The organism is Pseudomonas sp. PS01300, from assembly GCF_029960155.1.
Taxonomy (GTDB): Bacteria; Pseudomonadota; Gammaproteobacteria; order Pseudomonadales; family Pseudomonadaceae; genus Aquipseudomonas; species Aquipseudomonas palmensis.
The window spans coordinates 113,400-219,401 of sequence record NZ_JASCPN010000002.1 but is presented as its reverse complement, the minus strand read 5'-3'; the positions used below and the strand labels follow the sequence as shown (position 1 = coordinate 219,401).

The following is a 106,002-nucleotide window of genomic DNA, read 5'->3' as shown; positions in this document are numbered from 1 at the left end:
AGCACCAGGCACGCAGCCTCGCGCTTGAACTCAGGGGTAAAGGTACGACGTTGCTTGGTCATCAGACACCTCTCTATGGCGAGCATTCTCGCCTAAATGGGTGTCCGGTTTCATTAGACCACTACACCGACCTGGCGGACTCAGATCGAGCTTCATGTATGCACTGGTTGAGTCGGTCTTTGAGAGTAAGGACACACTCTACTTTCTCGCGGGGCCAGGTTTTCGCAAGTACACGAGCCTAGCGGCGGTGCTTACACTGGATGAGGTTGCTTGGCAGGTTTCCCGGGACGCGACTTGAAGAAGCGATCCACCCTAGATCACACGGAGCACGGGTACCTGATGAAAGTTCTCATCTATTCAGATCTGCACTTGGAATTTGTTGGTTTCGAGCCACCTCAGCTAGAGGCCGATTTGGTCGTATTAGCTGGCGACATCTCGGTGCTTGGTCGCGGTGTGACGTGGGCAAATGAGACGTTTGGATGCCAGGTGATCTACGTTTGCGGCAACCACGAATTCTACAAATCGCACATTGATCGAACGTTGATCAAAATGCGAGATGCAGCTGCGGAGCATGTTCATGTCCTGGACAACCAAAGCCTTGTCATCGGTGAAACCCGATTTCTCGTGGCGACTGCGTGGACAGATTTCACCTCGACCGGGGACTACAAGGCTGCGATGAGGGACTGTGCTGAGCGGATGAATGACTTCAAGCGAATTCGAATCGGGGAGGGGTACCGCAAGCTCCGACCCGCCGATCTCATTGCTCGCAACATCGCCAGTCGTGAGTTTCTGGCAGCAGAACTGGCTAAGGATTTCCAAGGCAAGACCATAGTGGTGACCCACCACTCTCCGATCCCGGAGGTTTCTGGAAATGGTCATGAAGGCCACCTTGCGGCGGCTTATTACAACCTATGGCACGACTTGGTCGGCCAGGCGGACGCGTGGATTTTCGGTCACACGCATTTTGCCGTAGATACAGAAATCCTGGGCTGCCGGCTCGTTTCTAACCCCAGAGGCTACCCAGGCGAGCGGACAGGGTTTGCCTCCGATTTAGTGATCGAGATCTAACATACACCGCGATAGGGGACGCACGTCCGATAAGATTCTTTCGCTTGCTCAGCAAATGGGACTTCAACTTTTTGTGTTACCTGACTGAATGCTGTCAGACGTCATACTTACCAGTCAGCATTAAGATGGAGTCAGGGGGCAGGGGTGGCAACCTACTGTGGTGTTCGCGAGAACCATGAGCTATGACAGCAGATCAGGTTACCCACGCTGGGGCGCAATCCAGTCAAGCTTCATGCTGGTTTCTTGTGGATCGATATTTGGCAGTGCCGAGGTTGATTACATGCTGGCAGGCTGGTCGCGGAGCCATGCAAGCCTTCCTGCATCGATTGAATTGGAAAATACTCACGCGCATGACCGAGCCGATGAGGGGTTGAGCGCCATGGCAGTGACTAGACTCTAGGAATTGCTGTGTAGGTTTCGCAAATAACCATGACTTCGCCAAAGAACGTTGGTTCAATCTCATCGCTGTGATCAACCATCTGGAAGTTCTTCTCTTCAAGCCACTTCACAACATGGTTTTTCGTGTGTTCGGCCAGTTCATGATGGTGCTCAAAGAAATCTTTGACTGATGAGCTGTAAATGATTGTAGCAGGTGCGTCAGGAATGATTCGATACGTAGCCTTACCATACATGTTTGCTTGGCTGAAATCAGTGGTGCAAATCAACGCACTGCTCCGGGCCCGCACTCCAAAGCGGTCAAGAAACCATTGATCGGCGATGTCGTGGATCATAGGATCGGTGTCTTGCGGAGTGCGAGGCGTGTGGTAAAAGATATTGACCTGCTCTGGGGCGGTAAGCACCTGGGAAAAGCCACGAAAAAGCGTTGGCATGAATTGTCCTGATAAAAAAGTGAAGCATGATAGCGAAGCCTGGTGTTGATGTCAAAGTGAGTGAGTTTTTTGTACAGACTGGTCTAAATCTCTTAGAAGGGAGGTATCGGCTGGAGGAGGAAATTACTGGCGGAAAAAGCTCAACAGCCTTTTTTGGGGTTGATGAGGAAACAGGTAGGCAGGTATTTATAAAGCTCGCAATTTTTCCGCGCTCTGAGCTTGAAAAAGCCAGGTTTCGTAATGAGGCAAGGTTTCTACAGAGTCAAGAGGGGTTGAATGAGATCATCAAAAAAACGCCCGAATACTTGTCTCATGGGGAGCTTTTTGATGGGCGGATTCTCTATCTGATAACCGAGCGAATTGAGGGGCAGTTGCTATCCGCATGGTTTACGGAGAATTTTGAGAAATGCGATCTTAAAGAGCGGCTACTGATTGCGTATCGCGTATTTGGGGCTTCGGAATATTTTGGCGCTTTTACCAATCATCGGGATCTTCATCCGGGAAACATAATTCTCTTGGATGAGCCGGTCGATTTGCGCACCGATGTTCCGGATTTTAAGACAATTATCTTGGATTGGGGTCAATCTTATAGTCGGCTTGAGGCCAGCTATGGCGGTAATGCCGATATGATTACTATTCATAATGGCATAGGGCGGGAAATCACAAATTCGTTCTATAATCTACCACCAGAAACATTCGTCGACTGGTCTAGCCCTGAATTTGAGTACAGCAAGTATGATTCGTGGGCGATGGGGCTGTTGCTCTATAAGCTAGTAACTGGCGCTGATCTTTTTTCATTCGACAACATTGGGCGATTTGCTGAGGCGATGAAACATATCGAATCAGAAGTGGATCGCGGGATGTACAGAATCCACTCTCAGGCTGACTCAAAAACCAATATTCTGGACTCGCTAATTCGAAGGCTGCTTACAAAAGATCATCGGCAAAGAATGTCGATACAAACAGCACGACAAGTTTTATGGTTTATTTTGGTGGAGGATTTTGAACCCACGGACTACAGACAGACTCAGATTTTCTTGAATAACCCATACGGCTTCAAAGGAGTGAGGTGGAAGTATTTTGAAACAGATCCCCTTGCAAGAATATACTGAGTATCATTGCCTTAAAAAGGTTAGCGCACATAGGTGATAATCGACATTTTTCGAGAAGGACGCCTCTTTATCGCTGGGCTACCACGAGGCCACGATCGCGTCGCTTCCCGCAGAAAAATTACGCCTATTTGAAGTGTAAGAGACACAATTAGTGTGGATTGGTGTCGAGGAATAAGATACTACAACCAGGCTAATTCGCGCTTGATGCAGGAGGGAAATAGGGATGAAAATCGAACTGGATCTGAACAGAAATGATCTTGAAGCGCTGCTCAGGCACGCGCAGCAGTTCCAGCCTGCTGGCGATGACGCCAGGGAGAACAGGCGTTTGCGGGATGCCCTGGATCAACTGGTAAAGGCGTTGAAGGAGGCTGCCTACTGATCCTCGGTAAGGTACAGGTGCCGCCTAGTCACGCGATGTGGCATCATACGGCCACTATGCGAGCTCGTTGTTTACTGGCTTCGCCGTCCCAATCTTGATACCAAGGGCTTTAAATGGATTTTTACGTCATAGACAGAGATGAACGATTTCCATCAAGCGCAAAAAGCTGTGCCTACCTCATGTATGACCGATGGAATGATTTCAACTTCGTGACCATGTTCCACGTCATCATCTATGACGATAAGGGTGCGAAACATGATATGGGTAACGTCAAGATTGGATTTAAAGGTCAAGACAAAGATACGTCGACCATGTCTAGGCTTGAAAAAAGTTTTACCCATTTAGGCAACGATTTTTTCTCACTGGGAACGAATGTCGAGTATTACAGCATAATCGCCAATGAAGTTCCAGACGTCCTGAAGTCAGCGTACCTCAAAAGTCTTCGGGATCTTGCTGCGGATCCTGACCTCCTTGAAAGCATTCGCGATGAAGAAGTTTTCTCTGTGTCGTTGCTCAGAGGTGTGAGCCTTTCCAGTGTTAAGCAACAGTTTGCACGAATTCTGCAAGGCGGAGCTGTCCGCACAAATTATTCGTTCCTTTATGAAAAAAAGAGTCAAAAGGATGTGGCCGGAATAGAGTTGGAGTTCTATGTCGAGGCCGATTCTACCCCATCAAGTAATATACACGCATTAATCGGTCGAAACGGCATCGGTAAGACCACCATTCTGAATGGGATGATTAGAGCAGCAACAGGCCAGGGTGATGATGCCGATGCGGTATATCATACAGGTGAATGGGGCGATGAACGTGTCCCAGTGACTAAGGAGTATTTTAGTAGCGTACTGTCCGTCTCATTCAGCGCATTTGACCCTTTCAACCCACCACCAGATCAACCCGACCCTGCAAAAGGTACCTGCTTCTACTATGTGGGTCTGAAAAAGCCCTCTGCAGGAGGGTATGAGTTGAAGGGGTCGAACGAATTGCAAACTGAGTTCGGCAGGGCGCTAAAACTGTGTGTTCACGACAGTTATAAACGCGTCCGATGGCTGAAGGCGCTGAAAAGTTTAGCTTCTGATGATAGTTTTGCGCGAATGGGCCTTATCATTGCGGCTGAAAAAATTGAAAGTAATTACATCGATAAAACAGTATCAGTATTTTCGCGACTGAGCTCTGGCCACGCCATCGTGCTCCTTACGATTGTGAAACTGATCGAACGGGTGGAGGAAAAAACGCTAGTTTTGCTTGATGAGCCTGAGAGCCACCTGCACCCACCGTTACTCTCTGCTTTCATCAGAGCGCTGAACGACCTACTGCTTGAGCGTAACGGAGTAGCAGTTATTGCGACTCACTCTCCAGTGGTGTTGCAGGAGATACCAGCGTCCTGTGTTTGGAAAGTCAGTCGCGCTGGCTTGGTGGCGGCGGCATCTCGTCCATCGATTGAGACTTTCGGCGAAAACGTTGGCGTGCTGACGCGTGAAGTATTCGGCCTTGAAGTCGAACTTTCGGGATTTCACACAATCCTGAAAGCTGAAGTAGAGCAGGGCGCTAGCTTTGACAAAATCTTTCGCAAGTTTGGTGGTCAGCTTGGTTACGAGGCTCAAGCTATCCTGCGCGCCCTTATTGTTGATCGGGACGCTAAGGCCAAATCATGAAGAAGATGACAATTTCTGATTTTGAGCCGGACTATTCGTATCGGCAGTGCGTATCGGCCATCAAGAGCGAGGAAGAACGCAGGAAGATGCTGGCTCAAGTCGATAATATCAAAATTGCTGCAATCGACTTCTTGGAGCATTCCAAGGCAGGCACCACGAGCAGCATACCGCCGGTACGTATCGCAAAGGGTGATAACCCATCCGTCGTCGGAGATATTACCAAAGCTGAAATGGTCAGGCTCTATGAGTACTATATGGTCAAGCGGGAGCCTGGCCGCTCGATCTACAACGCTATTTTAATTTCTGCTGAGGAATCCTGCCCACTTTGTGGGGGGATTGGTCACGCCAAGACACTCGATCACTATTTGCCTAAGGCAAATTACCCACTGCTCACAGTTTTACCCTACAACCTTGTTCCGGCATGCAGGGATTGTAATACAGAAAAAGGCAATCCCATCATCACCGATGCTGCCGAGCAATTAATACATCCATACTATGATCAAGCGTGTTTTTATGATGATACCTGGGTGGTCGCAGAGGTTACTCATGAGTCGCCGTGCGCCATCAAATTTAGCGCATGCCCGCCGGAGCAGTGGCTGCCGTTAAATAAAAGTCGCGCGAATAGACATTTTGAGTTCTTTAGTATTGCGAGACGGTATGGCATCAGAGCAGGAGAGGAGCTGGGTACTCTGGTTGATCAGCGGCGTGGTTTTCTAAAGACATTTTCGCCGGAGCAATTCTCCCTCTATCTCAAGTCGGTAGCGGAGAGTCCCACACTTTTTCCTAATCACTGGCGTAAAGTGATGTATCTGGCTCTGGCCGAGGACGAATGGTTCTGCAGCGCTGATCTCTGATGGTGCGTTAATTTGCTTAGACCATCTCAGATGGTGGCGATACACTTTCGAGCTCATAGTTACTTTTGTGTAACTATAGGCTCGAAAGTGCCGTATTTTCATTTTTTGCTGTACCCCATAAGCTTCTGGTCACTTCCTTAACGTGCTGTTCACCAGGAGCGTTTCATGTCTGCAAAACTGTTTGAGCCGATCACTATTCGTGGAGTTGAACTTCGCAATCGGATTGCCATGTCGCCAATGTGCATGCATTCCGCTGAAGAAGACGGCTGTGTGACCGACTTCCACATCGTACATTACGGCGCCCGCGCGCTGGGTGGAGCTGGTCTCGTGTTCCTTGAGACTACTGCGGTGATGGACAATGGCCTGATAGGCCCAGGCGACATCGGTATCTGGAGTGATGATCAGGTAGACGGCTTGGCCAAGCTTACCAAGACCATCTGCGCATTAAAAATGGGGGAGACAGCCCCCGTCGTCGTGGGGCTGCAAACCAGCCGCGACGCTGCAGGTGTGGATGACCGAGCGCTTCATATCAGTACGGCTGTACATCAGTAGTAGTTTGTGAACTCCGGGCAGTTGGCGGCTAGCGTTGAGCCATCATCTGCCCGGTACTGACTGCACTGGTATGGGAAACCGTAAAGCGATTTCACTCTGATTCACATTCTGTAAAACCGGGTGCGAGGAGGGCGTTGTGCACACCTTTGAGCACCTCATGATTCCGAAGCCAGAGTCTGTACTCGTGTCCTCTCAGGCGGTGATCAGGTGAGCAATCCACGCTCCACTGTCGCAGGGTATAACCTGCGGTCAAAGCCTTAACAGTCATCTTCAAGACGCCATCCTGCATGCCATAGTCCAAATGGGTAACCTCAGGCCTGGGCTGGTCAGGGTGATGCACCATTTCCAATGTCACTTGATGGTTCCATTGGCTATCGGCTTCACGACCTTCCCGATCTTCCCGGACGTGCGCATCAAGAATCTCCGGGGCGATGATGCGGGTGACTACAAAGTCTCTGAATCCTTGCGTTTTCCTGTCGAAGCCACGCACGTGCCAACGCAAGCCGTTGTCGACAAGGACATGCGGAACAATTACGCGTTCACTCTCACCATTCAATGATTGATAACGGATGCGCAGCGGCTGCCGCTGAAAAATGGCCCGGGTGACAACTCCAAGGGTATCAAGATGTGGGTTGCCCAAGCGTGCGGGTTGCAGCGCCGGTACGCCAGCAGACCAAACGCCAGGAAAACCGTCTGCAAAGCCTTGAGCCAGCCATGTCATCACCCGCTGGGTGCTGAAGCTGTACATGGGCTTGAAGCTGGGGCTGATGAAAAATGTCTTGGCGCTGAGGTCGTAGCTCAGGTTGTCAGGGTTCAAGCTTGAATAAAGAGCCAAGTCCCGAGTCGCCGAAGCTGCCTTGATTTGGAAGCGCTTCACGAGGGTTTGGCGTCGTATTTGCCCGAGAAACCACAGGTTCAGCTCAATGTAGGCTAGGCGTTCCTGCTGCGCCTGCGAGTGATCTGTAATGTCTTTGGTCATCGAATCGTCTGCTTAATTTTTTCGGTTGCGGATCTTACAAGCAGAAGGCTAGTATCGGTCACACCACCTCATAATGATTCGGTTGTGCCCCCCCCGGCCAGCACCGACGGCTCGACAAGGAAATCGTGGGCTGAATATGAACGACCTTTCTAACATGGCGGAGCCTCCTGATACGAGGAATGGTGACCTGGTCGATCTGACAGCCCACCAGCGCAACCTGCTGCTTCTGCGTCCGATTCTGCGGCTGGATATCAACAAGTCAATGCACCGTGGCGATGATGATTCCAAAATCCTAGAGGGGCTGGATACCAATTACCTGTGCCTCGCATCCCTGTTTTACATGATGGAAGGCGCTGCGATTAACCAGGGTTACACCCTGACCGAGGTTCGAGACCACTTGATCGCTACCGCTGGCAAGATGCGAGTGGAGCTGAGCGAGCCTGCAAAATTGCGCGTCGCCGAAATAGTTCTAGACACGTTGGCCAACGCTTCCAACAAGTATGCTGCACACCGAGAGTCTTATTTTCACGCGCCCTCCGGAGAGACTCGGGAATTTACCTTCAAGCTCATTCGCTTGGAGCAAGATCATGAGGCTACTGTCCGATACACCCCGACCGAGCATGGTTATGTCGTGCTCATGGGGATGCTGGATCTCGAAATTGAGGACTACCAGGTACTCATCGAAAAGATGCTTGTTCACCTCATCGAAAACGGACGGTTCGAGCAAGCGTTGGAACTGGCAAACCGGGCGCGCCTGCTTTCCATCGAACACCGACAGATGATCCGCGAGATGATTCGGCAAGCCAATCGTTCACCCGGGACAGTGAATTGGCGCAAGGACATCAGTCCGCGGTTGAGCGATGCACGCAATCATGTGTCAGAGCGCCAGTCAGTCGACCATCACATGATGGAATCTCTTGCCACAAAGATTCGTGGTATGGACAACCCGAACGCTATCGCACCGCTGGCAAAGCTCAACCTCCAGCTCCAAAGCGCAAACCTGCAACGTTTGAACCTGCTGAACGAGATCGGGGGAGCAGGCGAGCGCTTTCTGCAAGGGCAGGCGTTCGGCTTTCGAGCACGGCGTCGATCCGGTTTACCCGACATCGACCTGCAGTTACTCCCGGCGCTCATGGAAAAGCCTTTGGACGAGATCACAGGCGTCACTGAGGATCTTCTGCTGAGTTTTTACCCGGCAGTTCCGCCGAAGGTCTTCGATCTCTCCAGCTTCTTGGATGCGCTGCTGGAGCGTCGCGATACCTATGTCTTCGAAGGAGAAGAAGAGGTGGATGGCGAGATTTCAGAGTTCCCAGTGATACCGAACCCATTCTCGGCTGAGACCATTGCCAGGTCTTTGGAGTGGCTGGACGCGAAGATGCATTCGGGGGAAGCGTGGCAGCTTGGGGAACTGATCGAACTCGCAGAGCGCGAGGGCCTGACATTCATCGAAAGAAAGGCTGTCGCTTATGAGCTCTACCGGGCGTACGCCGACAGCGAGTCTCGCTACCCCCATCTTCACGCTGAAGTGAGTGGTGAGTTTGAAACGTCGGTCGTGTCAGGCGACAACCTAAGGTACTTGATAAAGCAGGAGAACACGGATGAGCAGCAGTGAAAGCCAGCAGGCAGCAGCGCTGCTCTACAAGGCGATGGGATTTACGGCCAACCCTTCGAGCGATGCCGAGTATCGCCACCTGTTGGCCAGGTTTCGCGGTGATCGTGGGTTTGCAGAGGTGGTCAACGGCGTCGCCGCTGGCATGGAGCTGGTCATTCTGGATGTGAGTGAGCGCGGCCTTGTGATTGCCCCTACGGGCAAAAGCAGCCGTTTCTCGCTGCGGTTATCTGACCTGCGGCGGTCGATGTCGGAGAGTGAAAAGGTAGCCATGGTGCTTATTCACCTTGCTATCGCTGCGGTGTTCTACCCCACCACAGACCACATAGAAGACGAAGGGCGCTCCCCGTTTCCTAGCAGCCTGGTGGAGGTACGAGACAAAGTACTCGGGATAGCAAACTCCCTTCGCTTGTCTGCCGAAGGGGACAACTACGCAGCGGAGCAGCTCCGTCCGGGTTGGAGCTTCATCCTGGATCTGCCGGTGTTCATTCCTGGAGCAGAGAGGGCCTCAATGAAGTCGGTGGATGGGATTGTGAGGGTCTGCCTCATTCGCCTGTCTGATTACGGATTGGTGAGAAAAGAGGGTAAGGAGGACATTGGTGACAAGACCATTTTCACTCCCACGCACCAACTGCGAGTCCAGTTGCGCGAGCTGACGCTCCCCAACCTGTTCCGAGCCGTTGCCACCGCTGCCACTCCTGCTAATCAAGGATGAACCATGCGCATTTCGAGAATTTACGTAGACCGGTTTGGATCGCCCACTAGCTGGTATGAAGAAATGCTGCTCGACCTCTGTGACCCTGTCACTGGTGAGCCGATCGACAGCTGCATGAATCTTGAGAATGCCGGCGGTAAGACCTCCTTGCTGGCTTACATCTTCAGTTGCTTTGAGCCGAAGCAAGAGCGCTGGTTGCAGCATCTGCAGTCCAAGTCCCATAGTTTCAGAGACTATTTCTCGCGTGATGTCAGGCCCTCATTCATTGCCATCGAATGGGTCATGCCTGCGCGCAGCGCAAACGGGCAGGCCTATCGACTGGTCATTGGCCAAGCAGTTCAGGTGAAAGAATCCGCAGACCGAGCATCTGAGGTTGATCGCAGGTTTTTTGCTTTTGACGCAAGCTCGGGCCTCGGCTTGGAAGATTTACCAGTTCCTGGCCTCTCGCTCGCGCCAGTGCAGTCGATGCAAGCCTTCCTTAACTGGGCACACCAAAACGCCAGGCTAGAAAGCCAAGGTGATTTTTACATGACCCATAACCAGGGTGAGTGGGTCACTCACCTGGAGCAGCGCCGACTGATCGACGTTGAGCTGTTGGGCATGCAGCTATCGTTCAACAGCCGAGAAGGAGGAAGCGAGGAGGGCTTTCTGTCCTTCAGCTCAGAGAGTGACCTTATTACAAAGCTCTTGAGCCTTTCGATGAACCAGGAGCACACCACGGCTCTGCGGGACATGGTCGTTCAAACCATGGATCGACTTAAGTCCAAGCCCAAGTACGAAGCCAGGCTCCACGAGCTGCAGCGGCTGCAACAAGCCATGAAACCCTTCGCCGAGAGCGCCGCAAAATTCTTGGGCGCCAAGGCTGCCCTATTGGCAGTTGAGCAGGAAGCGAATGACACAGTCTTCACAATGCGTGATCAGATTAATGGTCTGGATGTGCGTCTTGCGAAGGCGAGCACTGCAATCGACCAGCTAGAGCAGCTTGCGAGCAAAGCCGATGACGAAGCGGGTACGGCTCGGCGAAATCATCTGGCACTGCAGCGGCTGAAGCTATCTCGTGCGGATACAGCGGCCAAACAGCGTACTGATGATTTGCACAGGCAACTCAAGAACGGAATTCTGCGCCTTGAATGCCTCGGCGGAGCCTTGGTTAAACGGGATATTGGGAACGTTGAGAAACTGATAGCGGAGCTGGAGAAACAATCCGCTGCGCTCAGGGAAGAGCTAAAACCATTCGAGATTGAAGCAGCCCAGAATGGGGCCATGCTTCGTTTTTTGATTCAACAACACATTGAAAAGCATCAAGAAAACCGATCCACATTGCTGACCCATGAACAAGACCTCAAGGCCCATCTGTCCGGGATTGCTCAGCAGAGAAATCAGAGCAGTAGCCGGGTCGCTGAACTCAGTGGATTGAGGGGGGAAATTGAAGAGCGCATCAGGACGGCCACCCAGATATTGGATGGCCTCATCGAGGGCAAATGGCTGTTACCTACAGATATCGATGTGAGCTCTGCTGTCACACGGTTGCAGGCAGTCATAGCAGAAATGCAATCTACGCTGGACGAGCTCCGGGAGCAGCGTGAAGCGAAAAGGCTGTCTTTAGAAGAAACCCAAGCCAGGGTTTCGGTGACTCAGCAGGACATCATCAATGCGCAACATGCGCATAAAATGCTGAAGCAGCGATTGAATGAGTATGACCGGAGTGTTGAACAGCTGCAGAACGACCCTATTTGGGCGTTGTTGGTGGAGGGGTATTGTGACCCGCACTCCTCATCTCTGGTCACTCACGTCCAACAGTTTATCGAACGTACGCGTAACGAGCTTTCAACCTGCGCAATACGCCTTAAGCAGCTCCGCGAACAGCAGCTGTCGATCGAGCAGACCGGCTTGGCCGGGCGCAGTGATGACGTGGAACTGGTAGTGCGATCACTAAACTCTGCAGGTGTACGTTCTGCGAGGGCGGCAAATACGTATGTTGCCGATTTGAGAAGCGACGCAGAAGAGGCTAGGGCGCTTGTCCTTTCAGACCCAGCCCGCTTTCTGGGCGTGAACGTTGCGAACGATGAGTGGAGCAAAGCACTTCAGGTGGCGCAGTCGCTGCAGCTACCGCTCTCTCTCCCGGTGACGCTTGCTGTGGCAAGTCTGGAGATGCCGCTAGCTCCTCAGGATCGCTACGTCTTTGGGCCGGATCAGGATTCGCTGTTCAACAAGGCTGCTGCAGCGCAATTGCTAGCGGATTGCGAAGCACTTATTGAGCAGACTGATGCTGAGCATGACGCTTTTGCGGCTCGTGAAAAACAAGCTCAATCCGCACTGGCCACTCTCCAGCGTTTTCAGATCGACTACACCCGCGAAGCCATTCAGCAAGTTGCGCTCGAAGTCGCGCAACGGGAAGATGAGATAGAGGCCGCTACGGCCAAACGGGCTGAACTGGTCGAGCTTGCGAGCCGTTTGAAGCAAGAACTCGATGCGTTGGGTGCTCGCATTGAGGCGCTCCCAGTCGAAATCAAGAGTCAGGAAAATGGTCTCAAGCAGTTGTCTGATTACGCTGTCAACTGGGAGCCAAAAATTGATGCGGGCCGAACCGAGCTTGCAGTGATCAACAGTGAGTTGGGCGAAGTTGCGCAGTTCTTGGAGCAGCTAAAGGCGGATGAAAGCGTTCAGGAGGCCAAGCTGGAAGAAGTGCGCCTGGATTTGGTAGACGTAGTTGCGACCGTTGCAGATCTGCAGCGAGAGCTTGGTCTGATCGCACGATATGACGCCGCCTTCGATGCAGCTGCTCGTATTGAAGAGAGCGGGTATGAACTCAGCGTACTGCGTACGCTGTACTCGAATGCGCTCAGGATGCTCACTGCAGAAGAAGGCCAAAAACTCGGGTTGATTGGGTATCAATTGAACGACCTGCGTGAGCGAGTAACGCAGCTGGTCAGTCAGTATCGTAAGACGTATGGACATCAAGATGACGCTGCAATCACAGAGATCGCGCAGAGTGGGTTGGATATCGGCGCAGAAATCGACAGCCAGAAAAAGCTGAATGCCCGGCTTGATAACGAGAAGGAGCGGGCTGTTCATGAAGCCGGTGAGGCGGGTGCGCGTCTGGATAGTTTTATCCGCGAGCACGCGCCAGAACAGGCTTCGGATGAGATGGACAAGCTTGATCAGGTCGAGCTTCCTATCGCCATCGAGCGAGAGTTGGCTGCTGCACAGGCGAGATCCGAAGAAGCAAATAGTCTTCGTCGACAGATCAGCCAGCACCGCATCGATAATGCTGCTGAGGAAAAGCGCAAGGATGCTCTGGTCATCCAGGTCAACCTGTTGGCTTCCGCATTTCCTGCCAGCAGTGACGAGCCCAAGCTGATTCAGTTGGAGGGTAGTATTGAGGAGCGGGTGCGGGCACTGCTCGAAACGCGGACTGCGCGAGATGCCTCAGTGAAGAACTGCAACATCGAGACTAGCAACGCCCATCGAAATCTCGTCAGGGTAGCCACTCACAGTGAATTCATTGCTGTGGAGCCTGAGGTTTCGTTGCACATCAGCCAGGACGATTTTGAGAAGGCGTGTATAGACCATGATCGTCTGGAGGACATGATCCACGATCGAGTGGCCTCGGTCACGGATCAGTTGAACGAAATGACTCCTGATTTTGAAAACTGTGTGACGGAAGTCTACAACCAGACGACGTCAGCGAGCTCGCTGGTGAAGTACGCGTCAGGAATTACCATGCCGGTGGGTACCCCCTACGTGAGCGGCAAAGAGATCCTGAGAATGTCTGCGAACCTCTCCGGTAAGAGTTCGGAGCAGCGTAAGCTTGAAATACGTCACTACCTGAATAGCCAGATCGAAAGTGGTGTAGTCCCTGGCAGTGGGGCCGACATCATTACGCAATGCCTGTTGCGTTTCACCAATGACAAAACGTTTGGTTTGTTCATGTTGAAAATGGAGCAAAACATCGATTTCCAGTACCAGCCTGTGAATGCCATGAAAAAGTCGGGCGGCCAAGGGACTGTAATCGCAACGTTCCTCTACATGCTCGTGAGCCATATGCGCGTGAGCACGCAGGTACAAGCCAAGCGTGGCGGGGGCGGGCCATTGCTCTTGGACAATCCGTTCGCAAACGTGCAGACACGAGCACTCATCGATGCGCAACGAAAACTGGCCGCAAGCCTGGGGATCCAGCTGATTTGTTTCACGGCAAACGCGGACGCTAACATTCTCGAAGGATTTAGACGCATCATCCGGCTCCGCAAAGCAGGCGTTAACAGTAAGACCAAGCGCACGCATATCGAAATGGCCAAGGCCACTTTTTCTGACGTGGCGTTGTGATCATGGGTGCTGGTTTCCTAGAAATGTTGATGCAGGAACCCGGCAAGCGCGTGACGCTACCGGCTCTGCGAACCGTTTGGCTTGCTGCCTATCCGGAGCAGGTAGAAACGCCGGATCGGGATAGCCAATTGCTCGTAGCGCTGCGCTTGGGTGAGGCTCAAGGGTTACTGCGCCTTCCAGGGGGTGGTGGATTTGAAAGGTTCGGCAACCCACCTATGCCCCTGTTCATAACCCTGGTGCGTGAAGGCAAGCTAAAAGAGACAGCCAAATACAACAGTGTTTCATGGCTTCCGGAGATCGGATTCTGGCCAAGTTTATCGCTCAGCGAGCAGGCTACTGCGTTCATGATCAACGAGTGGCTCATCAAGCGTCGAGGTCGTTTCCTGCAGGTACCTCTGCGGGAGCGATCGCTGGATATTTTCGGCGACGAGAAGTATTTAGATGCCCGCGTACGCAATGGAGCTCTTTTTGGTGGCCGAATGCCCCTGAGCGTCATCGGAGCGATGCGTGTTGAGCATCCGCTCGCTTATCGGCCCGCTGATGCTATCGGGTCGCCAGTGCTCGTGGTCGAGAACCATCACACTTTCTGGAGCCTAGGGGAATGGAATGAGCAATCCAAACGCTACAGCGCGGTCATCTACGGCGGTGGAAATACCATTTGCGCTTCAGGGTTGGCTCTGCTGGAGGTCATGCGTGAACGCGAAGCGCAGGGCGCTGAATATTTTGGGGATGTAGATCCCGAAGGATTTAACATACCCCTCAAATTCAATCGTCTGCATCAGCTTCAACTGATCCCCAGCATCGGCTTTTACCAGATGCTGCTAAGGATCGGTCGGCGTAGGGCCTCCGAGGTGCTACCACGCGATTATCAGGATTTATCCACGTCCTGGCTTCCCGAACTCGCCGAGCAAATCAACGATCTGTGGAGCGAGGGGTTCTGGCTGCCCCAGGAAGGGGTCGGGCTAGAACAGCTCATGGCAATTTCAAGCTGATTACGCAGAAGGGCAGCGAAGTGCTGCCCTTTTGATCAATGCGTCGTAGACACTTCTTCGTATGTCAGGGGGAAAACCACGACTCTACTGTTTGAGCACCGTACTGCGATTTCCATTCCTTCAAGGTTTTGTGATTCCCGCCCTTCGTTTCCACACGCTCACCGGTGTGTGGATTTTTATAGATCTTGAGCTGCCGAGGCTTGCGGGAAGATTTTTCGGTGGCAGGAGCAGCGCGACGTGGTGCTGCAGGATCCAGCAGATCAATGACGTTGCGCAAGCTGAAACCGTATTCGCCCAGCAGGTCTCGGAGCTTGGTCTCGAACTCAATTTCTTTCTTGAGGCCGTCATCGTTCTTGAGGCTCTCAAGTTCCGCAAGCTGCTGAGCGAGCTGCTGTTCGAGTTTTCTGAATTCGGCGAGACGGGACATATGACACCTCTTATGAGAAAGCTTTCAGTTTACAAGAACATCCACTGTTACGCGTAAATTTTTCGTCGTCCCAGCTAAGGTTCAAATGAGAGCCAAAAATCAAATGAACGGTGCGTGGCTTTGTGTAGAACCCACATGCATATCGAATGTCATGTGGCGAAAAATATCAGTAAGACTGACCAGTCTCTCGGCCTGCGCCACATTTCGCCGGTAAATACTTAGTCATATCGAACATTCGGGTTCTCTCTCGAAAGATATGGTTCAAGGGATGAGAGAACTTAGTGAGCTTGGTAAGGCCCCAGATGTGGTGGTGAATAATCATTGCATATTCGAGAGCTTATTGCTTGGTGAATAATTCAAATTTTCGCATTGCATCATGTCATCATTAGTAAGATTTTGAGGAGGTCTAGCTCCGTGCGCGCCGCCTTTGACGATCGCACTGTGCATTTACGCACACTGACTCTGCATAAGCGACCAGGCTACGCTCCCGAATGGTGTGCTAGTGTATTTTTCAAGAGGAGGTCGGACATTGGGCCTTGAGGGCACAGAGCGTGCGCGGAACGTGGTCATCGAATTCGACAGCCTTGACCAGGCGCTTGAGTGCTACAACTCTCCTGAATATCAATCCGCCAAGAGCCACCGCGATCATCATGCCCATGCGGACTTGATGATCATTGAAGGTGTCAGCCAACCGATAGTCGAAGGGGATAGTACCGCTTCTGCGATATGCGAAAGCTAAAATTCGCTCTGGCAGCGCGTGGTGGTGAACAATGATGTCGGAAGTCCGAACGACATCGGCTTTTCGGTCGATAGCGATCGCAATGCTTAGCACGCACTGCATCGTGTCAAGGAATTAATGTCTGCGCGCCAGTGAGAAACGATTTATCTTCGTGAGCTGCATCACGCAGATAGTTCCATGTTGATCGAATGCGGGCCGTATTCAACAGATCAGTATGGCTCATCATCCAATACGTTCTCGCAAAGCTAACGTCCTGTGTCAGGACCGACCTCAATGAAGACTCTTGAGATACTAAATAGCTTGGAAGTATCACAAGCCCAGCGCCCGACTCTGCGGCAGTTTTTTGAGCCAAGATACTTGTGCTGCGAACCGAAATTTTGCGGGGTTCAATGAGCGCCGAGGGCGACGGAATATTTTTGGCTAAAGCCAGCTCGTCAATGTAATTCAGAAACGTGTGGCCTTTCAGGTCTTCGCGGCTCCGTATGGCACTGTGTGCATCCAGATACCCGGGCCTGGTCATGCACGGGCCACTGACTGTCACGCTTGTCCTACGCACCTTCACCAAGGCCAAGCCAGACGCGGTTGTACGTAGCTTTGCGTTCAAAGGCGTGCAACCGATCATCTCAGATCAGACGGTTGAGGTCGGCGGTCTCATCGAGTCCCCTGGTGTTGCTCAAGTGTGGGCGGCCACGGGCAATGGCATCAGCCAGACCGGCCAAGTGACGTTCGAGTAACCAGCCATACATTCTGGAGTTAGCTTCATGGATCAGATTGACCGTGGTACTCAAATCGTCAGGTCGGCACTGTTCGTTCCTGGTGATCGACCGGAGCGATTCGCCAAAGCCCTGGCCGCCGGCGCCGGCCAAGTAATCATCGATTTCGAAGACGCCGTCGAAGAAGGCGCGAAAGCGGGTGCCCGCGATTCGCTACGGACATTCTTGCTGCAGAATCCTGAGGCCAGAGTGTGGGTCAGGATCAACAGCACTGGGCATGTCCAGTACCAAGCGGACGTTGAATTCTGCAGCCGCGAACCAGGTGTGGCGGGGATCATGCTACCGAAGGCGGAAGACCCTTCTCTCGTGATGCAGCTGTCTGAGTGCGGTAAGCCGCTCTGGCTGATCATTGAAACCGCCATGGGGGCTGCAACACTGTCACTGCTGAGCGCAACGCCAGGCGTGGAGCGCCTTTGCTTTGGTTCGATCGACATGGCCGTGGATCTGGCGTTGGAGGAGGGCACTCAAGGCGGACAGAGTATGCTCAATACGCTGCGCGCCGGCGTTATCTTGCACTCGAAGCTCAATGGCTTGGCGCCGCCCCTGGATGGTGTCTACCCAGCTATCGCGGATGTCTCCGGTTTGGCAGCATCAGTGAAGAACTCCCACGGGATGGGGTTCGGCGGCGTGCTTTGCATCCATCCGTCCCAGATCCGCGTGATACACGAAAGCCTTGCACCTGCTATCGAAGAAGTGGACTGGGCACGTCGTGTCCGTGAGGCCGCGGTGAATCAACCGGGGGCGTTCAAGATGGATGGCCGGATGATCGATGCGCCGGTGCTGGCGCGAGCAGATCGCATTATCTCGCTCGCCAGCCTTAGTCATACCTCACAGAGATGAAGCAAACACCGCGTCGAAAACCTGCGTCACGATCAAGGCGTAGGTTTTCACGCGTGTGTCGAAGCGCGGCATCACGATTTTGTGATCAGTGAAGCCGCGGTTCATCAGCGTCGCAGCCTCGGTAGTCACGTGCTGCGCTTGCTTTAGTAGCCAGGCACATCCTTGAGCATCATCCAGCAACCAAATAAGCGAAATTCATGTCGCTGCGTTTGGCAGTGGAGCAACGCCGCTGGCCACCGTCGTCGATCCCTTGCGCTGACATGAGATGCCCTGCCTCGCCAGGACGGAACACTGGGCTATCCCTCAAGAAAATTCATGAGTTCGTCCAACGAGGACGCCCACCGCAACTCGTCCACTGTCATGGACAGAGCCTTCGCATCGCTTGTATAGACCGCAAATGGAGTACAGAGCACGCCAATGATGCGCTTGTAGCCCGAGAAATCGAAATTGTCGCCCTTAGGATTTGCCGTGAGTGTGTTGACGATTCCACTCCATAACTCGACGCCTTGATCCACCGTTGACGCAGCATTCCGGATGGCTCTATGAGTTCCTTGGTCGTAATCGCGGGTGTAGGGGATGCTTTTGCAAGAAACAATAAGAAGGGCGTCTTTATACGATCCAATTGCGTCGATATCGGTCAGGTTTTTGCCCTGGACTCGGAGCGTGCGCTGTCTCATTGCGCTGTGCTGACTACGCCCCCATCGCGTTCGATCAATTGCATCCTGAACAACGTCCTCGAACCTGGTTGCGCGCGTGTTCGCAACGTTACCCTGCACCTTGGGGAACTGCAGCCATGCCAGGAAACCCATGGAGGCAGCCCACATGTCGATGCACATGTAGTCGTTGGTTGCTTTTGCCGGGGCTCCGTGTGCTGTAGGCCATACCTCTCCCTTGAATGTTGCGCAACCATTGCGGAATGCGCTGAAGTCGGCAGGGGCCACAAACTGTGGGAGAGCCGCTCTGATTTCGTTGCACACTGCCGCATACTCTTCCTTGCCAAAAGTGCTCCAGTGCTCAAGCTTAGTAATGAAGTAACCAAGCTCCATGGTGCGAACCACTGAGTAACGGCTGCGCTGCAGCCAGCGCCCACCGAGCATTAGCACAATCAAACACAGTGAGGTGTGGGTGTCCACGCCTACTTCCGCCATCGCGGGTAATCGGTAGAGCTCGAAAATGCGACTTAGATCTAGAGTGCTCGGGCCAAACCTGGCCATCATTTTCCCATCGTCACCGAAGTGGACAGCATGGGCGTGGCCCTCAAGAAAGGGCTGAGGGGAAATAGAGACCTCTTCGCTGAGCAACCCCCAGTAAGCACAGGAAACGTCGAGCTCTGGGGCATGATCAGCTGTTGCAGATTCATCATGGGCCAGGCCTGTCTGGCTCATCACTGCACCAAGGAACGTGCGCCGATGGCGGTCGTGGCGCTGATCATAGATTCGGACTGCGGACTCCAACAGCGCGTTTTCCACGCGCTGAGGCAGGACAGTAGGGGCAGGGCTGGCCATTGGTGTATGGGTTAGGGGGCCCCTTACCGACCCAGTCCTTGGCGTTCGTGAGGAAGTGGGAGGGAATGCATAGTCGTACCCTTTACTCGCCAACCGGAATCCAACTTGCAAGTCATAGATGATTGTGATGAAGGCTATAAAGCGCGCGATGTGTCGTAGGGTGCTTTCGTTGACCGGAAATACGAAGCCTCGGCTTCCATGAGTCGCTGGTTCGGCTTTGCCGCTACGATTGGCATAGACCTCGATCAATGCCCGCGCATTAGGAGCAGTGGAAGCCAGTTCACCTTCGAATACCCTGTGTGGTAACCGGCGTAGGTAGTACATCCACCTCATTGTCGAATAGGAATTTAGGTCGGCTGCGAACGCGCTTTCCAACGCCGCCATGCATTCAGTGAAAAAGGCGCAACTATCACGAGCTGACAGCAGACCCTCAGCCCGGGCTGCGGTGAAAAAGGAATGTCGCTTGATGCAACCTTCAAGCTCTGCGATGTACTTGCCAACGTCTGCCAGGAAAGCTTGATTTTGAGGTGCGTGAAGGAGGAGCGCGCTCATTTTGGTCTTCAGCTAAGTCAGGAAAGGGTGAGTGTGAGTCGAGTTCTGCAAATGGTAGCTATCTAAACCCGTAATCTGCCTGAGGTAGGGTGTTAGGTCGACAGTTACCGCCATACGATGGCAGATGATCTGGCAAAGGCAGGCTTGGCCGCGTGTTGGCAAATGATGTGGGGGAAGGGGGCTGGTTTCAAATTCTCTCCCAGCTGCGCTACCATGCTGGCGATTTGAAATCGTCCAGCGCCTTGCTTTGCTTGGACGTCTCGCTTCAAATCCAGGAGCGGTGTAGTCATCGCAAGGGCCGTAAGTCTTACGTGAAGGCAGGGATGAGAAACGCGCAATGGGTTCGCCAACCACCCCAACGGAAATGCAAAGTCCGCTACTGAAATCCAGCAGGCCAGGTTCGTACCTCGGCTACTCGCTGCAGGCCACGCGAATGTGCCTCCACCTCTGCGAAGCGCCCCGTGGCTCCTTCGTGGCACTTGAAGTGTTGGATAATGTGGACGTCCTCCGGCCCGACGGTACGCGCTTACTCGAACAATCCAAAAGCGGTTTGGTCACGAACCCCATTGCAAATTTCTCTGTCGATCTATGGAAGACCTTTTCGAATTGGATTGACGCGATCGAGTGCGGGGCAGTCGACCCCGCCAAGACGCTTTTTCGGATCTACGTCCTCCAGGAGAAGAAAGGCGAGTACGCCAGCGCGCTCCACTATGCCCACACTCGATCGCAAGTCGACACGCTGGTGCAGCGCATCAAGGACGACTACGAGACTGAAATGAATCGCCCCTGGTTTCGTAGACACCTCCAAGCCTCATAATGAGGCCCAAATAGGAGGTGCCATGAGTCGTCAGCGTTACCCCGAAGAGTTCAAGATCGAAGCGGTCAAGCAAGTGACCGAAAAAGGCAAACCTGTTGCCGATGTCGCCCAGCGTCTGGGCATGTCCGTGCACAGCCTTTACGCCTGGATCAAGGTCTACAGCAAGCCCCAAGAGCAGCGTCAGCAAGATGATGATCAGCAGGCCGAGTTGCGCAAGCTACGCGCTGAACTCAAGCGTGTGACGGAAGAGAGAGACATCTTAAAGAAGGCCGCCGCGTACTTTGCCAAGGAGTGCGGCTGAAGTACGCCTTTATCAAGCAGCACGCGGACGAGTATTCGATTCGACGGCTTTGCCTGACGCTAAAAGTCCATCCCAGCGGTTATTACGCCTGGCTGGCTGAGCCGCAATCTCTACGAGCCAAAGACGACCAGCGACTGCTGGGTTTGATTAAGCATTCATGGTTGGAGAGCGGCGGCGTTTATGGCTATCGCAAAATCCATGACGATCTGCGCGAGGCCGGCGAGGATTGTGGTCGTCATCGTGTGGCAAGGCTGATGCGTCTTGAAGGTCTGCGTTCTCAGTCAGGTTATCGACGTCGCCCTGGAAAGTACGGCGCTAAGCCAGCAATCGCCTCACCCAACTTGCTGAAGCGCCAGTTTGATGTCGTAGAACCCAACAAGGTTTGGGTCACCGACATCACCTACATTAGTACGTACGAAGGCTGGCTGTATTTAGCAGTGGTGCTGGATCTGTTTTCTCGTCAGGTCGTTGGCTGGTCAATGAAGTCGCAGATGACCAGTGATTTGGCCATTGATGCGTTATTGATGGCGGTTTGGAGGCGAAAACCGAAACAGGAGGTGATGGTTCACTCCGATCAGGGCAGCCAATACAGCAGTTCCGATTGGCGCAGCTTTTTGAAGGCGAACAATTTGGTTGCCAGCATGAGTCGCCGAGGCAACTGTCATGACAATGCCGTGGCCGAGAGCTTTTTCCAACTTCTGAAACGGGAACGGATCAGGCGGAAAATCTACACCACGCGGGAAGATGCTCGTAGTGATGTGTTCGATTACATCGAGATGTTCTACAACGTAAAACGTCGGCATGGCTTCAACAATCAGCTGTCGCCGGTAGAGTATGAGAAACGCTATTTTCTGAGCTTGGAGAGTGTCTAGGAAACCAGGGGCGATTCATTCCTCTCCGATGGAATTGACGAATTCATGGCTCATTTGACTACGATTGAGGCCGCCTTGGGACTTCAAGCAGATCATCATCAGCGAGCCCGGGAACCTCAGCTTAAGAAATGGGGGGCCACCAAGCGGGTAGGGGCAAGGCTGGCAGCCATTGTGGACGATGCTAAAGCAGCGAGCCTTTATGCTGACCTGTTTGACCTGCGAAGTGCTTTCATCCACGGGCGTGACGGCGTCGAGAAAATCCCCACTCACAAGCGTGTCCAAGCTCGACGGTTGGCCGCTGCCTCTGCCGCCGGGATCGTTCAACACGCGACTCAGTCGACGCTGTCCCGGGAGGGTCTTTTGAAAGAGCTGCTCGATAGGGGAGTAGCGCTGATCGCGGAGAACGAAGCAAATCAATCGACAAGGTCGTGATGTGTGGCCCTGCCTGACGCGCCTTTGGAAGCCCAATTGTGGTCGGATATGGGCGCCTGCCGGCGCCCTGCCTCAGGAACGTGGAATAACGCGATATTGGCCCTCATTACTGACCACCTCAACGTACTGCACGGCAGCAGTACCTGATAGCGCTTGGGCGACATCGCACCCTAAAAGCAAAGATTTGAGCGGGTCAATGATGTTGATTTTCACATCATCCGGACAATTGAGATCAGTTAAACGTACGCTGTAGCACCACTCGGTCTCATACCCCGAGTGCACCCACTTGAACAGCCGACCCTCCTCAAGGCTGAGCTCATATCCGCTGTCGAGATCACAGGGAAATCCCATCTGAATCTCTTCAAGATCGATTGGATGGCCCCATTGGCCGATATGCACCAAAGGTTCATGGTTACCGAGAGCCTCAATCCCTACACCAGTGAGGCTGATCTGAATGACCACATAGCTACTCGTTAACCGTTTTGGCTTTGCGGCTATTGGTAGGGAAATTCCAACGTCGGTGCACACCCAACCATGCTCATCCGTATCACTGACATCGATCCAAGCGCCGTTGGCCTTGTAGCGTTTGGCGAGATCAGGTGTCAGAAGAGCGCGACTGACTTCCTGCTTGATCAGATCAGTCAGCCTCTCGCACTCGCCGCCGAGTCGCGCCACAAAATTAACCGCGTCGGTTATCGAATTTCCGATGTTTGCAGGCGACGACATTACGGGGAGCTCCAAAAAATATGATTTGCCTTGGCGCTAAATAAGGGAAGCACGGGCGGGGCTAGATTTTCGAACCCGTTCAAGGGGTTCCAGAATGCATGGCTTGTATGGGGGGCTTGCACTGGCGAAAGCTGCTGAAAGCCCTGAAAGCGTTTGATGTGCAATCTGCTGAGAAAGCTGGTGACGTCCGAGCGCCACCTGTCCAACCCTGGATAGCTCGAACAATCCAATCTGTTCATAATTTCGAGTACATTCAGCCAAGACCGCAAGACTAAGCGGTCATTCCAGATGTCCTCTTGACCCAGTGCGTTGAGGCCCACGCTCAACTCAGGCCCAATGAAGAGGTGCAACGCTACTTCGCGCTCGTCACGAGTCAAAAACTCGTTCCACTGGCGATGCAATTGATCCTTCCCGAGTGACGCACGCCACTTGAACTCGACGACGATTATCCGCCGCTCGCCTGAGGCCCATCTCAGCTCAACAAGCAGGTCAGGCTCCACCACTCGCCTTGGCCAAAAGTCCATTTTCAGATAGCTGACAGGCCCTTCAGGGAAGTCAAGATCGTCGCAGCGATCACGCTCAACTAAAGCCCTCCAAAACGCTCCACTCGCTTCTGGGGCGAGATAGTCCAATGGGCCGATAATCAGAGAGGTGATTTCGTCTTCTTCACAGACACGCTTCTCTCCCTCATCACGGTGACCTAAGTAACGCCGGTAGAGATGACTTTTACTCTGCCTAAATGAGTGAAGCATGTCAGGAGTCGTGCTCTGGAGGAAAAAACGATGATCGGATTTTTGGGGGCCGTTGACTAGAGGGTTGTAGCTTTTGCTTTGGCTGCAAAGGCTAAATTCAGGGCCTTTCGACGGCAGCCAAGTTATCGTTGTACGAGCATTTTTCCGCCCTGGCACGCTTTCACGTTAACGCGGATACATTGTCCGAGCATTCATCTAGGGCGATGCTCGCTGCAGAGTGGGAGCTATCGTCAACGCGCCTTGCTCATGCGTTTACGGTCATTGTTCCAAAGAGTACAAATGTACCCTTTTGGATTTATCCAGCAGGATCGGCGCAACCGCTAAGATGCGCCCCAGAGCCACCAGAACAAGAGGAAGATCATGTCGGAAACTGAGCAACAGCCCGAGATTCTTCGAGATGAACAAGATGTACTTACACCTGGCTTCAATCTTGTCCGACGGCCCACGGAGAATGGCTTCACCGCCAACCTCTATTTGCAGATTTTCGAACAGCTACGGACTGAGACGTGGCGTTCTCTACCGGAAGACCAATGGCACCTGCTGGCCACGATTGAGCCCGACTGGGTGACCATGTACCCAATCTATACAAAGCCGCATACTCAACGTTATCGAACCCCAAAGCACGGCAATGTGAAATGCATCATCTACGAGACGAGCCAGGTTGACGATGTCCCAGACAACCCCGACAGCGCGCAGCTTCACATTGAGCTGAATCTCCCGGACAAGCTGTTTGATTCCTGTGATGAAGGCTTGGGCCTTGTCAGGCAACTCGCCCCATTGTGGCGGGGCCTAAGGCTAGTACCGCACGCACATACCCTCATCATCACTGCTAACGCAGACACATCCGAGACCGAGGGTGTCGTTTTCCTTCCAGAATCCGCGGTGGATCAGTGTCGAAAGGCCTGCATGAGGATCTCGCGGGCAAAACGCAAGAGCGAGACCTCGACTCAACTGCATTGGGTGATGCGTGAGGTGCTGACTGGTCTGGTTCCGAATGTGGTCTTCGACGGCTCACGGACTAGCCCCGATAGCAGAGGTGCCTCCTCGGAGATCAAGAAAGCTGTAACGTACGCTGCCAAACAAGAGCGCCGCGCCCAGCTCAACCAGGTTAAAACCAGTGTGTGACGCGCTCGATCTCGGCATGTAGCTCGAACAGCTCGCGCGGCGCTTCTCGCGCCAGCATTCGGCGCCGGGTTACTAGACGAGTTTCATGTCCTATGGAGTGAGGCCGAGAAGAGCAGGACAGACCTCGATACTCTCCATGACTAGGCCCACGACTGCCTCCATCACATCGCACTAAACAACGCTTTTTCCCCTGGCGCCTCCCGCAGTGCATCCACCAGCGGTTGCAACTGCATGCCGGCCTGGCCCACCCACTGAGCCAGTGTCGAGCGTGGGATGGCCAAGCCAGCTCGGCCAAAGATCTTCTCCCGCCGGTAAAGCGGCAGGTGGTCAGCGAACTTGGCCACGTTTGCGTGGTTCCAATCGATCTCGTATAGTCAAATGAGTGGCACTGCCAGGGATAGCTCTGGTTTGATGGGCAGTAAACCGTTCGTTGTACAGAGTAGGCCGCTCGCAATCCATCTACTACTTAACCTGTATGCGCCACTGGAGAAGCATGAATTTTGAGGAGCTGATTCAACGTCAGGCCGAGCAGGTGCTTGGTAGCAAAGCCAAGGCGGATGTCTGGTTGGCTCGCCCTCGGATCGAATTCGGTGGTTTAACAGCTCTGGAATGTGTACGCAATGAGGCTGAATATCTGAGGGTGAAGGCTTTGCTCGACAGGATTGATCACGGGTATTGCTGCTGATGGAAACGATGCTTTTGGCCTGATTGATCCGCTGACCTCAGAGCCACGCGATGATCCAATCACGAAGTAACGCTTCTCATGATTGAAAAATACACAGACGAGGCCAGCCGGATTGCCCAGTGAGCCAACTATTGAACCTGGCTTTTCTCACGACCAGGGCAGGGCTAGAAACCATGAGTGGGCCCGATTTTGCTTGCGGCATCGGGGGGTTGAAGAAACCTTCGATGTTGGCTGTACCCATGCTGAGCTTCCCCAAGTTGATGGGGTTACGCAAATTCGGATAGCGGTCAGTTTCGCTGGCGGCAAGCAAATGCGTTGCACGCTGCTTTTCGTACCTCCTGGCGAGGTCGACCCCCTCCCTGTCACATTTTCCCAGAGCAAGACAATCGCGGACTTGAGGGGAGGGCATTGCTTGCTAGTTCCTGTATCTGATGATGTGGAATGGACTGACAATGTGTGGCCCAAGTCAATTCAAGAGCTAGATGGACTCATTTCTGATTCCACCGGCTCCCCCCGCTTCTTTGAGAATTGGGTTGAGGAGAAGAGCCGCGAATCCAATAAATTGCTGATGGTTGTGGCCGTTAGAAGCAATTGTTGCTATGGGTACCTGCTAGGTTCTCCAAAAAATGCGGGGTACAGTGAGACTCGCGTAGTGCCTGTTTTCTTTGATCGTGTTGGTGAGCTGGCGCTAGACTTCCCCGTGCCGTTCGAGCTGGCACTCAGCAGCAAAAATCTTGAGGCGCTCATCAAACATGCGCGTAGCTTCCAGCCTCATTCTGGAGACACGCAGGAAGATATCCATTTGCGTGAAGCCCTCGATGAGCTGGCTAATTCCTTGGAAGAGGGTGCGAGTCGATCACAGCAGGCTTGATATCTGCGTGATAACTTGGCCCGTGATCCCATGCCACACGCCCGCTGACTCCTACTCATCACGGCGCTCTTGCCTAGGCTTCCTGACGTAGGTGGAGCACTTTGGTGCGTCATTCAAAGCTAGAGCATCCCAAAGACGTCCAGCCTCAAGTCGCCCAGCGAGCTGCTTGATTCACGGCAGCCGTGCTCGAAGAGCCACGCCCACCCGAGATAGCTAGCGTCGCTCCTCAGGTCTCGCCCACAAATCAGACAGGGTGGGGGTAGGGGACATAACGCCCATTTTTGGTTGTAAAGATTACTTGCGCTGGGCGGTCGAGTTCAGGAAGGCAACGACCGTCAGCCCTCGGAACTTCCTTGCTGCCCCGCGAATTTCAGCTGAGTTTGAGGCATCCGCCAACTGCCCCAACATCTCCCTCGCTCCAGCTAAAATCACTCCGAGCTTTTTAAGCCCAAGCGCACCCCTCGCATTTTCTACCGGGAAAATAGGTAAGGCTGGAAGCAAATGGCTGCTATCAATATTGTGATAATGCAAGTACCGGGCGAATACTTCATCGAATTCCACTGAGAGCCTTTTCCATCCCACACCGTCGGCATTCCGCTCCAGCCATCTACCGCTTTCGTCGAGGACGAACTGATCCAGACGACCCGGGTTGGTGGATGAGCCAATCACACGATCCAAACGCTGTGAAGAATACCTGGCAATGGTGAGACATAGCTCGATCGACTGGAAGTCACTACTGGGTAAAAGCCGTTCCAGATTCCGGATAATCCAGGTCATCTCGACGTCGCTGATGATCTCTCTAGCTGTAGGATGCTTGAGAAGAAGATGAGACAGCGGTGCTTTGGCCACGTTCAGCCGGTTCGTACCGACGTCCTTGAGGTAGTAATTTAGGAACTGAGTGACGATTCTGATCTCACGCTTCCAGACATTTCCATCGATTTCATTTTCCGCTCCAGCGGCGCGCGAAACGTCAAACGGCAGCCAATCTGGGTTTATGACCCAGTCACGGAACCCTCGTTGCACGCTGGGGATGAAGCGTGCTTGCCTGCTGGTTGCGCACCAACTAGGGTCTGGCTTGGCAACGAAATCCGCATAGCGCACAAAGTCCTCACGAGTCCAGTCGATCATTGAAACCTCGTTAGCGAAGCTCCAGTTGAGCATCTTTTCGAGCGCCATGGCGCACGTGTAGTACAGGTGCTTTGGTCTTTGCGGATTCCAGCTGAAAGCTATCCAGTTGACATATCTGTGCGCATACCAAGTGTTCAAAAATGGATTGAAGCTAGGATCGAGCGCATCAAGTCGAGCGGCCACCTGATCATTAGAAGGTAACCGTGTCTCTTGATTTGCCCGCCAATGAGCGTATGGCGGGAAGATAGGAAATGGGATGAATGGCCGCATATCTGGACAGCAACCGAGCTACTATGCAGAGGATATCCAGTAGGTTTAGCAGATGATTACTCTGTACCCAAGGCAAGCCATAGCGGTCACGTTGAACGGTGGTTTGTGAAATCGGAGGCAGGAAGGTGGTACAGGTAGGGACGGGTAAGTGCTTGATTTTTCAGGAACGGGGTTTTATGAAAATCTCAACGGAGGTTAGTGGAAACGGACACAAAATGCAACGCTTACGGAACGTCCTGTTTTAACATAATATACATTATGCGTACTTACGTATCATCCGCTCAAGACTACGCCAGGCCAGATTTCAACCCTGAGCTCCCCGTGCTTTCCCACCACGAATCGCTTTGCGGCATACTCACAAGCTTTGCACCGCTTGCACGCACTTCAAGGGACGACATGGTAAGAACATTTGAACCGCAAGACATGGAACGCGTCCTCGACATCTGGTTACGCGCTTCGATCAAGGCCCATGACTTTATCGACGCGTCGTATTGGCAATCCAATGTCGTGGCAATGCGCGAACTCTACATCCCTGCATCACAGACAATTGTCATCGAAGACCAATCCGCCGTTCAGGGATTTTGCTCGTTGCTGGACAACCAACTGGCGGCACTGTTCGTGGACCCTGACCAGCAAGGCCGTGGGCTGGGTCGTCAATTGCTCGAACACGTCAAATCGTTGCGCACCGAATTGAGCCTGGGGGTTTACAAGGAGAATTCACGCAGCATCGCTTTTTACCAGTCCCAGGGTTTTACAGTGGTCAAAGAGCAGATCGATCCGCAGACAGGCCATGCCGAGTACCTGATGAGCTACAAGAGCCACCTTTAAACGTCTGGACGCCACATTCGTCCGTTGGACCCCTCAACCTTCGAGGTTTTTGCATGAAGCAATGTTTCGCCGTTCTAAGCAGCCTGTTACTGATTGCCGGTTGCGATGTTTCATTCAACACAAACGCCAGCGGTACACAGGCGTCCGCAGTCGTAGTCTCCGATCCAGGCTCTGCGCAACAGCAACGCCTGGTGGTCGATACCGCTGTGCAGTTCCTGATGTTGCTCGATGCCGGAAGAACCGACATGACCTGGGCCACAGCGGGCTCCGCGCTCAAGGCAACCACGACCGAGTCGAACTGGGTAAAAGGCATCGGGACGTTGCGCATGGGCCTGGGCGAGTTGAAGCAACGTGATCGAGCACAGATCACCTTCACCAAACAGCTGCCTGATGCGCCGCCTGGGCATTACGCTGCAGTTCAGACCCAATCGGCCTTTTCGAACCTCACCGTCACCGAGGCTGTGCTGCTGGCTGAAGAAAACGAACAGTGGCGCGTTGTCGGCTACAACCTCAGTAAAACCGTCGAAGTTGCTGCAAAAATGCGTCTCTTCTAGTAGCGTTCGTGAGGTTGCATTCGCAGCGGTTCAAGGGTGCCCCTGCTCCCCGCTAAACTAGCCTTTTCTTATAACTCAACTAAAGGACTATTTAGTTGAGTTATATTGAAATGTGGGAAGCCGCTGGTCACGCCTACCTGTACCCTGCCCCCTCCTGGTCAATTTGCTGACTCATCAGGCAAACAATTTCAGCGCATCGTCATTCCACTCATGGCCCTGCTCCGACCAGCCGTTACCCACAGGTGGTGGAAATGCCGTATGGCAATAGCCCTGCTTGCCCGTGAAATCAAACACGGCATGAGGGCGATCGTTGATCAGCAATACCGCCTTGCTATGGTCCATGGACCAGCCGACCTTCACTGTCGAAGGCTTTTGCCGATCAGTTACCTCGTCCACGTTGTAGATGTGCAACGCATCCTGAATCGGATTATCGGTAGCGGTGGTGTCAAGTGCATAGAAGTAGCCGGTCTCCTCGTCGTCCTCGAACACCACAACAAAGGCCCCCTCCTGTGCGGGCGCCTCGATTACAGTGGCTTGGCCTACGATGAGTTCCTGCTCTGCTGCGAGGTAGATGGGCATGCGAACGGTCCTTGTCACCGAATAAAAAGAAGGCGCGAATGATGCCTAGCCTTGCGCAGTACTCGCAAGTGCAACGCAAGGCCCGGCACTCACATAAGTTTGCGTATGACCTGCAGCGCGCCAAGATGCACCGGGTAGAACCAGTACGCCCAATGGCGTACCGGCCAGATGCCGGTGGTGAGAGGCATGCGTAACAGCCACAGGCCGAACAGCGGTGCAAGGAACGCGGTGCCGAGTACGGCCAGTGAGTAGGCGTCCACTTCCATCGCCCTCGCCCACAAACTGCTGCGGGTATTGACCGCCACGCTGAGCAAGGCCGGCACCAGCCATATCGGCCCCGGCCGCTTGATGGCCAACAGCAGGGCCGCCGGCAGCAGGCAGCCGAGAAATCCGTACATCAGCCGCTCGTCCAGCCAGGCGGCCGCGACAGCGGCGCCCACGGCCAAGGCAGCACTGAGCGTGTTGCGATGCTGAAAGCCCCAGGCAATCAGCAGCCCTAGGGTCAGGGTGAACATCACATTGAGGGTGCCCAGCGCACTGATGGGGCGGTACACCCCTTCGGATATCACGCTGAACACCAGCATCCAGCCCAGGTAGCGCGTGTTGCTTTGGCTGAGCAACTGGCCAGGGCGCGAACGCGCGACGTTGGCGGCGATCGCCAGGCAGAACAGCGGGAACGCCAGCCGTCCGGGTATGAACAGGGCGTGGGCGTCGGGCCACAACAGGCGCAGATGATCCAACAGCATGGTCAGCATGGCCAGCCACTTGATCAGGTCCAGCGGGATATCGCGCCGTGTCGCTACAGTCATGGCTCCTCGTTTGGGTCAATGGAAGGCCAGGCCATCATCACACTTGCCGGGCTACCCGCGCCAGCAACACCTCAAGCGGGTGCTGCAACCCCTGCCCCTCCTGGCGCTTGACCTGGCTGCGGCACGAATAACCATCGGCCAGCAACCGGCCACCCTGCCCATGCCGGGCCACGATCGGTTGCCAGGACTGCTGGTAGATGATCGCGGAGGTGGCCACGTTGCGGGTCTCGTGACCATAGGTACCGGACATCCCGCAGCAACCGCTCGCAAGCACCTGAAGCTTGAGCCCCATGCGTTCGAACACCTTCTGCCACAGCGCGATCGCCGCCGGCTCGTTGGTCTTTTCGGTGCAGTGCGGCAGGAACTGGTAGACCTCTTCGTCGACCACCGCTGCCGATTCTGGCAGCACCGACACCAGCCACTCCTGCGGCAAGGCCACGGTCGGGGCACCGTCGTTGCCCAGGGTCTTGCGGTATTCCTGGCGATACACCAGGGTCATCGCCGGGTCCAGGCCCACCAGGGGTACGCCCGAGGCCTGCAACAGCAGCAGCGACTTGGCGTTGAACTGCGCAGCCTTGGCGAACGCCCCCAGAAAGCCCTGCACCTGCAACGGCTTGCCATTGGGTGCAAACGGTGCCAGGTACACCTGGTAGCCGAGGCGGCTGATCAGCTCCAGCCACTGGGCTGCCAGAGGCGTTTCGAAGAAACGGGTGAAGGCGTCCTGCACCAGGATCACGCTGCGCTTGCGCTGTTCGTCGGACAACGCGGCCAGGGCGCCCACACTTGCCTGCTTGACGTTCCAGCGCTTGCACTCGGCTTCGAAGTCATGGGTGCTCAGCAGCGGGCTGTCGACCATGCCGGCCATGTGCTGCAGCGCGTAGCGCACCGGTGTGGCGGCCATGATCGCGTTGTACAGTCGCGGCAAGCGCGCCAGGTGCGGGATGCTGAACTCCAGCGAGCCGATCAGGTAGTCCTTCATCGGGCGCAGGTAACGACTGTGGTACAGCTCCAGAAAGCGCGAGCGAAACTCCGGTACGTTGACCTTGATAGGGCATTGCCCCGCGCACGACTTGCACGCCAGGCAACCGGACATCGCCTCGTACACCTCATGTGAGAAGTCCTTGCGCCCAACCAGGCGCGCCAGGGAGTTCCAGGTGCGCTGCGCTACACCGGTTACCCTGCCCGCTCCCGCCAGGTTCAGCACGTCCACCCCCGCCTCGCCCTGGCGGCGCAGCCATTCGCGAATCAGCGAGGCACGGCCCTTGGGCGAGTGGATGCGGTTGCGCGTGGCCTTCCACGACGGGCACATGGCGTCGTTGGGGTCGAAGTTGTAGCACGCGCCGTTGCCGTTGCAGTGCACGGCGCTTTCATAGTGTTGCCACACGCGCTCGTCGATGGTGCGGTCCAGGTCGCCGCGCAGGGTTACCGCGTCCACCTCGGTCAGGCGCGCCGCCGGCACGCTCGACGGGGTGGCGATCTTGCCAGGGTTGAGCTGGTTGAACGGGTCGAACGCGGCCTTGAGGTCCTGCAGCGCCGGGTACAGCTCACCGAAGAAGTCCGGCACGTACTGCGAGCGCAGGCCCTTGCCGTGCTCGCCCCACAGCAGGCCCCCGTACTTGTGCGTAAGCGCCGCGACCGCGTCGGAAATCGGCCGGATCAGCTGGGCCTGGGCCGGGTCCTTCATGTCCAGGATCGGCCGCACGTGCAGCACGCCGGCATCCACATGGCCGAACATGCCGTACTGCAGGCCGTGGCTGTCGAGCAAGGCGCGAAACTCGAAGATGTAGTCGGCAAGGTTCTCCGGCGGCACGGCGGTGTCTTCCACAAAGGGCTGCGGGCGTGCCTCGCCCTGCACGTTGCCCAGCAGACCGACCGAGCGCTTGCGCATGGTGTACACCTGGTTCACCGCCTGGGCACCCACCGCCAGGGTATGGCCCAGGCGCACCACCGAGGTGTCACGCTGCAGGTGCTGGATGAAGGCGTCGACGGTTTGTTCCAGGGCATCCAGGTCGTCGCCGCTGAACTCGATCAGGTTGATGCCCAGGGTCTGGGTGTCGGGGTGCGGCGGGAAGTACTGGGCCACGCCGTGCCACACGATGTCCTTCATCGCCAGCATCAATACCTTGGAGTCCACCGTCTCGATCGACAGCGGGCTGTGCGCCATCAGCGCCTTGGCGTCGCGCAGTGCATCCATGAACGCGGCGTACTGCACGTTGACCAGGATCGAGTGTTTGGGAATCGGCAGCACATTGAGCCTGGCTTCGACGATGAAGCCCAGCGAGCCTTCCGAACCGCACAGCACGCTGTTGAGGTTGAAGCTGTCCGGGGTTTCGCGCAGGTGTGCCAGGTCGTAGCCGGTCAGGCAGCGGTTAAGCTTGGGAAAGATCGCCTCGATCAACGCCGCCTTGTCGTCGGCAATGGCCTGGGCGCAGCGATAGACTTCGCCGACCTTGTCGGTACGGGCGGTACAGGCCTGCAACTGCGGGTTGTCGATCGGTGCGGTGTCCAGGCGAGCGCCGCCCAGCAGCACGGTGCTCAGTTCGAGCACGTGGTCGCGGGTCTTGCCATAGGTGCAACTGCCCTGCCCGCTGGCATCGGTGTTGATCATGCCGCCCACGGTGGCACGGTTGGAGGTGGACAGTTCCGGCGCGAAGAACAGGCCGTGGGGCTTGAGCGCGGCGTTCAACTGGTCCTTGACCACCCCGCTCTGCACCCGCACCCAGCGCTGCTCGACGTTGATCTCGAGGATGTTGTTCATGTGCCGCGACAGGTCGATGATGATCCCGTCGGTCAACGACTGGCCATTGGTACCGGTACCGCCGCCACGCGGCGTGAGCACCACCGAGCGATGCTGCGGCTGGGCGACCAGGCGTGCCAGCAACTCGACATCCTGCGCGTCACGGGGGAACACGGCCGCCTGGGGCAGGCGCTGGTAGATGGAGTTGTCGGTGGACAGCACGGTACGCAGGCCCATGTCGCGCGCGACCTCGCCCCTGAAGCCCTCGCTCTGCAGTGCATCGAGAAAACGCTGGTAATGGCTGGCGGGGACACGGTCGGGGGCAAGCAGAGCAATCATGACAAGGGATCCTGAGGCGATATATGACGCAGCGTCACATTCAAAACACGTATGCTTGGCAGCCAGGCAAGGTCTGCCGCATGCTTTATGGGGCTATGTTCCCGTGTGCGGCGCGGGCCTACAACTGAATTTCGTGTGACTTTTGCATGAGCTTTATGAATGAATCCAAGACGACTCACCCCTTCCATGTCGGTGCTTATCGCGTTTGAGGCCTCGGCGCGCCATGGCAGCTTCACCAAGGCGGCCGAAGAACTGGCGCTGACCCAGAGTGCGGTCAGTCGCCAGGTGCAGGCGCTGGAGGCGCAACTGGAGGTGGCGCTGTTCAGCCGCGTGGGCCGGCATATCGAGCTCACCGCCGCCGGCGCCCTGTATCATCACGAGCTGGCCGCGGCCCTGGCCCGCATTCGCAACGCGACGCTGCAGACCATCGCCCACAAGGCCGGCGACGGGCCGCTGCACCTGGCGGTGCTGCCCACGTTCGGCTCCAAGTGGCTGCTGCCGCGCATGAATGACTTCTACCGCCGCCACCCCGGCGTGCTGGTGCACATGCATTCGCGCATTGCCCCGGCCGAGCAGGACAAGGATCAGATGCACGCCTTCATCAGTGTCGGCACCGGGCATTGGCCCGGTCATGTGGCGCATCGGCTGCTGTCCGAGACGCTGGTGGTGGTGGCCAGCCCTGGCGCCCTGCCCGGCTACGCCAGCCTGACGCCGGCGGACATCTCGCAGCAGGCTCTGCTAAGCGTGGTGTCACGCCCCCATGCCTGGGCCGACTGGTTCGAACAGAACGGCCTGCAGCACCGGGCCATGCGCATGGGGCCGGGCTTCGAGCTGACTGCCCACCTGATCCAGGCGGCGGTGGCCGGTATCGGCATCGGGCTGGTGCCACGCATCCTGGTGCAGGACGAGATCGCCAGCGGTGAGCTGGTGGCCTTGTTCGAGCCGGTGGACAGCGGGCGTGGCTACTACCTCACCTACGCCACGCGCTATCAGCAGTTGCCAGCGCTGCAGGCGTTCACCCAGTGGCTGCTGTCGGTCGAGTTTCCCGACAGCTGAGCGGCGTTACCGGCGCCATGTAGGAGCCGGCCTTGCCGGCGAAGGCACCGACGCCGTTGCCGCAAGGTGCGCGCTGCCCCTTCGCTGGCATGGCCAGCGCCTACCGGGTTGCAGGGCACAAAGCCCACTGTGTTCGCTAGCGAACAGACGCCTGCGCCATGTGTCGCCACACTGGGGGCCAGACCCCGCGACGCGAGCACCTACAGGCCTTTATGGATAATTACTGGAGCCGTGCACGCGCCAGCCTGCGCAACGCAGGCCTTTGGCGCACCACACCCCGCAAGTTCGAATACGAAGCCATCCTGCGCTCCGAACTGTTCAGCGCCGAGCAGATGGCCGCCCACGGCACCTTTCTGGCCCAGCATCACGCCCTCAGCCCCCGCAGCGGCAAGGACACCCTGCTGGCACGGCTGGCCGACAACGAACGGACCCTGGCCAGCAGCTGCGCGGTGCTGATCGCCGAACAGCCCACCGCACGACGGGTCACGCCGGCGGCCGAATGGCTGCTGGACAACTACTACCTGGTCGAAGAACACATCCGCATCGCCAAGACCCACCTGCCCAAAGGCTACAGCCGGGAGCTGCCACGCCTGGCCAACGGCGTGTCCAGCGGGCTGCCGCGGGTGTATGACATCGCCCTGGAAACCATCGCCCATGGCGATGGGCGCGTCGACGTGGACAGCCTGAGCCACTTCGTCGAGGCCTACCAGAGCGTCACCTCCCTGGCGCTGGGCGAGCTGTGGGCCATTCCGATCATGCTGCGCCTGGCGCTGATCGAAAACCTGCGCCGGGTTGCCTCGCGGGTCATGGCCAGCTGGGCCGACCGCAACCTGGCCAACGACTGGGCCGACCGCCTGCGCGAGACCGTCGGGCGCGACGCCAAGAGCGTGGTGCTGGTGCTGGCCGACATGGCGCGCTCGCAGCCGCCGATGACCGCCGCCTTCGTCGCCGAGCTCGCACGCCGCCTGCAAGGCCAGAGCGCCGCGCTGATCCAGCCGCTGACCTGGGTGGAGCAGATGCTCGCCGAATCCGGCCTGAGCATCGAGCGTCAGGTGCAGCTCGATGCCCAGCAGCAGGCAGCCGACCAGGTCTCGGTCAGCAACAGCATTGCCAGCCTGCGCCTGCTCGCCACCAGCGACTGGCGCGAATTCGTCGAGCACATGAGCCACGTCGAACGGGTGCTGCGCAGCGATCCTGCCGGCATCTACCCAGCCATGGACTTCGCCAGCCGCGATCATTACCGGCATGTCATCGAACGCCTGTCCCGGCACAGCGCACAGTCGCAGGCGGCAATCGCCCGCGCCGCCGTCGAACTGGCCGCCGGTGCGCCCTGCCCGCTGCCACACGCCAGCGCCACCACCCATGTGGGGTTCTACCTGGTCGGCGCCGGGCGAGCGCAGCTAGAGCGCCGCGTGCATGCCGGCGTGGCGCTGGGCGAACGTTGGCGGCGCCTGCTGCATCGCGCGCCACTCACGTTCTTCCTCGGCCCGGTGGCGCTGCTCACGCTGGGCCTGAGCGCACCGCTGCTGTACACCACGCTGCGCGATGGCTGGCCACTGGCAGTGCTGCTTGCGCTGGCCCTGCCCACGCTGGTGATGACCAGCCGCCTGGCCATCGACCTGGTCAACTGGCTGGTGACCCTGAGCGTGACGCCCCGCCTGCTGCCGCGCCTGGATTTCAGCGAGGGCCTGCCCGCTGAGGCGCGTACTTTGGTGGTGGTGCCCACGCTGATGGCCAATGCCGCCGATATCGAGGAGTTGGCAGAGGGGCTGGAAGTGCGCTTTCTGGCCAATCGTGACGATTACCTGCACTTTGCCCTGCTGACCGATTTTCTCGATGCGCCCAGCGAAACCCTGCCTGAAGACGCCGCGCTGATGGCCCTGGCCGCCAGCCTGATCGAGGGCCTGAACCACAAGTACCCGAACGATGCGCGCTTCGTGCTGCTGCACCGTCCGCGGCGCTGGAACCCCGCCGAGCAGGTGTGGATGGGCGTGGAACGCAAGCGTGGCAAGCTGGCCGATCTCAATGCACTGCTGCGCGGGCACGGTGAGGGGCGTTTCATGTTGCAGGTGGGGGATGTCCAGGTGCTGGAGGCGGTACGTTACGTCATCACCCTGGACACCGACACCCAACTGCCGCGCAATGCGGCCCGCCAGTTCGTCGGGGCCATGCAGCACCCGCTCAACCGCGCCCAGGCCGGCAGCGGCTACGCCATCCTGCAACCGCGGGTCGGCATCAGCCTGCCCAGCGCGGCGCGCTCGCTGTATGCGCGACTGTTCGGCAGCGACGCCGGCGTCGACCCGTACACCCGCGCAGTGTCGGACGTGTACCAGGACCTGTTCGAACAAGGCTCGTTCATCGGCAAGGGTATCTACGACGTGGATGCGTTCGAGCAGGCGCTGCAAGGCTGCCTGCCGGACAACCGCATCCTCAGCCACGACCTGATCGAGGGCTGCTACGCCCGCAGCGGGTTGCTCAGCGATGTTCAGGTGTTCGAAGAGTACCCGGCCCGCTACAGCGCCGACGTCAAGCGCCGCCACCGCTGGATTCGCGGGGACTGGCAACTGCTGCCGTGGGTGTTGCCCTGGGCGCCCACCGCTGGCGGCACCTATGCGCGCAACCGGCTGGATGCCCTGGCCCGCTGGAAGCTGTTCGACAACCTGCGCCGCAGCCTGGAGCCCGGTGCATTGCTGTGCCTGTTGCTGTGGGGCTGGCTGGCCTCGGGCCGGCCCGGGCTGTGGACCCTTGCCGCGCTGTTGCTGGTATTGACCCACGCGGTGCTCGCCACCCTGCTGGAGATGCTGCGCAAGCCTGTCGACGTACCCCTAGCGCAGCACCTGTGGGCGGCGCTGCGCGGCTGCGCCCTGCATTTCGCGCGCGCCGGCCTGCACCTGGCCTGGCTGCCGTACGAGGCCTACTACAGCCTTGACGCCATCGTGCGCACGCTGTGGCGCATGCTGGTCAGCAAGCAGCGCCTGTTGCAATGGAGCCCGTCACGGGAAGTCGAACGCACCAGTGTCAATCGCCTGGGGGCTCTGTACCGCAGCATGTGCAGCGCCCCGATACTGGCCCTGGTCGTGGGCCTGTGCCTGTGCCTGCTGCCCAGCCCCATGACCCTGGCCCTGGCGGCGCCCTTGCTGCTGGCGTGGCTGGCCAGCCCGGCACTGGCCTGGTGGATCAGCCGCCCCTCCCCGCGCGCGCACTTCGACCCCACTGCCGAAGACCTGCGCTTTCTGCGCAACCTTGCGCGCCAGACCTGGGCGTTTTTCGAGCAATACGTCGGCCCCGACGACCACTGGCTGCCCCCCGACAACGTGCAGGAACTGCCGGTTGCCCGCATTGCCCACCGCACCTCGCCCACCAACATGGGCATGGCATTGCTGGCCCACCTGGCCGCCCACGATTTTGGCTACCTTGGCGGCGGGCGGCTGCTCGAGCGCCTGCAGTCCATGCTCGACAGCATGGACGGGCTGGAGCGTCACCAGCGCCACTTCTACAACTGGTACGACACCCTCACCCTGAAACCCCTGCCACCGCTGTACGTCTCCACGGTGGACAGCGGCAATCTCGCCGGTCTGCTGCTGACCTTGAAGCCCGGCCTGCTGGGCCTGGCCGACACACCGCTGGATGACCCGCGCCAGGCCCAGGGGTTGCTCGATACCCTGGAAGTCTTCGGCCAGGCCCTGACCAATGCCGGCCTGCCCGCCACCGAGGTACAGGCGTTATGCCGGCGTCTGCTGGCACCTCAGCCACACGATCTGGCGCAGCTGCTGCAGGACGCACTCGACCTGCCGGCGCCCGCCGACGATCCGGATGCGCGCTTCTGGTTCGACAGCCTGCAACGTCAGTGCACCGAGCAGCGCGACGAACTGTTGCGTTTTGCACTGCCTGCCACCAACGAACCCGGTGTGCGGCCGCCGACCGGTTGCTGGCGCGACCTGGCGCGGCTGGACGCCGAGCAGTGGTGCGCTGCCGATCGCCCGCAGGTGCTGCAGGTACAGGCCCTGGCCCGCCAGCGCATGCAGCAGGCGGCGCAGCTTGCCCAGCGCGTCGAGGCCATGGCCGACATGGACTTCGGCTTTCTCTACGATGCCCGCCGGGAGTTGTTCGTGATCGGCTACAACGTCGATGAGCGACGCCTGGACAGCGCCTTCTACGACCTGCTGGCGTCCGAAGTTCGCCTGACCAGTTTCGTGGTCGTCGCCCAGGGCCAGGTGCCTCAGGAAAGCTGGTTTGCCCTGGGGCGCCTGCTGACCAGCAATGCCGGGGTGCCGGTGCTGCTGTCGTGGTCCGGCTCGATGTTCGAGTACCTGATGCCGATGCTGGTGATGCCCAGCTACGAAGGCACACTGCTCGACCAGACCTGCCACGCGGCCGTCACCCGCCAGATCGAGCATGCCAGCCAGCTGGGCACGCCCTGGGGCGTTTCGGAGTCCGGCTACAACACCGTCGATGCGCACTTGAACTACCAGTACCGCGCCTTCGGCGTGCCGGGGCTGGGCCTCAAGCGTGGCCTGGGCGAGGACAACGTGGTCGCGCCCTACGCCAGTGCCCTGGCACTGATGGTCGCGCCCGCGGCTGCCTGCCACAACCTGCGGCGCCTGGCCAGGCAGGGGGTGGCCGGGCGGTTCGGGCTGTACGAGGCGGTCGACTACACCCCGGCACGCCTGCCCCCTGGCTCCGATGCCGCCGTGGTGCGCTCGTTCATGGCACACCACCAGGGCATGAGCCTGCTGGCCCTGACCTCGCTGCTGCTGGGTCAGCCCATGCAGCGGCGCTTTGCCGCCGAGCCGGCCTTCCAGGCCTGTGCCCTGCTGCTGCAGGAGCGCGTGCCCAAACGCGCCACGCAATACCTGCATGCAGCCCAGGCGCCTACCGTCGACGATGCCAGCCAGGGCAATGAAACCAAGCTGCGCGTGTTCACCGACCCGGACCGTCGTCGGCCGGCCGTGCAACTGCTGTCCAACGGGCGCTACCACGTCATGGTCAGCAATGCCGGTGGCGGCTACAGCCGCTGCAACGACATGGCGGTAACGCGCTGGCGCGAAGACATCGCCAGCGACAGCCTTGGCACCTTCTGTTACCTGCGCGACGTGGCCAGCGGGCATTTCTGGTCCACGACCTACCAGCCCACCCAGCATCGCGCGCACAGCCAGGAAACCGTGTTCACCGATGCCCGCGCCGAGTTTCGCGTGCGCGAGTTCAACTTCGACTGCCACACCGAGATCGTGGTGTCCCCCGAGGACGATATCGAGCTGCGTCGCCTGCACCTGACCAACCGCGCCCGTACCCGGCGCACCCTGGAGCTGACCAGCTACGCCGAAGTGGTGCTGGCCTCGGCCATCAGCGACGCGCTGCACCCGGCGTTCAGCAAGCTGTTCGTGCAAACCGAGCTGGTGCGACCGCTGCAGGCGATCCTGTGCAGCCGGCGTCCGCGTGCCAGTGACGAAGCCGTGCCGTGGATGTGCCACCTGCTGGCAGCCCACGGGGCGGACATCGAGCAGATCTCCTACGAAACCGACCGTGCCCGCTTCATCGGCCGCGGCCGCACCCTGCAGGCGCCGGCCGCGCTGACGGACACCTGCGAGCAGCTGTCCGGCACTGCCGGCGCGGTGCTCGACCCGGTCGTGGCCATCCGCTGCCGTATCAGCCTGGAGCCTGGCCAGAGCGCCACCATCGACCTGGTCACCGGGGTGGCCGACAGCCGCGAGGCCTGCCTGCACCTGATCGACAAATACCGCGACCGGCACCTGGCCGACCGGGTGTTCGACCTGGCCTGGACCCACAGCCAGGTGCTGTTGCGCCAGCTCAACACCTCGATGGCCGATGCCAGGCTGTTCGAGCAGATGGCGGCCTCGGTGCTGTATGCCAACCCTGCATTGCGCGCCGAAAGCGCCGTGCTGGCCAGCAATCGGCGCAGCCAGTCGGGGCTGTGGGGCCAGGCGATCTCCGGCGACCTGCCCATCGTGCTGGTGCAGATCGCCGACCCGGCCAACATCGAGCTGGTGCAGCAGATGGTCCAGGCCCATGCCTACTGGCGCCAGAAAGGCCTGGTGGTGGACCTGGTGATCTGGAACGAAGACCAGGCCGGCTACCGCCAGCAACTGCAGGACCTGATCATGGGCCTGGTGACCTCCGGGGTCGAAGCGGCCCTGCTGGACCGCCCCGGCGGCATCTTCGTGCGTCCTGCGCAGCAGCTGTCCAGCGAAGACCGCACGCTGATGCGCTCGGTGGCACGCCTGATACTCAACGACAGCCATGGCAGCCTGGCCGAGCAGGTCCACCGGCGGCGCATCGAGCCGGCCCTGGCGCCGTTCACCCCCAGCCTGCTGCAAGGGCCGCAGAGTGCCGGCTACACGCTGCAGCCGCTGGCCATGGCGCCCACGCTGGGCAACGCCTACGGCGGCTTCAGCGCCGACGGCAGTGAATACATCATCAATCATCGCCCAGGCCAGCCGACCCCGGCACCCTGGGTCAACGTGCTGGCCAACCCCGGGTTCGGCAGCATCGTCTCGGAAACCGGCGGTGCCTACAGCTGGTACGAAAACGCCCACGAGTACCGTTTGAGCCCCTGGCACAATGACCCGGTCAGCGACCCTGGCGGCGAAGTGCTGTACCTGCGCGACGAAGATTCCGGGCAGGTCTGGTCGCCGACCCCGGCGCCCTGCCCGGGCAGCGGCGCCTACCGAACCCGCCACGGCTTTGGCTACAGCGTGTTCGAGCATGTGCAGGACGCCATACACAGTGAGCTGTGGGTGTTCGTGGCGCTGGATGCGCCGGTCAAATTCTCGCGCCTGGTGCTGCGCAACACCGGCGATCGTGCGCGACGCCTGTCAGCGACCTGCTACGTGGAATGGGTGCTGGGGGACTTGCGCAGCAAGTCGGCCATGCACGTCGTCACCGAAGCCGACCCGTTCAGTGGCGCACTGTTTGCGCGCAACGCCTACTCCATCGAATTCTCGGGGCGCGTGGGGTTTCTGGACTGCGACTGGCCCCAGGCCGGCCTCAGTGGCGACCGGGTCGAGTTTCTGGGGCGCAACGGTACCCTGGCCGACCCGGCAGCCCTGCGCCGGGCGCGCCTTTCGGGGCGCCTCGGCGGCGGCATGGACCCCTGTGGTGCGCTGCAGGTGAGCGTCGAGCTGGCGCCTGGTGAAAGCCGCGAAGTGGTGTTCCGCCTGGGCGCCGAGCAGGATGCCAAGGCCGCCACCCGGCGGGTGCAGCAGTACCGCGGCGTACGCGCCGCCAACGTCGAACTGGCGCGGGTCACGCAGCACTGGCGCACCACCCTGGGCAGCCTGCGCATCCACACCCCGGAGCCTGCGCTGGACGTGCTGGTCAACGGCTGGCTGATGTACCAGGTGATTGCCTGTCGCTTCCATGCCCGCAGCGGCTATTACCAGTCCGGCGGTGCATTTGGCTTCAGGGACCAGTTGCAGGACAGCATGGCCATGGTGCACGCCGACCCTGCCAGCAGCCGCGCCCACCTGCTGCTGTGTGCCCGCCACCAGTACGTGCAGGGCGACGTGCAGCACTGGTGGCACCCGCCGATGGATCGCGGCGTGCGAACCCGTTGCAGCGACGACATGCTCTGGCTGGCCCTGGCCACCAGCCGCTATGTGCAGATCACCGGCGACACTGCGGTGCTGAACGAGCCCGTCGGCTATCTGGACGGTCGCGCACTCAACAACGGCGAGGAGTCCTACTACGACCTGCCCGGTCATTCGCCCCTGCAAGAGCCCCTCTACCAGCATTGCCAGCGCGCGCTGGAGCACGGCCTTTGCGTCGGGGCCCACGGCTTGCCGTTGATGGGCAGCGGCGACTGGAACGACGGCATGAACAAGGTGGGCGAGCACGGCATAGGCGAAAGCGTATGGCTGGGCTTTTTCGCCCACGAGGTGCTGCGTCGGTTCGCCGAAACGGCGCAGTTGCATGGCGATGCCCGCTTTGCCCAGCGCTGCGGCGAGCAGGCGCGGCGGCTGCGCAGCAACCTGCAGGCCCATGCCTGGGACGGCGCCTGGTACCGGCGTGCGTATTTCGACAATGGCCAGCCCCTGGGGTCGGCCAGCAACCAGGAGTGCCGCATCGACTCCATCGCCCAGAGCTGGTCGGTGCTGTCGGGCGCCGCGCCCCTGGATCACTGCCGCAGTGCCATGGCATCGCTGGACCGCCACCTGGTGCGGCGTGATATCGGCATCGTGCTGCTGCTGGACCCGCCGTTCGACAAGGGCACGCTCGACCCCGGCTACATCAAGGGCTATGTACCGGGGGTTCGTGAAAACGGGGGCCAGTACACCCACGCCGCCGTGTGGGCGAGCATGGCGTTCGCCCGCCTGGGCGACGGCGCCCGCGCCTGGGAACTGATGCGCATGATCAGCCCCCAGAGCCAGGGCCATGCTACCCGCATCGACACCTACAAGGTGGAGCCCTACGTGATGGCGGCGGATGTCTACGGTGTGGCGCCCCATGCCGGGCGCGGCGGCTGGAGCTGGTACACCGGTGCGGCCGGATGGATGTACCGGCTGATCGTCGAATCGCTGCTGGGGGTGGAGCGCCAGGGCAACACCCTGCTGCTGCAACCGCTGCTGCCGCCCGAATGGTCGGGCTTCAGCCTGCAGTACCGGTATGGCGCCAGCGTTTATCACATAGATGTGCACCACGGCACACAGGCCGTACAGGTGCTGAGCCTGGATGGCGGGGTGATCGACGGCACAAGCCTGTCGCTGGTCGATGATGGCGCCGAGCATCAGGTCACCTTGCTGTGCGCTGCATCGGCAACCGCGACGTTACCCTTGCTAAAGGGAGTACCCTAGGGCCTTACCCTATGGATGCCGGCCCCATGTCCCATGATCCAGCCAGCGGGCAGAACCATCTGCTCGCCGCCCTGCCCGACCCGGTACGCGAGCGGCTGCTGCCGCACCTTGAGCAGGTTGCCTTGCCGCTGGGCAAGGTGATCTACGAGCCGGGCGACAGGCTGACGCATGTGTACTTTCCCACCGATGCCATCGTTTCGCTGCTGTACGTCATGGAAAACGGCGCCTCGGCGGAGATCTGCGTGGTGGGCAATGAGGGGCTGGTGGGCATTGCGGTGTTCATGGGCGGCGAAAGCACCTCCAACCGTGCCGTGGTGCAAAGTGCCGGGCTTGCCTGGCGCTTGCCGGGCCAGCGGCTCAAGGACGAGTTCGACCGCCATGGCGAGCTGTTGCTGCTGATGTTGCGCTACACCCAGTCGCTGATCACCCAGATGGCACAGACCGCCGTGTGCAATCGCCACCACTCGATCGATCAGCAGTTGTGCCGCTGGCTGCTGCTGTCGCTGGACCGCCTGACCGGTAACGAGCTGAACATGACCCAGGAGCTGATCGCCAACATGCTGGGCGTGCGCCGCGAAGGCGTCACCGATGCGGCCGGCAAGTTGCAGCGCCTGGGGGTGATCGAGTACAGCCGCGGGCACATCAAGGTGCTCGATCGGCCGCAGCTGGAACGACTGAGTTGTGAATGCTATGCGGTGGTGCGCAGTGAAACCCAACGCCTGTTGCCCTATTTGCCGTTACGTACCTAGTTTTCCATACCCAATACCCTACGGTACGTAACTCGTCACCGGTGCCAGGTTCTTGTAGAACCTCAATGCCTGATCATTTATTCCAAAGCAAAAGCCGAGAATCACATGGCTATCGTTATTGTTCAGGTAGCGGCCAAACTCCACCTCCGTCATTCCCTTGAGGTCGACTACCCTCACTCTTCCTCCCACTGCGCCACCATGGGTCGCCGTATCCGATAGGAAAAAATCTGAATTGATCAAGGTTGATCTGCGGATGCCATTACTGGCCCAGTTGGCTCCATCGGGTGCGCCGTGAGAGCCCGAAAAAATCAAGATCTCCCGTGGAACGGCATTCACACTCGTTCTACGGCGGAAATAATTCAGGGGCGTATTGAAGTTTTTTCCTGCAACGGGGCGGTTGCTACCGAAGATGATTTTATCCTGCCCCGTCGAAAAGCTTTTCCAGGCCCCCTTCGGTGCCGAACTCAGGGGTTGCGTGGTCACAGTCGGCAGGCTGGAAAACTTCGAAGCGCTTCTTTTCAGCAGTTGACCATTGCGCAGGCCACCCACTAGGCGATTGGCCTTCGCGGCAACTTTTGGCGCAGACGACCCAATCGACATACCTAACGAAGCCAGGCCTGTTCCGAACGATATCCAGCCCAGAATGCCCGCAGCCTTTTCGTTGCCACTGGCCTCAAGCGCCATCGACGCAGCTCCGCTACCCAGGGCAATGGCTTCCACCGCTACCGCTGCCACCGATACGGCTCCTGCAATGGATGTGGTGGCCACCGCCGCGACAGCGCCTGCCGCAGCACCTGCAGTACTCGCACCGGCACCGAGCAAAGCTGTGTACGCCGCACCTACCGCAGGCGCTGCGGTGCCGGCAGTCACGACCACTGCAATCGCCCCCATCACCAGTCCGATACCAGCCACGACCCAGTTCCACCACGCATGCCCGTCCGGGTCAACGCGGTTGACCGGGTCGCCGCTGCAATACGCATAGCGGTTCAAGCCGCCCGCACCATCGGGGCTTGCACTGTCGGGGCTGAGGAACATGAACAGGCACGGGTCGTAAGGGCGGTTGCTGCCGGGCATGTACAACAGACTGTCGGTTTCGCGCACTTCACCGGCGTAGCCCACCCGGCTTTGCGCGGTGCCGTTGTCCAGACCGTGTGCGCTGTAACCCACAAAGCAACTGCTATCGCCGGTTTCAACCCGCACGCTGCCTTGCCCATCGCTGGCGCTGATCACAACCGTGCGCACCGCCTGGCTCAGCAGGGTCTGGGCGAACACGGTGCTGCCGGCACGCATCAAGGTCAACCAGCCCTGGTCGCTCTGCTCGTTGACCATACGCTGGCCGTCATAAAAACGCTGACTCATGGTGCCATTGACGCGGGTCTCGACCAGGCGGCCCAGCGGGTCATACGCATAGTCGCAGGTACTGGTGCGGTCCTCGCGGCGCGTCAGGTGCCCCTGGCTGTCCCAGTACAATGCCCGCCACAGTTGTCCGTCATGTCGCTCCCTTGTCAGTTGACCAGCGGCGTCGTATTCAAGGTCGATGACCAGTGCCTGCGGCCAGCTGTGGGTGATCTGAACCGGACGATCTGCAGCCACATCGCTGTCGTAGGCGAACCTCATGTGGTTGCATTGACCATTCTCGTACTCGGTGTCGATCTGTTCATAACCGTCGAGCGCATTGAAACAGAACGTCTGGCGACGAATGCGCTGCCCGGTGCGGGGGTCGGTGACCAGATGAGGCCCTTGCGTGGTGGCTTCGACCAGGCGATTGCGCACGTCGTAGCGGTAGTGCTCTTCGCTCAACAAGGTAGCCTGCTCCGCCTCCAGCGATTCCCACGTGCGTGTCGCTAACTGATCCTGCTGGGTCCAGCTCAAGCGCTGGCGAAAGCGCTGCATACTCGAGATACCATGGCACACCCATGTCCGGGTGTACTCACGGCCCAGGAGGTCGTAGGTCAGGGTCTGCTGCTGTGACTGGCCGTGCTGGCCGTCGGTGGTGAGGGTCTGCGCCAACCGACCGAATGCGTCGTAGCCCAGTTGCAAGGCCAGCGGGCCGCAGTGCTGGCCACTGATACGCCCCACGGCATCGTAGGTGCAGTAAGTCATCTGGCCGTGTACATCGGCAAACGACAGCACGCGACCGTTCAACGAATACTGCCAGCCGCAGGTATGGGGCTGGCCTGCATGGTGCCAGTGCTCGGCACTGGTCACACCCGAGGCGGTGAAATCCCAAGCTATCTGCCCCAGCCCGCCGGTGGCCCGGGTAAGGCGACCGTGGGGCGGGCTGTAGGTGAAGGTACTTTCACTGTTTTCGCTCGGCCGCGCGATGCGCTTGAGCTGATAATCCAGCTCGGGTTCATAGCCGAAGTGCGTGACACTGCCGTTGGAGCGTGTGAGTGCTTCGGGAGGAATCTGCCCCGACACATACGCCAGGGTTTCCTGCTGCCCACCGCAATCGCGCGTCAGGGGGCGATCCAGGCCATCGAACGTCTGCTTGAGCAGCAGCGTCTCGCGGGTCGCGGTGCATAGCGAAAGGGTTGCAATGGCATCGCCATCGCTGTGGGGGGCGAAGCTCCATTTCACGCGGCTGTGGTCTTGCAGGGTACGCTGCGCGACCCGCCCGTCACGGTCGTAGACGGTGGACGTGGTGCGCTGCTCGCCATCGGGCGTCTCTATCGTATGGGCTACCGGACGCTGCAGCGCATCCAGTGTCCAGCGTTCACGGCGCAACAACGGGCCACCCTCTGGCTCATGCAGCTCGACACGTTCGACGCTGCCGCGTGCATTCAGGTACAGCGTGGTGCGAGGCCCTTGCTCCCCGGTGGCGCTCTGCTGCCAGGACACTTGGGTACGCTGGATGGGGTCATGCTTTGTATGGTCCACCGTGCCGTCGGCATGCTGCACCCGGCATACGGAGCCCCAGTCATCGTAGGCGGTGAGCACCGTACTGCTACAAAACGGGGTGTTCTGGGCGGCCGCCCAGTCCTGCGAGGTCTCACTGGTGACATTGCCCTGTACGTCGTAGGTCACTCGGCGTACTTCACGCAAGGGGGCGCCGGGGCTGTCCAGAAACTCGAGCAGTTCGCGCACCGGGCGTCCCTGACCATCCAGCTCCACACGCAGGCGCTGGCCGTTGCTGTCGGTCTGCTCGACGTACACCGTTCGATCACGCTGCAGGCCAACCAGCTGGTAGGTACAGCGGGTGCTGGTCGCATACGGCGTGTTCGCGCTTTCTATGCGGCGTATGGTGCGGCCCAGTGCGTCGTGGTCAAAACGGGTCACGGTACCGTGTTCGTTGCGTTCTTCGATGGTCAGGCCCGTCAGCACGTGGCGCAGGGTCGATGAGCTGATTACCAGGTGGTCATGGCTGATCCGTTGCTGGGTTTCGCACAGCAACGGGCCTTCGAAGGTGCGCAGGAAATTCGTGGTGGCGGCGTAGCCGTTGTAGAGCGTGACACTGGATATCGGTAGGCCATGGAACGGGCTGTCTGCTGCCTGCTCGACACGCTGCAGGATTCTGGCCGTTTCAACTTCCCCGCTATCAATCGCTTCCCGAGCCACTTCGCTGTCCAGCACCAGGTGCTGTCGATCCTCTGCCTGGCGCTTGTGCAGCCTGACGTAGGCATAGTCGGTGTGCGCCACATGACCCGCTGACCGTGCATCGGGTGCCGGGGCAGTAGTGGTGAAGCGCTTGAGCCAGCGCACGAACCTTCCCCCGTCATCCGGGCAGCCCTGCGCGCCACCCAGCGGATAGTATTCGCGGCTTTCGCTGCGCCCATCGGCGAATCGCTGGTTCAGTACATTGCCATAGGCATCGTATTCGCACGTGTCGCGTTCCTCCCTGAACCGGTTGCCGGTTTCATAGCGGGTAATGCGGGCAATCGGCAGCTGACACCAGGCCGGCTGGTCGTCCCAACCCACCGCAGGGTCGTCTGCGTACACGCTCTGCTGGCAAACCCTGCACTCGCCGCGCACGGTCAACTTCTGCGTCTGCAGGTGATAGTGATTCCAGGTGTATTCGACACTTTGCACCTTGCGCCCCTGTTCGTCGTGCAGGGTTTGCAGGCATCCATAGTCATAACGTGGCAGAAGATAGAGGTTGTCCTTGCCGTCTGCCCATTCACCTGCCGAGACACCCCCGTAGCCAAAGCAGTTGTTCGAGCCGATCAGGGCGTAGGTGGTGTAGGCCACCGGCTGGGCCGCACCGGGGTCGTGCCGATGCGTGGACACCCTGGGCAAAGCGGTCAGCGGCGCGCCCTGTGGCAGCCGAAGCCCATTGTTCCCCGTGGCGTAATCGACTTCGTCCGTGCTGCCCAGCGGCCCCAGCACCTTGCTCGGGAACAGCAATCGGCTTTGCGGATCCTGCCAATAGGTGAAGGCCCAGCGGTTGCCGCCATCAGGCAGGATCAGCTCATTGAGCCGGTCACTTCGCAGCAGCGTGACGACTGTGGTGCTGTCAGAACCCGGAAACATCACGAAGCGGGTTTCATCCCTATCATGCTGGACGTCCAGCAACAGACGCTGCTCGTCGCGGATGGTCCACAGCAGGTAGGGGCCACTGCCTGCAAGCCATTCAAGGTACGCGCGGCGCCCCTGGGCAGAAACGATCTGCTTGAGCATGGCCATGCCGCTGTTGTCCTGGACCTCGAGGTACTCGCAGACGCCATCCTTGTAGTCGATGCGAAAGCAGCGAGCCCTGTCGTCAACGGTGAACACCTTGAACGAACACAGCTTCTGGTCTTCGAACACCAGTTGCCCGCCCTTGCTCAAATCCGAACGGTCGCTATCGAACTTGAACGTGTCGCCCGAATTGATCCGTAGCTGACCGGTATTGAAATCAAGCATGGACAACCCGAGCGTCCAGCCGAGGCCATACCCGCTGTCGGTGTGCGAGCCCAGTGGGCTGAAATGCAGCGCAGGTTGAATGACCGGCCCGGCAAGGTGGTTGGCGTGCAGTGCCGGCAGCTCGCAAGCCAGCGTGAACTGGCTGGTTCTGGGGTCCACGCCGGTGCTTACATGGCTCAGAAAATTACTCGCCTGGGTGTAGAGCGCGCCGGCGCGCAGGCGCCGGGTAACGTCGTCAGGCCTCGTCATCCGTGGCGCTCCGGCTTTCGGCACTCGTTGCCAGCGACAGCCGCAGGCTGCGTGAGCCGGACGCAGAGGTATCGGCGTAATGGATCATCAAGGTGTGGTCGTTGCCATACGCGTCAACGAACAACAGCGGGCGCGGGCCACCTTGCTCTCGGGAGGACTGGCTATGAAACGGTATGTTGTTGCCCCCCTGAAGTACCACAACGACGCTCTGCGGGCGTATCCTTGACACGCTGGGCACTGGCCTGAAGTCGTCGCCCAGCTCGATCAGAGGGTTGTAGGACACCTCGCTGTGGCCCGGGGCGGCGTAGCCGACGTGGGAGGCCCGGGTGTCACTGGGCGAACGCACGGCCCACTGGATCATCCCGAAACCCGTAGGTTCCACGGCACGCAAGGCCACCCAGGTGCTCAGCACATATTCCCAGATGAAAAGATCGGAATTTCCCTCACCGCCTACCAGTTCCCGCTCAAAGCTGTAGTCGTCAAGGCCGAACACAGGGATGGGCTTTGTGCTGATATCGACGTGCTCGTCGAAACTGGTTTCGCTGCCGTCCGTGACGTAAAAGTACTCTTCAGCGCCCTGTATGCGGGTGATGCCCGCCCAAAGGGTGACATTGGTGCCCACAAGGGCACGGGAATGCACGTAGAACCGGCGGGTGTAGACGGCAAGTGCTTCGCCCTCTGAAGCTGCATGCGCGCTGGCCTGTGCTGACGTGCCTGGGTAGTAGTCGTAGGCGTTGCGTACCGTCCTGTAGAACCATTGGGCTTGCCCGTTATCCTCGCACTGCAGCGCAGTGTAGGTACCGTCATCGTTGCGTAGCAGCAGGCACACGCTGTCGAGCTCTTGCTGGGAGACGTCCTGATTGGTGCGTGGCTGTATTTCCACTACAACTTCCACCTGCTGGCGCAGATTCGGGTAAAGGTGTCCCGTTGGCGAGCCTAGTCTCATACGTATCTGCGACAGCCAACTCCCCAATGGTGGCGCAGCTCGCGAAGATGCAAGCGCCTCGAATGATCGGGGAGGCACCCCTTCAACGGTCAAGGTATACCCCCAGGGTGCCTGGTTGCTTGCATTCGGGTCTTCGGAATGCAGGTGCACCGACAGATCGAAGCGGTTGCCATAGACATCCATGCCGTAGGTGTAGCTTTGCTGGAGTCTCTTCAGAACGACGTTGAAGTAGGCGATCATGCCCACCGCAATACAGATTGCGTCACGCGGTGATCTCAGGGGGCTGAGAAGGTCGTAGTAGGCCATCATCATTTCGGTTGAGCCCACGATTGTGGGGGTCGATGCCGTGCTGTTGGGGGCTCCGATGCAGGTTGCCTTGTTCAAGTGGAGCGACGATCCATAGGCGGGTTGTTGCATGCTGTGGATCTTCACGACATTGGCGGTTCGTGGGTTCTGCAATGTAACGTAGGTATTTTCGACACGTGCCGCACGCCCTCCGGCCTCTGAGGAGGCGCCCTGGAACACCACCACAGGCCTGGATACGACCAACCCGTGCCCTACCCTGTATTGCGTTGGTTCTACAGCCTCTATCTGAACGCTGCTATTGAAACGCCCTCCTTCGCCTTGGCCACCATACGGGACATCAAGATTGTTGGTCGTCCAGACTCTGCTTTGCACTCTGATCCTGGCTGCAAACTTGAACACCGTGCGCGCATCAACACTGGGGTCCAAATGCAGGTAGCGTACAAAGGTCTGATAGTCATTGCTGTCAGTATGTTTTTTTTTTGAAGTCTTGCCACTTCTGACGGTGCCTTCATCATAAGGCAGTATCCCGGTTTCGGGCGGCTGCGTCCCAGAAACCCACCCCCCGGGCGCGGTGATGTACGGAATTATCTCGAGGCCGCCAACCGGTAACAGTACCACTTCGCCATACGAGTTACGGGCTTGTAAGGTTATGATCACTTTTGATTTTTGACGACCATTCGCGAACAGATGTGCTTTGGCATTCTGTTGCCCTCTGAACGCATCTGCCTCGATCAGAAAATAACTCAAGGTTGCAACTGCAGTGTCTGTAACGTGGGCCATGATGTCCCTTCCTGCGGTTGAGTGGAACGGGTTGCCGGGAGTGGGCTTTATCCATCGGCTGATACATAGACGCAGGACACCTTGCCCTCCAGCTTCCCATCCTTGAAGCCCTCGGAGATGATGCCCCGGGTTACCTCCTGGCCAATAGCGACATAATGGGCCTTTGAAACACTTATTTTTGCAGTCATCTGACCATAGATCGGATTGACGATTTTATAGTGCGAATAGGACTCATCCGAATTGCAGTGCCCGGCATTGTAAATGCCGAACCTTACGCCATCCCGAGGGTTTTCAACGGCGAAGTTATACATCTCGTCATTGTCGCAATCATTGTTGGCAAAGCGATGCATGCCGACGGTCATCTGGATAGTGCATCCCCCGCTGTTTTTCTTGTACAAATGCAACACTGAAATACCCTGTGGTGCAGGAGGAGGCGTTGTGGACTTATTCATGAAAAGGATGATGACCAGCGAGAGCACAATCATTATCACGAAAAGCGTGAAAGCAATAAGGGGGCGCGAAAAATGGAGGTTCATGAGGATGCCCTTTATCTGGCAGCGTGGCATTCAGAGTGTAAGATCACTGCCCTCCCGGTCAAGTTGCTAGTTAAACAAGTTCATGCTGAGCACCTGTGTTTTCAGACTGGTAATATTGCCAGTTGCAAGGCATGAAACGTGTATGGCAACACTGGGCACATCGAGTGAAAGTTACGCGTGCTGAACCCTCTGCCCAGGCTGGCACACTCATTCACTTGCAACAAAAGCCTTGACCGGCTCGCACCATGGCGTTACGTTCTCGCCCGCATTTTTGCAAGCCTGCACAGGAGTCCTGCATTGGACAGTTGCCCTAGTCGATTGCGACAGGTACAGCCGGCGAGCTAGTCCAGCAGACCCTTCTGCCACTGCTCGCCGAACACGGTGGTCAGTGGCGATCCGCATCCCTGGCGGGATGACGCATCTTCATTTCCCCTCCCCGCTTGACGCCCCTCATCGTGACAAGGTGTGTCGGCTGCTCGTACCCGTTGCCATCCCCAAAATCTTTACGCGCACAAGTGCGCTGACGCCGGCTGTCTGCCGGTGCCTTGAGGTGGTTCATGGATTGGAAAGTATTCTTGCTGCGCGTGGCTGTCGCGCTGGTACTGGGGGCGCTGATCGGCGCTGAACGTCAACTGCGTCAGCGCCTCACCGGGCTGCGCACCAATGCGCTGGTGAGCACCGGCGCCTGCCTGTTCGTGCTGGTGACCCAGGCCGTACCGGGCATGCTCCCGGCCGACGCTTCGCGGGTGGCGGCCTATGTGGTGTCGGGCATCGGTTTTCTGGGCGGCGGCGTAATCATGCGCGACGGCATGAACGTGCGCGGCCTGAACACCGCTGCCACGCTGTGGTGTACCGCCGCCGTCGGTGTGCTGTGCAGCCTGGGGTTACTGCTTGAGGCGAGCCTGGGCAGCCTGATGGTGCTATGCGCCAACATCCTGCTGCGTGACATCGCCCAGCGGCTGAACCAGCAGGATGTGTTACCGGCCAGCGAGGCCGAGCAGCGTTACGAGGTGCGCATCGTATGCCGCGCCGAAGACGAGATCCAGGTACGCAGCCTGATGCTGCACAGCTTTGGCAGCAGCGGCCTGCGCCTGCAATCGCTGCACAGTGAAGACCTGCCCAACCCGGCCAAGCTGGAGGTGCGGGCCGAGTTGATGGGCGACCCGCAGGCGCCCTCGCAGCTCGAGCACCTGGCCAGCCGGGTGAGCCTTGAGAAAGGCGTCAGTTCGGTACGCTGGCAGGTATTCGAGCTGGCGTCGGACTGACCCGCTTCAGCAACTGGCGCGCCACTCGCGGATCTGTTCGTGGGTGGCCGTCACCCCGCCGCACACCACCACCAGCACCGACTGATATGCCTTGAGTGCCTCACGCGGTGCATAGGCCAGCGCCAGCGCTGCACCACAGGCCGGCTCCACCAGGATACGGTGGTCGAGCAGAAAACGTTCGCAGGCATCCAGCGCCTGAGCGTCAGTCACCACATGGCTGTGAATCGGCCGTTGCTGGCTGAGTTCGAAGGCCTGCTGGCATACCTGCTTGGCCCCCAGCGAGGTCGCCACGCTGGTCACTGCGGGCAGGGCCGTCGGGGCCTTGCTGGCCATCGCTGCAGCCAGCGAGGCGGCGCCGTCGGTCTCCACGGCAAATACCGGCACGTCAGCCCAGTCGTTACGCGCCAACCCCTCGCACACCCCGGCCAACAGGCCGCCCCCGCCCACCGAGAGCATGATCGCATCGGGCTTGAACCCACTGATGACCACCTCGTCGATCAGGCTGGCATGGCCTTGCCATAGCAGCGGATCGTCGAAGGGGTGGATGAAGGCCGCGTCGTCGGTGAGCAGAGATTGCGCATAGGCATTGGCCTCGTGCCAGGCGCTGCCGTGCACGATGACCTCGGCGTCCTCCTGGCGAATCAGCTGCCTGGCGCGCTCGGTGGTGGTTTGCGGCACCACCACGGTCACCGGCAAGCCCAGGCAGCGGCCCGCATAGGCCACCGCAATACCGGCGTTGCCCCCCGACGAGGACACGAAGCGGCGCTTGCCTTGCCTGGCATAGGCCTGGCAAGCCAGGCCCACGCCACGCAGCTTGAACGAGCCACAGGGCTGCAGGGCGTCGAGCTTGAGCCACACGTCCTGGCCGCTGGCCAGGCTGAGCGGGCGCGAAGGTACCAAAGGGGTTTCGAGATGCAGGGACATACCAGGCTCCAGGTCAGGCCAGTTCGACGATCGATTGAATTTCAACGCTTGCTCAGCGGTTGCGGATTTCATCGAGGTAGTTGTAGATGGTGTAGCGTGTCACCCCGAGTGCGGCGGCAGCTTTCTCGACGGCGCCCTTGACGATGAACAGTCCGCCATCGTGCATCTGGCGCACCGCCTCGAGCTTCTGCGCCTTGGCGATACGCCGGCCCTGGCTGCGTGCGTCGTGCAGGGCGGCATCGATGATCTGCGCCATCAACTGCTCGAGGTCGGGTTGGTTCTCGGTGGGCTCGCCGGGGGCTGCCCCGGTGCCGGGCAGCAGCTGTTCCAGGCACGCCTGGGCGGCGGCGATGCCACTGAAGTCGGTGTTCACGCACAGGCTGGCATAGGGCTCGCCCAAGGCGTCGCGGAACACCGCAGTGGCACTGCGCAGGGTCTTGCCGTCGCGGCCCAGGCTCGGGTAGTTGCCCACCACCACCGGGGTATGGCTGCCCTTGTCGCGCAGGGCCTGCAGCACCGCATTGAACCCCTGGTCTTCACGAGGCCCGGCCAGTACCGGGCTGCCGATCTGACGCCCACTGACATGCCCGTTGGCAATGGCAATCACCGAATGTTCCGGCCGGGTCAGGTCGTGCAGGACCACCTCGGTGGTGCGTCCCAGCACAGTGCCAAGCATCTGCACCGTTGCGTGCAGTACGCCCAGCACCAGCTGGCGTTCAGGGGTTGTATCGAGGGCCATCGAGCGCACCACAAGAAAAAACGAACCGAGAAAATATCAACATAAAGTTTAATTTTCAACGGTTCGTTAAAATCATCGCAGCACAAAATCGCCTGCTAGCCACCATCGGTATCGATATCGGCATCAGTGCGCGGCTTGCGCTCACGTTGTGGCTTGAAGTCAGGGCTGTAGGGGTTTTCCTTGTGAGGTTCGGGTGTATTGCTCTGCTCCTGCCCTCCTTCGTCCGGGCGTCCGGCATCCTGCAACGGCACCTCCACATCGCGTTCAGGCAGGCTCTTGCCATCGTCCGGGCGTTTCCAGGTTTGCGGCAGCGGTTGTGGCTGGTCTTCAGCAACGGGCTCGCGGTTGCGCGGGTCATGAATCATGCTTGGCGTCCTCCAGTACAGGTTCAGCGTCGTTCATCCGACAGTGGCGTCGGCTCGTCAGGTTCGGGCACTGACGGGTTGGTGTCGGGAATGCCCTCGACGTCGTTAGGGTGTTCGCGGCGATCGTCGTCGCCACGCACGTTCGGGTCAGTCACCGGGTCGTGTTCGCGTCGCGGGTCGTTGAGCGGGTCCTTCCACAGGGGGTCATCCTGCGGGCGTGGATCGATAGCCATGGCGGTCACCTCAGGTCGTGGTCCGACAAATGCGGGCCCTGCAGTTTTTCGAGGCCCCTGGACGTGGTAGGTGCCAGCCAGCCGATCAATGGTCAGGGGCCGCGTACTCGCCAGCGAAGGAAAAATATGCTCTGTGCCCCGCAAAATCCGCTGCAACCTGCGGGGCACGCAAGGCCAGCACGCGGTAAGGTAGGCAAAAACTACAACCTGAGGTGTTTGCGTGGCGTCCTATACCCTGCGTCAGCTTAGATATTTCGTCACCACGGTCGAATGCGGCAGCGTGGCCGAAGCCTCGCGCAAGCTGTACATCGCACAGCCATCGATATCCACGGCCATCAAGGGGCTCGAAGACGGGTTCGGCGTACAGTTGCTGATTCGGCATCATGCCCAGGGGGTTTCACTGACCCCGGGCGGTGCGCGGTTCTACCGCAAGGCTCAGGAACTGCTGCGCATGGCCCATGAGTTCGAGCAGAACGCCCTGGCGGACAACGACGTGGTGAGTGGGCAGATCGACATCGGCTGTTTCGAAACCGTCGCCCCACTCTATCTGCCGCGGCTGATCGCCGGGTTTCGCCAACGCTTTCCGGGCGTGGAAATTCGCCTGCGCGATGGCGAGCAGCAAGAGCTGGTACAGGGGCTGACGGCCGGCCGCTTCGACCTGGCGATCTTCTACCAGCATGACCTGGACAGCACCATCGAAACCGAGCCGCTGACCGCGCCGCAAAGGCCCTACGCCCTGCTGCCTGCTGGCCATCGCTTCGCCGGTCAAGCCCAGGTCTCGCTGCGCGACCTGGTACTTGAGCCGATGATCCTGCTGGACGTGCAACCCAGCCGTACCTATTTCGTGAGCATTTTCGAGGAACTGGGCCTGAACCCGAACATCGTGTTCGGCTCGCCCTCTATCGAGATGGTGCGCGGCATGGTCGGCCAGGGTTTCGGTTTCGCACTGCTGGTGACGCGGCCACGTTCCACCATCAGCTATGACGGCCAGCCACTGGTGTGCGTGGATATCGCCGAAGACGTGACCGGTTCGGCACTGGTGGCCGCCTGGCTCAAACGTGCGCAGCTGACCAAGCCTGCGCAGTTGTTCGTGGATTACTGCAAGGAGCAGTTCAGGCTGTGGCTGGCGTGAAAGCGGGCCGATCACTGCACGCTGTATAGTTTCAGCAGGTATCAATAAAGCGACAACTCACGACCTGTGCTCGGCCGCAATAAAGTGCGGGCCTGCAACAACCTAGGGGTTGCAGTTGGCCTTGACCGCCGCCTCGTGGGACACATAAGGGCGATGCGGCTCGATGAACCAGGATGCTTTGGTTCGGTACGTGGTCAGCAGGCAGACGAACTGGCGACGCATGCTGTTGGTGTTGCTCCACTGCCGGTCACTGCCGGCCTTGTTCAGCAGCTCCTGGAACGCCAGGTCGGTCTGGTCTGCGGCGATAGTGCGGGTACAGGCGGAAGGCTTGATTTCCAGGCTCCACTGGTTGCCATTGATCGCGCCCCATTTCACCGAGTCTATGTAGCGCGGGCAGCGGCCTGGCACCGGTTTCGGAGGCACGACCCCGGTCGACCCTGTTTCGGCTTGATCGGCAACGATAAAGTCGAAGCGAAAGTGATCATTGATGTTGGCAGGTGGCGTCAGCCGCACAATGGGCACGATGATGCCGGTGTCGGCCCGAAACTCCTTCTGGTTGAGCCTGGCAGCGGCCAGCCCGTTCGGTACCCCTGCCGGCCAGTGGGCAGGCACACCCACTGGCATATAGAAGAATGCCTGGATGGGCAGGGTTCTGGCACGACCCGCCGGCCATGTCGTAACAACAAGTTCGTTCTGCTCGCTGAACCCTTCTGCGGCCAGTATGTTTTTCATCTGCAGCATGAGCATGAAGTAACCGGCACTGTTGGCAACGCCCCTGCGCATGTCGAAGCCGCATTGATTCAGCGGGCGGTACTTGGCGGGCTGGTACCAGATCCCGAGCCATTGTTGAGGCGTGGTGACGCCCTGGCTCTGGCATGGCCGGCTGTGTGGGTAAACAACTCCCTCGTAGACCATGGTGCCGCAGGGTGTGTTCCTGAACCAGTTCCAGCCATCCATGCTGTAGGCGCACTGCACCATCAGCAGGTCCTTGCCCGCTGGCCTGCGGTCCTGGGGATACATGATCAGACCGTCGTTGAAGCCCCACGCCACTGACCTGAACCTTGCGTCGTAACGTATGTAGGAGAACGACGTTCCGCCACTTCTCGCCGAGGTCGGGCTAGGGTCCCAGATGCGAAATGCCCCGGGGTTCTGCGGCCGCTGGGTGACGCGCATCAGGACACCGCTGCATAGAAACGGCGGTTTGCCTGAATCACCGCAATGCGAGTTGCCTGCGCTGTAGTTGTACCTGAGGTCGGCTACGGTGGCGTTGCCGTCCTCCAGCGAGCTGCGTGGTGAGCCAGGCGCCCACTGTGCCAACCCCGGCGCACTGGCTGCTACGCACCCCAGAAACATCAAAACCTTTAACCTGTTCATGGTCCACTCCTTGTGCTGCAGTGCTGAAACTGCCTGTCAACGTGGCGTCGGATTGCAACCGGCAGCCACCGATACGCGATGAGACACATCGGGTCGAAAAGGCTCCAGGTTCCAGGTTTTCTTGTAGCGGGCGGTGGCCAGGTGGCACACCAACTGACGACGCATGCCGCCCCCGTTGTCGAGGCGCCAGCGCCAGTCACTGCCGTAGCGCTTGTACAGCTCCGTGTAGGCGGCGTTGGTTTCGTCCTGGTGGATGCGTCGCCCGCAATAGGTAGGCGTGAGCTCCAGGGTCCAGGCGTTCTTGCGGATGCCTGGGTCGTAGCGGTAGCTCCACTGCCCCGACTCGAAGTAGCGCGTGCAACGTGCGCGCGCAGCGGCTTCGCCAGGCGAAGCGTCGACGGAGGAAAGCTCGCTGCTCGACGCCTGGGTGGCTGGCGCATGAGGCGTCGACTGCTGGCTCGGATGGATGCAGCCAGTCAGCAGTACTGCTGCCAGCAAACAACAAGCTCTGGTGGCAAGATGGATGGGCATCACCGGCTCCTTTGGCAGGATTGCCCATGTCGATCACACTTCAGGGGTTGCCGTTGGCTGCCATTGCGGGCTGGTGACGCGCATACGGGCGGCGCGTCTCGATGTTCCAGGGGGGCTTGTTCGGTACGGACAGGCCGGGCCAGCGTATGTCGCAAGGTGTTCATGTCGCTCTCCCACTGTCTGCCCAACGGCAAGGCAAACAGTAACGGTGAGCAACACCAGCCCGCTACTGACAGAAGTATCAGTAGCGGGGGCTAAGGCCTGGGTGGGATATTGGCTCGAATCAGCGCGCCGCCCAGGCATTGAAGCGTTGTTCCAGCTCCTCGCCATGGTCAACCCAGAACGCCGCATCCACTGCTCGCGCCTGGGCCAGGTTGGCTTCGGCAGTGGGCAACTGCTTCTGTACTTCGGCTGGCAGCAAACCCAGGGTCTGCTTGTTTACCGGGCCATACGGAATGTTTTCCGAGAACACCTTCTGCGCCTGTGGCTGGCTGGCGAACGCAATGAAATCCTCGGCCAGTTTCTTGTTCGGCGTACCCTTCACCACCGCCCAGTATTCAGGGTCGAACAGGCTCTGCGGCCATACGATGCTCAGCTTCATGCCCTCCTTCTGCGCAGCCGCGATGCGCCCGTTGTACGCCGCGCTCATCACCACATCGCCGGCAATCAACCACTGCGCAGGTTGCGCCCCGGCTTCCCACCACTGGATGTTGGACTTGATCTGGTCCAGCTTGGCGAACGCGCGGCTCACCCCTTCAGGGGTGCCGAGCACCTTGTACAACTCATCGGGCTTGACGCCGTCGGCGAGCAAGGCGATCTCCAGGGTGTACTTGGCGCCCTTGCGCAGGCCGCGCTTGCCGGGGAAGTCCTTCACGTTCCAGAAGTCCGCCCATGAGGTCGGCCCCTTGGCCAGCTTGGCATGGTCGTAGGCCATCACCATCGACCATACATAGGTGGCCACGCCACACTCGGTGAAGGTGCCGGGCACAAAATTGGCCTGGTCACCGAAACGTTGCGGGTCGAGTTTCTCGAACAGGCCTTCATCACAGCCGCGCAACAGCTCGGGGCTTTCGACCTCGACCACATCCCAGCTGGTGTGGCCGACGTCGACCATGGCCTTGATTTTCGACAGCTCGCCGTTGTACTCGCCTGCCACCACGGTGCCCGCACCGCTGGCATTGAATGGCTGGAAGTAGGCCTTTTCCTGTGCCTGCTTGGTGGCGCCGCCAAACGAGATGACGGTCAGGTTCTGCGGGGCGGCAAACACGGCACTGCTCAACAGGGCCAGGGCAAACGGAACGCTGCAACGCAAGGATCGGGTCATGGCTCACTTCCTCGACTAGGCCGACACGCTCGTGCGCGCCGGCGGGGTTTTGTTAGGCGACCGCGGGTACGGTCGTCCTGCTCTACGGCAGTAAAAGGTGCAACGTTGGCCGGCTCGTATGCCGATCTGTGTGTTATGTCTCGCTCAAAAACGCCGCCAGACGCTCCATCAGCCGGTCACAACCAGCCAGCTGTTCGACGCTGACGTATTCGTCCGGCTTGTGTCCCTGGTCCATGCTGCCCGGCCCGCAGACCACTGCCGGTATCCCGGCCTGGTCGAACAGCCCGCCTTCGGTGCCAAAGGCCACCGTGCTGAAGGCATCGCTGCCGCACAGCCGGGCAATCAGCTGCGCCGCCGCGCTGTCCGGTGGCGTGGCAAGCCCCGGGTAGCTCGACAGCGCTTCGAAACGAATGTCGCTGTCGGCATTGACCGCCTGCATCGCCGGCACTACTTCACGCGCGGCAAACGCCTGCAATTCATCGGCCACCGCTTGCGGGGCGAACGCCGGCAGCGCCCGCACCTCGAAATCGAAACGGCAATCGGCCGGCACGATGTTCAGCGCCGTGCCGCCCTGGATCGTGCCCACCTGCACGGTCGAAAATGCCGGGTCAAATCGTTCGTCGTGAAGCTCCGGCGCCGCCAGGCGCGTACCGATTGCGCCCAGCTGGCCGATCAGCCGCGCCGCCTGCTCGATGGCGTTGACGCCATAGGGCGCGTAGGCCGAATGACAGGCCGCGCCGTGCACATGGCAGCGCATGGCCAGCTTGCCCTTGTGCCCGAGCACCGGCTTGAGTTCGGTGGGTTCGCCGATCAGGCACAGCGCCGGCATCGGGATACGCCGTGGCAACACCTCGAGCAGGCTGCGTACCCCCAGGCAACCCACCTCTTCGTCATACGAAAACGCCAGGTGTACCGGGCGGCGCAACGGGCTTGCCAGAAACAGCGGCACCGCCGCCAGCACCGAGGCCAGGTAGCCTTTCATGTCGGCAGTGCCCCGGCCGTACAGCTTGCCGTCCTGCTCGCTCAGGTCGAACGGCGGCACCGTCCAGGCCTGGCCGTCCACCGGCACCACATCGGTGTGTCCGGACAGCACCACGCCGCCCTCCACCCCCGGGCCGATGCTGGCCAGCAGGTTGGCCTTGGTGCGTTCGGCGTTGTAGATCAGCTCGCAGTCCACCCCCAGATCGTCCAGGTAATCGCGCACGAACTCGATCAGCGCCAGGTTCGAATCCCGGCTCACCGTGGCGAAGCCGACCAGCTGCGCCAGCAGGGTGCGGCTGCGCCATTCACTCATCGCCGGGCACTCCGTAGCTGGGCGCCTGCGTCGGGTCCAGGGCGCGGGTCAGGTAGTCCTGCAACTGGGGTTCATAGGCGGTCCACAGTTTGTGCAGTTCGCCGATGGGATTCTCGTCGGCCCAGTCCACCCGCAGGTCGACGATCGGCCAGGTCAGGTCGCCGACCACCGACAGTGCCGCCGAGTGCACCGCCCCGGCCTCGCCGCCTGCGGCCTGCCCCGCCTGCAATGCCGTGAGCAACCGGGCGGCCAGGCAGCCCTCGCTGCGCTCGAAGGCCTCGACCATGCGTTCGATCACCGCGCTGCTGGCCAGCAGGTTGCCGGCGGCCACGCATTGATCGCCTGCCACTGCATTGTGGGTGCCCAGTGCGTGGCTGCCACTGAAGAGTGCGGTGCGCCCCTGGGCATCCACCACCGCTACCTGACGGTACTGGCCATAGCCATTGCTCGACAGCGCCTGGTCCAAGGCCGTGGCAGGTGCCAGCCCGTCGGCCAGGCCATCGAGTATCTGCGGGCCCAGCGCCGGCAACGTGATGTTCTGGCTCGACACCGCGCCCACGCCGGCGCGCAGCCAGGGGCAACGCGCGCCCACGGCGATGCTCGACGAGCTGATGGCGATACCCAGCTGACCGGTTTCGGCGCAGCGTCCGACGATAGAAAAAGTCATGTGCCGCTCCTTATTCGGGGATCACCGCGATCACGTCGATTTCCATCAGCCATTGCGGTTGGCCCAGGGCACTGACCACCAGCCCGGTGGAAATCGGAAACACGCCCTTGAGCCATTTGCCGACCTCCTGGTACACCGGCTCGCGGTAGCGCGGGTCGATCAGGTAGGTGGTGGTCTTGACGATGTGGCTCAGGTCGCTGCCGGCTTCTTCGAGCAGTTGCTTGACGTTGCGCATGGCCTGCTCGGCCTGGGCCCGCGGGTCGCCAAGGCCGACCAGTTGACCGTCGAAATCGGTGCCCACCTGGCCACGCACGTAGACCGTGTTGCCGGCACGCACGGCCTGGCACAGGTCGTTGTCCAGGGTCTGGTTGGGGTAGGTATCCTTGGTGTTGAACATGCGGATGCGGGTATGGGTAGGCATCAACGTACTCCCAGTTTCTGGACGTTGGAATCACAGTGGGCGGCAGCCTCGCGTTGCGCGGCGTCGCGGTAGTCGAAATAGGTGCGCTGTTTCACGATGTGCTCGGCGATGTGCCGGGCGTCGTGCCACACGCCCCAGATAAAGGCGGAGCCACGGCGCGACAGCCACGGCAGGCCGACGAAATAGATCCCCGGTTCGCGGGACACACCGCGCTGATGCTGTGGCTTGCCGTCGGGCTTGAAGGCATCGACCTTCAGCCAGCTGTAGTCGGTCGAGTAGCCGGTGGCCCAGATGATCGAGGTGACACCGGCCTTGGCCAGGTCCAGCTCAAGAATCGGCTGGGTCAGGCACTGCGGGTCTGGCAGCATGTGGCGTGCTTCGGGTTCTTCGGGCAGGTCCAGGCCGTTGCGTGCAATGTAGTCGTCGGCGGCATCGAGCAGCGCCAGGTAGTTCTCGTCGCCGCGGGCGATGTTCTCGGCCAGGTTGGCCTCGAAGCTGACCACACCTTGATCGAATGCGCGGGTCAGGCCCACCAGCGTGATGCCCTGGTGGGCCAGCTTGCGAAAGTCCACGGTATGTCCGCCACGGGCACCGCTGACCGCGATGGTCACGTGCTCCTTGCCGGGCTGCACGCCTTCGGCGTCCCACAGGCCGAGCACCCCCAGCCACCAGCAGAAGTCGCGATTGCGGTAGGCGCGTGGCGGGCGATCGTGCGCGCCCACCGACAGGTACACCTGCTTGCCGGCGCGCTGCAGTTCATCGGCGATCTGCACACCCGAGGAGCCCGCGCCCACCACCAGCACCGCGCCTTCGGGCAATTGCCGGGGGTTGTGGTAGTCGGCCGAATGCAGCTGGGTAATGCCGGGAAGCTGCGGAGCGATGGGCGGGATCACCGGGCGCTGGAACGGCCCGGTGGCCACCACCACCTGGTTGGCCTCGATCAGGCCCATGGAGGTCTGCACCGTAAAGCCCGAGCGACCTTCGTTGCGTTCGACCTTGAGCACTTCGACACCGGTACGAATGGGCGCGTCGATCTTCTTGGCATAGGTCTCGAAGTAGGCCGCCACCTGATCCTTGCCGGCGAAGGCGTCGGCATCCAGGCCTTCGAATTCCAGGCCCGGGAAGCGGTCGTGCCAGGCCGGGCCGTTGGCCACCAGCGAGTCCCAGCGACCGGTGCGCCAGGCTTCGGCGATGCGGTTGCGTTCCAGCACCAGGTGCTGCACCCCGAGGCGGCCCAGGTGCTCACTCATGGCCACGCCGGCCTGACCGGCGCCTACTACAAGCGTATCAATTCGGGTTTTTTCAACGGTCATGGCTGTGCGCTTCTGCATGAGGGGGTTGCCCGCATTCTGTGCGCCGCCGGGTATTAGCGAAATTATGATTTATGTCGCCACTGGCAAGGAAAAAGCGTGCCCCCGTATTGCCCATGCCGGGGGCGCTTGCACAACCCTGGTGCTTTGCACAGACTGCGTGGGTTCCCATTGCAGAGCGTGCCCGATGTCCTTTTCCATTCGCCTGGCCACCCCTACCGATGCTCCCCTGCTGCCTGACATAGAGCGCTCTGCGGCCCAGGCCTTTGTGCAAGTGCCGGCACTGGCGTGGATTGCCGAGCACACGGTGCTCAGCAGCGTCGAGCACCTGGAGTTCGTGGCTGCCGGGCTCGAGTGGGTGGTGGTGGATGGGCGGGACCGCCCAATTGGGTTCGTGTGTGCCAGCGCGTTCGATGAGTCGCTGCACATAGAAGAGCTGGCGGTGGATCATGCGCAGCAAGGCCAGGGCCTGGGTCGGCGATTGATTGCGGCCGTGCGCGCGCATGCCGAGGCCCAGGGCTTCGCGGCCCTGACCCTCACCACCTTTGTGGCGGTGCCGTGGAATGCACCGTTTTATGCACGGTTGGGTTTCGAGAGACTGGAAGAGGCGTCGTTAAGCGGTATGTTGCGCCGGCAGATGGCGTACGAGGCTTCGCGAGGGTTGCAGGGGCGGTGTGCGATGCGCTTGTCATTGCGCGACTAGCTGGCGCCCCAAGACGCCGGCAAGGCCGGCTCCTAGATTCGCTGCAACGCACCCTGTCAGGGGTGAGTCGGCAGCCCTGTCTGCTCGGCTTCAGCTTGGTCTGAGGCTTGCTCCTTTGCCTTCAAGGCCTCCAGCTCTGCATCGCGCTGCTCGACCTGCGCCTGCAATTGCTCGATCACCTGCTGTTGCTGGCGTTGTTCACCCGCCCCCTGCTCCACCTGCTGCCCCAGCACCTGGTTCTGCCGCAGCAGCTCCTCCCGCGCACCCAACGACTGCGCCAGGCTGGCCATCAAGGTCTTGATCTCCTGTGCCTGTTGCGCCTGCTGGTCCTGCAGCGCCTGCCGCTCACGCTGCACCTGCCGCGCCTCCACCAGCAAGCGCTCGTTGTCGCGGTTGAGCCGCGTCAGTTCGTCCTGCTTGACGATCAGGCTCTGCTGCAACTGACGCACCTCGACCTGCAACTGCTGTACCTGCGCCTCATGCCGGCGCTGATCCTGCTCGCGCTGCTCACGGGTGGCGGTGCGGTAATGCTCCAGTGCATCGCGGGCATGCTGGTGCTTGTCTTCCAGCGACTGGATCTGCTCGTCCTTGTCGTTCAGGCGCAGGTTTAACTCACCTACCGCCTGATTCAAGGTGGCATTGCGCGTCTGCTCGGTCTGCAGGGTACTGCGGGTCGTGGCCAACTGCGCCGACTCACCCGCCAGCGCCTCGGCCTGAATCTGGTGTTGCTGCTGCAGGGTCGCCAGCGCCTGCTGGATCGCCTGCAGTTCGCCCTGCAACGCCGCCTTTTCATGGTCGAACACGTTCTGCGCCGCTTCGATACGTGCGTCGCCCTCCTCCACCAGTTGCTGGGCCAGCTGACTGACCAGGTTGGCCAGGGCTTCGCTCATGCCCGGCTTGTCCGCCGCCAGTGTCGGTTGCTGCGCGTCCAGCTCCTTGAGGTAGCGGTGAATCGTGGTCTTGGACCCGGTGTTGCCCAGCTCGATGCGTACGGCATCGATACTGGGGTGTTCGCCACGGGCCAATAGCGCCTGACGCGCCTTCTGCACGATTGCCTTGTTGATACCGCCACGGGCCATGGGTGCTCCTACTATTTCGTAATGTGGTACGTACTATGTATATACATACTAAATGAAATTGAAAAAATGCCTATAGAAATCAGAATAAAAGATGAAATAATCACGGCTTATCACATGTGATAGGCAAAAAACGCCCGGTTGCAGTCGCTCAGCCGTACACCGATGGAGAACCTGCCGATGAACAAGCTCGATCGCTACCTGGACGCAGCCGTAAGGGACAACACGCGGCGCAGCTACCGCGCGGCCGTGGAGCATTTCGAGGTGAGCTGGGGTGGCTTTCTACCGGCCACGGCCGACAGCATCGCGCGCTACCTGGCCGATTACGCCGAGCAGCACTCGATCAACACCTTGCGCCAGCGCCTGGCCGCGCTGGGCCAGTGGCATACCAGCCAGGGCTTTCCCGACCCCACCAAGGCGCCGCTGGTGCGCCAGATGCTCAAGGGCATACGCGCGGTGCACCCGGCGCAGGAGCGCCAGGCAGCCGCCCTGACCCTGGAACACCTGCAGCGCACGGTCGACGCACTGCACACCAAGGCCGCACAGGCGCAACAGGCGCACTGCCTGCCCGAGCTGCTGCGCGCACGGCGCGATGTCGCCCTCCTGCTGATCGGGTTCTGGCGAGGGTTCAGGGGCGATGAGCTGGCGCGCCTGCGCGTGGAGCACATTCAGGCCCAGGCGGGCGTGGGCATGCAGCTGTACCTGGCGCAAAGCAAAGGGGACCGGCAGGGCCGCGGGGTCAGTCATCGCACCCCTGCCCTGAAGAGCCTGTGTCCGGTACAGGCCTACATCGACTGGATCAGCGCGGCGGGCATCGCCCGCGGGCCGGTGTTTCGCAAGCTCGATCGCTGGGGCAACCTGGGCGAGCAGGCGCTCAACAGTGGCAGCCTGATCGTGCTGCTGCGGCGGATTTTTGCAGATGCCGGGCTACCCGCCAGCCTCTACAGCAGCCACTCGCTGCGTCGTGGCTTTGCCACCTGGGCCAGTGGCAATGGCTGGGACATGAAAGCGCTGATGGCCCACGTGGGCTGGCGCGACGTGAAATCGGCGCTGCGCTACGTGGATGCGTCGGTGTCATTCGGGGAGCTGGAAGTGTTGCCGGCCAGAAGGGACGTGCTGACAGCCGACTGAGCATTGCGGTGAGGGCCACCCGGCGCTCACCGTCACACCCCTCTCACAGCTTCGCGATCGACACCTCGGTCGATTTCACGAACGCGATCACCTCGCTGCCAATCCTCAGTTCCAGCTCATGCACCGACCGCGTGGTGATCACCGAGGTGACGATGCCGGCCTGGGTCTGCACGTCGATTTCCGAGACCACCGGCCCCTCGATGATCTCCTTGATGGTGCCCTTGAACTGGTTACGTACGTTGATCGCCTTGATGGTCATGGTGTGGCTCCTTAGCAGTTGGGAGCACCGTCGTTGCAGTGCGTGAATGCAGAGTGCACCGCAAAGATAAAAATCAAAAAGAATAAATAACGACAAATATAGATCTGTTTGGAATATGAAAAGCTGTATATCAACATTCCTAAACGTTATTTATTTAAGGTTTTTTAGATCATTTAGCATCGACAGGGCCCGGCCTTGAGGCCCGAACCTTTTTGCACAGGTAACCCGCGTGAGCGCCACGTTGCATACCCCTCGATCGACCCCGCTGCAGATTGCCCGCGACCTGGCCCAGACATTCAGCCGCAGCGTGGTAGAGCGCGACCGCAAGGGCGGCACGCCCAAGGCCGAGCGCGATGCCCTGCGTGCCAGCGGCCTGCTGGCCCTGAGCATCCCCCGCGAGTTCGGCGGGCTGAACGCCACCTGGAGCCAGACCTTCGATGTGGTGCGCGAATTCGCCCGGGTCGACAGCTCCATTGCCCATGTGTTCGGCTTTCACCACCTGATGCTGGCCACCGTGCGTCTGTTCGGCGCACCTTCGCAATGGCAGCCCTGGTACGAGCTGACGGCGCGCAAGAACTGGTTCTGGGGCAATGCCCTCAACCCCCTCGACACCCGCACCATCGTCAAGCACCACGGCAGCTGGCGTGAATTCTCCGGCAAGAAGAGCTTCTGCTCGGGCGCCAGCGATTCACAAATGCTGATTGCCTCGGCCGTGGACGAGGCTGCCGGGGGCAAGCTGCTGATTGCCGCGATACCCAGCGGTCGCACCGGCATCACCCTGCACGACGACTGGCACAACATGGGCCAGCGCCAGACCGACAGCGGCAGCGCCACCTTCGAACGGGTGCGCGTGGAAGAAGGCGACCTGCTGCTCGACCCCGGCCCGCTGAGCACGCCGTTCGCCTGCCTGCGGCCGCTGATCGCCCAGCTGCATTTCGCCAACATCTGCCTGGGCATCGCCGAAGGCGCGTTCGAAGAAGCGCGCCAGTACACCCTCAACGAGACCCGGCCCTGGTTCAAGTCCACGGCCCTTGATAGCCGCGACGATCCTTATGTACTGGGCCACTTCGGCGACTTCTGGGTACGCCTGCAAGGCGCCCGGCTGCTGCTCGACAACGCCGCCGGCGAACTCGACCGGGCCTGGGCCAAGGGCGCCGCGCTCGGCGCAGACCAGCGCGGCCGCGTGGCGGTGGCCATCGCCACCGCCAAGGTGGCGGCCAGCCGCGACGGCCTGGAGCTGTGCAGCAAGGTCTTCGAGGTCACCGGCGCCCGCGCCACGCAGGCCTCGGTGGGGCTCGACCGGCACTGGCGCAATCTGCGCACCCAGAGCCTGCACGACCCGCTGGATTACAAACTCCACGAACTGGGCGACTGGGCCTTGAACCAGCGCCTGCCGATTCCGACGTTCTATTCATAGTGTGACTGCCATGCAATTGTTGACCCTACCGCCCTCGCCCGCGTTGGCCACCTCGATCCGCGCCACCGCGCAGGTGTTCGAAGACCCCAAGTCACGTGCGCTGCTGGCGCACCTGCAACAGGTGGCGCCCAGCGAAGCCAGCGTGCTGATCATCGGCGAGACCGGTACCGGCAAAGAGCTGGTGGCGCGCCACATTCACAACCTGAGCGGGCGACGTGACAAGCCGTTCGTGGCCGTCAACTGCGGCGCGTTTTCCGAATCGCTGGTCGAGGCCGAGCTGTTCGGCCACGAGAAAGGCGCCTTCACCGGCGCCCTGGCGGCCAAGGCCGGCTGGTTCGAAGAGGCCAACGGCGGCACCCTGTTCCTCGACGAGATCGGCGACCTGCCGATGCCGATCCAGGTCAAGCTGCTGCGCGTGCTGCAGGAGCGCGAAGTGGTGCGCCTGGGCTCGCGCAAGAGCATTCCCATCGATGTGCGGGTACTGGCCGCCACCAACGTGCAGCTGGAAAAGGCGATCAATGCCGGGCACTTTCGCGAAGACCTCTATTACCGTCTGGACGTGGTCAGCCTGGAGCTGGTGCCGCTGCGCGAACGCCCCGGCGACATCCTGCCGCTGACCCGCCACTTCATCGATGCCTACAGCCAGCGCCTGGGCTACGGCCAGGTGCGCCTGAGCGCCCAGGCCGAGCACAAGCTGCGCACCTACGGCTGGCCGGGCAACATCCGCGAGCTGGAAAACGTCATCCACCACACCCTGCTGATCTGCCGCGACGGCCTGATCGAGCACGACGACCTGCGCCTGTCGAACATGCGCATCGAACGCCAGGACGACAGCCCCAGCCAGGACGACTCGGCCCAGGCGCTGCTCGAAAGGGCCTTCCAGAAACTCTTCGAGGAACAGGCCGGCGCGTTGCACGAACAGGTCGAGGACGCGCTGTTGCGCGCGGCCTACCGCTTCAGCCACTACAACCAGGTGCACACCGCCAACCTGCTGGGCCTGACCCGCAATGTCACGCGTACCCGCCTGATCAAGATCGGCGAACTGGCGGTCAATCGCCGCCGGCCCACTGGCGCCACCCAGGGCGAGCGGGTGCTCAACCTGTCGATCTGATCAGCCACGCGCGGCATACACCGCATTGCCGGCGTCCGCTGCCAGGCGCCGGAACACCAGTGCCGAGGCCATGCACGCCAGCCCGCACAGCAGCATCACCCAGGCCACGTCGCTGGTGACGGGGGTGGCGTGCCCGCGCAGGTTCATCAGCACCCCCAGTAGCGAGGCGGCCAGCCCCACCGACAGGCTCATGCTCAACTGCACCGTCATCGCCGACAGGCTGCTGGCCCGGCTGCTCAGCGCCGCCGGTACATCCGCATAGGTCAGCGCGCCCAGGGTGCTGAACTGCAGCGAACGAATCACTGCGCTGGCGAACAGCATCAGCACGATCACCCAGTACGGCGTATCGCTGGTAAAGCTGGCACAGGCCCCCAGGGTCAGCCCGGTGAGCAGCGCATTGCCGGTGAGCGTGCGACGGATGCCGAAGCGGCGCACCACGCGCACTGCCAGCAGCTTCATCAGAAACGCCCCCGCGCCACCCGCCAGGGTCAGCAGCCCCGCATGCAGCGGGCTCAGGCCAAAGCACAGCTGAAACATCAGCACCAGCAGGAACGGGCCCGACGAGGTACCCAGGCGCAGCAGGTTGCCGCCCCAGAAGCTGATGCGGTAGCTGGGAATGCGCAGCAGCGACAAGTCCAGCAGCGGTTCGGCGCAGCGCCGTGCATGGCGGATGTACCACGCGCCGCACAGCAGCCCCGCCCCGATCATCACCGCCACCCACGCTCGCGGCAGCAGGCCGTGGCCCAGCGCCTCGAAACCGAACACCAGCGCCCCCAGCGCGGTGCCGCTGAGCAGCAGCCCGCGCACATCCAGCGCCCGCGCACGAACCCCGGGATAATGCGGTACATGGCGCAGCACCAGCACGATGCCCACCAGGCCGATGGGCAGGTTGATCAGGAAGATCCAGTGCCACGACACGAACGTCACCATCAGCCCGCCCAGCGGCGGCCCGATCATGGGCCCGATCAGCGCCGGAATGGTCAGGTACGACAGGTTGCGCATCAGGTCTTCGCGCGGCGACCAGCGCAGCAGGATCACCTGCCCCACCGGCACCATCATCGCCCCCGCCGCGCCCTGCAGCATGCGCGCCAGGCACAGCTGCAGCAGCGAGGTGGATGCCGCGCAGGCCAGCGACGACACGATGAACAGCACGATCGCCACCACGAACAGCCGTCGTGGGCCGAAGCGGTCGGCGGCCCAGCCACTGACCGGTACGCACAGCGCGGCGGCCAGCATGTACAGCGACACCACCAGGTTCATGCGCACGCTCGGCGCGCCGAAGTCGCTGGCCATCTGCGGCAAGGCCGTCATCACCACGGTGGAGTCGATCAGTTCCATGCACAGCGCGCAGCCGATGATCATCGGCACCTTGCGCGAAACCGGCCGCAAGGCCGGCAGGGGTTCGGCCATGGTCACTCAGAACAGCCCCGAGGTCGGCGGCGGCGTGCCCTTGAGGTACCAGGTGCCGACCGCCGAGGCCTTCCAGTGGCGCGGGTTGTGGTTGGCCACCGTACGCGCGTTGCGCCAGTGCCGGTCGAGGTTGTGGCTGCGCCCGGTGGTGGACGCACCGCCCACATCGAACAGCAGCTCGGCGGCCCGCAGCGCCGATTCGGCGGCAATGTACTGGGCCTGGGCCACGTCGATGGCGGCCTGATCCACCGCCTGCGGGTCCAGTTGCAGGGCCCAGGCGCGGTCGATCACCGCTGCAGCCTTGAGCACCACCGCTTCGGCGGTGAAGGCGCGCGCGGCCACTTCGCCCACGCTCAGTTGCACATAGGGGTCGTCCACCGACTGGCTGGCGCTGCTGTGCTTGATCGGTCGCGCATGCTCGCGGGCAAAGCGCACTGCATCCTCCTGGGCATTGCGCGCGATGCCGGCCTCCACGGTGGCGAGGAACAACTGCAGAAACGGGGTGACGATGGTGCGCTTGCCCTCCTCCACGGTGCGCGGACGAATCTCGCTGGCCAGCACCTGCACATCGTTCAGGCGCGTGGTGCCACTGGCGGTCAGGCGCTGGCCCATGGCGTCGAAGTCGTCCACCAGCTCCAGGCCCAGGCGATCGCGCGGCAGCACGAACGACACCGGCCTGTCCTGTTCGTCCAGCGCCACGGCGCTGACCCAGTCGGCGTACAGCGCGCCCGTGCTGTAGTACTTGCTGCCGCTGACGCGAAAGTGCTCGCCATCGGGCACGATGCGTGCGCTGATCGCGCCATTGGCGCCGCCCACCTCCCAGCCTGCGTTGCCCAGCACGGCGCCGTCCAGGTAGCGCGCGAACCAGCGCTGGCGTTCCTGCTCTGCACCGCTATGGTCGGCGGCCAGCAGCCCTTCGACGAAGGCAAAGCCCGGGCGCAGGGCCTGGGCCACATTGGAGTCCACCGAGGCCACCCGCAGCAGCAGGCCGATCACGTCGCTCACCGAGCCGCCGGGGCCACCGTAGGCGAGCGGGATGCGCACGGTATAGAGCCCTGCGGCGGCCAGCTGGCGTATGGCGTCATACGGCAGCTGGCGCTCACGTTCACGCTCGGCTGCACCGGCCGCAATCTCGGGAAGCAAGGCATCCAGGCGTTGATGCAGGTGCGCAACGCTGGTCAGTGCGTGTTGGGGGGCGTGTTTGGGGACTTCGGACAAATGCGGCATGGGCGCCTCCTTGGGCGTTTGAAAACTCTCAGGCAGATTCGGTAGCGGGTGTTTCGTCGAACTGGCCAGCGGCCTGGCGACTCCACAACCGGTGGTACTGGCCGCGCTGGCGCAGCAGTTGTGCATGGTTGCCGTCCTCGATCAGGCGGCCCTTATCGAACACCAGGATGCGGTCCAGGTGCGCCACCGTGGACAAGCGGTGCGCGACCACCAGCACGGTCTTGCCGTGCATGATTTCGTCGAGTTTTTCCTGGATGAAACGCTCGGTGAGCGAGTCCAGGCTGGAGGTGGCTTCGTCCATCACCAGGATCGGGGCGTTCTTGAGCAGCACCCGGGCAATCGCGATGCGCTGGCGCTGGCCACCCGACAACTTGACCCCGCGCTCGCCCACCAGCGAGTCGTAGCCGTGTTCCATGCTGTCGATGAAGTCGTCGGCGCCGGCGCGGCGGCTGGCATGCACCACGTCCTCGAAGCTGGCCTCCAGGCGCCCGTAGTGGATGTTCTCGCCGATGCTGCGGTGGAACAGGCCAGGTTCCTGGGGGATCAGGCCGATCTGCTGGTGCAGCGAATGCTGGGTCACTTCGCGCACATCGCGTCCATCCACCAGCACCTGGCCGCTGTTGACGTCGTACAGGCGCAGCAGCAGGTTGAGCAGGCTCGACTTGCCCGAGCCCGAGGTGCCCACCAGGCCCACGGTCTGCCCCGCCGGGATCACCAGGTTCAGGTGCTGGAAGATCGGCTTGTCGGGCGCATAGCCGAAGCTCACGTCGCGAAACTCGATGTCGCCGCGCACCGGCGGCAGCGCCCGTGCGCCGGGAAGGTCCACCACCTCGTGGGGCCGCACCAGGGTGCGCACGCCGTTGGCGATGTTGCCGGTGGCCTCGAAGAACTCCAGAAAGCGCCGCGACAGGTTGCTCACGTCATTGATGATCAGCAGCGACAGGCTGGTGGCCATGACGAAGGTGGCGATGTCGATGCGCCCCACGTACCACTGCTGCAGCGCAAGCCCCAGCATGCCCAGCTTGAGGGCCACGCCGCCGGCCGACTGGAACCAGCGGATCTTCTCCATGTACCAGAACGAGCGGTAGGCCGCGTCCACCTCGCGGTCAAGGTAGTGCCCCAGGTAGCCGTGCTCGAACGGCTGGCGGGCGAACAGGCGGATGTTGGTGAGGTTGCTCACCGCGTCCACCACCTTGCCGTTGCTGGTGCTGCGCGCCGCCGAATACTGCTGCGCCAGCGGGTGGCTGCGCCGCGCCAGGACATAGCAAATGCCAATGAACAGCAGCGACCAGCCGAGCATGAACGCGGCCAGCAGGCCCGAGGCGCTCCACAGCAAGGCGGTGGCCAGGCTCAGGGTCAGCGCCAGGCCGAGCATGTCGAACAGCAGGATGCCCAGGGTCTGGTTGACCCCCAGCGCCACCTCGGCGATGCGGTGCGCCAGCGCCCCGGCGAACTCGCTGCTGACAAAGCGCTGGGAATGGCGTTGCAGGTAGGCGAACAAGGCATGGGTCACGGTTCGCCGCTGCAGCGGCAGCACCTTGATGTGGCAGGCGGCGGCGCTGCGGGCGCTCAGCATTTCCAGCACCAGCAGCGTGCCGAACAGGCTCAGGGGCGCCACCAGCCCCGGCAGCGCGGCATGTACCGAGGCGGCCTCGGTCACCTGCCGGGTGATCAGGCCCAGCGCCCAGGGGATCAGCACCGCGCTGACCACGGCGATGCACTGCAACAGCAGGATGCTTGAGTACCAGACCTTGTAGTTGCCGATGCACAGGCGCACGAAGGCCAGCGGCGTGTCCGGCAGGTGGTCGATCTTCCAGTGGTGCAGCCGTCGTCGCGGCGTGTGGCGGGTCGAGAAATGCAGGCTCATGGTTCAGATCGCCAACTTGAGGAATTCGAACGAGGTACGACGGCCGCTTTCCAGGTGCGGAATGGCCTCCAGCAAGGCCAGGGTGTAGGGATGCTGCGGGTGGTCGAACACGTCGCGTACCGCCCCGCTCTCCACCGCCACGCCGTCCTTCATCACCAGCACCTCGTCGCTGACCTGGTTGATCACCCCCAGGTCGTGGGAGATGAACAGGCACGCCAGGCCCAGGCGCTGCTTGAGGTCGTCGAGCAGTTCGAGGATCTGCGCCTGTACCGACACGTCCAGCGCCGACACCGGCTCGTCGCACACCAGAATCTGCGGGCCGGCGGCCAGCGCGCGGGCAATCGCGATGCGCTGGCGCTGCCCGCCCGACAGCTCGATGGGGCGCCGGTCGAGCAGCGCCGCGTCCAGGCGTACCAGGCCCAGCAGTTCCTCGGCCCGCCTGCGCCAGTCGGCGCGCTTGTGCCCGGCCACCTCCAGCGCCTCGAACAGCACGCGCTGCACGTTGTAGCGTGGGTCGAAGGAGCTCAGCGGGTCCTGGAACACCACCTGGATGCTGCGCCGCAACTGACGCTTGTGCGCCTCGGAAAGCTTCAGCCAGGGCTGGCCCTTGATCTGGATATCGCCGCTGTCGGGGGTTTCCAGGCCCAGGATCATGCGAGTGAGGGTGGTCTTGCCCGAGCCCGACTCGCCGACGATGCCCAGGGTCTTGCCGCGGCGCAGTTGCAGCGACACCTGGTTGACCACGGTGCGCATCTGCCCGTCCGGGCCCTTGAACGCCTTGCTCAGCTGGCGCACCTGCAACAGCGGTGGCTCCTGGGTCGGCGCCACGATGGCCAACGGCGTTCGTGCTGCCCCCGGCGTGCGCCGAAAGTGCACCGCCCGGCCGGCACGCAGCAGAAACTGCGTGTAGGGGTGCTGCGGGTCGTGCAGCACCGCCTCGACGCTGCCCTGCTCGACGATCACGCCGTTGTGCATCACCGCCACGCGGTTGGCCAGGCGCGACACCACCGCCAGGTCGTGGCTCACGATCAGCATCGCGGTGTTCTCGCCACGCAGCGATTCGAGCAGGCTCAGCACCTGCGCCTGTACCGTGGCGTCCAGCGCGGTGGTCGGCTCGTCGGCAATCAACAGGCGCGGGTTGCAGGCGATGGCCGAGGCGATCAGCGCCCGCTGGCGCAGCCCGCCCGACAGTTGATACGGGTACTGGCGGGCGCGCAGTTCCGGCTGCGGCACGCCGACGGCGCGCAGCAGCTCGATCACCCGGGCCTGGCGCTGCGCGCGGTCGAGCCCGGTATGCAGCTGCAGCGGCTCGGCGATCTCCTTGCCCACCGGGCGCAAGGGGTCCAGCGCGCCCAGGGCATCCTGCATCACGAAGCCGATCTGCGCGCCGCGCACCTGGCGCCAGGTGCGCTCGTCGAACTCGCGCAGGTCGTGCCCGGCAAAGTCCAGGCGGCTGGCCTGCACCTGGGCATGGGCGCCGGTCAGCCCGGCCAGCGTGCGTGAGGTGACACTCTTGCCCGAGCCCGACTCGCCCACCAGCGCCAGGCACTCGCCCTGGTGCAGCTGGAAGCTGATGCCCTTGAGGGTGGGCACGGCCTGGGCGCCAAAGCGCACGTGCAGGTCCTGTACATCGATAAGCGGTGCGCGACTCATGGGCGTTTACCTTCGCTGCGGCGCAGCAGTTCGCGGCCGATCGTACTGATCGAGACCACGGTCAATGTGATTGCCAGGGCGGGCCAGGCCACCAGCCACCAGGCGTTGGCCAGGTAGTTGCGGCCCACGGCGAGCATGCCGCCCCACTCCGGCTCCGGCGGCGGCGCGCCAAAGCCCAGAAAGCTCAGGGCGGCGCCCGAGACGATGTTGCCGCCGATGCCGATGGTGGCCAGGATCAGGATCGGCTTGATCGCATTGGGCAGTACATGGCGCAGGATCACCGCGTGCCGGCCCAGGCCCAGGGTGGTGGCGGCCTCGACATAGCCGGCACCGCGCACCACCAGGGCCTGTGCGCGCACCAGGCGTGCATAGCGCGGCACGCTGGCGATGCCCACGGCAATGATGGTGTTCAACTGGCCCTGGCCGAAGAAGGTGATGATCACCAGGGCCAGCAGCAGGTCGGGGAATGCCAGCAGCACATCCACCCCGCGCATCACCGCACCGTCCAGCCAGCGCGGGCCGAGCCCCGCCGCCAGGCCGAACAGGGTGCCCAGCAGCAGGCCGATGGCGGTGGCCGACAGGCCCAGCACCAGCGACGGGCGCACCGCGTACACCAGCCGGGTGAGGATGTCGCGGCCGTTTTCGTCGGTACCCAGCCAGTACAGGCTGTCGGGGGCACGAAACGCCTGGCGCGCACTGGCCTCCAGCGGGTCGCCCGCCACCAGCCAGTGCGGCTGGATGGCCGCAATCACCAGCAGCAGCACGAACAGCCCGGCCAGCACCAGGCCCGGGCGGATGGCCCAGCGCCGCACCTTGCGCCGCCGGGCCACGAATAGCGGCTCGGCGGCAATCAGGCCGACGCTCGCGCTTTGATTGATGGGCGCCATGGGCACCTCCACAGGCTAGGGGTTGCGGCTCAGGGCGCCGGGTTCGGGGTGTGCGCGTGGATCTGCTCGATGCGCGCCAGGGTCTCGCCGCTCAGTTGCAGCTCAAGCGCGCCGATGTTCTCGCGCAGTTGCGCCAGGCTCGTCTGCCCGGTCAGGGCGCTGCTGACGAACGGCTTGCCGATCACCGCAGCCAGGGCCAGTTGCGCGGGGCTCACGTCCAGCTCGCGGGCCAGTGCCACGTAGGCGGCAATGGCCTGCTGCGCCGACGCGCTGTCGTAGCGGTTGAAGGTGCGGTACACCGACGACAGGCGCGAACCTTCGGGCCGTGCGCCGCCCAGGTACTTGCCGGTGAGCGCGCCGAAGGCCAGCGGCGAATAGGCCAGCAGGCCCACCCCTTCGCGGTGGCTGAATTCCGACAGGCCGCCTTCGTACAGGCGGTTGAGCAGGCTGTAGGGGTTCTGGATGCTGACGATGCGCGGCAGCCCCAGCACCTCGGCCTGGCGCAGGAACTGCCCTACCCCCCACGGGGTTTCGTTGGACACGCCGATATGGCGGACCTTGCCCGCCTGCACCTGCTCGGCCAGCACCTGCAGGGTTTCGCCGATGGCAATGGCCTGCGGATCGTCGACATACGGGTATTCGCGCTGGCCGAAGAAGTTGGTGCTGCGGTCGGGCCAGTGCAGCTGGTACAGGTCCAGGTGGTCGGTCTGCAGGCGCTTGAGGCTGCCGTCCAGCGCGGCGACGATGTTGGCGCGGTCGTGGCGGCTGAGGCCGTCGCGGATATGCGTGCCGCTGCCGGGGTTGCGCGTGGGGCCGACGATCTTGCTGGCCAGCACGATATCGCTGCGCCGGCCGGTCCGGGCCAGCCAGGTGCCGATGAAGCGCTCGGTGCTGCCCCAGGTGTCGGCATGGGTCGGGGTCGGGTACATCTCGGCGGTGTCGACCAGGTTGACACCGTGGTCCAGCGCCAGGTCCAGCTGCTGGTGGGCGTCCTGCTCGCTGTTCTGGTGGCCCCAGGTCATGGTGCCCAGGCCGATGACGCTGACCTTGATGTCGCTGTTGCCCAGTGTGCGGTAGTTCATGGGGTGTGCCTCGCTAATCGGTTCAGACGGCCTCTGCCGCACGTTGGTACTGGCTGGCCGGGTACGGCAGGCCCAGGTGGTCGCGCAGGGTGCTGCCGGTGTATTCACGGCGGAACACCCCGCGCTGCTGCAGCAGCGGCACCACCTGGTCGACGAACACCTCGACCCCCGAGGGGAACATGTCGGGCATGATGTTGAAGCCATCGGCTGCGCCGGCGCGGAACCAGTGCTCCAGGGTGTCGGCGACCTGTTCCGGGGTGCCCACCAGCAGGCGGTGGCCCACCAGGATGCGCCGCGACAGTTCGCGGATGGTCAGGTTCTCGCGCCGTGCCAGGTTCAACTGGGCTTCGAGAAAACCGTGCGAGCCGCGCTCGAATTCGCTGACCGGGCCAATACGCTCCCACGGCAGCGGCGCGTCCAGGTCCAGTTCGTCGGGGGGCAGGCCGATGCGAAACGCCAGTTGCTGCACCAGCCCCGCCTCGCCGCTGTAGGCGTTCAGTTCATCGAAGCGCGCACGGGCTTCGGCCTCGGTGCTGGCGATCACGGTGGACAGCCCCGGCATGATCTTCAGGTGATCGGGGTTGCGGCCCCACTGGCGTGCGCGCTGTTTCATCTCCTGATAGAACGCCTGGCCGTCGGGCAAGGTGGTCTGGGTGGTGAAGATCGCGTCGGCATAGCGCGAGCCCAGGGCCTTGCCGCCCTCGGACGAGCCGGCCTGTACCAGCACCGGCCGGCCTTGCGGCGAGCGCGGCAGGTTGAGCGGCCCCTTGACCGAAAAATGCTCGCCCACGAAATCGATGCTGTGCACCTTGTGCGGGTCGGCGAACTGGCCGCTGGCGGCGTTGCCGATGATCGCGTCGTCCTCCCAGCTGTCCCACAGCTTGAGGGTCACGTCGATGAACTCGTCGGCCCGCGCATAGCGGTCCACATGGCGCGGCGCACCGGCCAGGCCGAAGTTCTGCGCGGCGGCGTCGCCGGCGTTGGTCACCACGTTCCAGGCCGCCCGGCCGCCACTGATGTGGTCCAGCGAGCTGAAGCGCCGCGCCAGGTTGAACGGGTCGTTGTAGCTGCTGGACGCGGTGGCGATCACCCCGATGTGCCGGGTGGCCAGGGCCACGGCCGTCAGCAGCACGGTCGGTTCCAGGCGCCCGGCCGGGTGCTGGGCGATGTCGCCCGCCAGCGCCGGGCCGTCGGCGAGGAAGATCGCGTCCAGGCACCCCCGCTCGGAAATGCGCGCGATGTTGCGGTAGTACTCGACGTCGAGGTAGGCGTTGGCCGGTACTTCGGCCTTGCGCCAGGCGCTGGCATGCGCGCCGAAGCCGAGGATGTTCATGCCGATGCTCATCTGTCTTGCGGTCTGGCTCATGGCTGCTGCTCCTGAATGAAGGCGGTTACACCGCGCTGGCTTCGTCGCGCACGGTGGTGCCGTCCTGGGCATGCAGCGCACGCCAGGCTGCACCGGGGCTGACGCCGTTGAGGTAGTAGTTGCCCAGCGCGCGCTCGCGGTAGATCGCCGGGTTGTGCGAGGCCAGGGTGCGCGCATTGCGCCAGTGCCGGTCCAGGCGCCGGGCCTGGCTGGTGGCCGACGCGCCGCCCACCTCGAACAGCAGGGTGGTGACTTCCAGCACCTGCTCCAGCACGATCTGCTGGGCCTGGAAGGTGCGGATATCGGCCTCGACGTAGTCGGCTTCCTGGGCGCTGTCGTTCAGCTCGGCCTGGTGTACCCGCTCGAGTACCTCGGCGGCAGCCAGCACCAGGGTTTCGCTGGCATAGGCCAGGCTCGACAGGCGTCCGATCACCCGCTGCACCAGCGGGTCGTCCTTGGGGCTGGACTGGCCCGGCACGCCGAAGGCGCGGGTGCGGCCCTGGACGAAGGCGGTGGCATCACGCAGCGCGGCGCGGGCGATGCCGGCCAGGGTGGCGAGGTGGAACAGCTGGTAGAACGCCGAGATGTACGACTCGGCGCGCAGCTCGCCGGGCTTGAAGCGGCGCAGCACATGCTGCTCGGGCACCGCCACCTGCTCGAAGCGTGTGGTGCCGCTGCCGCTCAGGCGCTGGCCGAAACCGTCCCAGTCGTCTTCACGGGTCACGCCGGGGGCGTCCACTGCCACCACCACGCTGACGAAGTCCTTGTCGTGCATGGCTACGGCCGCCACCCAGTCGGCGTAGATAGTGCCGGTGCAGTAGTACTTCTCGCCGTTCAGGCGCCAGCCCTCCTCGGCGGCCTCCAGGCTGACCGAGTTGGTGCTGCTGTCGCTGCGCTCGGCCATTGCCGCGCCCCACAGCTGCCCGGCCACCACCTTGGCGAACCAGTAGTCCTGGGACGCCGGTTCGCGGGCCGACAGCCGCCCTTCGACGAAACCGAAGTGCGCGCGCACGATCTGCGGCAGGTTGGAGTCGGCCTCGGCCAGGTCGATCAGCAGGCCAAACAGCACCGGCAGGCTGATGCCGGCACCCCCATGCGCCTGGGGCACGCGCAGCGCCGTGAAGCCGGCATCGCGCAGCAACGCCACGGCCTCGAAGGCCAGTTCGCGCTGCTGTTCACGCGCCACCGCGCCCTCGCCGATCTGTGCGAACAGCGGCTTGAAGCGCGCCTGCAGCGCAGTGTAGGAATTGGATTGGGTCATGACAGGTCCTTGCTTGGGGGTGGCATCACACGGCCTTGGCACGCGGGTCCACCCAGTGATTGATCAGGTCGACGAGAAAGTTCACGACCACGTAGATCGCCGCCGCCAGCAGGGTGATGCCCAGCAGCAGCGGCACGTCCTTGGATGTTGCGGCGTCGAGCATCAGCCGGCCGATGCCCTGGCGCGAGAACAGCAGCTCGATCACCACCGCACCGCCGAGCAGGCTGGCGAACACGAAGCCGGACAGGGTCACCAGCGACACCAGCGCATGGCGCAGCGCGTGTTTGAGGCGCACGCCGGTTTCGGACATGCCGCGGGCGCGCGCCATGGCGATGAAGGGTTGTTCGAGAATGTCTTCCAGTTCCTGGCGCAGTACCTGGCTGAGCACCGCCGCCACCGGCAAGGCCAGCGCCACGCTCGGCAGTATCAGCGCCTGCCAGCCGCTGGAGCCGGACGGCGGCAGCAGGTGCCAGCCGAATGCGAACACCAGCAGCAGGCCCAGGCCGATCACGAACGAGGGTGCCGACGACAGCACCAGCTCCGTGCCCGACACCAGCGAGCGCAGCCATGGCGCGCGATTGGCGGTGAGCACCGCGACCAGCACGGCCAGCAGCACCGCCAGTACCGCCGCGGCCAGCGACAGTTGCACGGTGGCGCCCAGTTGCCCGGCGATGATCTGCCCCACCGGGATGCGCAGGCGGTACGACTCGCCCAGGTCGCCCTGGGCCAGGCGCCCCAGGTAATGGCCGTACTGCACGATCAACGGCTGGTCCAGGCCGTATTCGGCGCGCACCTGGGCGATCAGCTCGGCACTGGGCATCGCCTCCGGCCCGCCGAGGATGGCCAGTGCCGGGTCGCCGGCGCTCAGGTTCAAGGCCAGGAAGGTCAGGGTCGCCGCGCCCCAGAGCACGCCGATGCCGGCCAGCAGCCGACGGAGTATCAGGCGCAGGGTGTTCATCGGGCCTCCTGGTCGAGCCATATGCTGGTGAAGAACGGGGTGTTGTGCGAGGTATCGAAGATCACGCCCTTGACCGCCTTGCGGTAGGCCACCAGCACATGGCTCTCGTACACCGGTACGGCCGGCACGGTTTCCACCAGGCGTTGCTGCGCGGTGCGGTACAGCGCGGCCAGCTCCACCGGGTCGGTGGAACGGCGCGCCGCCGACAGCGCCGCATCGAGGGCGTCATCGCGAAAACGCCCGGCGTTCTGGCCGATGAGCTTGGGCGTGCTGATCGCATTGCTGTGGTAGAGGATGTACAGCCCGTCGGGGGTGTTGGTGTGCCAGTAGCCGCCGGCGATTGCCTGAAAGTTGCTGGCATAGCGACGCTCGGTGACCTGGGCCAGGGGCAGCAGATCGATGGCCAGCTCGAAACCGACCTTCTTGAGGTCGGCCTGGATGGCCACTGCCACGCTACCGGGGAAGGCGCCGGTCTCGTACATCAGCAGGCGCGCCGACAGGCGCTGGCCGTCCTTGACCCGGTAGCCCCTGGCGTCACGTTCACCCCAGCCGGCCTGGTCGAGAATGCGGTTGGCCTCGGCCACGTCATAAGCCAGCACATCCTTGAACGCGGGGTCGTAGTAGCGGGTGTTGGCGGCCAGGAAATCGCCCTTGGGCTGGTACTCGCCAAAGCCGGTGATCCAGGCCAGGCCGTCGCGATCGATGGCCTTGGCCACGGCGCGGCGCACCTGCACGTCCTGGAACGGGAACTGCTCGACGTTGAAGGTCAGGCTGCGAAACGGGTTGGCCTTGCGGATGCGGCTGCTCATCTGCAGGTCGGGGTTGCTGCGGATGGCCCTGGCGTTCTGCGCCGGCGCGTCCACGGTAAAGTCCGACTGGCCGGACTCGAGCGCGCTGAAGCGGATCATCGGCTCGGGCACGATGCTCAGCTCCAGGCGGTCCAGGTACGCCTCGCCGTTGTGCCGGGTCACCGGCGGCGCCCAGTTGTAGCCCTTGCGCCTGACAAAGGTGGCGCCCTGGTCGCGGGTGTAGCTTTCCAGCACGAAGGGCCCCGAACCGATGGCGTGCTCGGCGATGGACTTGGGCGCCTCGAGGATCTGGCGCGGCGAGATCATGCTCAGCCAGGACTGCGCCAGCACGTCCAGGAACGGCGAATAGGGTTCGCGCAGGTGCGCCTCGAAGGTGTATTCGTCGACGATGCGCCCGTCCACGTAGGGCGCGATGTACGCGGCGGCCAGCGGCGACTTGGTGGCCGGGTCGCGCATGTGCTCCAGGTTGATCTGCACGGCGCGGGCGTTGAATTTCTCGCCGTCGCTGAAGGTCACGTCATCGCGCAGGTGGAAGGTGTAGGTCTTGCCGTCCGGCGAGATGTCCCACGACTTGGCCAGCCACGGCGAGATGTTGCCCTGCTCGTCCTGGTACAGCAGGCAGTCGAACAGGATGCGCCCCAGCCACTGCACGTTGCCGTGGGAAATCGAATGCACGTCCAGGGTGGTGGTGTCGGACGCCGTGGAAATGCGCAGCGTGCCGCCCGGCTTGCCTGGCGCGGCTTCGCGATAGTCCTCGGCGGCGTAGCTCAGGCTGCCGTCGCGCAGCACGCCGTCGGCGCTCGATACGCTGTTGCGCGGCGCTTCGCTGGCCGGCTTGCAGGCGCCCAGCGCCACCACGCTGGCGAGTACGGCCAGGCGTGCGAGCCTTGTGATCAGGGTCATGTGCTTCCTCCGCCAGCACCGTGTGCAGGTGCACGTCGGTGCTGGCCGCGCTGGCTTAGAAGTTGTAGGTCACGCCGGTGAAGGCGCCGAAGCCGTCGCCCGGGTACAGCGACGCGACGTCCCTGCCCTGGGAGTTGTAGGTCGGCAGCACGGCGGTCACGTAGTCCTGGTCGGTGATGTTCTTCAGGTCCAGGTACACCTGCCAGGTCTTGCCCGGGTCGTCGTAACCCAGGCGCGCACCCCACAGCGTGTAGGACGGCGCGTAGAAGCTGTTGGCGTAGTCCACCGAAGTCTTGGAGGCGGTGCGCACGTTGACCCCAGCGTAGAAACCGCTGGCCCACTGGTACTGCAGCTCGCCCTGATACACGTGCTTGGGCAGGCCCGGCAGTTCGTTCTTCTTGAACAGCGGGTCGTTCTCGTAGTGGAAGTCGTTGAGGGTGTAGGCCTGGCGCCAGGTCAGGCTGTCACCGTTGGCGCCTTCCCACAGGCGGGTGCTCAGGCCGGCCTCGATGCCCTGGTGGATGGTGGGCGTGGCATTGGAGGTGGACACCACCGCAGCAGAGGTGGCGGTGGCCGGCAGCACTTCGACGTTGAGCAGCTCGTTCTTGACCCAGGATTTGTAGAACGCCAGGCTGCCGTCGAAGATCCCCGACTTGCCCTTGATGCCGAACTCCACGGTGTTGGCCGCTTGCGGCACCAGTGGCTTGGCGTAGTTGCTGGTGACCCCGGAGCCGGAGCTGGACCAGGAGCTTGGCGGGTCGATGGTGCGGCTGGCGTTGGCGAACAGCTGCACGTCCGGGGCGATGTAGTAGCGCAGGCCGATACGCGGGGCCAGCTTCCACTCGTCGTACTTGTAGTGGCTGGGCAGGCCGCTGGTGTTGGGGCGGTCGCTGTAGGTAACGTTGATGTCACGCTTGATCTCGATCGCCGACACGCCGGTGGCCAGGTACAGGTTGTCGGTCAGGCCCAGGTCGTTGCCCAGGGTGAAGACATGGTCGAACGAGCCGTCGTACTCGACCTGCTTCTGCAGAATGCCCAGGTCCTTGTCGCCCTTGTAGGTGCGTGCGCCGGAACGAATGTGCTGAGTGCTGCTCCAGCCCGCGGTGGTGGTGCTGGGCAGGCCGAACAGCTGGTCGGTGCGGCTGTACTTGAGCGAGTAGTTGATGTCGCGCCAGTCCCAGTAGTTGGGGTTGACGGTGCTCTTGCGGCTGAGGATCTGCGGGTAGTTGTGGTACACCAGCCCGGCTTCGAGGGTGGCATCGTCATCGAAGGTGTAGGTGGTCTTGCTGCCGACCCAGGTCGAGCCGCGCTTGGTGGAGTCGCCACGGGTGGCGTAGGTGGCGGCGTTGGTCTGTTTGGAGTTCTTTTTGAGCTGCGCCAGGGTCAGGGTGCCCGAGTTCTCGTGGTATTCCTCGCGGTAGCGGATGTACAGACGGGTTTCGAGCTTGGGGTTGAAGCGGTAGCCGAAGTTGCTGACCACCCCCTTGGCCTTGGTGAAGGTGAAGTCCTGGTAGCCGTCGCGGCGAGCGTTGTCGACGCTGACGTAGTAGTCGGCATTGCCGGCCACGCCGCCGGTGCTCAGGGTCTGCTTCTGCCAGCCGAAACTGCCGCCTTCGAGCTTGATGCGGTTGCCCGGTGCGGTCAGCCCGGAGTTGGTCACGAAGTTGATCGCGCCCCCCAGTGAAAGTGCGCCGTATTCGAAGGCGTTGGCACCGCGCAGTACTTCGGTGTAGTTCAGGCCCTGGGTATCCAGAAGTTCATAGGGCGTGCCACCGGCGCCGGTCAGTGCAAGGCCGTCGAAGAGAAACTTGGTGCCTTCGCGGAAATAGCCGGGCGAGGTATTGGCGCCGGAACCGCGAATGGAAATCTTGATGGCATCGTTGCCACCGGCAGCTTGGGCGTAGACGCCGGGCTGGTACGCCAGGGTGTCTTCCAGGGTGGCCGAGCGGCCCTTTTCGACTTCAGCCTGGGTGACCAGGCTGGTACCGCCGGCGACCTCGTCGAGTTTGCTCTGCGCCGCCTGCACAGGGCTCTGTTTGGCGGCCTGCACGGTGACCGTACCCAGGCGCTTGTCGCCGCTGGTGTCGGTGTCGGCGGCCGAGGCCAACGGGATGAAGGTTAATAGTGCGCTGCTTACAGCGAACAGGGATGAATGTCGCAGTACTGCCGAAGTTGCCCAATGCACGCGTTTCAAGGTCTTGCTCCCCACCTGATTAAAATTAGGCGAGTTTCTATTGGTATAGTCAATCTCACAGGGACTATTGCAGCGAGCGTGCCAACTGGCGAAGTGCCTTGTTTAAAGGGGTTTAGTTATAAAGCGGCAAGTAATCGGGTGTTGTATTCGAGGGCTAGTGTCGGGAGGGTGTTGCCAGGCGAACAGTTGCCAGTTGCTGATCTATGTATATAACCGGCAAGGCCGGCGCCTACAGGTTGGCCGCTGTCTGTAGGCGCCGGCCTTGCCGGCGAAGCAGTAGTGGGCTTGTTACAGACCCTGGTGCAAGGCCCACAGCCGAGCGATGTCCCGCGCCCTGTCGCGCAACAGCGGCGCTGCCTGCTCGCACGCCTGCTGCAGGCTCATCGGCCCGCTGGTCAACGCAAATGCCGCATCGATGCCATGCTCATACAGCGCCTGGTAGCCCTCGCCCAGGGTGCCGGCAATCACCACCACCGGCACGCCGTGACGCCTGGCTATGCGCGCCACACCGAACGGGGTCTTGCCGCGCAGGGTCTGCGCATCGAAGCGCCCCTCCCCGGTGATCACCAGGTCGGCACCGCGTACCGCCGCCTCCAGCCCGGCCAGCTCGGCCACCACTTCGACCCCAGCACGAAACTGCGCGCCCATGAAGGCCTTGGCCGCAAAGCCCATGCCGCCCGCTGCGCCACAGCCCGGAAACGCCCGAACGTCTTCCTCCAGCAGGCCGGCGCAATGGTCGGCAAAGTGCCCCAGTGCATGGTCGAGCAAGGCGACCTGGGCGGGGCTCGCCCCCTTTTGCGGGCCGAAGATCGCCGAGGCACCATTGGCCCCGCACAGCGGGTTGTCGACGTCTGCGGCCACTTCCACCTGCACGTCGAGCAGGCGCGGGTCCAGCCCGCTGCTGTCCAGCCGGGCCAGGTGCGCCAGGGCCAGGCCGCCCGGTGCCAGTTCAGCGCCCTGGGCATCGAACAGCCGCAGCCCCAGCGCTCGCAGCATGCCACTGCCGGCATCGTTGGTGGCACTGCCGCCGATGGCCAGGATGATGCGCTGTGCCCCGGCATCCAGCGCCGCGCCGATCAGCTGCCCGGTGCCATAGGTGCTGCTGCGGCATGCATCGCGCTGGGCGAGGCCGAGCAGTTGCAGGCCGCTGGCCTGGGCCATTTCGATGATGGCGGTGTGGCTGTCGGCCAACCAGCCCCAGTGGGCCAGTACCGGTGTGCCGAGCGGGCCCTGCACCTGCAGGCTGCGCTGTTCGCCGCTGCAGGTCGCCACCAGGGCCTGCAGGGTGCCCTCGCCGCCATCGGCCATCGGGCAACTGATCAGCTCGGCCTGTGGCAAGGCATCGGCCAGCCCCCGGGCGATGGCAGCGGCCACGTCTTCGGCGCTCAGGCTGTCCTTGAACGAGTCGGGGGCGATGACGATTTTCATGCGGTGTGCTCCTTATCCAGATGAGCTGCATGCTGACAGTTGCGCCGGCGGCGGGCGTCGGTCGGATGCACAGGCGGGCGCAGGGTTATTTGTTCAGTTGGACAATGCACCGACCAAGCGGCCCGCACAGGCAATCAACTGTTCACGGGCAACAACTGCAACCCCAGGTACAGGCTCAGCATCCCTTCCAGCCGCATCGGGTCCACCCCGCTCAACTCGGCCACCCGTTCCAGTCGGTAACGCAAGCTGTTGCGGTGAATGCCCAGCGCCTCGGCGCACGCCTGGCTCTGCCCGTCGTGGGCGCACCAGGCCCGCAGGGTGGCCAGCAGCTGCCCGTTGCTGTCCTTGGCACGCAGCCGTTGCAGCGGTTGCAGCAGTTCGTCCAGCGCATCGTCGTTGCGATGACGCCACAACAGCGCCGGCAGCCGATAGCGCGCCAGGGTCAGCAGGCGCTGGCGGGGCAGTACCTCGCGCCCGTAGGCAAGCAGGTCGCGCACCCGACGATAACCGCGGCGCAGGTTGTCCAGCCCTTCGGCCGGGCCAGCCACTGCCAGGCGCTGCACGGTCCAGCCCTGGGCCTGCATCTTGTCCAGCAGGCGCTGTTCGTCCAGCGCCACCGTCGCCGGGCGGCACCACAGCAACGACTGACGTGCCGGGCTCACGCACCAGCTGTCGGGGTAGCGCAGCATCAGCCAGGCCGCCAGCGGCTCGGCCGCCGGGCCCTCCTCCAGCTCGAACAGGCACGGGATACGCGTGAGCTGGGGTTTGAGCCCCAGTTGCCGAGCCTCGTCCACCAGCCGGGTGGCGTCGCCGTTGCCGCCCAGCAGCAAGGCCAGCAGGTCGTCGCAGCGCTGCTTGCGCCATTGCTGCTGCACTTGCAGGTGCCGTTGGGCCAGCAGCATCTCGGCGGTCATGCGCACCAGTTCGGCGTAGGTGCGCACCTGCTGCGGGTCGCCGGTGATGCCGAGCACGCCGATCAGGCGCCCGTCCAGCAGCAGCGGCAGGTTCACACCCGGCTGCACGCCCTTGAGGCATCTGGCGGCCTCTTCGTCGAGCTCGACGATGCGTGCGTTGGCCAGCACCAGTTGCGCGCCTTCGTGGCGGGTGTTGATACGCTGCGCCTCGCCACTGCCCAGGATCAGCCCCTGGCTGTCCATGACATTGACGTTGTAGGGCAGAATGGCCATCGCACGGTCGACGATATCCTGTGCCAGGTCGTGGTCGAGCTCGAACATGGGCGGATCCTTGTGGTCGCAATGGTTGGTCGAGGGCACAGCGGTGCAGCGCAAAGGCTGTGCAAAAGCACAAAGACAGCGTCCTCTGGCTCAAACAGACTCGTCATGACAACTGCCTCGACGCAGTTGCGGCGATAAACATAAAAACAGAGAGAGAATCATGTCATACCGCCCTGCCCCTGACCAAGGCCACGACATCGACCGCAACGCGCTGTACCGGCGCATCACCCTGCGGCTGATCCCGTTCATCTTCATCTGCTACCTGTTCAACTACCTGGACCGCGTCAACGTCGGCTTTGCCAAGTTGCAGATGCTCGACGCGCTGAAGTTCAGCGAAACCATCTACGGCCTGGGTGCCGGCATCTTCTTCATCGGCTACGTGCTGTGCGGCCTGCCCAGCAACCTGGCGCTCAACCGCTTCGGGCCACGGCGCTGGATCGCGCTGATGATGATCGCCTGGGGCACGCTGTCGACCTGCCTGCTGTTCGTCACCACCCCCATGGAGTTCTACGTGCTGCGCCTGTTCACCGGCGCCGCCGAAGCGGGGTTCTTCCCGGGTATCGTGCTGTACCTCTCGCGTTGGTTCCCGGCGCAGCGGCGCGGGCGCATCATGGCGCTGTTCATGTCGGCGATCCCGGTGTCGGGGCTGCTGGGCGGGCCGTTCTCGGGGTGGATTCTCAACCACTTCGCCGCCGGCCAGGGCGGCCTGGCCGGCTGGCAATGGATGTTCCTGATCCAGGGCGTGCCTACCGTGGTGCTCGGCTGTCTGGCGATCGTGCTGCTCAGCGATGGCTACGCCAAGGCCGGCTGGCTGACCCCGGCGCAGCGCCAGGCGGTTGAGGCCGACCTGAACGCTGACGCGGCGGCCAAGCCGAAAACCGCCAGCGACAGCCTGCTGTCGGTGCTGGCCAACCCGTTGATCTGGACCTTCGGCTTCATCTACTTCTGCATCCAGAGCGGCGTGTATGCGATCAACTTCTGGCTGCCATCGATCATCAAGAACATGGGTTTCGACGATGCCCTGCTGATCGGCTGGCTGAGCGCCATCCCGTACCTGCTGGCCGGGCTGTTCATGCTGCTGGTGGGGCGTTCGGCAGACCTGCGCAACGAGCGGCGCTGGCACCTTGTGGTGCCTATGCTGATGGGCGCGGTGGGGCTGCTGATGGCGGTCAACTTCGCCCACAGCCCGGTGATCGCGATTCTGGGCCTGAGCATCGCGACCATGGGCGCGCTCACCGGCCTGCCGATGTTCTGGCCGATGCCCACTGCCCTGCTCACTGCGGGCACTGCGGTGGCGGGCCTGGCGATCATCAACTCGGTGGGCCAGATGGCCGGGTTCCTCAGCCCGTACCTGGTGGGCTGGATCAAGGACCAGACCGGCTCGACCGACGTGGCGTTGTATTCGCTGGCGGGGTTGATCGTGGTGGGCAGCCTGGTGGCGCTGCGGGTGTCGCGCTCCAGCTGACGACCGCTTCGCCGGCAAGGCCGGCTCCTACGGGCCTGAGGGCCGTTCACACGATTGTGCGGGAGCCGGCCTTGCCGACGAAGCTTTCAACCCTGTAAAACAGCTCGACCCCCTCCCGCAAAAGGATGCTCGAGCATGATCTACCGTCCCCTGGGCCGCAGTGGCCTGCAGGTTTCCGCCCTCACCCTGGGCAGCATGATGTTCGGCGAGCAGACCAGCACCGAAGACTCGCTGCGTATCATCGACAAGGCCTGGGACCAGGGCATCAATTTCATCGATACCGCCGACGTGTACAACGCCGGCCGCTCCGAAGAAATCGTCGGCGAAGCCATCGCCCGCCACCGTCACGACTGGGTGCTGGCCTCCAAGGTCGGCTTCGGCCCGGTCGACGGCCTGCCCAACCGCAGCGGCCTGAGCCGCAAGCATATCTTCAATGCCATCGACACCAGCCTCACGCGCCTGGGCACCGATTACCTGGACATCTACTACCTGCACCGCGAAGACCACGCCACCCCGCTGGAGGTCAGCGTGGCAGCCATCGGCGACCTGCTGCGCCAGGGCAAGATCCGTCACTGGGGCGTGTCGAACTTTCGCGGCTGGCGCATCGCCGAGGTGTGCAACCTGGCCGAACGCCTGGGTATCCCCAAGCCTGTGATCAGCCAGCCGCTGTACAACATCGTCAACCGCCAGGCCGAAACCGAGCAGTTCACCGCTGCAGCCTTTCACGGCCTGGGCGTGGTGCCCTACAGCCCGCTGGCGCGTGGGGTGCTCAGCGGCAAGTACGCCCCCGACGCCACCCCCGACGCCAACAGCCGCGCCGGGCGCCAGGACAAGCGCATCCTCGAGACCGAATGGCGCAGCGAGTCACTGGCCATCGCGCAGAAGATCCACGCCTATACCCAGGCCAAGGGCGTGGGCATGGTCGAGTTCGCCATTGCCTGGGTGCTCAACAACCAGCACGTCAGCTCCGCCATCGTCGGCCCGCGCACCGAAGCGCAGTGGGACACCTATGGCGGTGCGCTGCAGGTGAAGATCACCGCCGAAGACGAAGCCTTCATCGATTCGCTGGTTACCCCCGGGCATGCCTCCACCCACGGCTACAACGACGCGGCGCACTTCGTCAGCGGGCGCCAGCCACGCTGAGTTCGCAACCGATCAGGTGGCTGATGGCGGCCTTGAGCTTCATCGGCCGCACCGGTTTGTGCAGCAGGCTGTGGCCCAGGTCGCGCACCTGCTGCTTGAGCTCCACGCTGTAGTTGGCAGTGATCATCAGGGCCGGCAACGGCGTGTGCCGCTGCGTATTGATCGACCCGACCGCCTCCAGGCCGTTGCGGTCGTTGTCCAGGTGATAGTCGACGATCAGCAGGTCGGCCCACTCGCTGTCCAGTGCCACCTGGCGGGCCAGGTCCTGCTCGCTCAGGGCGGTGACCACCGAGCAGCCCCACTGCTCCAGCAGGCTGCGCATGCCCGCGCAGATCGCCGCATCGTTGTCCACCACCCAGATACGTGCGCCGTCCAGGCGTTCGGTCAGCGGCTCGACCTGTGACGGTTGCGGCTCGCGCCGGGGCGCACGCTTGCTGCGCGGCACCTCGATGGAGAACACCGAGCCCTTGCCCGGTGTGGAGCGCAGGTGCACGCGGTGGCCGAGAATGCCGGCGATCTTGTCGACGATGGCCAGGCCCAGGCCCAGGCCGCGATCCTGGTCGGGACGCTGCAGGTCGCCGCGCTTGAACTCCTGGAACACCTCGGCGCACTTGTCGGGGGCGATGCCGATGCCGGTGTCCCATACCTCGATGAACACCCGCTGCCCACGCCGCCGGCACCCGAGCATCAGGCGCCCCTGCGGGGTGTAGCGGATGGCATTGCTGAGCAGGTTGCGCAGGATGCGTGCCAGCAGCTGGATGTCGCTGCGCACCCGCAGGCTGCTGCGCACGTAGCTCATGCGCAAGCCTTCGCTGGCGGCGGCATGGGCGTACTCGGCGGCCAGGTTGTCGAGCAGGTCGCTGACCGCGAAGGTCGCGACATCGGCCTTGATCACCCCGGCATCGAGCTTGGAGATGTCGACCAGGGTGCCCAGCAGGCTTTCGACGTCATCCAGCGAATTGCTGACGTTGCGCACCAGCGCCGGGCTCGCACAGTTCTGCTCCTGCAGCGCGCTGGTGAACAGGCGCGCGGCGTTGAGCGGTTGCAGCAGGTCGTGGCTGACCGCGGCAAGGAACTTGGTCTTGGACAGGTTGGCCTGGTCGGCCTCCTGCTTGGCCTCGCGCAGGCGCGCTTCGGCGCGGCGCCGCTCTTCGATTTCGCGCAGCAGTTGCTGGTTGAGCTGGGTGAGTTCGGCGGTGCGCTCGCGCACCCGCAACTCCAGGTTCTGGTAGGCCTGGTGCAGGGCTTCGGCGGTACGTCGGCGTTCGGTGATGTCGCGGATCAGCACGAAGATCCCTACCACCTCGCCGCTGGCCAGCTGGTTGGGCACATAGGAGCGCAGCATGTAGCGCTCCTGGCCGTGGGCGTTGGTTTCGGCGAATTCGAACGTCACGCTCTCGCCCGACAGTGCCCGCTCCACGTAACTCTCCAGGCGCTGGTAATGCTCGGCGCTGTGCACCTCGCGCAGGCTCTGGCCGAGCATTACCCCGCGCGGCCAGCAGTACCACTGCTCGTACACCTTGTTGGTGAACTCGTAGACCAGGTCGGCGTTGAGGTAGGCGATCAGCGCCGGCACGTGGTCGGTGATCAGGCGGATCCAGCGCTCGCTCTCGCTCAGCGCCTCGGCATGCTGATAGCGCTCGGTGATGTCGGTGAAGGTGTTGACGAAACCGCCGGCCGGCAGTGGATGGGTACGGATTTCGAGCATGCGCCCGTCGAACAGGCGCTGCTCCAGCTCATGGATGCTGCGCCCGTTGGCATCGGTACTGGCCGGGGTGAGCAAGGCCAGCTCGCTGTCGGCGATCACCTCGGCAAAGTCGCGGTGGGCGGCAATCGGGGCCAGCCCGCTGAGTTCCAGAAAGCGCCGGTTCCACAACTCCAGCACGCCGTCGGCATTGACCATGGCCACGCCCTGGGACAGGTTGTCGACCGCACGCTGCAGCAGGTGCGACTTCTGCGCCACGGCCTGTTCGCGGCGCTGGGTTTCGCTGAGCTTGATCTGGGTGATGTCGGTGAACAGCATCACGCAGCCGCCGCCCTGGGTCGGCCGCTCGCTGACCTGCAGCCAGCGCCCGCCCTGCAGGCGGTACACCATGTGCTCGGCGCTGGGGCCGCGTTGTTCTTCGCAGAACAGCCCGGTGCTCTGCATCAGCCGCTTGATCTCGGCCAGACGCATGCCGCCGATGATGCGGATGCGGCTGTTGGCCCAGAACGCCTTGAAGCGCTGGTTGAACAGCACGATGCGCTGCTGCGGGTCGAACAGCACGAAGGCGTCGGAAATGCTTTCGATGGCGTCCACCAGGTACTGGTGCGCGGTTTCGGCGCGCAGCCGCGCATCGCTGAGCAGGTGGTTGCTGGCCTTGAGTTCGGCCATGGCCTGGTTCAGCGCATCGGTGCGCTCGCGCACCTGCTCGGCCAGCACCACCGAGTGCTGGAACGCCGCATACGAGTCGTCCGGGCGCGCGGCGCCCGATTCCTGGCGTTCGATCAGGGCGGCGTTGATACGGCTGAGCTTGCGGTTTTCATGCTGCAAGCGGGCGATCAGCGCGGCCTGGTCAATGTCCACGGCGTGCACGGGGCTGGCCAATGGCGACGCCGGTGAACGTCTGGTTGATGTGCATGCCATTGAACTGTTCTCCATAGGAGTTGAACCCCACCACAGGCTGCTGCTGCAAAAAGGCGCCGACGGCTTCGAACTCGGCGCTGCCTTCCAGCTCCAGGCGGCGCAGGAAGCAGTCGCAGCCGATGGTCAGCAGCAACGGCCCGAGGCGTTCGCGCAAGCCGTCGAACAACGCGCTCAGGTTGGGCAGCAGGGGTCCGGGGCGCATGGCGGTGAGCACGATGCCGTTCTCCACCGCGCAGTAGAAACTCAGGCTGCCGTCGTCGTGCACCTGCTGGATGGCCCGCACGTAGTAGCGCTCGTTGATGCGCACCGCCAGCGGGTGGGCGGCGAAGGTGCGGTGGTCGAGCTGTTCGGGGGGCACGCCGATCAGCGCGGCGTATTCCTGCGCGGCGGGTTCGGCATTGAGCTCGTAGACCCGGCGCAGGGTACTGTCGGCGCGGGTGACCACGAGCTTTTCCTGGCGCGGCTGGATGTGGTGGGTGGTGAATACCTCGAAATCCAGGCAGGTATTGACCAGCAGCACCACGGCAGCGCTGCTGTGGAAGGCGCCGTCGAAGTACACATGGGTGTGGTGCAGGTAGTTGTCGTCGCCGGCCGAGCCGCCGAAATGCGGGATGTCGCCCAGGGCGGCACTGAGGGCGGCAAGCACGGTTTCCTCACGGCTGGACAGCCCGTCGAGCAGGGTCAGGGCGAAGCTGTGGCCCTTGATCGGGGCCAGGGTGTTGCTGCGACAGTCGCCCACCAGGCGCTCGACCATCTGCTGCGCGTCGATCAGGCTGAAGTACTGCATGGGGGCGATGAGTTCGGCGGCAATCGAGAACATCCGGTAATCGAAGCCCAGCGCGGTGATGCAGCCGCGGCCGTAGCCTTCGGGGGTGATTTCGCCGGCGCTGGTGCAGCCTGCCAGGCGGATGCCGCCCAGGCTCTGTTGCAGCGAGTGGGCCAGGGCTGGCAGGTCGTATTCGGCGGAGCAGAAGAACAGCACGAAGCCCAGGTGCGGGTGCAGCAGCTGACGGGCCAGGTCCTGTGCGGCCTCTTCGGCGACACTGGCGCGCGAGACGGCACTGACAATGCCCTCGGCGGGGGGTTGGTGCATGACGGCCTCCGGCGGGGGCTTTAACGGATGGGCCCAGTGTACGAAGGGGCTGGAGGGGGTCGAATGCTACTTGGGTAGTGGGTGGGGGTGGCATTGGTTGTAGGTTTGCAAGGGGGGTGCCCTTTCGCTGGAACGCCGGCGCCCACAGGTTTGCCACTGACGTGAAGAACAGTGGCATCGCTGTGGGCGCCGGCTTGCCAGCGAAGGGGCGACGCGGTTTACCAGGTCAGCACGGCACCCAGGGCCAGCGTATCGGTGTCTTCGTTCTGGCTGCTGCCCTCATGCCCGCGGATTTCGAACTGGTTGTATTCGGCTACCAGGGTGAGGTTGGCATTGATGTCGCGGAACAGCGCGATGCCGCGGGTCTCGTAGTCGGCGCCGGTGTTGACCGCGCCGTTGCCGTCGTCCTTGGTCTTGCCGTACGACAACGCCAGGCGGTTCTTGCCGAACTTGTACGAGCCCTGCATCAGGTAGCCCTTGCTGTCGACCTCGCGCAAGGTGGCTTCCCCGGCGTTGTTGGTGAAGAACGGGTTGATGCCCTTGGCGGTGAAGCCGGAACCGGTCAGCGAGAAGGCGCCCATCTTGGCCTGTACGCCATAGCCCAGGCCCTTGGAGGTCACCGAGTCGACGTTGTGGTCGGTGTTGTCCGAGGTCTGGTAGCCACCGTTGATCCAGCTGTAGATCTTGGCGCCCCCCAGGTCGAACTGGTAGGTGATCTCGCTCTCGGTGCGCGGATTCTTCTGGTAGGCCTTGCCCACCGCGCTGTCATCGTTGGTATCGACCGGGTCCATGATGCCCACGGCGATGCGCAGGCCATCCATCACCGGGGTGCGGTAGGTGATCTGCGCAGTGGGGAACGGGTACGGGTAGCCGGTGCCGATGTTGCCGAACGATACGCCGCCACCGTCCACCAGGCCGAGGGTGTCACTGACCTGGCCATAGCCGGCCAGCAACTCGTCGAGCAGGATGTTGGAACGGGCGAACAGGCCGAAGTCCTTGCCGATCAGTACTTCGCCCCACTCCGAATTGGTCACGGTGCCGTAGAACTGACGCACGTCGATGGCCGTGTCGGTGCCGTTGGTTTCACTGTCGTTGATGGTGACCCAGAACGAAGCGCGCCCGCCCAGCTTGAGGTCGTCGATCTGACGGGTCATGTTGAAACCCAGGTAGTTGGGCAGAAAGCCCATCTTGACCCGGGACTGGCGACGGTCGAACTGCTCGCCGTCACGGTCGACCTTGCTGTTGACGTAGAAGGCGTTGATGTAGCCGTCGGTGGAAAAGGTCGTGTCGTCCTTGTCGTACAGCATGATCTCGGCCTGGGCCAGCGGGGTCAGGCCCAGCGCGGCAAGGCTCGCCACCAAGGGCAGGAAACGTGTATGGGCATTCTTATTGTTGTGCATGACGCTCTCCGCAAACGGGTGGACGGTTGTCGGAGGCGATTATCGAAAAGCGGCGCCGCGCGCCCTACGCTGCCTTGGGGGCAAGGCGCTGCTGCTTTGGCGAGGCGCGAGGTGCCAGGCACCGGGGAACTAATCCTGTGTCCGCCAGTGTCACAAGGCTAAAGTGCCAGCACCCGCTCCGGATGGCCGAGACCACCATGCAAAAATGCAGACAGGCACTGCAGTTTTGTCGATTGTAATGGGCAAAATTGCACTGTTACGATCCGACGATCCTTGAATTCATCTCCACGGCGCGACAAATCATGTGGAAAATCAATAACAAAGCAGGGAGACAGCGATGACCGCGCAAGCGCATTCCCCGGTCGATACCAACGTACTGGCTACTGTACGCAACCATGTAGGCCATCTGACCCTCAACCGCCCCGCCGGCCTCAACGCCCTGACCTTGCCGATGGTGCGTCAGCTGCAGCAGCAGCTCGACGCCTGGGCCGTCGACCCGCAGGTTCACGCAGTGGTACTGCGTGGCGAAGGCCCCAAGGGTTTCTGCGCCGGCGGCGACATCCGTTCGCTGCATGACAGCTTCAAGGCAGGCGACAGCCTGCACCGCGACTTCTTCGTGGAGGAGTACGCGCTGGACCTGTGCATTCATCACTACCGCAAGCCCATCGTTGCCCTGATGGACGGCTTTACCCTGGGCGGCGGCATGGGCCTGGCCCAGGGCGCGGAGCTGCGTGTGGTCACCGAGCGCAGCCGCCTGGCCATGCCCGAAACCGGCATCGGCTACTTTCCGGACGTGGGCGGCAGCTATTTCCTGTCGCGCATCCCCGGCGAACTGGGCACCTACCTGGGGGTGAGCGGCGTGCAGATCCAGGCGGCCGACGCGCTGTACTGCGGGTTGGCCGACTGGCATGTCGACAGCGCCAGGCTGAGCACCCTGGATGAACGCCTGAACACGCTCAAGTGGAGCGAGCACCCGCTCAAGGACCTGCAGGGCGTGCTGGCCAGGCTGGGCACCCAGACCCTGGACAACCCTCCCCTGGCTGCGCTGCGCCCGGCCATCGACCACTTCTTCGCGTTGCCCGATGTGGCCAGCATCATCGAGCAACTGCGTGCCGTGACCGTCGGCGACAGCCACGAATGGGCACTCAAGACCGCCGACCTGCTGGCCACGCGCTCGCCCCTGGCGATGGCGGTGACCTTGGAGATGCTGCGCCGCGGGCGCCACCTGAGCCTGGAGGACTGCTTTGCGATGGAGCTGCACCTGGACCGGCAATGGTTCGAGCACGGCGACCTGATCGAAGGTGTACGCGCGCTGATCATCGACAAGGACAAGCAGCCTCGCTGGAACCCCGCCACCGTCGCCGAGCTTTCACACTCGCGGGTGGATCAATTCTTCGAAGGCCTGTGAGGGCCGGAGTACGCACATGCAAGACCTGGAACTGACTGAAGAACAGATCATGATCCGCGACATGGCGCGCGACTTCGCCCGTAACGAGATCGCCCCGCATGCCCAGGCCTGGGAAAAGGCCGGCTGGATCGACGATGGCGTGGTGGCCAGGATGGGTGAGCTGGGCTTGCTGGGCATGGTGGTGCCCGAGCAATGGGGCGGCAGCTACACCGACTACGTGGCCTATGCACTGGCGGTGGAAGAGATTGCCGCCGGCGATGGCGCCACCGGGGCGTTGATGAGCATCCACAACTCGGTAGGCTGCGGCCCCCTGCTCGCCTATGGTAGCGAGCTGCAGCAGCAGACCTGGCTGGAGCGTCTGGCCACCGGCCAGGTGATCGGCTGCTTCTGCCTTACCGAACCCCAGGCCGGCTCCGAGGCGCACAACCTGCGCACCCGTGCCGAGCGCGTGGGTGACGAGTGGGTGATCAACGGGTCCAAGCAGTTCGTCAGCAATGCGCGGCGCGCGGGCCTGGCGATCGTGTTTGCGGTGACCGACCCGGAGCTGGGCAAGAAAGGGTTGTCGGCGTTTCTGGTGCCGACCGACAACGAAGGTTTCGTGGTCGATCGCAGCGAACACAAGATGGGCATTCGCGCCTCCGACACCTGTGCGGTGACCTTGAACAACTGCCGTGTGCCGGCAGCCAACCTGCTGGGCGAGCGTGGCAAGGGCCTGGCGATCGCGCTGTCCAACCTTGAGGGCGGGCGTATCGGCATTGCGGCTCAGGCGCTGGGCATTGCGCGCGCGGCGTTCGAGGCGGCGCTGGTGTATTCGCGTGACCGCATCCAGTTCGGCAAGCCGATCAACGAGCACCAGAGTGTGGCCAACCTGCTGGCCGACATGCAGGTACAGCTCAATGCGGCGCGGTTGTTGATACTGCATGCGGCGCGTTTGCGCAGTGCGGGCAAGCCGTGTTTGAGCGAGGCTTCGCAGGCCAAGCTGTTTGCTTCGGAGATGGCCGAACGGGTGTGTTCCAAGGCCATCCAGGTGCATGGTGGGTATGGTTACCTGGAAGACTACCCCGTGGAGCGATACTACCGCGATGCGCGGATCACGCAGATCTATGAGGGCTCGAGCGAGATTCAGCGCATGCTGATTGCGCGGGAGTTGAAGCACTATCCGTTGTAAAGGCGCGGTTTGATGTGATGCCGGGCCACCATGGCCTGTCAGCCTTGTTGGCCCGGCCCCAGACCTTCTAGCGATCCACCCGTTTGAGCACCTGCCGCTCATACTGCGGGTACAGATGGCTCACGCTGCGAATGAGCTCGTACTGACTCAACGCTATGCCCGCAAACCGCTGGGGTATCGGCGTGGCAATCACCTCGGTCATGTCCAGCCCCTGCGCCGCACTCTCACGCATCACCTTGTCCAGCCACCCCAGGTAATCAACCATCTGCGCAAACGGCGCACGGTCCGTGGCCAGCGGGCCGTGCCCCGGCACCAGCACCTTCCACGGCAGCGCCTCGAGCCGCTGCAGATCCTGTAGCCACACCGCCAGGCCAGGGGTGTTGGGCGTGGTCAGCGCACGCTGGTAGAACAACAGATCGCCGGCAAACAACACTCCGGTCTTTTCATCGAACACCGCCAGGTCGGCACCGCTGTGACCGGTCAAGGCCAGCAGCCGCAACCGGTGCGAACCGAACGCACGCTCACCCGCCGCCACCTGTTGGTCGGGCAGGCGCACCTGGGTGCCACGCATCCAGTCACCTACCATGCGGTACATGTTCTCGGCCAGGCCATCCCCCTGCTCCTCCAGCAACTGCGTGGTGCCAGGCAGTGCACCGACAGGCACACCGGCAAAGGCCTGGCTGCCCAGTGCGTGATCGGGGTGGTGATGGGTCAGCAGCACCTGCACCACCGGCTGGTCGGTGACGCTTTCGATGGCTTTGCGCAAGGCCTGCCCATAGCGCAGCGACGGACCGCTGTCGATCACCACCACGCCAGCCTCGGTGACGATGAAACCGGTGTTGACGATGTTGCCGCCGTTGGTTCGGGAGAAGTGCTCGGTGCTGCCCTCCAGCACATAGGTGTCGGCCGCGATCTGGCGCGGCGCCAGGTGATAGTCCAGGTCGGCCAGGCTCGGCAGGCTGACACACGCCAGCAACAGCAACAGTGCTCGCATCACGGTCCTCACTCGATGGCAGCGTCGAACTGGTTGCCGTTGTTGTCACGCAGCACCAGGCGGGTAGCCCCCTGGTTGAGCAGGTCGAAGCCCAGGCTGGGGTTCTCGCTCACGGCAGGAAACAGTTCGAGGGTGGCCAGCGACTGGCCCTGGGCATCGAACAGCTCGGCGTGTTCGATGAAGAATTCGGGGATGCCGCCAGTCAGGCCGTTATCCATCGGGTGCGACACGTCCAGGCGCACGCGGCTGAAGGCTTCGCGCGGGTAGCGTGCACCCAGTACCTGGCCCAGACGCTCTTCCCAGCCGGGCTGGCTGCGTACCACGCTGGGCGCCGTGCAGCCACCGCCGGCGGCATCGATCAGGCTCGAACCGATGTGCCAGGTACCGTCATCGGTCAGCACGGCCGCCCGCAGCGGGGTGGCCTGCTCGATGCGTATGCGCACAGCCAGCCACGGCAGAACCTGCGGGCCGGGATGGAAATCGACGACCCGCGGTATCGGGTTGAGTTCGGCCCACACGAGTATGCGCTGCACCTTGCCCGGCAACGCCCGGGCATCGACCTGCAACGGCACCTGTCGGGCGTCCTCGGCGAATGGCGGGGCAATCACCCGCACGCGCTCATCAAAGACGTAGGGCTCATCCTGGAGCCACTGTTTGCGATAGAACTCCCACATCACCGACGGCACCGGATCGGCACCCGGCTGTATTGCACAGGCCGGGCCGGCCAGCAGCAACGCGGCCAACAGCAACGGTACCCGGCGCATGGCCTATTCCTCGATGTGCACGCTGTCAAGGTAGGTACGCACCGCCCACAACGCTTCCTGGCTCAGATAGTCGGCCATCTTGGGCATGTACACGCGCCCGTCACGCACCGCGCCGTTGCGTACCCGCTCCACGAACCATTCATCGCCCGCCTCGCCCTCGTCCAGCAGGCGCAGGTCGGGGGCGATACCACCGGACTTGGCTTCCAGGCCGTGGCAGGCCGCGCAGTTCTGGTTGTAGGCCGAGGCGCCGATGGACACTGCCTCGTCATGGTTGGGGCCGTTGCGGTAGGGGTTGGTTTCACGCCACTCGTCACCGAGTTTTTCCAGGGTGCCGGTGTTGACCGCCGACGGGGTCACGTTGCCATGGGCGAACACCGCCCCGGTACTCATCAGGCCGGCCATCAGCACGGCGCTCATCCAGGCGTTTTTCACTGTTGTCATTGTTCTGCCCTCGACTGCTTTGTCTGTACGGTTTGCACGCAGGCACCTCGCGATACCGGGGTGCTGCCGGGCATCTTAGAAAGCGCACTCCAGCGCCCCCATGCTGCTTTGGTGGTCGCGTGCTACTCCCTTGGTAGTAGGGCTTGTGGGGCAGTGCCAAATCATGCGCCGACTGGGACATTTTCCCGCTCAGGGCGGGAGTTTTTCCGTATCTGCGCAGGCGGCGACGATCCAGTCTAGGCAGGCACAAAACCTCCATTGGGAACACCCACTATGACAATAAGATCGTTACCCACCGCGCTTTCCCCACTGTCCATGGCTGTGCAGGCCGTCCTGCTGGTCTCGAGCCTGGCCCTGGCACCGGCGGCCAACGCCAAGCCGGTGACCTGGGAAGACATCGCCAACGACCACCTCAACACCCAGAACGTGCTGCAGTACGGCATGGGCACCAATGCCCAGCGCTGGAGCCCGCTGGCCATGGTCAACGACAAGAACGTGTTCAAGCTGACCCCGGCCTGGTCGTACTCCTTCGGTGACGAAAAGCAACGCGGCCAGGAATCCCAGGCGATCATCAACGACGGCGTGATCTACGTCACCGGCTCCTATTCGCGGGTGTTCGCCCTGGATGCCAAGACCGGCAAGCGTCTGTGGACCTACAACCATCGCCTGCCGGACAACATTCGTCCGTGCTGTGACGTGGTCAACCGTGGCGCTGCCATCTTCGGCGACAAGATCTACTTCGGCACCCTCGATGCCCGCGTGATCGCGCTGAACAAAGACACCGGCAAGGTGGTATGGAACAAGAAATTCGGCGATCACAGCGCCGGCTACACCATGACCGGCGCCCCGACCCTGATCAAGGATCAGAAGAGCGGCAAGGTGCTGCTGATTCACGGCAGCTCCGGTGACGAATTCGGCGTGGTCGGCCAGCTGTATGCCCGCGACCCGGAAACCGGTGAAGAAGTGTGGATGCGTCCGTTCGTCGAAGGCCACATGGGCCGCCTGAACGGCAAGGACAGCACCCCTACCGGCGACGTCAAGGCCCCGTCCTGGCCGGACGATCCGACCACCGAGACCGGCAAGGTCGAATCCTGGAGCCACGGTGGCGGCGCCCCATGGCAAAGCGCAAGCTTCGACCCCGAAACCAACACCATCATCGTCGGCGCCGGCAACCCTGGCCCGTGGAACACCTGGGCACGTACCTCCAAGGACGGCAACCCGCACGACTTCGACAGCCTGTACACCTCGGGCCAGGTCGGCGTCGACCCGACCACCGGTGAGGTCAAGTGGTTCTACCAGCACACCCCGAACGATGCCTGGGACTTCTCGGGCAACAACGAACTGGTGCTGTTCGACTACAAGGACAAGGACGGCAAGCAGTACAAGGCCACCGCGCACGCTGACCGCAACGGCTTCTTCTATGTGGTGGACCGCACCAACGGCAAGCTGAAAAACGCCTTCCCGTTCGTGGACAACATCACCTGGGCCAGCCACATCGATCTCAAGACCGGTCGCCCGGTCGAAAACGAAGGCCAGCGCCCGGCCAAGCCATTGCCAGGCGAAACCAAGGGCAAGCCGGTGGAAGTCTCGCCACCGTTCCTGGGCGGCAAGAACTGGAACCCGATGGCCTACAGCCAGGACACCGGCCTGTTCTACGTACCGGCCAACCATTGGAAAGAGGAATACTGGACCGAAGAGGTCAACTACAAGAAAGGGTCGGCCTACCTGGGCATGGGCTTCCGCATCAAGCGCATGTACGAGGACCACGTAGGTTCGCTGCGTGCGATGGACCCGACCACCGGCAAGGTGGTGTGGGAGCACAACGAGCGCCTGCCGCTGTGGGCCGGCGTGCTGGCCACCAAGGGCAACCTGGTGTTCACCGGTACCGGCGACGGCTACTTCAAGGCCTTCAACGCCAAGACCGGCGAAGAGCTGTGGAAATTCCAGACCGGCAGCGGCATCGTTTCGCCACCGATCACCTGGGAACAGGATGGCGAGCAGTACATCGGCGTGACCGTCGGCTACGGCGGTGCAGTACCGCTGTGGGGTGGCGACATGGCCGAGCTGACCAAGCCGGTGGCACAGGGTGGATCGTTCTGGGTGTTCAAGATCCCGGCCTGGGATACCAAGACCGCCAAGCGTTGATCTGAGCGTTTTCGCGGGTCAAGTTCGCCACCACAAGGGATCACCAAACCTGTGGGAGCGGGCTTGACCCGCGTCTGCTTTCAAACTGCCAAGGAGATTCCCATGAAGTATCTGCCCCTAGTGCTCGCCGTCGCCCTGTCCCCGGCTTTTGCTGCCGACGACGAACTGGAACCACAGCCGCTGAAGATCAACGGCTGCATCATCCAGCCTGAAAGCCAGTGCCCCGGCGCCAACCTGCAGAACGCCGACCTGAACAACCAGGACATGCGCAAGATGAACCTGGCCGGTGCCGACCTGCGTGGCGCCAACCTGCGTCACGCCAAGCTCGACCTGGCCAACCTGGAGAAAGCCAACCTGCAAGGCGCCAACCTCACCCGTGCCAGCCTGCAGCAAACCAACCTGCGCGTGGCCAACTTCACCGATGCCACGCTGATCGCGGTCCAGGCCTGGGGCATGTACGCCCAGGGCGCCAATTTCAATGGTGCCAACCTCAGCGCCGCCTACCTGGAGTTTGCCCGCCTGTCCGGCGCCAAGCTGCACAATACCAACCTGCAAGCCGCCGACCTGGAAATGACCTGGCTGAGCAGGGCCGACCTTGTGGGTGCGAACCTGGCCGATGCCAACCTGCAGGAAGCCAAGTTCGGTGAAAGCAACCTGGAGAAAGCCGACCTGCGCGGCACTCGCCAGCACTACGCCAACTTCCAGGACAGCAACATGGAAGGCTGCCAGGGTTGCCCGAGCACCTGGGACTAGGTGCCTGCGTACACAGCCTACGCCGCTATACGCAGCAGGCCGGCTTCGATTGCCAGGTGCACCAGTTCGGCATGGGAGCTGACCTGCAGCTTGCTCTTGAGCAAGGTCAGGTAGTTGGAGACGGTCTTGGCGCTGATGCACAGCTGCTGGGCTATCAACCGGGTTGGGGTGCCCTTGGCCAGCATCAGGAAGATTTCGATCTCGCGCTGGGTCAGCCCCTGCAGCCGAGCATTGCCGCCACCCTGCCCCGGGTGCGGCTGGCAGGCCAGCTGGGTGGCCAGCGGTTGCTCGATGTAGGCATGCCCCGCCAGTACCCGGCGCACGGCTTCAAGCACCACCGCCGGCGCTGCCGCCTTGGACAGAAACCCGCAGGCCCCCGCGTCCAGTGCCTGGCGAACCAGGCCCAGCTCGGTGTGTTCGCTGAAAAACAGCACGCGCAGTTGCGGCAGGCGCTGACGCAGGCGCCGGGTGGTTTCCAGGCCGCTGATGCCGGGCAGGTCGAAGTCCATGATCACCAGGCCGGGCAGTTCCTCCTGCACCTGCTGCAGGGCGTCCTCGCCGCTGCCGGCCTCGCGAACTGGCAGGCCATTGAGCCCTTCGCCCAGAAAGTGGGCCAGGCCCAGGCGGATCATCGGGTGGTCGTCGACCAGCAAGATGCCCATCGCGCAGTACTCCTGTAGTGGCTATACCCCATGCTAGAGCCGCTGGCGAGCACGGCCGCTACTACTTTGGTACTGCCCGCGCTGTCGATGGTCGCATTCACAAAGCGCCAGTACTGGCCTGTAATACCAGGCATAACAAAAACGAGACTGCCGACCATGCTGCTGCGTGCCTTGTTCGCTTCTGCCTGCCTGACCCTGGCGCTGCCCGCCAGCGCCGACACGGCGCTGTTCACTGCCGACGGCTACCGCGCCACCCTGTACCGCAGCCCTACCCCCGATAAGGCGCCGCCGGCGCAGACCCTCGATACCGCGCAGCTGCAGGCTCTGCTGCAACAGCAGCCCCCGCCGTTGCTGATCGACGTGTACAAGCGCCCCTGGCTGCATGGCCGGTTCATCGACAGCGAGCCGCATGCCAACCTCCCCCACAGCCACTGGCTGGCCAACACCGGCGATGGCCAGCTGGACGACGCCTGGGCCCGCTATTTCAGCCGCCACCTGCAACGCCTGAGCCATGGCGACAAGCAGCGCGCCGTCGTCTTCTACTGTCGCTCCGATTGCTGGCTGAGCTGGAATGCGGTCAAGCGCGCCGATGCACTGGGCTACACGCGGCTGTACTGGTACCGTGATGGCCTGGATGCCTGGGAGAATGCCGGGCTGCCGGTACACCCCGCGACACCCGAAGCGTTCCCCTGACTACTGTCTGCCTAGCGGTCAACCACAACAATAAGGTGCAAAGCCATGTACAAGATTCTGATCGCCGACGACCACCCGCTGTTTCGCGAAGCGATCCACAACGTCATCACTGACGGCTTCCCTGGCAGCGAGGTCATGGAAACCGCCGACCTGGACAGCGCCCTGAGCCTGACCGGCCAGCATGACGACCTGGACCTGATCCTGCTGGACCTGAACATGCCCGGCATGCATGGCCTTGGCGGGCTGATCAACCTGCGCAACGAGGCGCCGACGATCCCGGTGGTGATCGTCTCGGCCGAGCAGGACAAGCAGGTGGTGCTGCAGGCAATCACCTATGGCGCGGTGGGGTTCATCACCAAGTCGTCGCCGCGCTCGCAGATGACCGATGCCATCGAGCAGATCCTCAACGGCAACGTGTACCTGCCGCCCGACATCATCCGCACGCAAAAAAGCACCGGCCGGCGCAACCAGAGCGAGCATGCAGGCTTTGCCCCGGAGCTGCTGCAGGCGCTCACCCGCAAGCAGTTGCTGGTGCTCGAGCGCATGACCAAGGGGGAGTCGAACAAGCAGATCGCCTACAACCTGGATATCGCCGAGACCACGGTCAAGGCCCATGTCTCGGCGATTCTGCGCAAGCTCAACGTGCACAATCGGGTGCAGGCGATTCTCAGTGCCGGCGATATCGACTTTACCGCCTATCTGCGGCGCTGATCAGCCGGCGCCGGGCAGCGCGAGGGTCTTGCCGCTGCCCACCGGCCCCATCGACAACAGGGTTTCGGCCAGGGTCATGGGAACGATCATGTCCTTGGCGTTCTGCGCCTTGTAGTTGATGTCGGCATCGATGTGCTGTTGCACCTGCGCCGCATAGTCAGCCGGATACTGAGCCTTCTCGATTGCCGGCAGGCTGTTGTAGTGAGCCTGCACTTGCTTGAAGAAGTCCGTCATGCGGCCGGTGGTGTTGTATTCCTGTTGCGCCTTGTCGCTGACCTCGCGACGCCATGCCTGCTCCTGGCGGGTGGACTCCTCGAACGCGGCGCGCCGTTCGTTGACCGTGAAGGTGCCGCTGTCATCGTAGGTGATCAGCGCCAGCTGCTCGCGCGACAGGCCGGCGAACGGGTTTTCAACGGTCTTGCTGCCCACGGTCAGCGTCGCGTTCACGAACGCAGTGGCCTGTTCGGCCCGGGCCAGCAGCTCGGGGTCATCGGTGGCCGGTACTTCCTTGTCGTGGGCGGCCTTGTTGGCCGAATACGCAGCGCCGGTAATCTTGTCGAGCAGCGACCTGGCCAACGCACCGAGTGCCGAATGGCTCAGGCCGGTATCGCGCTCGCTGGCACGGGTGGCACTTGCGGCCAGTTGACGGGCCAGGTTGGAGACACTGCTGGTGTCCTGCCCGGCGTAGGCATTCAGGGCCCTGGCGCTGCTGCTGTTGCCATGGTTGATGCCAAGGCTGGTAGGGAGGGGGCTTGCACCGGTGGTGCGGGTGGTAATGGCCGATGTGTAGTCGTTCACATGCATCGGGAGACTCCATGTGGTGGTATGCACGTCTGTGCGGCGTGCGCTGACAACGCTCCGGTGCCAGCAATCGGGCGCAAGCCTAACGCCATTTGCCAGTTGCATCCAGTTGCGCGCCTGAAGTAAGCTCGGGCAATCAACTGGAGCACAGCATGTCGTCTATTTCCCTCACTCAA

General features: G+C 61.8%; 85 protein-coding genes and 1 pseudogene. 36 read left to right on the top strand and 50 right to left on the bottom strand.

Features of this window, described 5'->3' with window-relative positions; genetic code table 11:
- The first annotated feature begins 339 nt into the window (after positions 1-339).
- A complete protein-coding gene (locus QMX96_RS02360) occupies positions 340-1,068 on the top strand; it encodes a metallophosphoesterase family protein (protein WP_282361084.1) in 729 nt (242 codons plus the stop codon).
- Positions 1,069-1,457: 389 nt separating this feature from the next.
- Here the strand turns inward: QMX96_RS02360 and QMX96_RS02355 are convergent, their stop codons facing one another.
- Positions 1,458-1,898 carry a hypothetical protein gene (locus QMX96_RS02355; protein WP_282361082.1) on the bottom strand — a complete coding sequence of 147 codons (441 nt, stop codon included), beginning with the start codon at positions 1,896-1,898 and terminating at the stop codon, positions 1,458-1,460.
- 26 nt (positions 1,899-1,924) lie between these two features.
- Here QMX96_RS02355 and QMX96_RS02350 point away from each other — a divergent pair, with 26 nt between their 5' ends.
- The 5 genes from QMX96_RS02350 to QMX96_RS02330 all read left to right on the top strand — a co-directional run bounded on the left by QMX96_RS02350 (position 1,925) and on the right by QMX96_RS02330 (position 6,447).
- Entirely contained in the window at positions 1,925-3,010 is a 1,086-nt protein-coding gene (locus tag QMX96_RS02350) for a hypothetical protein (protein WP_282361080.1), read from the top strand.
- 223 nt (positions 3,011-3,233) lie between these two features.
- Positions 3,234-3,389: a hypothetical protein gene (locus tag QMX96_RS02345; protein WP_282361078.1), complete on the top strand. Its 156-nt coding sequence runs from the start codon at positions 3,234-3,236 to the stop codon at positions 3,387-3,389.
- A gap of 113 nt (positions 3,390-3,502) precedes the next feature.
- On the top strand, positions 3,503-5,041 hold the full coding sequence (locus QMX96_RS02340; protein WP_282361076.1) for an AAA family ATPase: 1,539 nt from the start codon (positions 3,503-3,505) through the stop codon (positions 5,039-5,041).
- The gene (locus QMX96_RS02335; RefSeq protein ID WP_282361074.1) at positions 5,038-5,895 is read left to right on the top strand and encodes an HNH endonuclease; all 858 of its coding nucleotides are present in this window, start codon (positions 5,038-5,040) and stop codon (positions 5,893-5,895) included. Before QMX96_RS02340 ends, QMX96_RS02335 begins: the two co-directional genes overlap by 4 nt.
- Positions 5,896-6,060: 165 nt before the next feature.
- On the top strand, positions 6,061-6,447 hold the full coding sequence (locus tag QMX96_RS02330) for a hypothetical protein (RefSeq protein WP_282361073.1): 387 nt from the start codon (positions 6,061-6,063) through the stop codon (positions 6,445-6,447).
- A 91-nt stretch (positions 6,448-6,538) separates the two neighbouring features.
- On the opposite strand, the gene QMX96_RS02325 is transcribed toward QMX96_RS02330, so the two are convergent.
- Complete coding sequence (locus tag QMX96_RS02325; RefSeq protein WP_282361071.1) at positions 6,539-7,426, bottom strand: WYL domain-containing protein; 888 nt, start codon at positions 7,424-7,426, stop codon at positions 6,539-6,541.
- Positions 7,427-7,562: 136 nt separating this feature from the next.
- Between QMX96_RS02325 and QMX96_RS02320 the strand changes: the two genes are divergently transcribed.
- The 4 genes from QMX96_RS02320 (at position 7,563) to QMX96_RS02305 (ending at position 15,068) form a co-directional block, all read left to right on the top strand.
- A complete protein-coding gene (locus QMX96_RS02320; RefSeq protein ID WP_282361069.1) occupies positions 7,563-9,038 on the top strand; it encodes a hypothetical protein in 1,476 nt (491 codons plus the stop codon).
- On the top strand, positions 9,025-9,750 hold the full coding sequence (locus QMX96_RS02315) for a hypothetical protein (RefSeq protein WP_282361067.1): 726 nt from the start codon (positions 9,025-9,027) through the stop codon (positions 9,748-9,750). Before QMX96_RS02320 ends, QMX96_RS02315 begins: the two co-directional genes overlap by 14 nt.
- A 63-nt stretch (positions 9,751-9,813) precedes the next feature.
- Positions 9,814-14,076 (top strand): hypothetical protein, encoded by a 4,263-nt coding sequence (locus tag QMX96_RS02310; protein ID WP_282361063.1) that lies wholly within the window; start codon positions 9,814-9,816, stop codon positions 14,074-14,076.
- Between the two features lie 2 nt (positions 14,077-14,078).
- Positions 14,079-15,068: a Wadjet anti-phage system protein JetD domain-containing protein gene (locus tag QMX96_RS02305; RefSeq protein ID WP_282361061.1), complete on the top strand. Its 990-nt coding sequence runs from the start codon at positions 14,079-14,081 to the stop codon at positions 15,066-15,068.
- A gap of 64 nt (positions 15,069-15,132) precedes the next feature.
- Here the strand turns inward: QMX96_RS02305 and QMX96_RS02300 are convergent, their stop codons facing one another.
- Both QMX96_RS02300 and QMX96_RS02295 read right to left on the bottom strand, forming a co-directional pair.
- Complete coding sequence (locus tag QMX96_RS02300) at positions 15,133-15,495, bottom strand: histone-like nucleoid-structuring protein, MvaT/MvaU family (RefSeq protein WP_282361059.1); 363 nt, start codon at positions 15,493-15,495, stop codon at positions 15,133-15,135.
- Between the two features lie 511 nt (positions 15,496-16,006).
- Entirely contained in the window at positions 16,007-16,327 is a 321-nt protein-coding gene (locus QMX96_RS02295; RefSeq protein WP_282361056.1) for a hypothetical protein, read from the bottom strand.
- A 668-nt stretch (positions 16,328-16,995) separates the two neighbouring features.
- Here QMX96_RS02295 and QMX96_RS02290 point away from each other — a divergent pair.
- Positions 16,996-17,847, top strand: coding sequence for a CoA ester lyase (locus tag QMX96_RS02290; protein WP_282361054.1), 852 nt, complete (start codon positions 16,996-16,998; stop codon positions 17,845-17,847).
- Here the strand turns inward: QMX96_RS02290 and QMX96_RS02285 are convergent.
- Together QMX96_RS02285 and QMX96_RS02280 are read right to left on the bottom strand one after the other, a co-directional pair.
- Positions 17,836-17,976, bottom strand: a complete 141-nt coding sequence (locus QMX96_RS02285; RefSeq protein WP_282361053.1) for a hypothetical protein — start codon at positions 17,974-17,976, stop codon at positions 17,836-17,838. The genes QMX96_RS02290 and QMX96_RS02285 overlap by 12 nt on opposite strands.
- A gap of 167 nt (positions 17,977-18,143) precedes the next feature.
- Complete coding sequence (locus QMX96_RS02280) at positions 18,144-19,904, bottom strand: hypothetical protein (RefSeq protein ID WP_282361052.1); 1,761 nt, start codon at positions 19,902-19,904, stop codon at positions 18,144-18,146.
- 337 nt (positions 19,905-20,241) lie between these two features.
- Here QMX96_RS02280 and QMX96_RS02275 point away from each other — a divergent pair, with 337 nt between their 5' ends.
- The 3 genes from QMX96_RS02275 (at position 20,242) to QMX96_RS02265 (ending at position 22,326) form a co-directional block, all read left to right on the top strand.
- Positions 20,242-20,721, top strand: coding sequence for a hypothetical protein (locus QMX96_RS02275; RefSeq protein WP_282361051.1), 480 nt, complete (start codon positions 20,242-20,244; stop codon positions 20,719-20,721).
- A 22-nt stretch (positions 20,722-20,743) separates the two neighbouring features.
- A protein-coding gene (locus QMX96_RS02270) for an IS3 family transposase (protein ID WP_282361049.1) occupies positions 20,744-21,894 on the top strand; the annotation gives its coding sequence in 2 pieces (ribosomal slippage) (positions 20,744-20,978 and positions 20,978-21,894; 1,152 coding nt in all).
- Positions 21,895-21,939: 45 nt separating this feature from the next.
- Positions 21,940-22,326, top strand: coding sequence for a hypothetical protein (locus QMX96_RS02265; protein WP_282361047.1), 387 nt, complete (start codon positions 21,940-21,942; stop codon positions 22,324-22,326).
- Between the two features lie 72 nt (positions 22,327-22,398).
- On the opposite strand, the gene QMX96_RS02260 is transcribed toward QMX96_RS02265, so the two are convergent.
- Together QMX96_RS02260 and QMX96_RS02255 are read right to left on the bottom strand one after the other, a co-directional pair.
- Complete coding sequence (locus QMX96_RS02260) at positions 22,399-23,052, bottom strand: hypothetical protein (RefSeq protein WP_282361045.1); 654 nt, start codon at positions 23,050-23,052, stop codon at positions 22,399-22,401.
- A complete protein-coding gene (locus QMX96_RS02255) occupies positions 23,052-23,804 on the bottom strand; it encodes a hypothetical protein (protein WP_282361043.1) in 753 nt (250 codons plus the stop codon). Before QMX96_RS02255 ends, QMX96_RS02260 begins: the two co-directional genes overlap by 1 nt.
- A 360-nt stretch (positions 23,805-24,164) precedes the next feature.
- Between QMX96_RS02255 and QMX96_RS02250 the strand changes: the two genes are divergently transcribed.
- Positions 24,165-24,929 (top strand): hypothetical protein, encoded by a 765-nt coding sequence (locus tag QMX96_RS02250; RefSeq protein WP_282361041.1) that lies wholly within the window; start codon positions 24,165-24,167, stop codon positions 24,927-24,929.
- Positions 24,930-25,126: 197 nt separating this feature from the next.
- Here the strand turns inward: QMX96_RS02250 and QMX96_RS02245 are convergent.
- Positions 25,127-25,273, bottom strand: a pseudogene (locus QMX96_RS02245) (transposase); the annotation flags it as partial.
- Positions 25,274-25,422: 149 nt separating this feature from the next.
- On the opposite strand from QMX96_RS02245, the gene QMX96_RS02240 reads away from it, so the two are divergent.
- Both QMX96_RS02240 and QMX96_RS02235 read left to right on the top strand, forming a co-directional pair.
- On the top strand, positions 25,423-25,614 hold the full coding sequence (locus tag QMX96_RS02240; RefSeq protein ID WP_282361040.1) for an MbcA/ParS/Xre antitoxin family protein: 192 nt from the start codon (positions 25,423-25,425) through the stop codon (positions 25,612-25,614).
- 412 nt (positions 25,615-26,026) lie between these two features.
- Positions 26,027-26,485 carry a hypothetical protein gene (locus QMX96_RS02235; protein ID WP_282361039.1) on the top strand — a complete coding sequence of 153 codons (459 nt, stop codon included), beginning with the start codon at positions 26,027-26,029 and terminating at the stop codon, positions 26,483-26,485.
- A 294-nt stretch (positions 26,486-26,779) separates the two neighbouring features.
- On the opposite strand, the gene QMX96_RS02230 is transcribed toward QMX96_RS02235, so the two are convergent.
- Positions 26,780-27,613 carry an integrase gene (locus QMX96_RS02230; RefSeq protein WP_282361038.1) on the bottom strand — a complete coding sequence of 278 codons (834 nt, stop codon included), beginning with the start codon at positions 27,611-27,613 and terminating at the stop codon, positions 26,780-26,782.
- Between the two features lie 666 nt (positions 27,614-28,279).
- Between QMX96_RS02230 and QMX96_RS02225 the strand changes: the two genes are divergently transcribed.
- Together QMX96_RS02225 and QMX96_RS02220 are read left to right on the top strand one after the other, a co-directional pair.
- A complete protein-coding gene (locus QMX96_RS02225) occupies positions 28,280-28,711 on the top strand; it encodes an N-acetyltransferase (protein WP_282361096.1) in 432 nt (143 codons plus the stop codon).
- A 53-nt stretch (positions 28,712-28,764) separates the two neighbouring features.
- Positions 28,765-29,265, top strand: coding sequence for a DUF4019 domain-containing protein (locus tag QMX96_RS02220; protein WP_058540192.1), 501 nt, complete (start codon positions 28,765-28,767; stop codon positions 29,263-29,265).
- Between the two features lie 174 nt (positions 29,266-29,439).
- Here QMX96_RS02220 and QMX96_RS02215 read toward each other — a convergent pair whose 3' ends face one another.
- The 3 genes from QMX96_RS02215 to QMX96_RS02205 all read right to left on the bottom strand — a co-directional run bounded on the left by QMX96_RS02215 (position 29,440) and on the right by QMX96_RS02205 (position 33,729).
- Positions 29,440-29,844: a DUF2251 domain-containing protein gene (locus QMX96_RS02215; protein WP_043862796.1), complete on the bottom strand. Its 405-nt coding sequence runs from the start codon at positions 29,842-29,844 to the stop codon at positions 29,440-29,442.
- An 89-nt stretch (positions 29,845-29,933) separates the two neighbouring features.
- Positions 29,934-30,653, bottom strand: a complete 720-nt coding sequence (locus QMX96_RS02210) for a TraX family protein (RefSeq protein ID WP_043862795.1) — start codon at positions 30,651-30,653, stop codon at positions 29,934-29,936.
- Positions 30,654-30,690: 37 nt separating this feature from the next.
- Positions 30,691-33,729 carry an FAD-binding and (Fe-S)-binding domain-containing protein gene (locus tag QMX96_RS02205; RefSeq protein ID WP_282361035.1) on the bottom strand — a complete coding sequence of 1,013 codons (3,039 nt, stop codon included), beginning with the start codon at positions 33,727-33,729 and terminating at the stop codon, positions 30,691-30,693.
- Between the two features lie 159 nt (positions 33,730-33,888).
- On the opposite strand from QMX96_RS02205, the gene QMX96_RS02200 reads away from it, so the two are divergent.
- The 3 genes from QMX96_RS02200 (at position 33,889) to QMX96_RS02190 (ending at position 44,344) form a co-directional block, all read left to right on the top strand.
- Complete coding sequence (locus QMX96_RS02200) at positions 33,889-34,785, top strand: LysR substrate-binding domain-containing protein (protein WP_078480977.1); 897 nt, start codon at positions 33,889-33,891, stop codon at positions 34,783-34,785.
- Positions 34,786-34,997: 212 nt separating this feature from the next.
- Positions 34,998-43,595 (top strand): glycoside hydrolase family 94 protein, encoded by an 8,598-nt coding sequence (locus tag QMX96_RS02195; RefSeq protein WP_282361032.1) that lies wholly within the window; start codon positions 34,998-35,000, stop codon positions 43,593-43,595.
- Positions 43,596-43,621: 26 nt separating this feature from the next.
- Positions 43,622-44,344: a Crp/Fnr family transcriptional regulator gene (locus tag QMX96_RS02190; RefSeq protein ID WP_043862791.1), complete on the top strand. Its 723-nt coding sequence runs from the start codon at positions 43,622-43,624 to the stop codon at positions 44,342-44,344.
- Positions 44,345-44,362: 18 nt separating this feature from the next.
- Here the strand turns inward: QMX96_RS02190 and QMX96_RS02185 are convergent, their stop codons facing one another.
- From QMX96_RS02185 to QMX96_RS02175, 3 genes are read right to left on the bottom strand one after another with little or no spacing between them, the layout of a single operon-like run.
- Complete coding sequence (locus tag QMX96_RS02185) at positions 44,363-49,435, bottom strand: RHS repeat-associated core domain-containing protein (RefSeq protein ID WP_282361024.1); 5,073 nt, start codon at positions 49,433-49,435, stop codon at positions 44,363-44,365.
- Complete coding sequence (locus QMX96_RS02180) at positions 49,422-51,467, bottom strand: hypothetical protein (RefSeq protein ID WP_282361022.1); 2,046 nt, start codon at positions 51,465-51,467, stop codon at positions 49,422-49,424. The genes QMX96_RS02185 and QMX96_RS02180 overlap by 14 nt, the downstream gene beginning before the upstream one ends.
- A 47-nt stretch (positions 51,468-51,514) precedes the next feature.
- Positions 51,515-52,003: a hypothetical protein gene (locus QMX96_RS02175; RefSeq protein WP_152644121.1), complete on the bottom strand. Its 489-nt coding sequence runs from the start codon at positions 52,001-52,003 to the stop codon at positions 51,515-51,517.
- 557 nt (positions 52,004-52,560) lie between these two features.
- On the opposite strand from QMX96_RS02175, the gene QMX96_RS02170 reads away from it, so the two are divergent.
- Positions 52,561-53,268, top strand: a complete 708-nt coding sequence (locus tag QMX96_RS02170) for an MgtC/SapB family protein (RefSeq protein WP_043862787.1) — start codon at positions 52,561-52,563, stop codon at positions 53,266-53,268.
- A 6-nt stretch (positions 53,269-53,274) separates the two neighbouring features.
- On the opposite strand, the gene QMX96_RS02165 is transcribed toward QMX96_RS02170, so the two are convergent.
- From QMX96_RS02165 to QMX96_RS02150, 4 genes are all read right to left on the bottom strand, one after another.
- On the bottom strand, positions 53,275-54,192 hold the full coding sequence (locus QMX96_RS02165) for a pyridoxal-phosphate dependent enzyme (RefSeq protein WP_282361011.1): 918 nt from the start codon (positions 54,190-54,192) through the stop codon (positions 53,275-53,277).
- Between the two features lie 52 nt (positions 54,193-54,244).
- The gene (locus QMX96_RS02160; protein WP_054914513.1) at positions 54,245-54,931 is read right to left on the bottom strand and encodes a PAS domain-containing protein; all 687 of its coding nucleotides are present in this window, start codon (positions 54,929-54,931) and stop codon (positions 54,245-54,247) included.
- 95 nt (positions 54,932-55,026) lie between these two features.
- The gene (locus QMX96_RS02155; RefSeq protein WP_043862785.1) at positions 55,027-55,296 is read right to left on the bottom strand and encodes a hypothetical protein; all 270 of its coding nucleotides are present in this window, start codon (positions 55,294-55,296) and stop codon (positions 55,027-55,029) included.
- Between the two features lie 23 nt (positions 55,297-55,319).
- Positions 55,320-55,529 (bottom strand): hypothetical protein, encoded by a 210-nt coding sequence (locus QMX96_RS02150; protein WP_043862784.1) that lies wholly within the window; start codon positions 55,527-55,529, stop codon positions 55,320-55,322.
- A 220-nt stretch (positions 55,530-55,749) separates the two neighbouring features.
- Here QMX96_RS02150 and QMX96_RS02145 point away from each other — a divergent pair, with 220 nt between their 5' ends.
- A complete protein-coding gene (locus QMX96_RS02145) occupies positions 55,750-56,661 on the top strand; it encodes a LysR substrate-binding domain-containing protein (protein ID WP_043862783.1) in 912 nt (303 codons plus the stop codon).
- Positions 56,662-56,763: 102 nt separating this feature from the next.
- Here the strand turns inward: QMX96_RS02145 and QMX96_RS02140 are convergent, their stop codons facing one another.
- From QMX96_RS02140 to QMX96_RS02110, 7 genes are all read right to left on the bottom strand, one after another.
- Positions 56,764-58,035, bottom strand: a complete 1,272-nt coding sequence (locus tag QMX96_RS02140; RefSeq protein WP_123752679.1) for a DUF2599 domain-containing protein — start codon at positions 58,033-58,035, stop codon at positions 56,764-56,766.
- Between the two features lie 36 nt (positions 58,036-58,071).
- The gene (locus QMX96_RS02135) at positions 58,072-58,566 is read right to left on the bottom strand and encodes a DUF2599 domain-containing protein (protein ID WP_282361003.1); all 495 of its coding nucleotides are present in this window, start codon (positions 58,564-58,566) and stop codon (positions 58,072-58,074) included.
- Between the two features lie 283 nt (positions 58,567-58,849).
- Positions 58,850-59,890, bottom strand: a complete 1,041-nt coding sequence (locus QMX96_RS02130; protein WP_043862780.1) for an ABC transporter substrate-binding protein — start codon at positions 59,888-59,890, stop codon at positions 58,850-58,852.
- Between the two features lie 133 nt (positions 59,891-60,023).
- Positions 60,024-61,184 carry an acetylornithine deacetylase gene (gene argE, locus QMX96_RS02125; protein ID WP_282361000.1) on the bottom strand — a complete coding sequence of 387 codons (1,161 nt, stop codon included), beginning with the start codon at positions 61,182-61,184 and terminating at the stop codon, positions 60,024-60,026.
- Positions 61,177-61,851: a DUF1028 domain-containing protein gene (locus QMX96_RS02120; RefSeq protein WP_043862778.1), complete on the bottom strand. Its 675-nt coding sequence runs from the start codon at positions 61,849-61,851 to the stop codon at positions 61,177-61,179. The genes argE and QMX96_RS02120 overlap by 8 nt, the downstream gene beginning before the upstream one ends.
- Before the next feature lie 10 nt (positions 61,852-61,861).
- On the bottom strand, positions 61,862-62,272 hold the full coding sequence (locus QMX96_RS02115) for a RidA family protein (protein WP_003182257.1): 411 nt from the start codon (positions 62,270-62,272) through the stop codon (positions 61,862-61,864).
- Positions 62,272-63,585 (bottom strand): NAD(P)/FAD-dependent oxidoreductase, encoded by a 1,314-nt coding sequence (locus tag QMX96_RS02110; RefSeq protein WP_116055359.1) that lies wholly within the window; start codon positions 63,583-63,585, stop codon positions 62,272-62,274. The genes QMX96_RS02115 and QMX96_RS02110 overlap by 1 nt, the downstream gene beginning before the upstream one ends.
- 184 nt (positions 63,586-63,769) lie before the next feature.
- Between QMX96_RS02110 and QMX96_RS02105 the strand changes: the two genes are divergently transcribed.
- Complete coding sequence (locus QMX96_RS02105; protein ID WP_058540185.1) at positions 63,770-64,285, top strand: GNAT family N-acetyltransferase; 516 nt, start codon at positions 63,770-63,772, stop codon at positions 64,283-64,285.
- Positions 64,286-64,341: 56 nt separating this feature from the next.
- Here the strand turns inward: QMX96_RS02105 and QMX96_RS02100 are convergent, their stop codons facing one another.
- A complete protein-coding gene (locus QMX96_RS02100) occupies positions 64,342-65,364 on the bottom strand; it encodes a DNA-binding protein (protein ID WP_116054003.1) in 1,023 nt (340 codons plus the stop codon).
- 177 nt (positions 65,365-65,541) lie between these two features.
- Here QMX96_RS02100 and QMX96_RS02095 point away from each other — a divergent pair, with 177 nt between their 5' ends.
- Positions 65,542-66,492, top strand: coding sequence for a site-specific integrase (locus tag QMX96_RS02095; protein ID WP_282360974.1), 951 nt, complete (start codon positions 65,542-65,544; stop codon positions 66,490-66,492).
- 43 nt (positions 66,493-66,535) lie between these two features.
- On the opposite strand, the gene QMX96_RS02090 is transcribed toward QMX96_RS02095, so the two are convergent.
- On the bottom strand, positions 66,536-66,751 hold the full coding sequence (locus tag QMX96_RS02090) for a TOBE domain-containing protein (RefSeq protein WP_043862773.1): 216 nt from the start codon (positions 66,749-66,751) through the stop codon (positions 66,536-66,538).
- Between the two features lie 229 nt (positions 66,752-66,980).
- Between QMX96_RS02090 and QMX96_RS02085 the strand changes: the two genes are divergently transcribed.
- Both QMX96_RS02085 and QMX96_RS02080 read left to right on the top strand, forming a co-directional pair.
- Entirely contained in the window at positions 66,981-68,168 is a 1,188-nt protein-coding gene (locus tag QMX96_RS02085; protein WP_043862772.1) for an acyl-CoA dehydrogenase family protein, read from the top strand.
- A 10-nt stretch (positions 68,169-68,178) separates the two neighbouring features.
- Positions 68,179-69,279, top strand: a complete 1,101-nt coding sequence (locus QMX96_RS02080) for a sigma-54 dependent transcriptional regulator (RefSeq protein ID WP_043862771.1) — start codon at positions 68,179-68,181, stop codon at positions 69,277-69,279.
- Here QMX96_RS02080 and QMX96_RS02075 read toward each other — a convergent pair whose 3' ends face one another.
- The 13 genes from QMX96_RS02075 to QMX96_RS02015 all read right to left on the bottom strand — a co-directional run bounded on the left by QMX96_RS02075 (position 69,280) and on the right by QMX96_RS02015 (position 87,559).
- Entirely contained in the window at positions 69,280-70,689 is a 1,410-nt protein-coding gene (locus QMX96_RS02075; RefSeq protein WP_043862770.1) for an MFS transporter, read from the bottom strand.
- A gap of 6 nt (positions 70,690-70,695) precedes the next feature.
- Positions 70,696-71,916: an acyl-CoA dehydrogenase family protein gene (locus QMX96_RS02070; RefSeq protein WP_043862769.1), complete on the bottom strand. Its 1,221-nt coding sequence runs from the start codon at positions 71,914-71,916 to the stop codon at positions 70,696-70,698.
- A 28-nt stretch (positions 71,917-71,944) separates the two neighbouring features.
- Positions 71,945-73,783, bottom strand: a complete 1,839-nt coding sequence (locus QMX96_RS02065) for an ABC transporter ATP-binding protein (RefSeq protein WP_282360964.1) — start codon at positions 73,781-73,783, stop codon at positions 71,945-71,947.
- A gap of 3 nt (positions 73,784-73,786) precedes the next feature.
- Positions 73,787-75,436, bottom strand: a complete 1,650-nt coding sequence (locus QMX96_RS02060; protein WP_058540182.1) for an ABC transporter ATP-binding protein — start codon at positions 75,434-75,436, stop codon at positions 73,787-73,789.
- The gene (locus QMX96_RS02055) at positions 75,433-76,323 is read right to left on the bottom strand and encodes an ABC transporter permease (protein ID WP_063611979.1); all 891 of its coding nucleotides are present in this window, start codon (positions 76,321-76,323) and stop codon (positions 75,433-75,435) included. Before QMX96_RS02055 ends, QMX96_RS02060 begins: the two co-directional genes overlap by 4 nt.
- 29 nt (positions 76,324-76,352) lie before the next feature.
- The gene (locus QMX96_RS02050) at positions 76,353-77,405 is read right to left on the bottom strand and encodes an NADP(H)-dependent aldo-keto reductase (RefSeq protein WP_078480993.1); all 1,053 of its coding nucleotides are present in this window, start codon (positions 77,403-77,405) and stop codon (positions 76,353-76,355) included.
- Positions 77,406-77,427: 22 nt separating this feature from the next.
- Positions 77,428-78,771: an LLM class flavin-dependent oxidoreductase gene (locus QMX96_RS02045; protein WP_054914522.1), complete on the bottom strand. Its 1,344-nt coding sequence runs from the start codon at positions 78,769-78,771 to the stop codon at positions 77,428-77,430.
- A 25-nt stretch (positions 78,772-78,796) separates the two neighbouring features.
- On the bottom strand, positions 78,797-80,032 hold the full coding sequence (locus tag QMX96_RS02040) for an acyl-CoA dehydrogenase family protein (protein ID WP_058540179.1): 1,236 nt from the start codon (positions 80,030-80,032) through the stop codon (positions 78,797-78,799).
- 25 nt (positions 80,033-80,057) lie between these two features.
- Complete coding sequence (locus tag QMX96_RS02035) at positions 80,058-80,990, bottom strand: ABC transporter permease (protein ID WP_054914524.1); 933 nt, start codon at positions 80,988-80,990, stop codon at positions 80,058-80,060.
- The gene (locus QMX96_RS02030; RefSeq protein ID WP_255000964.1) at positions 80,987-82,702 is read right to left on the bottom strand and encodes an ABC transporter substrate-binding protein; all 1,716 of its coding nucleotides are present in this window, start codon (positions 82,700-82,702) and stop codon (positions 80,987-80,989) included. Before QMX96_RS02030 ends, QMX96_RS02035 begins: the two co-directional genes overlap by 4 nt.
- A gap of 55 nt (positions 82,703-82,757) precedes the next feature.
- Entirely contained in the window at positions 82,758-84,887 is a 2,130-nt protein-coding gene (locus QMX96_RS02025) for a TonB-dependent receptor (RefSeq protein ID WP_229590261.1), read from the bottom strand.
- A gap of 297 nt (positions 84,888-85,184) precedes the next feature.
- Positions 85,185-86,324, bottom strand: a complete 1,140-nt coding sequence (locus QMX96_RS02020; protein ID WP_078480996.1) for a glycerate kinase — start codon at positions 86,322-86,324, stop codon at positions 85,185-85,187.
- 134 nt (positions 86,325-86,458) lie between these two features.
- Positions 86,459-87,559, bottom strand: coding sequence for a sugar diacid recognition domain-containing protein (locus tag QMX96_RS02015; RefSeq protein ID WP_043862760.1), 1,101 nt, complete (start codon positions 87,557-87,559; stop codon positions 86,459-86,461).
- A gap of 160 nt (positions 87,560-87,719) precedes the next feature.
- On the opposite strand from QMX96_RS02015, the gene QMX96_RS02010 reads away from it, so the two are divergent.
- Both QMX96_RS02010 and QMX96_RS02005 read left to right on the top strand, forming a co-directional pair.
- Positions 87,720-89,024, top strand: a complete 1,305-nt coding sequence (locus QMX96_RS02010) for an MFS transporter (protein WP_078480999.1) — start codon at positions 87,720-87,722, stop codon at positions 89,022-89,024.
- Positions 89,025-89,159: 135 nt separating this feature from the next.
- The gene (locus QMX96_RS02005; RefSeq protein ID WP_043862758.1) at positions 89,160-90,167 is read left to right on the top strand and encodes an aldo/keto reductase; all 1,008 of its coding nucleotides are present in this window, start codon (positions 89,160-89,162) and stop codon (positions 90,165-90,167) included.
- Here QMX96_RS02005 and nahK read toward each other — a convergent pair.
- The 3 genes from nahK to QMX96_RS01990 form a co-directional block, all read right to left on the bottom strand.
- On the bottom strand, positions 90,145-92,793 hold the full coding sequence (nahK, locus tag QMX96_RS02000; protein ID WP_078481000.1) for a hybrid sensor histidine kinase/response regulator NahK/ErcS': 2,649 nt from the start codon (positions 92,791-92,793) through the stop codon (positions 90,145-90,147). The two genes, QMX96_RS02005 and nahK, sit on opposite strands and share 23 nt — an antisense overlap.
- A complete protein-coding gene (nosP, locus tag QMX96_RS01995; RefSeq protein ID WP_058540175.1) occupies positions 92,723-93,886 on the bottom strand; it encodes a nitric oxide-sensing protein NosP in 1,164 nt (387 codons plus the stop codon). The genes nahK and nosP overlap by 71 nt, the downstream gene beginning before the upstream one ends.
- Before the next feature lie 218 nt (positions 93,887-94,104).
- On the bottom strand, positions 94,105-95,286 hold the full coding sequence (locus QMX96_RS01990) for a porin (protein WP_043860154.1): 1,182 nt from the start codon (positions 95,284-95,286) through the stop codon (positions 94,105-94,107).
- A gap of 337 nt (positions 95,287-95,623) precedes the next feature.
- On the opposite strand from QMX96_RS01990, the gene QMX96_RS01985 reads away from it, so the two are divergent.
- Positions 95,624-96,694, top strand: a complete 1,071-nt coding sequence (locus tag QMX96_RS01985; protein ID WP_258658254.1) for an enoyl-CoA hydratase/isomerase family protein — start codon at positions 95,624-95,626, stop codon at positions 96,692-96,694.
- Positions 96,695-96,710: 16 nt separating this feature from the next.
- Positions 96,711-97,862: an acyl-CoA dehydrogenase family protein gene (locus QMX96_RS01980; RefSeq protein WP_116054022.1), complete on the top strand. Its 1,152-nt coding sequence runs from the start codon at positions 96,711-96,713 to the stop codon at positions 97,860-97,862.
- A 67-nt stretch (positions 97,863-97,929) separates the two neighbouring features.
- Here QMX96_RS01980 and QMX96_RS01975 read toward each other — a convergent pair whose 3' ends face one another.
- The 3 genes from QMX96_RS01975 to pedF are packed head-to-tail and all read right to left on the bottom strand — an operon-like array spanning position 97,930 to position 100,061.
- Entirely contained in the window at positions 97,930-98,856 is a 927-nt protein-coding gene (locus QMX96_RS01975; RefSeq protein ID WP_258658266.1) for a quinoprotein relay system zinc metallohydrolase 1, read from the bottom strand.
- A gap of 8 nt (positions 98,857-98,864) precedes the next feature.
- Positions 98,865-99,620 (bottom strand): quinoprotein dehydrogenase-associated SoxYZ-like carrier, encoded by a 756-nt coding sequence (locus QMX96_RS01970; protein WP_043860158.1) that lies wholly within the window; start codon positions 99,618-99,620, stop codon positions 98,865-98,867.
- 3 nt (positions 99,621-99,623) lie between these two features.
- Positions 99,624-100,061: a cytochrome c-550 PedF gene (pedF, locus tag QMX96_RS01965; RefSeq protein WP_043860159.1), complete on the bottom strand. Its 438-nt coding sequence runs from the start codon at positions 100,059-100,061 to the stop codon at positions 99,624-99,626.
- Between the two features lie 315 nt (positions 100,062-100,376).
- Here pedF and exaA point away from each other — a divergent pair, with 315 nt between their 5' ends.
- Positions 100,377-102,206 (top strand): quinoprotein ethanol dehydrogenase, encoded by a 1,830-nt coding sequence (exaA, locus tag QMX96_RS01960; protein WP_231390602.1) that lies wholly within the window; start codon positions 100,377-100,379, stop codon positions 102,204-102,206.
- Between the two features lie 102 nt (positions 102,207-102,308).
- Positions 102,309-102,959 (top strand): pentapeptide repeat-containing protein, encoded by a 651-nt coding sequence (locus QMX96_RS01955; protein ID WP_043860161.1) that lies wholly within the window; start codon positions 102,309-102,311, stop codon positions 102,957-102,959.
- Positions 102,960-102,976: 17 nt separating this feature from the next.
- Here the strand turns inward: QMX96_RS01955 and QMX96_RS01950 are convergent, their stop codons facing one another.
- Positions 102,977-103,621 carry a response regulator transcription factor gene (locus QMX96_RS01950; RefSeq protein ID WP_282360922.1) on the bottom strand — a complete coding sequence of 215 codons (645 nt, stop codon included), beginning with the start codon at positions 103,619-103,621 and terminating at the stop codon, positions 102,977-102,979.
- Positions 103,622-103,777: 156 nt separating this feature from the next.
- Between QMX96_RS01950 and QMX96_RS01945 the strand changes: the two genes are divergently transcribed.
- Entirely contained in the window at positions 103,778-104,314 is a 537-nt protein-coding gene (locus tag QMX96_RS01945; RefSeq protein ID WP_078480430.1) for a PQQ-dependent catabolism-associated CXXCW motif protein, read from the top strand.
- A 45-nt stretch (positions 104,315-104,359) separates the two neighbouring features.
- On the top strand, positions 104,360-105,025 hold the full coding sequence (locus tag QMX96_RS01940; RefSeq protein WP_043860164.1) for a response regulator transcription factor: 666 nt from the start codon (positions 104,360-104,362) through the stop codon (positions 105,023-105,025).
- Here QMX96_RS01940 and QMX96_RS01935 read toward each other — a convergent pair whose 3' ends face one another.
- Entirely contained in the window at positions 105,026-105,829 is an 804-nt protein-coding gene (locus QMX96_RS01935; protein WP_213607475.1) for a hypothetical protein, read from the bottom strand.
- Positions 105,830-106,002: the final 173 nt, after the last annotated feature.

Bases quoted from the DNA above. Each gene is read 5' to 3' on its own strand.
- QMX96_RS02315 (WP_282361067.1), top strand. From the start codon at position 9,025: ATGAGCAGCAGTGAAAGCCAGCAGGCAGCAGCGCTGCTCTACAAGGCG.
- QMX96_RS02230 (WP_282361038.1), bottom strand. From the start codon at position 27,613: ATGATCGACTGGACTCGTGAGGACTTTGTGCGCTATGCGGATTTCGTT.
- QMX96_RS02325 (WP_282361071.1), bottom strand. From the start codon at position 7,426: ATGACCAAAGACATTACAGATCACTCGCAGGCGCAGCAGGAACGCCTA.
- QMX96_RS02070 (WP_043862769.1), bottom strand. From the start codon at position 71,916: ATGCCGCATTTGTCCGAAGTCCCCAAACACGCCCCCCAACACGCACTG.
- QMX96_RS02225 (WP_282361096.1), top strand. From the start codon at position 28,280: ATGGTAAGAACATTTGAACCGCAAGACATGGAACGCGTCCTCGACATC.
- QMX96_RS02330 (WP_282361073.1), top strand. From the start codon at position 6,061: ATGTCTGCAAAACTGTTTGAGCCGATCACTATTCGTGGAGTTGAACTT.
- QMX96_RS02210 (WP_043862795.1), bottom strand. From the start codon at position 30,653: ATGACTGTAGCGACACGGCGCGATATCCCGCTGGACCTGATCAAGTGG.
- QMX96_RS01970 (WP_043860158.1), bottom strand. From the start codon at position 99,620: ATGCGCCGGGTACCGTTGCTGTTGGCCGCGTTGCTGCTGGCCGGCCCG.
- QMX96_RS02280 (WP_282361052.1), bottom strand. From the start codon at position 19,904: ATGAGCGCGCTCCTCCTTCACGCACCTCAAAATCAAGCTTTCCTGGCA.
- QMX96_RS02265 (WP_282361047.1), top strand. From the start codon at position 21,940: ATGGCTCATTTGACTACGATTGAGGCCGCCTTGGGACTTCAAGCAGAT.
- QMX96_RS01990 (WP_043860154.1), bottom strand. From the start codon at position 95,286: ATGCACAACAATAAGAATGCCCATACACGTTTCCTGCCCTTGGTGGCG.
- QMX96_RS02105 (WP_058540185.1), top strand. From the start codon at position 63,770: ATGTCCTTTTCCATTCGCCTGGCCACCCCTACCGATGCTCCCCTGCTG.
- QMX96_RS02215 (WP_043862796.1), bottom strand. From the start codon at position 29,844: ATGCCCATCTACCTCGCAGCAGAGCAGGAACTCATCGTAGGCCAAGCC.
- QMX96_RS02080 (WP_043862771.1), top strand. From the start codon at position 68,179: ATGCAATTGTTGACCCTACCGCCCTCGCCCGCGTTGGCCACCTCGATC.
- QMX96_RS02015 (WP_043862760.1), bottom strand. From the start codon at position 87,559: ATGTTCGAGCTCGACCACGACCTGGCACAGGATATCGTCGACCGTGCG.
- nosP (WP_058540175.1), bottom strand. From the start codon at position 93,886: ATGCACCAACCCCCCGCCGAGGGCATTGTCAGTGCCGTCTCGCGCGCC.
- QMX96_RS02345 (WP_282361078.1), top strand. From the start codon at position 3,234: ATGAAAATCGAACTGGATCTGAACAGAAATGATCTTGAAGCGCTGCTC.
- QMX96_RS02290 (WP_282361054.1), top strand. From the start codon at position 16,996: ATGGATCAGATTGACCGTGGTACTCAAATCGTCAGGTCGGCACTGTTC.
- QMX96_RS02335 (WP_282361074.1), top strand. From the start codon at position 5,038: ATGAAGAAGATGACAATTTCTGATTTTGAGCCGGACTATTCGTATCGG.
- QMX96_RS02140 (WP_123752679.1), bottom strand. From the start codon at position 58,035: ATGAACAGGTTAAAGGTTTTGATGTTTCTGGGGTGCGTAGCAGCCAGT.
- QMX96_RS02310 (WP_282361063.1), top strand. From the start codon at position 9,814: ATGCTGCTCGACCTCTGTGACCCTGTCACTGGTGAGCCGATCGACAGC.
- QMX96_RS02360 (WP_282361084.1), top strand. From the start codon at position 340: ATGAAAGTTCTCATCTATTCAGATCTGCACTTGGAATTTGTTGGTTTC.
- QMX96_RS02185 (WP_282361024.1), bottom strand. From the start codon at position 49,435: ATGACGAGGCCTGACGACGTTACCCGGCGCCTGCGCGCCGGCGCGCTC.
- QMX96_RS02060 (WP_058540182.1), bottom strand. From the start codon at position 75,436: ATGAGTCGCGCACCGCTTATCGATGTACAGGACCTGCACGTGCGCTTT.
- QMX96_RS02170 (WP_043862787.1), top strand. From the start codon at position 52,561: ATGGATTGGAAAGTATTCTTGCTGCGCGTGGCTGTCGCGCTGGTACTG.
- QMX96_RS01945 (WP_078480430.1), top strand. From the start codon at position 103,778: ATGCTGCTGCGTGCCTTGTTCGCTTCTGCCTGCCTGACCCTGGCGCTG.
- QMX96_RS02250 (WP_282361041.1), top strand. From the start codon at position 24,165: ATGTCGGAAACTGAGCAACAGCCCGAGATTCTTCGAGATGAACAAGAT.
- QMX96_RS02020 (WP_078480996.1), bottom strand. From the start codon at position 86,324: ATGAAAATCGTCATCGCCCCCGACTCGTTCAAGGACAGCCTGAGCGCC.
- pedF (WP_043860159.1), bottom strand. From the start codon at position 100,061: ATGACAACAGTGAAAAACGCCTGGATGAGCGCCGTGCTGATGGCCGGC.
- QMX96_RS02035 (WP_054914524.1), bottom strand. From the start codon at position 80,990: ATGAACACCCTGCGCCTGATACTCCGTCGGCTGCTGGCCGGCATCGGC.
- QMX96_RS02240 (WP_282361040.1), top strand. From the start codon at position 25,423: ATGAATTTTGAGGAGCTGATTCAACGTCAGGCCGAGCAGGTGCTTGGT.
- QMX96_RS01975 (WP_258658266.1), bottom strand. From the start codon at position 98,856: ATGCGAGCACTGTTGCTGTTGCTGGCGTGTGTCAGCCTGCCGAGCCTG.
- QMX96_RS02180 (WP_282361022.1), bottom strand. From the start codon at position 51,467: ATGGCCCACGTTACAGACACTGCAGTTGCAACCTTGAGTTATTTTCTG.
- QMX96_RS02130 (WP_043862780.1), bottom strand. From the start codon at position 59,890: ATGACCCGATCCTTGCGTTGCAGCGTTCCGTTTGCCCTGGCCCTGTTG.
- QMX96_RS01980 (WP_116054022.1), top strand. From the start codon at position 96,711: ATGCAAGACCTGGAACTGACTGAAGAACAGATCATGATCCGCGACATG.
- QMX96_RS02190 (WP_043862791.1), top strand. From the start codon at position 43,622: ATGTCCCATGATCCAGCCAGCGGGCAGAACCATCTGCTCGCCGCCCTG.
- QMX96_RS02115 (WP_003182257.1), bottom strand. From the start codon at position 62,272: ATGCCTACCCATACCCGCATCCGCATGTTCAACACCAAGGATACCTAC.
- QMX96_RS02135 (WP_282361003.1), bottom strand. From the start codon at position 58,566: ATGCCCATCCATCTTGCCACCAGAGCTTGTTGTTTGCTGGCAGCAGTA.
- QMX96_RS02005 (WP_043862758.1), top strand. From the start codon at position 89,160: ATGATCTACCGTCCCCTGGGCCGCAGTGGCCTGCAGGTTTCCGCCCTC.
- argE (WP_282361000.1), bottom strand. From the start codon at position 61,184: ATGAGTGAATGGCGCAGCCGCACCCTGCTGGCGCAGCTGGTCGGCTTC.
- QMX96_RS01955 (WP_043860161.1), top strand. From the start codon at position 102,309: ATGAAGTATCTGCCCCTAGTGCTCGCCGTCGCCCTGTCCCCGGCTTTT.
- QMX96_RS02175 (WP_152644121.1), bottom strand. From the start codon at position 52,003: ATGAACCTCCATTTTTCGCGCCCCCTTATTGCTTTCACGCTTTTCGTG.
- QMX96_RS02305 (WP_282361061.1), top strand. From the start codon at position 14,079: ATGGGTGCTGGTTTCCTAGAAATGTTGATGCAGGAACCCGGCAAGCGC.
- QMX96_RS02090 (WP_043862773.1), bottom strand. From the start codon at position 66,751: ATGACCATCAAGGCGATCAACGTACGTAACCAGTTCAAGGGCACCATC.
- exaA (WP_231390602.1), top strand. From the start codon at position 100,377: ATGGCTGTGCAGGCCGTCCTGCTGGTCTCGAGCCTGGCCCTGGCACCG.
- QMX96_RS02300 (WP_282361059.1), bottom strand. From the start codon at position 15,495: ATGTCCCGTCTCGCCGAATTCAGAAAACTCGAACAGCAGCTCGCTCAG.
- QMX96_RS02030 (WP_255000964.1), bottom strand. From the start codon at position 82,702: ATGACCCTGATCACAAGGCTCGCACGCCTGGCCGTACTCGCCAGCGTG.
- QMX96_RS02110 (WP_116055359.1), bottom strand. From the start codon at position 63,585: ATGACCGTTGAAAAAACCCGAATTGATACGCTTGTAGTAGGCGCCGGT.
- QMX96_RS02165 (WP_282361011.1), bottom strand. From the start codon at position 54,192: ATGTCCCTGCATCTCGAAACCCCTTTGGTACCTTCGCGCCCGCTCAGC.
- QMX96_RS02040 (WP_058540179.1), bottom strand. From the start codon at position 80,032: ATGACCCAATCCAATTCCTACACTGCGCTGCAGGCGCGCTTCAAGCCG.
- QMX96_RS02100 (WP_116054003.1), bottom strand. From the start codon at position 65,364: ATGGCCCGTGGCGGTATCAACAAGGCAATCGTGCAGAAGGCGCGTCAG.
- QMX96_RS02095 (WP_282360974.1), top strand. From the start codon at position 65,542: ATGAACAAGCTCGATCGCTACCTGGACGCAGCCGTAAGGGACAACACG.
- QMX96_RS01950 (WP_282360922.1), bottom strand. From the start codon at position 103,621: ATGGGCATCTTGCTGGTCGACGACCACCCGATGATCCGCCTGGGCCTG.
- QMX96_RS02050 (WP_078480993.1), bottom strand. From the start codon at position 77,405: ATGAACTACCGCACACTGGGCAACAGCGACATCAAGGTCAGCGTCATC.
- QMX96_RS02255 (WP_282361043.1), bottom strand. From the start codon at position 23,804: ATGCTTCACTCATTTAGGCAGAGTAAAAGTCATCTCTACCGGCGTTAC.
- QMX96_RS02065 (WP_282360964.1), bottom strand. From the start codon at position 73,783: ATGAGCCTGCATTTCTCGACCCGCCACACGCCGCGACGACGGCTGCAC.
- QMX96_RS02275 (WP_282361051.1), top strand. From the start codon at position 20,242: ATGGGTTCGCCAACCACCCCAACGGAAATGCAAAGTCCGCTACTGAAA.
- QMX96_RS02340 (WP_282361076.1), top strand. From the start codon at position 3,503: ATGGATTTTTACGTCATAGACAGAGATGAACGATTTCCATCAAGCGCA.
- nahK (WP_078481000.1), bottom strand. From the start codon at position 92,793: ATGGCATGCACATCAACCAGACGTTCACCGGCGTCGCCATTGGCCAGC.
- QMX96_RS02150 (WP_043862784.1), bottom strand. From the start codon at position 55,529: ATGGCTATCGATCCACGCCCGCAGGATGACCCCCTGTGGAAGGACCCG.
- QMX96_RS02195 (WP_282361032.1), top strand. From the start codon at position 34,998: ATGGATAATTACTGGAGCCGTGCACGCGCCAGCCTGCGCAACGCAGGC.
- QMX96_RS02160 (WP_054914513.1), bottom strand. From the start codon at position 54,931: ATGGCCCTCGATACAACCCCTGAACGCCAGCTGGTGCTGGGCGTACTG.
- QMX96_RS02155 (WP_043862785.1), bottom strand. From the start codon at position 55,296: ATGATTCATGACCCGCGCAACCGCGAGCCCGTTGCTGAAGACCAGCCA.
- QMX96_RS01935 (WP_213607475.1), bottom strand. From the start codon at position 105,829: ATGCATGTGAACGACTACACATCGGCCATTACCACCCGCACCACCGGT.
- QMX96_RS02260 (WP_282361045.1), bottom strand. From the start codon at position 23,052: ATGTCGTCGCCTGCAAACATCGGAAATTCGATAACCGACGCGGTTAAT.
- QMX96_RS02075 (WP_043862770.1), bottom strand. From the start codon at position 70,689: ATGGCCGAACCCCTGCCGGCCTTGCGGCCGGTTTCGCGCAAGGTGCCG.
- QMX96_RS02045 (WP_054914522.1), bottom strand. From the start codon at position 78,771: ATGAGCCAGACCGCAAGACAGATGAGCATCGGCATGAACATCCTCGGC.
- QMX96_RS02120 (WP_043862778.1), bottom strand. From the start codon at position 61,851: ATGACTTTTTCTATCGTCGGACGCTGCGCCGAAACCGGTCAGCTGGGT.
- QMX96_RS02320 (WP_282361069.1), top strand. From the start codon at position 7,563: ATGAACGACCTTTCTAACATGGCGGAGCCTCCTGATACGAGGAATGGT.
- QMX96_RS02010 (WP_078480999.1), top strand. From the start codon at position 87,720: ATGTCATACCGCCCTGCCCCTGACCAAGGCCACGACATCGACCGCAAC.
- QMX96_RS02055 (WP_063611979.1), bottom strand. From the start codon at position 76,323: ATGGCGCCCATCAATCAAAGCGCGAGCGTCGGCCTGATTGCCGCCGAG.
- QMX96_RS02205 (WP_282361035.1), bottom strand. From the start codon at position 33,729: ATGATTGCTCTGCTTGCCCCCGACCGTGTCCCCGCCAGCCATTACCAG.
- QMX96_RS02355 (WP_282361082.1), bottom strand. From the start codon at position 1,898: ATGCCAACGCTTTTTCGTGGCTTTTCCCAGGTGCTTACCGCCCCAGAG.
- QMX96_RS01985 (WP_258658254.1), top strand. From the start codon at position 95,624: ATGACCGCGCAAGCGCATTCCCCGGTCGATACCAACGTACTGGCTACT.
- QMX96_RS02200 (WP_078480977.1), top strand. From the start codon at position 33,889: ATGAATCCAAGACGACTCACCCCTTCCATGTCGGTGCTTATCGCGTTT.
- QMX96_RS02350 (WP_282361080.1), top strand. From the start codon at position 1,925: ATGATAGCGAAGCCTGGTGTTGATGTCAAAGTGAGTGAGTTTTTTGTA.
- QMX96_RS01940 (WP_043860164.1), top strand. From the start codon at position 104,360: ATGTACAAGATTCTGATCGCCGACGACCACCCGCTGTTTCGCGAAGCG.
- QMX96_RS02220 (WP_058540192.1), top strand. From the start codon at position 28,765: ATGAAGCAATGTTTCGCCGTTCTAAGCAGCCTGTTACTGATTGCCGGT.